The organism is Marinobacter salinisoli (assembly GCF_017301335.1).
Lineage (GTDB): Bacteria > Pseudomonadota > Gammaproteobacteria > Pseudomonadales > Oleiphilaceae > Marinobacter > Marinobacter salinisoli.
Genome location: NZ_CP071247.1, coordinates 3,052,615 through 3,167,957, shown reverse-complemented (window position 1 = coordinate 3,167,957; position 115,343 = coordinate 3,052,615). Strand labels below are relative to the sequence as shown.

94 protein-coding genes, 3 tRNA genes and 2 rRNA genes (2 of these 99 only partly in view) are annotated in these 115,343 nt (G+C 57.4%); 51 read left to right on the top strand and 48 right to left on the bottom strand.

Annotated features, from left to right (window positions below; all coding sequences use genetic code 11):
- The 3 genes in view from LPB19_RS14430 to LPB19_RS14420 are tightly spaced (at most 32 nt apart) and all read right to left on the bottom strand, a layout consistent with a single transcriptional unit that may run on beyond the window.
- Positions 1-78: the beginning of a DUF4381 domain-containing protein gene (locus tag LPB19_RS14430; protein ID WP_206643584.1), read on the bottom strand. 390 nt of this gene lie to the left of the window's left edge; 78 of the gene's 468 nt are visible here — the first part of the coding sequence; its start codon is at positions 76-78; the stop codon falls past the left edge of the window.
- The gene (locus LPB19_RS14425) at positions 75-1,016 is read right to left on the bottom strand and encodes a DUF58 domain-containing protein (RefSeq protein WP_206643583.1); all 942 of its coding nucleotides are present in this window, start codon (positions 1,014-1,016) and stop codon (positions 75-77) included. The genes LPB19_RS14430 and LPB19_RS14425 overlap by 4 nt, the downstream gene beginning before the upstream one ends.
- Positions 1,017-1,048: 32 nt before the next feature.
- The gene (locus LPB19_RS14420; protein ID WP_206643582.1) at positions 1,049-2,011 is read right to left on the bottom strand and encodes an AAA family ATPase; all 963 of its coding nucleotides are present in this window, start codon (positions 2,009-2,011) and stop codon (positions 1,049-1,051) included.
- A gap of 165 nt (positions 2,012-2,176) precedes the next feature.
- Here LPB19_RS14420 and LPB19_RS14415 point away from each other — a divergent pair, with 165 nt between their 5' ends.
- The 4 genes from LPB19_RS14415 to LPB19_RS14400 all read left to right on the top strand — a co-directional run bounded on the left by LPB19_RS14415 (position 2,177) and on the right by LPB19_RS14400 (position 9,882).
- Entirely contained in the window at positions 2,177-7,063 is a 4,887-nt protein-coding gene (locus LPB19_RS14415) for an NAD-glutamate dehydrogenase (RefSeq protein WP_206643581.1), read from the top strand.
- Between the two features lie 145 nt (positions 7,064-7,208).
- On the top strand, positions 7,209-7,370 hold the full coding sequence (locus LPB19_RS14410; protein WP_206643580.1) for a hypothetical protein: 162 nt from the start codon (positions 7,209-7,211) through the stop codon (positions 7,368-7,370).
- A gap of 132 nt (positions 7,371-7,502) precedes the next feature.
- Complete coding sequence (locus LPB19_RS14405) at positions 7,503-8,549, top strand: class I SAM-dependent methyltransferase (protein WP_206643579.1); 1,047 nt, start codon at positions 7,503-7,505, stop codon at positions 8,547-8,549.
- 193 nt (positions 8,550-8,742) lie between these two features.
- Positions 8,743-9,882, top strand: a complete 1,140-nt coding sequence (locus LPB19_RS14400; RefSeq protein WP_206643578.1) for a class I SAM-dependent methyltransferase — start codon at positions 8,743-8,745, stop codon at positions 9,880-9,882.
- A 3-nt stretch (positions 9,883-9,885) separates the two neighbouring features.
- On the opposite strand, the gene LPB19_RS14395 is transcribed toward LPB19_RS14400, so the two are convergent.
- On the bottom strand, positions 9,886-10,506 hold the full coding sequence (locus LPB19_RS14395; protein WP_206643577.1) for a riboflavin synthase subunit alpha: 621 nt from the start codon (positions 10,504-10,506) through the stop codon (positions 9,886-9,888).
- Between the two features lie 197 nt (positions 10,507-10,703).
- Here LPB19_RS14395 and LPB19_RS14390 point away from each other — a divergent pair, with 197 nt between their 5' ends.
- Genes LPB19_RS14390 through LPB19_RS14370 form a run of 5 tightly spaced genes read left to right on the top strand, consistent with a single transcriptional unit; the run spans position 10,704 to position 14,966 of the window.
- Positions 10,704-11,642, top strand: coding sequence for a hypothetical protein (locus LPB19_RS14390; RefSeq protein ID WP_206643576.1), 939 nt, complete (start codon positions 10,704-10,706; stop codon positions 11,640-11,642).
- 59 nt (positions 11,643-11,701) lie between these two features.
- A complete protein-coding gene (locus LPB19_RS14385) occupies positions 11,702-12,379 on the top strand; it encodes a TetR/AcrR family transcriptional regulator (protein WP_206643575.1) in 678 nt (225 codons plus the stop codon).
- A 60-nt stretch (positions 12,380-12,439) separates the two neighbouring features.
- A complete protein-coding gene (locus LPB19_RS14380; protein WP_206643574.1) occupies positions 12,440-12,937 on the top strand; it encodes a L,D-transpeptidase in 498 nt (165 codons plus the stop codon).
- A 23-nt stretch (positions 12,938-12,960) separates the two neighbouring features.
- The gene (locus LPB19_RS14375) at positions 12,961-14,169 is read left to right on the top strand and encodes a mechanosensitive ion channel family protein (protein ID WP_206643573.1); all 1,209 of its coding nucleotides are present in this window, start codon (positions 12,961-12,963) and stop codon (positions 14,167-14,169) included.
- A gap of 8 nt (positions 14,170-14,177) precedes the next feature.
- Positions 14,178-14,966, top strand: a complete 789-nt coding sequence (locus LPB19_RS14370) for an S-methyl-5'-thioinosine phosphorylase (RefSeq protein WP_206643572.1) — start codon at positions 14,178-14,180, stop codon at positions 14,964-14,966.
- Here LPB19_RS14370 and LPB19_RS14365 read toward each other — a convergent pair.
- Positions 14,941-15,732 carry a CsiV family protein gene (locus LPB19_RS14365; protein WP_228289127.1) on the bottom strand — a complete coding sequence of 264 codons (792 nt, stop codon included), beginning with the start codon at positions 15,730-15,732 and terminating at the stop codon, positions 14,941-14,943. The two genes, LPB19_RS14370 and LPB19_RS14365, sit on opposite strands and share 26 nt — an antisense overlap.
- Before the next feature lie 28 nt (positions 15,733-15,760).
- On the bottom strand, positions 15,761-19,276 hold the full coding sequence (gene mfd, locus LPB19_RS14360) for a transcription-repair coupling factor (protein ID WP_206643570.1): 3,516 nt from the start codon (positions 19,274-19,276) through the stop codon (positions 15,761-15,763).
- Between the two features lie 239 nt (positions 19,277-19,515).
- Between mfd and LPB19_RS14355 the strand changes: the two genes are divergently transcribed.
- The 10 genes from LPB19_RS14355 (at position 19,516) to sthA (ending at position 30,003) form a co-directional block, all read left to right on the top strand.
- Positions 19,516-20,991, top strand: coding sequence for a glyceraldehyde-3-phosphate dehydrogenase (locus LPB19_RS14355; protein WP_206643569.1), 1,476 nt, complete (start codon positions 19,516-19,518; stop codon positions 20,989-20,991).
- Positions 20,992-21,344: 353 nt separating this feature from the next.
- The gene (locus LPB19_RS14350; protein ID WP_206643568.1) at positions 21,345-22,691 is read left to right on the top strand and encodes a Na(+)-translocating NADH-quinone reductase subunit A; all 1,347 of its coding nucleotides are present in this window, start codon (positions 21,345-21,347) and stop codon (positions 22,689-22,691) included.
- Positions 22,692-22,695: 4 nt separating this feature from the next.
- Entirely contained in the window at positions 22,696-23,904 is a 1,209-nt protein-coding gene (locus LPB19_RS14345; protein ID WP_206643567.1) for an NADH:ubiquinone reductase (Na(+)-transporting) subunit B, read from the top strand.
- Positions 23,897-24,700, top strand: coding sequence for a Na(+)-translocating NADH-quinone reductase subunit C (locus tag LPB19_RS14340; RefSeq protein ID WP_206643566.1), 804 nt, complete (start codon positions 23,897-23,899; stop codon positions 24,698-24,700). Before LPB19_RS14345 ends, LPB19_RS14340 begins: the two co-directional genes overlap by 8 nt.
- A gap of 2 nt (positions 24,701-24,702) precedes the next feature.
- Positions 24,703-25,368: an NADH:ubiquinone reductase (Na(+)-transporting) subunit D gene (locus tag LPB19_RS14335; protein ID WP_206643565.1), complete on the top strand. Its 666-nt coding sequence runs from the start codon at positions 24,703-24,705 to the stop codon at positions 25,366-25,368.
- On the top strand, positions 25,368-25,976 hold the full coding sequence (gene nqrE, locus LPB19_RS14330; protein WP_206643564.1) for an NADH:ubiquinone reductase (Na(+)-transporting) subunit E: 609 nt from the start codon (positions 25,368-25,370) through the stop codon (positions 25,974-25,976). The genes LPB19_RS14335 and nqrE overlap by 1 nt, the downstream gene beginning before the upstream one ends.
- A 37-nt stretch (positions 25,977-26,013) precedes the next feature.
- A complete protein-coding gene (gene nqrF / locus LPB19_RS14325; RefSeq protein ID WP_206643563.1) occupies positions 26,014-27,240 on the top strand; it encodes an NADH:ubiquinone reductase (Na(+)-transporting) subunit F in 1,227 nt (408 codons plus the stop codon).
- 9 nt (positions 27,241-27,249) lie between these two features.
- Positions 27,250-28,299, top strand: coding sequence for an FAD:protein FMN transferase (locus tag LPB19_RS14320; RefSeq protein ID WP_206643562.1), 1,050 nt, complete (start codon positions 27,250-27,252; stop codon positions 28,297-28,299).
- 11 nt (positions 28,300-28,310) lie between these two features.
- Positions 28,311-28,559: a (Na+)-NQR maturation NqrM gene (gene nqrM / locus LPB19_RS14315; protein ID WP_206643561.1), complete on the top strand. Its 249-nt coding sequence runs from the start codon at positions 28,311-28,313 to the stop codon at positions 28,557-28,559.
- 52 nt (positions 28,560-28,611) lie between these two features.
- A complete protein-coding gene (gene sthA, locus LPB19_RS14310; RefSeq protein ID WP_206643560.1) occupies positions 28,612-30,003 on the top strand; it encodes a Si-specific NAD(P)(+) transhydrogenase in 1,392 nt (463 codons plus the stop codon).
- 6 nt (positions 30,004-30,009) lie between these two features.
- Here the strand turns inward: sthA and LPB19_RS14305 are convergent, their stop codons facing one another.
- The 5 genes from LPB19_RS14305 to dusA all read right to left on the bottom strand — a co-directional run bounded on the left by LPB19_RS14305 (position 30,010) and on the right by dusA (position 34,463).
- Positions 30,010-30,804 carry a glycerophosphodiester phosphodiesterase gene (locus LPB19_RS14305; protein WP_206643559.1) on the bottom strand — a complete coding sequence of 265 codons (795 nt, stop codon included), beginning with the start codon at positions 30,802-30,804 and terminating at the stop codon, positions 30,010-30,012.
- Positions 30,801-31,928, bottom strand: coding sequence for a 3-deoxy-7-phosphoheptulonate synthase (locus tag LPB19_RS14300; RefSeq protein WP_206643558.1), 1,128 nt, complete (start codon positions 31,926-31,928; stop codon positions 30,801-30,803). The genes LPB19_RS14305 and LPB19_RS14300 overlap by 4 nt, the downstream gene beginning before the upstream one ends.
- 10 nt (positions 31,929-31,938) lie before the next feature.
- A complete protein-coding gene (locus LPB19_RS14295) occupies positions 31,939-32,391 on the bottom strand; it encodes a tellurite resistance TerB family protein (protein WP_206643557.1) in 453 nt (150 codons plus the stop codon).
- Positions 32,392-32,422: 31 nt separating this feature from the next.
- The gene (tal, locus tag LPB19_RS14290) at positions 32,423-33,385 is read right to left on the bottom strand and encodes a transaldolase (protein WP_206643556.1); all 963 of its coding nucleotides are present in this window, start codon (positions 33,383-33,385) and stop codon (positions 32,423-32,425) included.
- 115 nt (positions 33,386-33,500) lie between these two features.
- The gene (gene dusA, locus LPB19_RS14285) at positions 33,501-34,463 is read right to left on the bottom strand and encodes a tRNA dihydrouridine(20/20a) synthase DusA (RefSeq protein WP_266097050.1); all 963 of its coding nucleotides are present in this window, start codon (positions 34,461-34,463) and stop codon (positions 33,501-33,503) included.
- Between the two features lie 385 nt (positions 34,464-34,848).
- On the opposite strand from dusA, the gene LPB19_RS14280 reads away from it, so the two are divergent.
- Positions 34,849-38,697, top strand: a complete 3,849-nt coding sequence (locus tag LPB19_RS14280; RefSeq protein WP_206643554.1) for a DUF3427 domain-containing protein — start codon at positions 34,849-34,851, stop codon at positions 38,695-38,697.
- Between the two features lie 97 nt (positions 38,698-38,794).
- Complete coding sequence (locus tag LPB19_RS14275) at positions 38,795-40,117, top strand: NADH:flavin oxidoreductase/NADH oxidase family protein (RefSeq protein ID WP_206643553.1); 1,323 nt, start codon at positions 38,795-38,797, stop codon at positions 40,115-40,117.
- 3 nt (positions 40,118-40,120) lie between these two features.
- Here LPB19_RS14275 and LPB19_RS14270 read toward each other — a convergent pair whose 3' ends face one another.
- Positions 40,121-40,648, bottom strand: coding sequence for a CIA30 family protein (locus tag LPB19_RS14270; protein WP_206643552.1), 528 nt, complete (start codon positions 40,646-40,648; stop codon positions 40,121-40,123).
- Positions 40,649-40,997: 349 nt separating this feature from the next.
- Here LPB19_RS14270 and LPB19_RS14265 point away from each other — a divergent pair, with 349 nt between their 5' ends.
- From LPB19_RS14265 to LPB19_RS14245, 5 genes are all read left to right on the top strand, one after another.
- Complete coding sequence (locus tag LPB19_RS14265; RefSeq protein WP_206643551.1) at positions 40,998-43,940, top strand: hypothetical protein; 2,943 nt, start codon at positions 40,998-41,000, stop codon at positions 43,938-43,940.
- Positions 43,933-45,375 (top strand): hypothetical protein, encoded by a 1,443-nt coding sequence (locus LPB19_RS14260; protein ID WP_206643550.1) that lies wholly within the window; start codon positions 43,933-43,935, stop codon positions 45,373-45,375. Before LPB19_RS14265 ends, LPB19_RS14260 begins: the two co-directional genes overlap by 8 nt.
- Positions 45,368-45,991: a condensin complex protein MksE gene (locus tag LPB19_RS14255; protein ID WP_228289126.1), complete on the top strand. Its 624-nt coding sequence runs from the start codon at positions 45,368-45,370 to the stop codon at positions 45,989-45,991. The genes LPB19_RS14260 and LPB19_RS14255 overlap by 8 nt, the downstream gene beginning before the upstream one ends.
- A 472-nt stretch (positions 45,992-46,463) precedes the next feature.
- Complete coding sequence (gene legP, locus LPB19_RS14250) at positions 46,464-47,600, top strand: Dot/Icm T4SS effector Zinc-dependent metalloprotease LegP (protein WP_206643549.1); 1,137 nt, start codon at positions 46,464-46,466, stop codon at positions 47,598-47,600.
- Entirely contained in the window at positions 47,597-48,091 is a 495-nt protein-coding gene (locus LPB19_RS14245) for a hypothetical protein (protein ID WP_206643548.1), read from the top strand. Before legP ends, LPB19_RS14245 begins: the two co-directional genes overlap by 4 nt.
- A 90-nt stretch (positions 48,092-48,181) precedes the next feature.
- Here the strand turns inward: LPB19_RS14245 and LPB19_RS14240 are convergent, their stop codons facing one another.
- Complete coding sequence (locus tag LPB19_RS14240) at positions 48,182-48,436, bottom strand: DUF4377 domain-containing protein (protein ID WP_206643547.1); 255 nt, start codon at positions 48,434-48,436, stop codon at positions 48,182-48,184.
- A 463-nt stretch (positions 48,437-48,899) separates the two neighbouring features.
- On the opposite strand from LPB19_RS14240, the gene LPB19_RS14235 reads away from it, so the two are divergent.
- The gene (locus LPB19_RS14235) at positions 48,900-49,742 is read left to right on the top strand and encodes an alpha/beta fold hydrolase (protein WP_206643546.1); all 843 of its coding nucleotides are present in this window, start codon (positions 48,900-48,902) and stop codon (positions 49,740-49,742) included.
- A gap of 54 nt (positions 49,743-49,796) precedes the next feature.
- Here the strand turns inward: LPB19_RS14235 and LPB19_RS14230 are convergent, their stop codons facing one another.
- On the bottom strand, positions 49,797-50,540 hold the full coding sequence (locus LPB19_RS14230) for a class I SAM-dependent DNA methyltransferase (protein WP_206643545.1): 744 nt from the start codon (positions 50,538-50,540) through the stop codon (positions 49,797-49,799).
- A 175-nt stretch (positions 50,541-50,715) separates the two neighbouring features.
- Here LPB19_RS14230 and LPB19_RS14225 point away from each other — a divergent pair, with 175 nt between their 5' ends.
- Positions 50,716-52,743, top strand: coding sequence for an alkyl/aryl-sulfatase (locus LPB19_RS14225; RefSeq protein ID WP_206643544.1), 2,028 nt, complete (start codon positions 50,716-50,718; stop codon positions 52,741-52,743).
- Positions 52,744-52,767: 24 nt separating this feature from the next.
- On the opposite strand, the gene LPB19_RS14220 is transcribed toward LPB19_RS14225, so the two are convergent.
- Both LPB19_RS14220 and LPB19_RS14215 read right to left on the bottom strand, forming a co-directional pair.
- Positions 52,768-53,787 (bottom strand): lipase secretion chaperone, encoded by a 1,020-nt coding sequence (locus tag LPB19_RS14220; RefSeq protein WP_206643543.1) that lies wholly within the window; start codon positions 53,785-53,787, stop codon positions 52,768-52,770.
- Positions 53,788-53,836: 49 nt separating this feature from the next.
- Complete coding sequence (locus tag LPB19_RS14215) at positions 53,837-54,799, bottom strand: esterase/lipase family protein (RefSeq protein ID WP_206643542.1); 963 nt, start codon at positions 54,797-54,799, stop codon at positions 53,837-53,839.
- Between the two features lie 358 nt (positions 54,800-55,157).
- Here LPB19_RS14215 and LPB19_RS14210 point away from each other — a divergent pair, with 358 nt between their 5' ends.
- Together LPB19_RS14210 and LPB19_RS14205 are read left to right on the top strand one after the other, a co-directional pair.
- Positions 55,158-55,991, top strand: a complete 834-nt coding sequence (locus LPB19_RS14210; protein ID WP_206643541.1) for a helix-turn-helix domain-containing protein — start codon at positions 55,158-55,160, stop codon at positions 55,989-55,991.
- Between the two features lie 92 nt (positions 55,992-56,083).
- Entirely contained in the window at positions 56,084-57,148 is a 1,065-nt protein-coding gene (locus LPB19_RS14205) for an NAD-dependent epimerase/dehydratase family protein (protein ID WP_206643540.1), read from the top strand.
- A gap of 112 nt (positions 57,149-57,260) precedes the next feature.
- On the opposite strand, the gene LPB19_RS14200 is transcribed toward LPB19_RS14205, so the two are convergent.
- A complete protein-coding gene (locus tag LPB19_RS14200; RefSeq protein WP_206643539.1) occupies positions 57,261-58,160 on the bottom strand; it encodes an alpha/beta fold hydrolase in 900 nt (299 codons plus the stop codon).
- 127 nt (positions 58,161-58,287) lie between these two features.
- On the opposite strand from LPB19_RS14200, the gene LPB19_RS14195 reads away from it, so the two are divergent.
- Entirely contained in the window at positions 58,288-59,304 is a 1,017-nt protein-coding gene (locus LPB19_RS14195; RefSeq protein ID WP_206643538.1) for a GlxA family transcriptional regulator, read from the top strand.
- A 63-nt stretch (positions 59,305-59,367) separates the two neighbouring features.
- On the opposite strand, the gene phaC is transcribed toward LPB19_RS14195, so the two are convergent.
- The 3 genes from phaC to phbB form a co-directional block, all read right to left on the bottom strand.
- Positions 59,368-61,143: a class I poly(R)-hydroxyalkanoic acid synthase gene (gene phaC, locus LPB19_RS14190; RefSeq protein ID WP_206643537.1), complete on the bottom strand. Its 1,776-nt coding sequence runs from the start codon at positions 61,141-61,143 to the stop codon at positions 59,368-59,370.
- A 77-nt stretch (positions 61,144-61,220) separates the two neighbouring features.
- On the bottom strand, positions 61,221-61,610 hold the full coding sequence (locus tag LPB19_RS14185) for a phasin family protein (protein ID WP_206643536.1): 390 nt from the start codon (positions 61,608-61,610) through the stop codon (positions 61,221-61,223).
- A gap of 81 nt (positions 61,611-61,691) precedes the next feature.
- A complete protein-coding gene (gene phbB, locus LPB19_RS14180; protein WP_206643535.1) occupies positions 61,692-62,450 on the bottom strand; it encodes an acetoacetyl-CoA reductase in 759 nt (252 codons plus the stop codon).
- Positions 62,451-62,822: 372 nt separating this feature from the next.
- On the opposite strand from phbB, the gene LPB19_RS14175 reads away from it, so the two are divergent.
- Entirely contained in the window at positions 62,823-63,566 is a 744-nt protein-coding gene (locus LPB19_RS14175; protein ID WP_206643534.1) for an ElyC/SanA/YdcF family protein, read from the top strand.
- Positions 63,567-63,650: 84 nt separating this feature from the next.
- Here the strand turns inward: LPB19_RS14175 and LPB19_RS14170 are convergent, their stop codons facing one another.
- The gene (locus tag LPB19_RS14170; protein WP_228289125.1) at positions 63,651-64,895 is read right to left on the bottom strand and encodes a glycerophosphodiester phosphodiesterase family protein; all 1,245 of its coding nucleotides are present in this window, start codon (positions 64,893-64,895) and stop codon (positions 63,651-63,653) included.
- Between the two features lie 114 nt (positions 64,896-65,009).
- Entirely contained in the window at positions 65,010-66,293 is a 1,284-nt protein-coding gene (locus tag LPB19_RS14165; RefSeq protein WP_206643533.1) for an MFS transporter, read from the bottom strand.
- Between the two features lie 134 nt (positions 66,294-66,427).
- Here LPB19_RS14165 and LPB19_RS14160 point away from each other — a divergent pair, with 134 nt between their 5' ends.
- Positions 66,428-66,814, top strand: a complete 387-nt coding sequence (locus tag LPB19_RS14160) for a DUF302 domain-containing protein (protein WP_206643532.1) — start codon at positions 66,428-66,430, stop codon at positions 66,812-66,814.
- Between the two features lie 80 nt (positions 66,815-66,894).
- On the opposite strand, the gene LPB19_RS14155 is transcribed toward LPB19_RS14160, so the two are convergent.
- The 6 genes from LPB19_RS14155 to LPB19_RS14130 form a co-directional block, all read right to left on the bottom strand.
- Positions 66,895-67,338: a YtoQ family protein gene (locus LPB19_RS14155; protein ID WP_206643531.1), complete on the bottom strand. Its 444-nt coding sequence runs from the start codon at positions 67,336-67,338 to the stop codon at positions 66,895-66,897.
- A gap of 213 nt (positions 67,339-67,551) precedes the next feature.
- Positions 67,552-67,944 carry a carboxymuconolactone decarboxylase family protein gene (locus LPB19_RS14150; protein ID WP_206643530.1) on the bottom strand — a complete coding sequence of 131 codons (393 nt, stop codon included), beginning with the start codon at positions 67,942-67,944 and terminating at the stop codon, positions 67,552-67,554.
- A gap of 118 nt (positions 67,945-68,062) precedes the next feature.
- Positions 68,063-68,569 carry a hypothetical protein gene (locus LPB19_RS14145; RefSeq protein WP_206643529.1) on the bottom strand — a complete coding sequence of 169 codons (507 nt, stop codon included), beginning with the start codon at positions 68,567-68,569 and terminating at the stop codon, positions 68,063-68,065.
- A gap of 69 nt (positions 68,570-68,638) precedes the next feature.
- Complete coding sequence (locus LPB19_RS14140; protein ID WP_206643528.1) at positions 68,639-68,902, bottom strand: hypothetical protein; 264 nt, start codon at positions 68,900-68,902, stop codon at positions 68,639-68,641.
- 103 nt (positions 68,903-69,005) lie between these two features.
- Positions 69,006-69,581, bottom strand: coding sequence for a hypothetical protein (locus LPB19_RS14135; RefSeq protein ID WP_206643527.1), 576 nt, complete (start codon positions 69,579-69,581; stop codon positions 69,006-69,008).
- Between the two features lie 256 nt (positions 69,582-69,837).
- Positions 69,838-69,914 (bottom strand) — tRNA-Arg (locus LPB19_RS14130).
- 84 nt (positions 69,915-69,998) lie between these two features.
- Here LPB19_RS14130 and LPB19_RS14125 point away from each other — a divergent pair.
- Together LPB19_RS14125 and LPB19_RS14120 are read left to right on the top strand one after the other, a co-directional pair.
- A complete protein-coding gene (locus LPB19_RS14125) occupies positions 69,999-70,700 on the top strand; it encodes a TIGR04283 family arsenosugar biosynthesis glycosyltransferase (protein WP_228289124.1) in 702 nt (233 codons plus the stop codon).
- Complete coding sequence (locus tag LPB19_RS14120; protein WP_206643526.1) at positions 70,693-71,337, top strand: TIGR04282 family arsenosugar biosynthesis glycosyltransferase; 645 nt, start codon at positions 70,693-70,695, stop codon at positions 71,335-71,337. Before LPB19_RS14125 ends, LPB19_RS14120 begins: the two co-directional genes overlap by 8 nt.
- Here the strand turns inward: LPB19_RS14120 and LPB19_RS14115 are convergent.
- Positions 71,309-74,176 carry an insulinase family protein gene (locus tag LPB19_RS14115; protein ID WP_206643525.1) on the bottom strand — a complete coding sequence of 956 codons (2,868 nt, stop codon included), beginning with the start codon at positions 74,174-74,176 and terminating at the stop codon, positions 71,309-71,311. The genes LPB19_RS14120 and LPB19_RS14115 overlap by 29 nt on opposite strands.
- A gap of 99 nt (positions 74,177-74,275) precedes the next feature.
- On the bottom strand, positions 74,276-74,575 hold the full coding sequence (locus LPB19_RS14110) for a hypothetical protein (RefSeq protein WP_206643524.1): 300 nt from the start codon (positions 74,573-74,575) through the stop codon (positions 74,276-74,278).
- A gap of 380 nt (positions 74,576-74,955) precedes the next feature.
- Between LPB19_RS14110 and LPB19_RS14105 the strand changes: the two genes are divergently transcribed.
- On the top strand, positions 74,956-76,941 hold the full coding sequence (locus LPB19_RS14105; RefSeq protein ID WP_206643523.1) for an SDR family oxidoreductase: 1,986 nt from the start codon (positions 74,956-74,958) through the stop codon (positions 76,939-76,941).
- A 65-nt stretch (positions 76,942-77,006) separates the two neighbouring features.
- On the opposite strand, the gene rnt is transcribed toward LPB19_RS14105, so the two are convergent.
- Positions 77,007-77,660: a ribonuclease T gene (gene rnt / locus LPB19_RS14100; RefSeq protein WP_206643522.1), complete on the bottom strand. Its 654-nt coding sequence runs from the start codon at positions 77,658-77,660 to the stop codon at positions 77,007-77,009.
- Positions 77,661-77,711: 51 nt separating this feature from the next.
- Positions 77,712-78,743, bottom strand: a complete 1,032-nt coding sequence (gene pyrC, locus LPB19_RS14095) for a dihydroorotase (protein WP_206643521.1) — start codon at positions 78,741-78,743, stop codon at positions 77,712-77,714.
- Between the two features lie 159 nt (positions 78,744-78,902).
- Between pyrC and LPB19_RS14090 the strand changes: the two genes are divergently transcribed.
- Positions 78,903-79,820 (top strand): flagellar protein MotY, encoded by a 918-nt coding sequence (locus LPB19_RS14090; protein ID WP_206643520.1) that lies wholly within the window; start codon positions 78,903-78,905, stop codon positions 79,818-79,820.
- Positions 79,821-79,828: 8 nt separating this feature from the next.
- Here LPB19_RS14090 and LPB19_RS14085 read toward each other — a convergent pair whose 3' ends face one another.
- Positions 79,829-80,755: a histone deacetylase family protein gene (locus LPB19_RS14085; protein ID WP_206643519.1), complete on the bottom strand. Its 927-nt coding sequence runs from the start codon at positions 80,753-80,755 to the stop codon at positions 79,829-79,831.
- A 196-nt stretch (positions 80,756-80,951) separates the two neighbouring features.
- On the opposite strand from LPB19_RS14085, the gene LPB19_RS14080 reads away from it, so the two are divergent.
- Positions 80,952-83,693, top strand: coding sequence for a bifunctional acetate--CoA ligase family protein/GNAT family N-acetyltransferase (locus LPB19_RS14080; protein ID WP_206643518.1), 2,742 nt, complete (start codon positions 80,952-80,954; stop codon positions 83,691-83,693).
- Positions 83,694-83,716: 23 nt separating this feature from the next.
- Here LPB19_RS14080 and rdgC read toward each other — a convergent pair whose 3' ends face one another.
- The 8 genes from rdgC to LPB19_RS14040 form a co-directional block, all read right to left on the bottom strand.
- Positions 83,717-84,643 (bottom strand): recombination-associated protein RdgC, encoded by a 927-nt coding sequence (gene rdgC, locus LPB19_RS14075; protein ID WP_206643517.1) that lies wholly within the window; start codon positions 84,641-84,643, stop codon positions 83,717-83,719.
- A 94-nt stretch (positions 84,644-84,737) separates the two neighbouring features.
- Positions 84,738-84,938, bottom strand: a complete 201-nt coding sequence (locus tag LPB19_RS14070; RefSeq protein WP_206643516.1) for a DUF2788 domain-containing protein — start codon at positions 84,936-84,938, stop codon at positions 84,738-84,740.
- Positions 84,939-84,972: 34 nt separating this feature from the next.
- Positions 84,973-85,746 carry a peroxide stress protein YaaA gene (gene yaaA / locus LPB19_RS14065; protein WP_206643515.1) on the bottom strand — a complete coding sequence of 258 codons (774 nt, stop codon included), beginning with the start codon at positions 85,744-85,746 and terminating at the stop codon, positions 84,973-84,975.
- A gap of 13 nt (positions 85,747-85,759) precedes the next feature.
- Positions 85,760-85,993, bottom strand: a complete 234-nt coding sequence (locus tag LPB19_RS14060; protein WP_206643514.1) for a glutaredoxin family protein — start codon at positions 85,991-85,993, stop codon at positions 85,760-85,762.
- Positions 85,993-86,742, bottom strand: coding sequence for a YciK family oxidoreductase (locus LPB19_RS14055; RefSeq protein ID WP_206643513.1), 750 nt, complete (start codon positions 86,740-86,742; stop codon positions 85,993-85,995). The genes LPB19_RS14060 and LPB19_RS14055 overlap by 1 nt, the downstream gene beginning before the upstream one ends.
- A 56-nt stretch (positions 86,743-86,798) precedes the next feature.
- Complete coding sequence (locus LPB19_RS14050; protein ID WP_206643512.1) at positions 86,799-87,464, bottom strand: HAD family hydrolase; 666 nt, start codon at positions 87,462-87,464, stop codon at positions 86,799-86,801.
- Positions 87,454-88,170, bottom strand: coding sequence for a bifunctional 2-polyprenyl-6-hydroxyphenol methylase/3-demethylubiquinol 3-O-methyltransferase UbiG (gene ubiG, locus LPB19_RS14045; RefSeq protein ID WP_206643511.1), 717 nt, complete (start codon positions 88,168-88,170; stop codon positions 87,454-87,456). The genes LPB19_RS14050 and ubiG overlap by 11 nt, the downstream gene beginning before the upstream one ends.
- Before the next feature lie 35 nt (positions 88,171-88,205).
- Positions 88,206-89,546: a TRZ/ATZ family hydrolase gene (locus LPB19_RS14040; protein WP_206643510.1), complete on the bottom strand. Its 1,341-nt coding sequence runs from the start codon at positions 89,544-89,546 to the stop codon at positions 88,206-88,208.
- Between the two features lie 108 nt (positions 89,547-89,654).
- Here LPB19_RS14040 and mtnA point away from each other — a divergent pair, with 108 nt between their 5' ends.
- Entirely contained in the window at positions 89,655-90,719 is a 1,065-nt protein-coding gene (mtnA, locus tag LPB19_RS14035) for an S-methyl-5-thioribose-1-phosphate isomerase (RefSeq protein WP_407943932.1), read from the top strand.
- A 24-nt stretch (positions 90,720-90,743) separates the two neighbouring features.
- On the opposite strand, the gene LPB19_RS14030 is transcribed toward mtnA, so the two are convergent.
- The 4 genes from LPB19_RS14030 to LPB19_RS14015 form a co-directional block, all read right to left on the bottom strand.
- Positions 90,744-91,496, bottom strand: a complete 753-nt coding sequence (locus tag LPB19_RS14030) for a helix-turn-helix domain-containing protein (RefSeq protein ID WP_206643509.1) — start codon at positions 91,494-91,496, stop codon at positions 90,744-90,746.
- Positions 91,497-91,516: 20 nt separating this feature from the next.
- Positions 91,517-93,688, bottom strand: a complete 2,172-nt coding sequence (locus LPB19_RS14025; protein ID WP_206643508.1) for a carboxy terminal-processing peptidase — start codon at positions 93,686-93,688, stop codon at positions 91,517-91,519.
- A 199-nt stretch (positions 93,689-93,887) separates the two neighbouring features.
- Positions 93,888-96,038, bottom strand: a complete 2,151-nt coding sequence (locus LPB19_RS14020) for a 3-hydroxyacyl-CoA dehydrogenase NAD-binding domain-containing protein (RefSeq protein WP_206643507.1) — start codon at positions 96,036-96,038, stop codon at positions 93,888-93,890.
- A gap of 32 nt (positions 96,039-96,070) precedes the next feature.
- The gene (locus LPB19_RS14015) at positions 96,071-97,279 is read right to left on the bottom strand and encodes an acetyl-CoA C-acetyltransferase (protein WP_206643506.1); all 1,209 of its coding nucleotides are present in this window, start codon (positions 97,277-97,279) and stop codon (positions 96,071-96,073) included.
- A gap of 189 nt (positions 97,280-97,468) precedes the next feature.
- Between LPB19_RS14015 and LPB19_RS14010 the strand changes: the two genes are divergently transcribed.
- Complete coding sequence (locus LPB19_RS14010; RefSeq protein ID WP_206643505.1) at positions 97,469-97,729, top strand: late competence development ComFB family protein; 261 nt, start codon at positions 97,469-97,471, stop codon at positions 97,727-97,729.
- Between the two features lie 14 nt (positions 97,730-97,743).
- Here LPB19_RS14010 and LPB19_RS14005 read toward each other — a convergent pair whose 3' ends face one another.
- The gene (locus LPB19_RS14005) at positions 97,744-100,212 is read right to left on the bottom strand and encodes a DUF349 domain-containing protein (RefSeq protein WP_206643504.1); all 2,469 of its coding nucleotides are present in this window, start codon (positions 100,210-100,212) and stop codon (positions 97,744-97,746) included.
- 172 nt (positions 100,213-100,384) lie between these two features.
- On the opposite strand from LPB19_RS14005, the gene LPB19_RS14000 reads away from it, so the two are divergent.
- Positions 100,385-100,861, top strand: coding sequence for a regulatory protein RecX (locus LPB19_RS14000; protein WP_206643503.1), 477 nt, complete (start codon positions 100,385-100,387; stop codon positions 100,859-100,861).
- A 36-nt stretch (positions 100,862-100,897) separates the two neighbouring features.
- On the opposite strand, the gene mltF is transcribed toward LPB19_RS14000, so the two are convergent.
- Complete coding sequence (gene mltF / locus LPB19_RS13995; RefSeq protein WP_206643502.1) at positions 100,898-102,427, bottom strand: membrane-bound lytic murein transglycosylase MltF; 1,530 nt, start codon at positions 102,425-102,427, stop codon at positions 100,898-100,900.
- A gap of 266 nt (positions 102,428-102,693) precedes the next feature.
- Between mltF and purL the strand changes: the two genes are divergently transcribed.
- Positions 102,694-106,599, top strand: a complete 3,906-nt coding sequence (gene purL, locus LPB19_RS13990; RefSeq protein WP_206643501.1) for a phosphoribosylformylglycinamidine synthase — start codon at positions 102,694-102,696, stop codon at positions 106,597-106,599.
- Between the two features lie 417 nt (positions 106,600-107,016).
- Positions 107,017-107,328, top strand: a complete 312-nt coding sequence (locus LPB19_RS13985; protein ID WP_206643500.1) for an NGG1p interacting factor NIF3 — start codon at positions 107,017-107,019, stop codon at positions 107,326-107,328.
- Here the strand turns inward: LPB19_RS13985 and LPB19_RS13980 are convergent, their stop codons facing one another.
- Complete coding sequence (locus LPB19_RS13980; protein ID WP_206643499.1) at positions 107,329-107,886, bottom strand: NUDIX hydrolase; 558 nt, start codon at positions 107,884-107,886, stop codon at positions 107,329-107,331.
- A gap of 96 nt (positions 107,887-107,982) precedes the next feature.
- On the opposite strand from LPB19_RS13980, the gene LPB19_RS13975 reads away from it, so the two are divergent.
- From LPB19_RS13975 to LPB19_RS13940, 8 genes are all read left to right on the top strand, one after another.
- Positions 107,983-108,570 carry an NUDIX hydrolase gene (locus LPB19_RS13975; protein ID WP_206643498.1) on the top strand — a complete coding sequence of 196 codons (588 nt, stop codon included), beginning with the start codon at positions 107,983-107,985 and terminating at the stop codon, positions 108,568-108,570.
- Position 108,571: 1 nt separating this feature from the next.
- Positions 108,572-109,105: a gamma carbonic anhydrase family protein gene (locus LPB19_RS13970; protein ID WP_206643497.1), complete on the top strand. Its 534-nt coding sequence runs from the start codon at positions 108,572-108,574 to the stop codon at positions 109,103-109,105.
- Positions 109,102-109,284, top strand: a complete 183-nt coding sequence (locus LPB19_RS13965) for a DUF1289 domain-containing protein (RefSeq protein ID WP_206643496.1) — start codon at positions 109,102-109,104, stop codon at positions 109,282-109,284. Before LPB19_RS13970 ends, LPB19_RS13965 begins: the two co-directional genes overlap by 4 nt.
- Positions 109,285-109,338: 54 nt before the next feature.
- Positions 109,339-110,535 (top strand): formate-dependent phosphoribosylglycinamide formyltransferase, encoded by a 1,197-nt coding sequence (purT, locus tag LPB19_RS13960; protein ID WP_206643495.1) that lies wholly within the window; start codon positions 109,339-109,341, stop codon positions 110,533-110,535.
- Positions 110,536-111,094: 559 nt separating this feature from the next.
- Positions 111,095-112,634: ribosomal RNA gene (locus LPB19_RS13955) — 16S ribosomal RNA — on the top strand.
- Between the two features lie 89 nt (positions 112,635-112,723).
- Positions 112,724-112,800, top strand: a tRNA-Ile gene (locus LPB19_RS13950).
- A 96-nt stretch (positions 112,801-112,896) separates the two neighbouring features.
- Positions 112,897-112,972 (top strand) — tRNA-Ala (locus LPB19_RS13945).
- Positions 112,973-113,276: 304 nt separating this feature from the next.
- Positions 113,277-115,343, top strand: a 23S ribosomal RNA gene (locus LPB19_RS13940) (it continues 826 nt past the right edge of the window).
- The 16S and 23S rRNA genes sit together here with 2 tRNA genes alongside, the layout of an rRNA operon.

Below are 115,343 nucleotides of genomic sequence, written 5' to 3'. Positions count from 1 at the left end.
CGGTGCCGGGGGCCAGAAGCCACCGGTGGCCGGCAGGTGAATATCCCGCAGTGCGCTGAGAGGATCCTGGGGCGTCATCCGATCCGGCCCCCGGGCCCCAGCAGAGGTTTCAGAGTGGTGGCGGGGTCGGCGTTCGTGGAAAACAGCGCCGTCGCCACCTGCGAGGTCCGGAAGCACTCTTCCAGTCGGGCTTCGTGGGCGGCTACCTTCTCTTGCCAGGCTTCCTGAAAACGTCGGTTGCCGGCATCAAACCAGACCGGGCCCTGCGGCCCTGCTACGGCGAAATGGCCATGGTCGGGCAACCGCTGTTCCAGTGGGTCCACAATGCGCAGGGCGTTGACGGCGTTGTGGCGGACCAACACACCCAGATGCGTTGAGGTATCGGCTGACACCGACAGAAAATCGCTGATGACAAAAATCCGGCTCCCGGTGTGCGCAACCCGTCGGGCTTCTATCAACGCATGGTCCAGGGAGTTGCCGGAGTAGGGGGGCAGTGCGTCTGGTTCTTCCGTCGGGCTGTGCTGCTGTTCGGCCAGCGTGTCCAGCAGGCGCAACACGGATTTTTTACGCCTGGCGGGGCGCTGCACGCTCAGTGTCTTGCCGTTAAACACAATGCCGCCCACCTGATCACCCGACCACAGCGCCAGCCAGGCCAGCAGCCCGGTAATCTGGGCGGCGCGCACCTGCTTGTAGGCGCCGGTGCTGGCAAAGAACATGGTTGGGCCGAGGTCGCAGATCAGGAGGATGGGGCGTTCCCGTTCCTCTTCATAGAGCTTGGTGTGGGGCGCCTGCCGGCGTGCGGTGACGCGCCAATCGATACTGCGGATGTCGTCGCCGGGCTGGTACTGACGCACTTCGGCAAACGCCATGCCCCGGCCACGCTGGGGAGAGCGTTGCATCCCCGCCTGACGCGCACGGGCGGGCTTCGCGGACGGTAAGGTCAGCGCTCGGGCATCCGCCTGCAGTCGGATCAGGTCGGGCAGGCTGATGTGGGTTACTGCATCAATGGTGGCCATGTTGGCGTTATCAGTCTGTCCAAATTGGGGGCTCAGGCGGTGACCGGCACCCTGTCGATCAAGCGCTGAATCACGGTGTCGGCGGTGACGCCCTCGGCCTCGGCTTCAAAGGTCAGCAGAATCCGGTGCCGCAGCACATCAAACGCCATCGCGCGCACATCCTCGGGCGTCACGTAATCGCGACCATCCAGCCAGGCCAGGGCGCGGGCGCAGCGATCCAGCGCAATGGTTCCCCGGGGGCTGGCCCCGAACGCGGTCCAGCGTGCCAGTTCCGGATCGATATCCGTAGCATTACGTGTAGCCAGTACCAAAGCCAAGAGATAGCGTTCGACCGGCTCTGCCATATGCAGATCAGCCACTTCGTTGCGGGCGCCAAAGACTTGTTCGGCACTGACTCTGGTGTTGGCGTCTGGTTGCCCCTGACGATAGTCGTTGCGCGCCAAATGCAGGATTGCCCGCTCTGCGTCTGCTGACGGGTAGTCAATGATGACTTGCATCAGGAAACGGTCGAGCTGGGCTTCAGGTAGCGGGTAAGTACCCTCCTGTTCGATCGGGTTCTGGGTCGCCATCACCATAAACAGTGATGGCAACGCGAAGGTTTTCAGCCCAACGCTGACCTGCCTTTCGCCCATGGCTTCCAGCAGTGCGGATTGCACTTTGGCCGGCGCACGGTTGATCTCATCGGCAAGCACCAGGTTGTGGAAAATCGGACCGCGCTGGAATTCAAACTGGCCGGTTTCTGCCCGATAGATTTCACTGCCGGTGACATCAGAGGGTAATAGGTCAGGGGTAAACTGGATTCGGTGGAAATCACCTTCCAGATGATCGGCAAGTGCCTTGATGGCAGTGGTTTTTGCGAGGCCGGGGGCTCCCTCGACCAGCAAATGACCGTCTGCCAGAAGTGCGATAAGGAGACGATCAACCAGTTTTTCCTGCCCAATTATCCGTTTTGCTAACTGCGATCTGAGCTCACCGAACGTATGCTGAAGCGACATCGGAAGTGATTGCTCCCACTTGGTTTTTTGGCTTTCTAGAACAACAAATATCGTCCGTAGGTAGTTGCCGCAGTTTTGGTGTCTCAACGGCAAAAATCAAGGGTTTGACTATCCTTATGTGACGTTTCGTCGATTACGTTTATTTCACACTCACCGAGGTTAAACATGAATGCAGTGACAGTAGCCAGCAAGGATCAGTTCTTCGAGCAGTTGGCTGATGCGTTCGCCCAGAAGATCACAAAAACAGAAGCAAAGAAAATCAGTGAGTTTGCCAAACAGCACTACGCTCATATTCCTCTTGAGGAACTTACGAGTCGCCGATTCTCGGATACCTATGGTGCGGTGTTGGCGTCCTGGCAGTTCCTGCAAAAGCGCCATTCGGACGAAACCCCGGTCGCCGTATTCAATCCGGATCTGGAAAGCGATGGTTGGCAGTCAACCCATACCGTTATTTTTATTCTGCACCCGAATATTCCGTTTCTGATCGACTCCCTGCGGATTGCCATCAACCAGCGGGAAATCGGTACCCACTCAATCCAGTACTCGATCCTGCCGGTAGAGCGCAATGCGGACGGTAAGCTGAGCAAGCTGGTGTCGGGGCGGAAGACGACCAAAAAGACCGAGTACGAAGCCTTCATTGTGCTTGAGATCGATCGCCACAGCGATCCGGCCGACCTGAAAAGCCTTGAAAATGCCATTCAGGAGGTGCTGGAAGAGGTTCGGGTCGCCGTTGACGATTTCCCGGTGGTGACCCAAAAAGTCTGCGAGATCCTCGACGAACTGGATGACACCAAGGCGGGCATCAGCGACGAGGAGAAAGAAGAAGCGCGGGCGTTTCTGAACTGGCTGGTGAAGGATCATTTTACGTTCCTTGGCTACGACGAGTACGATTTTGCCCGGGACAAGAGCGGCATGGTGGTTCGTCGCGTCGAGAACTCGGAGCTGGGCATCCTGCGGGTCAACAACGAGCGTCCGGATCGGGTGCGGCTGAATGAGCTGCCCCAGCGGACCCGCCATGAAATGACCCGGACTGACGACATTTTTACGTTCGCCAAGTCGGCTCAGCGTTCACGGGTACACCGTCCTGCCTACCCTGACTACATTGCGGTTAAAAAATTCAATAGCAAAGGTGAAGTGGTCGGGGAACGCCGTTTCCTCGGCCTGTACACGTCACGGGTCTATAACGAGCGACCGGATGAGATTCCGCTGCTGCGCCGCAAGGTTGAGGGCGTGATGGAGCAGTCGGGCTTCATGCGTGATGACTACGCGGGTAAAGAGCTGGAGCAGATTCTGACCACTTATCCGCGGGATGAGCTGTTCCAGATTGAAGCCGATGAGCTGCTGGAAGTGGCCAAGGACATTCTCTACATCCAGGAGCGCCGGCGTATCGAGTTGTTCATGCGCGAGGACGTGTATGGCCAGTTTGTGACCTGTCTGGCGTTCTTCCCACGGGATATCTACAACACCGAACTTCGCTTGAAAGTGGAGCAGGTGTTGTTGGATCGGCTGGATGCCGAGGATATCGAATTTGTCACCCACTTCTCCGAATCGGTGCTGGCGCGGGTTCAGTTCACCATTCGCGTGGCACAGGTCGAGAACCGCCAATTACCCATCGCCGAAACCCGCGACAAGGTGATCGAACTGGCCCAGTCCTGGCGCGACGGCCTGAACGAAGCACTGAGTGAAGCTTACGGTGAAGAACAGGCTAATGAATTGTACCGGCTGTGGTCCGGCGGCTTTCCGTCCAGCTACACCGATATGTTCTCTCCGCGTCGGGCGGCCATTGATCTGGAACACATCACTGAGTCGGTGAAATCCAGCGACCTGGCCATGAGTTTCTATCGGGCGCTGGAAGAAGACGAGAGCACCTTGCACTTCAAGCTGTTCTACCCGAACGAGCCGCTGCCGTTGTCCGACGTTATGCCGATTTTCGACAACCTCGGATTTCGGGTCATCGGCGAGCACCCGTTCGAGGTGGTGGATCGCAATGATAAAACCGTCTGGATCCACGATTTCACGTTGCAGTCTTCTACCGGTGGTGTGGTGGATATTCATCGTATCCGGCCTATTTTCGAAGACCTGTTCCGCCGGGTATGGCACGGCGACGCCGAGAACGACGCGTTTAACCGTCTGCTGCTGTCCTCCTACATGAGCTGGCGTGAAATCGCGCTGCTGCGCACCTATGCCCGTTATATGCAGCAGATCCGGGTGTCCAACAGCCAGACATTTATCTCCAACACCCTGGTCAATCATGTCGACCTGACCCGAACGCTGCTGGATTACTTTGAGGTGCGCTTCAGCCCCGACCGGTACCAGAGTGACGGCAAGAGCCAGGCGGCGCAGCAGAAGCTGGAAATTGAGTTCAATGCCGGCCTGGATCAGGTTGAAAACCTCAGCGAAGACCGGGTTCTGCGCCTGTACCTGGAGCTCATGCAGGCGACCCTGCGAACGAACTATTACCAGCCAGATGGCAGCGGAGGGCACAAGCCTTACATCAGTGTGAAGCTGGACCCTTCAAAAATCCCCGACATGCCGCTGCCGCTGCCGATGTTCGAAATCTTCGTCTATTCGCCGCGGGTCGAGGGTGTGCACCTGCGCGGTGGCAAGGTCGCCCGTGGCGGGCTGCGCTGGTCGGATCGGTTCGAGGATTACCGCACCGAGATTCTGGGGCTGGTGAAAGCCCAGCAGGTGAAGAACGCGGTCATCGTGCCGGTTGGCGCCAAAGGCGGTTTTGTCGCCAAGCGGCTGCCGGACCCCTCCGATCGTGAGGCATTCCAGGCCGAGGGGATCGAAGCCTACAAAACCTTTATCCGTGGCTTGCTGGATATCACCGACAACCTGGTGGAATCCGGTATCCAGCCGCCCGAGCGAGTGGTGCGTCACGATGAAGATGACCATTACCTGGTGGTGGCCGCGGACAAAGGCACGGCTACCTTCTCCGACATCGCCAACGGCCTGTCCGCCGAGTACGGCTTCTGGATGGGCGATGCGTTTGCCTCCGGTGGCAGCAATGGCTATGACCACAAGAAGATGGGTATCACCGCACGGGGTGCCTGGGTGTCAGTAGAGCGGCACTTCCGCGAAATGGGCATCAATCCGGCGATGGACGAGTTTACCGCCATCGGTATTGGTGACATGGGCGGTGACGTTTTCGGTAACGGCATGCTGTGTTCGGAAAAGACCAAACTGGTGGCCGCGTTCAACCACATTCACATCTTCGTGGACCCCAATCCGGACCCGGACAAGAGCTATAAAGAGCGCAAGCGCCTGTTCGAGCTGCCCCGTTCCTCCTGGACGGATTACGACACCAAGCTTATTTCCAAGGGTGGTGGCGTGTTCAGTCGCAACGCAAAGTCCATCCCGGTGAGCCCGGAGATGAAAAAGCTGCTGGGCATAAAGGCCGACAAGGTACCGCCCAACATGCTGATCAGTCATATCCTGAAGGCCGAGGTGGATCTGCTGTGGGTTGGTGGCATCGGGACCTATGTGAAGGCCGAAAGCGAGACCCACTCCGATGTCGGCGACAAAGCCAATGACGCGCTTCGGATCAATGGCACTGACCTGCGCTGCAAGGTGGTGGGTGAGGGCGGTAACCTGGGCCTGACCCAGCTGGGCCGGATCGAGTTCGCGTTGCGCGGTGGCCGTCTTAACACCGACTTCATCGATAACTCCGGCGGCGTTGATTGTTCTGACCATGAAGTCAACATGAAGATCCTGCTCAACCAGGCGGTGGCCATGGGGGATCTGACTTCCAAGCAGCGCAACATCATGCTGGAAGAGATGACCGACGATGTGGCTGCTCTGGTTCTGAAGAACAATTACCGCCAGACCCAGGCCATCAGTATCGCCAGCGAAGACGCCGCCGAGCGTCTCGAGGAATACCGTCGTCTGATGAATACGCTGGAGAACGAGGGCAAGCTGAACCGGGATCTGGAATTCCTGCCGGACGATGAAACCCTGTCCGAACGCAAATTCGACAAGAAAGGGCTCACCCGGCCGGAACTGTCGGTTCTGATTTCCTACGTAAAGGGTGACCTGAAACAGACCCTGATCGATTCCTCGCTGCCGGATGAGCCGTTGCTGGCGGGTGAAATGTACAAGGTGTTTCCGCGTGAGCTGACCCAGAAGTTCTCCAAGGAGCTGGGTGAGCACCAGTTGCGGCGCGAGATCGTGGCAACCCAGATTGCCAACGATATGGTGAACCACATGGGGATCACCTTCGTTGAGCGACTGAGTCAGTCCACCGGCGCTGATGCGCCGTCCATTGCCCTCGCGTGGATCATTGCCCGCGACGTGTTCCGGATCGACAACTGGTGGGACAAGATCGAGGATCAGGACTTTAACGTGCCGGCCCAGTTGCAAATGGACCTGATGCAGGATCTGATGCGTCTGATGCGCCGGTCGGTTCGCTGGCTGCTGCGCAATCGCCGGGCGGAACTCAACATCCAGAATCATATGGAGCGTTTCGCCGACAGCGTTTGGCAGATTACCGCCAGCCTGCCTGACTACCTGGGTAATCACGCCCGCACCACCTGGGAGAAACGCCACCATGCGCTGGTGGATGCCGGTCTGTCCAAGGAGCTCGCTTCGGTGGTATCCGGCACGGATTACCTGTACTCCTCGCTAGGCATTATTGAGGCGCAAGAGTCCACGGGGATGCCGCTGAAAACCGTGGCGAACTTGTACTATGACCTGGGTGATCGGCTGGACCTGAACTGGTTTGCCAGGGCAATTGCCTCACTGACGCCTGTCTCTCACTGGCAGGCGCTGGCCCGGGAAAGCTTCCGGGAAGACCTGGAGTGGCAGCAGCGCTCTCTGACGGTGGGTGTGCTGAAGCTGGCGGGTAAGCCGGAGGATGTACCCTTGTGTGTTGATGCCTGGCTCAATCGTCATGGTGCTCTGGTTCGCCGCTGGAAAACCATGCTGACCGAGCTCAAGGCCGTGCGGGAGCCGGAATACGCCATGTTCTCTGTGGCCTTGCGGGAGCTGCTGGATCTGGCTCAAACCACCATGCACACCACGCAGCCCGAGGCTCTGGCCTTGCCTGAGTAAAAGGGCCTGCAGGCGCCGCATTACAGGAATGTAAAATAGCGTCAAATTTTTCGTGATCTGCGTCACCCGTGGCACGGTGGCGCGATCACAGTTGGTTTTGGCCTCATTTGATAAGCTGAGCTCAGCGAGTTTGAGGAGTGGAACCATGAAAGAATTGATGCAGAAGGCGCTGACAGCGTTGACCCAGAAGAAAACCGGCAATACTCAGGGTAATGAGGCGCACACCCCGCGGAGTCGTCAGACCGAAAGCTGGGATATGTCTCCGGAAGACGCCCTGCGCGTGGGCACTGTCTCGCGCTACAAATAACGGCCCCTTCTACTGCTAATTACATACCCCTCTGTTACCCTCCGAGGCTTTCGCTCCAGGCGAGACTCGGCGGGTAATTCCGGTTAGAGTATCCCGCCTGACGATGAATCCAGGTCCGGGAAACTTCCAATCATGTCTGCAATGCCCAACTCACATCAGGCCCTGCTTCGAGTAAATCAGGTTCTTGCTGGTCGTATAGCTCTGTTAGGTGTTTCGGCGCCGGAATTACTGGCCCAGTTGCCGCAAGGCGGTTTGGCGATGAGCGATCACGTCGGTCAGGCAGGGTTGCTGGCAGGCCAGCCGGGCTGGCAGGTGGCTTTCGGGTATGACCACTTGGCTTTGCGCGCAGCGGCGTTTGATACGGTGGTCGTTTTTCTTCCCAAAGCCCGGACGGAACTGGATTTCCGGCTGGCACTGGCGCGCAAGCTGATTGCAACCGGGGGCCGGCTGCTGGTGGTGGGTGAGAAGAAAGAAGGCATCGCCGGGGCCGTTAAACAGCTCAAGACTGTCGCGCCGGGCGCAACCAAGCTCGACAGTGCCCGGCACTGTCAGATCTGGAGTGCGGAAGGTGTCGAGCCACTGGACACATTTGATGTGACCCGGTGGATGCAGTGGCATACAGTCAGCCGTGCCGGCGTAACCGTCGATGTGTGTGGGCTGCCCGGGATTTTCAGCCACGGCGAACTGGATGACGGCACCGGCCTGTTGCTCGACACGCTGGCGGAAACCCCGATCACAGCGGATCGCATTCTCGACTTCGCCTGTGGAGCGGGTGTCATTGGTACCTGGTTGCAGAGCTGGCAGCGGCAGAATGGCCGCGCCTGCAGCGAGGTTGATGGACTGGACGTTCAGTCTCAGGCGGTTATCTGTGCTCAGGCGACTTATGAGCGGGGGAATGCTAAAGGCAATATCCTGGCGTCTGACGGGTTGGACGGTGTTGAGGGTACCTGGTCGGCGATGGTGACCAATCCACCGTTCCATTCCGGGGTCAAAACGGACACCTCAATGACCGAGCGGTTTCTGCAGAGTGTGTCCCGGCATTTGCGTCCCGGTGGCGAACTGCGGCTGGTCGCCAACACCTTCCTGCCTTATTCAGGGCTGATCCAACGTTGTATCGGACCCGTTGAACGGCTGCATGAAGATCGTCGCTTTACCGTCTATCGCGCATTCCGAAGGTGATAATCACCCCGGTTTCTGACAGCCTGAAACGAAAAAAGCCCCTGGGGTAAGGGGCAAGAGGTTCGCGTCCTTGAACAGCGGAGCCAACCGAAAAAGGGGTACTACCTGATCGCCTCCAACGTTAGGATTTATTTCTAGAATAAACAGCCTAGAATACCCCTCCTGTGAACCAGTTCCGTGTGAGTGGCTGACCATGCCCGTTTCCACCCTTGACCATCCTGATGGAAGTCTCGCTCTTTCCCGGCCCGGCAAGGCGGCCGCGTTGCGTGCCTGGGATGCAGCCGACGAACTGCTGCTGGCTGAGGCGCATGCGCGCTTCACACCCGCCGAAAAACCTCGAATGCTGGTGGTGGACGATCAGTTCGGCGCGCTGACCCTGGGCCTCGCCGCGTTCAAACCGGATCTGGTGGCCGATAGCGCGACAGTGCCAGGTGCACTCGTGGACAATGCCCGTCTCAATCCGGCGCTGGCTGCACCGGCCAGGGTCCATAGTTGGCTGAATCCTCCCGAAGGCAGGTATGACATTGTCGTTCTGCGAATCCCCAGGCACAGCGATTACCTGGCCTGGCTTCTGCGCTGGCTGAACGGGGTGCTGGCGGATGACGGCCTGATACTGGCCGGTGGCATGATCAAGCATCTGCCTGATCGTGGGGTGGACGTGTTCGCGCAGGCGGTACATACAGAACAGGTGTGCCCGGCGAGGAAAAAGGCCCGGGTGATAGTCTGTCGGCCAGGGGCGGCACAGCTCGGCGAATGGGCGGGGACGTGGAAGGGCTACACGCTGGAAAACCAGGCCCTGAAGGTTCAGGCTTTGCCTGCGGTTTTCGCCCGGGACAAGCTCGATATCGGGACCCGGCTGTTTCTTCCCCATGTTCGCAAGGCGGTGTCTGATGTGCCGTCGGCGGAACGGGTTCTGGACCTCGCCTGCGGCAATGGAGTGGTTGGTTTGGCGATCCTCGACGAACGGCCTGATCTGGCGGTTACGTTCAGCGATGTCTCCAGTCAGGCGGTAGCCAGCGCCAGGCATAATGTTCAGGCTGCATTGGCCGCTGCCAGTGTGCAGTTTGAGCACGCGGATGGCGTTCCCCGGGAGGCCGGTAAATTCGAGCGGATTTTCCTGAACCCGCCCTTCCATGAGGGCGGTGTGGTGGGCGATCACATCGCGCTGCGGCTGTTCGCCCATGCTAAGCAGCATCTGGCGCCAACAGGCCGGTTACTGATGGTCGGTAACCGGCACCTGGGCTACCACCGCAGCCTGCGCAGTTATTTTCCACTGGTGCGCCAGTTGGATGCCAACCCCAAGTTTGTGGTGCTTGAGGCGGCCTTTCGCTAGGCTTTAAAGCGTTGGTGCGGGGCGGTCGTAACCAAGGCGCGCCAATGTGTCCACAATGGTCTGAGTCTGGCTGTCGATTTCGATATTGACCCGGTCCCCTTCGCTGACATCCCCAAAGGTCGTAGCACGCAGCGTTTCAGGAATCAGGTGGACGTTGAAGCGGTTATCGCGTACCTCACCGATGGTCAGGCTGGCACCGTTGATGGCGATGTAACCCTTCGGAAAAATGTACCGAGTCCAGGCTTCCGGCACTTCAAACCAGATGGTCACGTTATTCTCAGGACGCAGAATCTCGACAATTCGGGCCGTGGTGTGAACGTGGCCCGACAGTAAATGCCCGCCGATTTCATCGCCAATCCGCGCTGCCCGCTCGAAGTTGACCGGCGCGCCGGTGTGAAGGTCCCCGAGCGTAGTCAGTCGCAGGGTTTCCTGCATGGCGTCAAAAAACAGAGTGCTGCCTTCCTGACGGGTGACGGTCAGGCAGGTGCCGTTAATCGCAACGGAGGCACCGATGCTGACACCATCCACTTTGTCTTCTGGCAGGCGAATGGCGTAGGTGCTGAGCCCGGGAGCTTCGGTTACGTTTTCGATGGTTGCTATGCCCTGAACAATACCTGTGAACATAACCTGTGCCTCCTGAGATGCGAGCGTAGATGGTTTTGCGGCGGAGGCACAGGATAGCGATCCGGCCCAGGCTTGCCAAGGCGGGACGGTGGTCAGGGGCTGGCGATTCAAGAATCTGGTTGCGCTGTCGATAATATATGAAAGAGTTGCGCTTCTTCTGGCATCGGGCGCAGAGACGCAAACCGGGAATTCGGAACATGGCGGACCAACAAAAAATTACCCAACCCACCATCGACCTCGCGAGTGGCGCCGTCCTGCGTCCGGGTCGGGCCGCCGATCCTTTGCCCGCGACGTTGTCACCCGATGCCGCGAGCGGACAGGTGGCGTCAGAAGCGAATGCCCCGTCGAATGGGCCTGACAACACAGCCCGCAATGCAGTGCAGCCCGAGCTAGCCGTTGTCGGCGAACACGAGTCAGGCGCCAGTGAAGGGGCGCTCTCTGAGGAAGAGCCAGACGCAGATCCCAGTGCCAAGGCGGACGCTGACCCCGATTTAGCAAAAGCGCTGGCCAGCCAGCGCGAGCTTCGCATGATCTTGCGTCAATGCGACCGGGTCCTGCTGATGGACTTTGAGCAGTTGGCCATGAGCCACTGGCCGGATAATTATGCGCTGGCCGCTGCCCGCCGGTACCGCGATTTATGGCTGTTTGCGATGGTGATCGCCGGGCTGTTGTTTCTGAGCGGGTTAAGCGGTTTTGTGGCAGCCTGGATAGCCGGGGCCGGGTTTGGCGCGATGATGGTGTTGTTGATGCTTGGCGTGCCTTCGTTGCGGCGATTGATCAGTGCCCGTCCTTCGTATGTTGAATTACTGACCACACGCCGGCGGATGTTGCGGGAAGCGCGCGCCCACGCCGCTCACCTGGAAGGAGCCGCCGGGTTGGTGTGGCAGTGCGCCCGCATGGCCCGGTTCAATCCGGCGCTGGCCAATGCCCGGTTCAGCCCTCTGGTCCGGGCGTCGGAGCGGCGCCGGCTGCCACATTACCTGAGCCGCCGAGAGCATGTTCGTCTATACCTTATGTATATGCTGGAGGCAGAAAAGGCGTACAGCCGGGTACAGAAAGCGTTTTTCAAGGGCAATCAGAATGCGATTGACCGAGGCTGGCAGGAGGTCGCTGCCGAGCCGGTGCCACGAACTTGACATAAATCGGCTTCAAACGTATGTTTCAAACAGACGTTTGCTAGAGGTTTTACAACAAAATGCCGCAGTCAGAAACCGTAGACAAGATACTGGACGCAGCCGAAGAGCTTTTCGCTGAACGGGGCTTTTCGGAGACATCACTGCGGATGATTACCAGCAAGGCCAATGTCAATCTGGCCGCGGTAAACTATCATTTTGGTTCCAAGAATGCGTTGATTCACGCCGTGTTCGCCCGTTTTCTGACACCCTTTTCGGCAACCCTGGAGAAGGCCTTTGATGCACTGGAAGCGCGTTGTGAAGGCAATCCGCCAACACTGAATCAGACACTCTGGGCGTTGACCGAGAGCGCCGTGCGCATGCCCCAGCGTAACGAGAAAGGCATTTCAATCTTCATGCGCCTGCTGGGTCTGGCATATACCCAGTCCCAGGGCCATCTGCGAAAGTTTCTGGAACAGGAATACAGCGAGCCTTTCGGCCGTTTTATGCGTCTTCTGAAAGAGGCGACACCCCAGTTGTCGGCGGTGGATCGCTACTGGCGCATCCAGTTCATGTTGGGCGCAACGGCGTTCACCATGTCCAGCAGCGATGCGCTCAGGGATATCCTGCAGAATAAACTGGGGGTGGAAACCACTGTGCAGGAAATCGCCAGTCGCCTGGTGCCCTTCCTGGCGGCCGGCATGCAGGCGGAAGACGCCATGCTGGTTCCCCCTCAGTCGGAAAAGGTCTCGGTTGCCTGATTTCCATCCTCTCGGTTAGGCTTCCTCTGGAAAATTCCGCCAGATGGGAGCTCGACCGGTTTGAATGATTCCTCCATTGCCCTCCGAATAGACATCAATCTTGATCGCCAGACGCTCACTCTCGCCGGCCCGGCAGGCGAGGTGCTGGCCGAGTATCCGGTATCCACTGGTCTTAATGGTGCGGGTGAGCAGGACGGCAGTGGCTGCACTCCTCGCGGCGATCACTACGTCCGCGCGATGATCGGTGCCGAGCAGCCCGAAGGCACCGTGTTTCGCGGGCGCCGACCCACCGGCGAGATCTACAGCAAGGAACTGGCTCAAGCCCACCCGGACCGGGACTGGATACTGAGTCGCATCTTGTGGCTTTGCGGCCGCGAGTCCGGCCGAAACCGGGGGCCGGGGGTCGATACTTTTCGTCGCTTCATATACATTCACGGCACACCCGATACCGAGCCCATGGGCGTTCCCATGTCCCATGGCTGTGTGCGCATGCGCAATGCTGACGTGATTGACCTGTTTCAGCGCGTTAAGCCGGGCACACCGGTGACCATTCGATAAATTAGGTTGTTCAGAGGAAATCGATGTTCGAAGACGCACACTCCACCGTTGATAGCTGGATCGCCAATTTCGGCCTGCTTTCGCAAAGTTGGCGCGTGGCACTTGTTGTGTTTGGCCTGGTTCTTGGCACCGCCACCATCGCTTTCATTGCCAGCCGGATAATCGGGTTTCTTGAGGGCAAATTCGGTAACACCAAGAATCACTGGGATGATGCGTTGCTTCATGCCGTGCGCAAGCCGGTCGTCGCTTTTGTCTGGCTTCAGGGTGTCTACTGGGCGGCGGAGGTTGCCTACCGCCACTCGGATGCGGAAATTTTCAAGGTCAATCAAACCATCCTTGAGATCGGCTTTATCTGGATTTTCGCGTGGTTCATGCTGCGCCTGATCAAGGAGGGCGAGACTGTTCTCGTTTCTCCGGTGAAAATGAAGCGGCCAATGGACTACACCACCGTCAATGCGGTGAGTAAGTTGGCCCGGGCCGCGGTGATTATTACCGTGGTATTGATTGCCATGCAGTCTCTTGGCTACAGCATATCCGGCGTTCTGGCATTCGGTGGTGTAGGTGGTGTCGCCGTCGGCTTTGCGGCCAAGGATCTGTTGGCGAACTTTTTTGGCGGCGTCATCATCCATTTCGACCGGCCGTTCAAGGTCGGCGACTGGGTGCGTTCGCCGGACCGGAGCATCGAAGGCGTGGTCGAACACATTGGCTGGCGAATCACGACCATTCGTACTTTCGACAAGCGCCCGCTCTACGTCCCCAATGCCGCCTTTACGACCATTGCGGTGGAGAATCCCTCGCGCATGACCAATCGTCGTATCAGCGAAACCATCGGTATTCGTTATGCGGACGTGAGTCAGATGGACCAGATCGTATCGGATATCAGATCCATGCTGCAGGGGCATGACGAAATCGACGCAAATCAGACCCTCATCGTGAACTTCGTGGCGTTCAATGCGTCGTCGCTGGATATCATGGTGTACACCTTCACCAAGACCACCGATTGGGTGCGCTTCCACGAGATCAAACAGGACGTGCTTCTTCAGATCAGTGGCATCATTGAAGGCTATGGTGCTGAAGTGGCGTTCCCGACCCGCACTTTGCATTTGCCGGACGGCGTGCGTCTTGCGCAGGGGAGCGGTCAGGCCGATTCCTCTGATTCCTATGAAGAGACTCAGGCCGGGGAATCCGGGTCAAATAATCGTGCCCCGGCGGTTCAGGCCGACAAAGCGTGAGGCATCCTATGCAGGCAAAAACGGAAGCCCGACCGGTCGGGATTATTGGTGGCACCGGGCTGACCACGCTCAGCGGACTGCAAATCATCGGCGAACAGATGGTCGATACGGACTGGGGCGAGCCCTCGGCACCGCTGGTGGAAGGCCGCCTGGGCGAGCAACCGGTGGTTTTCCTGGCGCGTCATGGCAACCCGCACCGCATTCCGCCGCACCAGGTCAATTACCGGGCTAACCTTCAGGCACTGCTTCGCGCGGGTGTTCGTACGGTGGTTGGCGTAAACGCTGTCGGTGGCATTCACCCTGCCATGGGGCCGGCTCATGTGGTGGTTCCCGATCAATTGATTGACTACACCTGGGGCCGGGCGAGCACTTTCTTCGAGGGTGAACTGGAATCCGTGACCCACATAGATTTCACCTTTCCCTACGACCGGGACGCGCGACAGGTGCTGATTGATGCCGCCGCCGGGCAGGGCATTCAATGCTCTGCCTCTGGCGTGTACGGTGCGACCCAGGGGCCGCGCCTGGAGACGGCGGCTGAAATTCGCCGGATGGAGCGTGATGGGTGCGATATCGTCGGCATGACCGGGATGCCTGAAGCTGTGCTGGCGGCTGAGCTCGGGCTGCGCTATGTCTGCCTCGGACTCGTGGTGAACTGGGCGGCCGGGAAGACCGACCAGATTATCACCATGGAGGAAATTCAGGCGGCCATCGATACCGGCATGTCTGACGTTAAGGTCATGCTCGAGCAGTCGGTGGCCGGGCTGGGCAGGCTTAGTCCGTTGCCTCAATCTTCTTGAAAAACACCAGGACGCCGATGGTGGGGGAATCCAGGAAATGGATTTCCTCGCTACGCATGCGGCGGGTTTCCCGAATCCAGGTCAGCAGTTCCAGCGGCGTTCCGGTAAGGCCGGGCTGGAGGGTGTTGCTGTCAGCCTGCTCATTGAGCCCACCCTCTGTGGTTGCCGCCACCGGTGCTTCGCCCTCCGCCGGTGCTTCTGCGATTTCCGCCATCGGCGTGGATTCAGCGTACTGCCAGTGATTCAGATGAACATCCACGTGCAGGTAACGCTGACGGTCGATGGTGATGGTGCCCTCGATTTCCCTGACGCCGGCACGTTCGAGCCAGTCGCCCACAGCCACCTTCAGCGGCTCGCCGTCGTAGTCTGGCGGGAAGGCCTGGTACCAGCCGGCGTTAACCAGCACGCGATACCGGCCGCTGTTCACCAAACGCTGGGCCGCGGAGTTCAATGACAGCTCAGAGGTTGGTGCGAGGTCCAGGGTGGTTTGTACGGTGCCATCCTGAGCGATAGCCTGCAGAACGGCTTCCGTCTCCGGCGCGGGCTCAACCGCCCGACCTTTCATGTTTTCATTGACCGCCGACGGTTCAATCCGGCGCTCGAGAATAACCAGTTCGGCCCGGTAATAATCGGAGGGAATGCCCTGCGCCGAGTTGGGCGATGACGCGGACTCCTGCGCGTGTCCCGCAAAAGGGAACGACAGCAGAAGACCTGCGAACAGTGTCCGGATCAAGGTGCGGCGCGGTAAGAGACCGTCAATTAGCAAGGGGTTACTCCACATACGAGTCGGTTATCTATGAGGTGGCTTCCGCGGCTTTCGCGGGGGCCAGCTCGCCCAGTGTCTTGGAAATGCCGTCGAGTTTACCACTGGTAGAAGTGTCCTTCAGCCGAAAACGGAAGCTGTTGGCGCCCTCCAGTCGGAACTGATCCGGAGCGGCCTGGACTTTTTTCACCAGCACCAGCGGATCGACCGGCGTTGACGCGCCGAACTCCAGGCGCACCCATTCCCGGCCTGCATCGACCTGAACGATGCCCAGGCTGTCTGCCAGGAGCCTGAGCTCGGTTTGCCGGATCAGGTTTTTCGCCGGTTCCGGCAGCAGGCCAAAGCGATCGATCATTTCGACTTGCAGCTCTTTGAGGGCCTCCCGGCTGTCCACGCTGGCAATGCGCTTGTACAGCATCAACCGGTTGTGAACGTCGGGCAGGTAATCCTCGGGAATCAGCGCCGGGATGCGCAGATTCATTTCCGTACCATGACTCAGGGGCAGGTCGGCATTGGGGGTGCGGCCGTCTCTGATGGCTTTGACAGCCTCATCCAGCAGTTGCATGTACAGACTGAACCCGATGCTTTCAATCTGGCCGCTCTGTCCCTCGCCCAGCAGTTCACCGGCGCCGCGAATTTCGAGGTCGTGGGTAGCCAGCATGAAGCCGGCGCCCAGGTCCTGGGACTCGGAAATGGCATCCAGACGCTTCTTCGCGTCTGAGGTGATCGAGCGCGGCGGAGGGGTCAACAGGTAAGCGTAGGCCTGGTGATGCGATCGACCGACCCGGCCCCGGAGCTGGTGTAACTGCGCCAGGCCAAACTTGTCGGCGCGTTCAATGATGATGGTGTTGGCGCTCGGGATGTCGATGCCGGTTTCGATGATGGTGGTGCACACCAGCACATTGAAGCGTTTGTGGTAAAAATCCGACATGATCTGTTCGAGCTCACGCTCGCGCATCTGGCCGTGGGCGACACCAACCCGGGCTTCGGGTATGAGGCGGCGAAGGTCTTCTGCGGTTTTCTCGATGGTGGCGACGTCGTTGTGCAGGAAATACACCTGACCGCCGCGCAGGATTTCCCGCAGGATGGCTTCCTTCACCATGGCATCATCCCGCTGGCGCACAAAGGTTTTCACCGACAGTCGTCGCGCCGGCGGAGTGGCGATGATCGACAGGTCACGAAGGTGTCCCATGGCCATGTTAAGGGTGCGCGGGATAGGCGTGGCTGTCAGGGTTAGCATGTCCACCTCGGCGCGCAGGGCCTTGAGCTTTTCTTTCTGTTGCACGCCGAACCGGTGCTCCTCGTCGATAATCACCAGCCCGAGGTTCTTGAACTTGATGTCAGCCTGGAGCAGCTTGTGCGTGCCGATTACTATGTCGGCCCTGCCTTCTTCGATGGCCGTCAGGGCCTTGCTGGTCTGGCCGCTGCTGCGAAAGCGGCTGAGCAGTTCCACATTCACCGCCGTGTCGGAAAAGCGATCCCGGAAGGATTCGTAATGCTGTTGCGCGAGCAGGGTGGTAGGTACCAGCACGGCAACCTGTTTGCCTGAGTGAGTGGCAATGAATGCAGCCCGCATGGCCACTTCGGTTTTTCCGAAGCCGACATCACCGCACACCAGGCGATCCATCGGGCGTTCGCTGGTCATGTCTTCGGTCACGGCGGCAATGGCCACTTCCTGATCCGGGGTTTCCTCGAACGGGAAACCGGCCGCAAAGGCCCGGTAGGCCTCTTTGGGGTCTTCAAAGCTGAAGCCTTTTCTGGCCTCCCGGCGCGCGTACACGTCCAGCAATTCGGCTGCGGTGTCGCGAATTTTTTCCAGCGCCTTCTGTTTGGCGTTGCTCCAGCGTTCGGTGCCGAGTTTGTGCAGAGGCGCGTGCTCTTCGTCGGTGCCCGCGTACCGGGAGATCAGGTGCAGGCTGGACACGGGAACGTACAGCTTGGAGCCACCGGCATACTCCAGCATCAGGAACTCGTTGGATTCGCCCTCCACGGTGATGGTTTCCAGGCCCTTATAGCGACCAACCCCATGGTCGATATGGACCACCGGGGCGCCAATCCGCAGTTCCGACAGGTCCCGGTAGCCAGCGTCGTCGGTCTGCGTGGGTTTTTCCCGCCGCCGGCGCTGCAAGACGCGCTCGCCAAACAGGGCGGTTTCGGTGATCAGGGCGATGTGCTCTTCAGCAAGCACGAGCCCTTGCTCCATGGGGGCAATGGTAATGGCGAGTGTGCTGTCTCTGTCATCCAGGAAGGCTTGCCAGCTGTTCTCGGGCGTGAGCTTGAGCTGATGGTCGCCGAGGTTTTCGATCAATGCCTCCCGGCGTCCCGACGATTCGGCGCAGATCAGCACCCGCCCGGTGAATTCGTCCAGGAAGCGTTTCAGGCGTCCGGAGGGGTCGGCAGCACGGCCGTCCATCGCGACATCCGGCAGGCTGGACGTGGGGCAGTTTTCTGCGCCCGTGCCCTCGGCGGTCTGCGCCGTCGTGGTGACGCGGGGAAAGTGCTTCAGGTGCCCGAACAGCTCGTCCTGCTGAAGGAAGAGCTCCGTCGGGGGCAGGATCGGACGCATCCGATCGTGGCGGCGGTCTTCGAAACGGGCCCGGGTCTCGGCGTCGAACAAAGCCACTGCGTCATTCAGACCGTCGGCAGTGAACACCAGGGTGTTGCCCGGCAGGTAATCGAACAGGGTGGCCGTGTGGTCGAAAAACAGCGGCAAATAGTATTCGATGCCCGGCGACGTGATGGCCTGTGAAACGTCTTTATAGATAGGAGTGTCCTTGTCGGCGCTCGGGAAGTATTCGAAGAACCGATTTCGGAAACCTGACCGCGCGTCCTTGTGCCATGGAAACTCGTACGCCGGCAGCAGTTCGATGCGTTCGATACGATCGATGGAGCGCTGGGTTTCCGGGTCAAAGGTGCGCAGGGTTTCGATTTCATTGTCGAACAGGTCAATCCGGTACGGCAGGTTGGACCCCATGGGGTAGATGTCGAGGATGGCACCCCTGACGGCGTACTCGCCGTGTTCGTAGACGTTTTCGCTATGTCGATAGCCGGCCGCCTCCAGTTGCATGCGCCAGGCGTCAATATCCAGGGTCTGGCCCACTTCCAGCAGCAGGGTGTTGCCTTGCAGATAATCCACTGGCGCCAGTCGATGCATCAGGGTGCGTGCCGGCACCACCAGCACGCCATGACGGGTGGATGGCAGTCGATGCAGGGTCCGGATGCGCCGGGAGGTAATGTCCTGGTGCGGCGAGAACAGATCGTAGGGCAGGGTTTCCCAGTCCGGCAGCGACAGCAACTCAAGGCCGTCCGGCGTGACCGTTTCGGATTCGTCAGAGGTCGACAGCCCCAGGAAGAAGCGCATGGACTGTTCGAGGCGGATCGCTTCGTCTGTGCTGCGGGTAATGACGAGGGTTAGCCCCTGATGGGCCTGGGCGCTCTCGCAGATGGCGAGGGCGTCACTGCTGCCGTGTAATTGCCCCCAGGTGCGGTGGTCGGCGGCTTTCTTGGGCGCTTGTGGGGCAATCAGCGAATGGGAAGGTCGCGACATGGGGGCTCCTTGGCTCACGGCGATTCTGCGCTTCGGGTACGGGTAACCGGAAGTTGGCGAGCGGCGTATTCTACCGTTGGTGAATGGCGCTGTCATGACGGGGGTTTTCGGTCCCCTGGTGTCCGGTTCAGGCTCTTTACGACGCTACGGGCAGTCCGTATTTGCTGTCAGGCGTTTTACGATGGATAATGTGCGCCCCAAATTTTTAACCAGTGCCCTACAGAGCAGAGGTTCACATCGTGAGTCACGAACAGATCAATCAGCACCTGACTAACTGGACGGAACGAGAGTCTACCGCGGAGGCGATGATTCCGGTCATCGGTCGTCTGTACCGGAAGAACAACGTGGTAACGTCTGTTTACGGTCGTTCCATCATCAACCAGTCGGTGATCGGTATCATCCGCGCGCACCGTTATGTTCGCCAGGTTGAAGACAGTGAGTTGTCTGTTCACGACACCCTGCCAATCCTTGAGGCGCTGGATCGTCTGGAGCTGGGTACCGCTCACATCGATATCGGCAAGCTGGCGGTCAAGTACCGCGAAGAGGGTGGTTCGGATTCGGTGGAAGACTTCCTGAAGCGCGAAATTGCCCCGGTGGTTGGCAAGTACAGCGAGGAGTCAAAGGAAAACGCCACGAACGGAACCAAAGATGTGGTTCTGTACGGCTTCGGCCGGATTGGTCGTCTGCTGGCCCGCATCCTGATTGAAAAGGCCGGTGGTGGCGCCAACCTGCGTCTGCGCGCAATCGTGGTCCGTCAAGGCGGCGCCGACAACGACCTCGAAAAGCGCGCCAGCCTGCTGCGTCGTGATTCTGTCCATGGTCCGTTCAACGGTACCATCTCGGTTGATGAAGAGAACTCCGCTATTGTCGCCAACGGCAATTTCATCCAGGTGATCTACTCCGATGGCCCGGACAAGGTGGACTACACCAGTTACGGCATTGATAACGCCATTGTGATCGACAACACCGGTAAGTGGCGCGACGAAGACGGCCTGGGTCTGCACCTGAAGGCCAAAGGTGTGAGCCGGGTCATCCTGACGGCGCCGGGTAAAGGCGACATCAAGAACATCGTTTATGGCATCAACAACGACTGGATCACCGACGAGGACAAGATCCTGTCGGCGGCGTCCTGCACCACAAACGCCATTACGCCAGTGTTGAAGGCGATTAACGATGAATACGGCATTGTCGATGGTCACGTGGAAACGGTTCATTCCTACACCAATGACCAGAACCTGATTGATAACTACCACAAGGGCAGTCGTCGTGGCCGTTCCGCGCCGCTGAACATGGTTATCACCGAAACTGGCGCTGCCAAGGCGGTTGCCAAGGCGCTGCCGGAGCTGAAAGGCAAGCTCAGCGGCAATGCGATCCGTGTTCCGACGCCCAACGTGTCGATGGCGATTCTCAACCTGAACCTCGATAAAGACGTTTCCGTGGATGCCGTGAATGAGTATCTGCGCGAGATGGCTCTGCACTCCGAGCTGCAGAAGCAGATCGATTTCGTGAATTCTCCGGAAGTGGTTTCTACCGATTTCGTGGGTTCCCGGCATGCCGGTGTTGTTGATGCACAGGCAACGATCGCCAACGGCAAGCGTCTGATTCTGTACGTCTGGTACGACAACGAATTTGGTTACAGTGCCCAGGTGGTTCGCGTTGTGAATCAAATGGCTGGCGTGACATACCCGATTTTCCCGAAGCGCACGCGGGACTGACGGGGCGCCGTCCACTGAGGGGCTGAGCCTGAAAAAAGAAACCCCGGTAACGAGAGTTGCCGGGGTTTTTGTTGTTCAGAATGAAGGCTTAGGCGGTTACGTTTGCGCACAAACGGGTTGGGGTTTCAGCTGGAAATGGGTTTCCTTAATCTCTATAATTGGCGCGATTTTGGGTATGTCTGGCCCCCAGTTTCTCATCATTTCCTGCGTCGAAATGACCGTTTGCCGCCTCCAAGGAATGGGTTTTCCCGCATTCGTGCGGCGGCACGGTGTTTTCCAGGGAGGGAAGTCTGGGCCGCAGGGGCCGGATGTGATGAATTCATAAGCTAGTTTCTGATGATTGGACGAGGCTAATGATTAAGATCAAAAAAGGCCTGAATCTTCCCATCAGCGGCGCCCCCGAGCAGACCATTACCGAAGGCAAGCCCGTTCGCCACGTAGCGTTAATCGGATTTGACTACAACGGCATGAAGCCGACGATGGCTGTTAAAGAAGGGGACCGTGTTAAGCGCGGTTCGCTGCTGTTCACGGATAAGAAGACCGAAGGCGTTCGTTACACTTCACCCGCCGCTGGCGTGGTGAAAGAAATCAACCGCGGTGAGCGTCGGGTATTCCAGTCCATCGTGATCGAAATCGATGGCGATGAGGCGGAATCCTTCGCCAAGTACAGCGAGGCAGACCTCGCTGGGCTGGAGCGCCAGCAGGTGGTTGATAACCTGGTAGAGTCCGGCCTGTGGACGGCATTGAAGACCCGTCCGTACAGCAAGGTTCCGGAGATTGACTCTGCGCCCAACTCCATTTTTGTTTCCGTAATGGACACCAATCCGCTGGCAGCCGATCCCACGGTGATCATTGGCGAGAACAGCGCAGCGTTCGAGCAGGGGCTGACGCTTCTGACCAAACTGACCAATGGCAAAGTGTTCGTGACTGGCAAGCCGGGTTCCAACGTGTCCGTGCCCCAGTCTGACCGGATCGAGATTCAGCAGTTTGACGGTGTGCACCCGGCGGGTAACGTCGGTACCCACATTCACCACCTGGATCCGGTATCCGCCAACAGGACCGTTTGGTCCATCAACTATCAGGATGTGATCGATTTCGGCAAGCTGTTCACCTCTGGCGAAGTTCCTGTCGAGCGCATCGTAGCCCTCGGTGGCCCCAAGGCGCTGAAGCCTCGTCTGGTTCGCACTCGTCTGGGTGCCAGTCTGCCCGAACTGCTGGAAGGCGAAGTGACGACCGATTGTGAAGTCCGCGCGATTTCCGGTTCCGTATTCGGTGGCCGCCGTGGCGACGGTCCCTGTGCATTCCTTGGCCGCTTCGCCAATCAGGTCTCGCTGCTGGAAGAAGGCACCAAGCGTGAATTTATGGGCTGGTTGTCCCCTGGGCCGAACCGGTTCTCGGTGCTGAACATCTATCTGTCGAAACTGATGGGCGGCAAGCTGTTCAATTTCACAACCACGACCAACGGTAGTGAGCGGGCCATGGTGCCGGTGGGAGTTTACGAGCAGGTCATGCCGCTCGACATCCTGCCGACCCAGCTGCTGCGTTCGCTGATTGTTGGTGATACCGAAACGGCACAGAAACTCGGTGCACTTGAGCTGGATGAAGAAGATCTGGCGCTGTGCACCTTCGTGTGCCCGGGTAAATACGAGTACGGTCCGATTCTCCGCGAGAACCTGACCCGAATCGAGATCGAGGGCTAATACGATGGCTATCAGACAGTTTCTCGATGGAATCGAGCATCACTTTGAAAAAGGTGGCAAGTGGGAGCGTTGGTACGCTCTCTACGAGGCCGTCGACACTATTTTCTACACTCCGGGCAAGGTGACCTCCACCACCGCCCACGTTCGTGATGGCGTTGATCTGAAGCGCATCATGATCACCGTGTGGATGTGCACCTTCCCGGCCATGTTCTTCGGTATGTGGAACATCGGTTATCAGGCCAACAGCTTCCTGGCGGCCAACCCGGATGCGCTGGTCGCGGACGGAGGCCTGCGAACGGCCTTTATCCAGGCCCTCGCAGTCACCGGTGCTGGAGCGGGTGTCTGGGATAACTTTGTCTACGGTATGGCGTACTTCCTGCCGGTTTACTTGGTGACCTTCGTGGTCGGCGGCTTCTGGGAAGTGCTGTTCGCCACCGTTCGCCGTCACGAAGTCAACGAAGGCTTCTTCGTAACGTCTGTGCTGTTCGCACTGATCTGCCCGCCCACCATCCCGTTGTGGCAGGTGGCCCTGGGTATCACCTTCGGCGTGGTTATCGGTAAGGAAGTGTTCGGTGGTACCGGCAAGAACTTCCTGAACCCGGCGCTGACGGGCCGTGCCTTCCTGTACTTCGCTTATCCGGCGCAGATCTCCGGTGACACCGTGTGGACTGCGGTTGACGGCTTCAGTGGCGCGACCGCGCTGAGCTGGGCGGCCAGCGGTGGTCTGGACGCTCTGAACGATCAGATCGGCTGGATGAGTGCATTTATGGGCACTATTCAGGGCTCTATGGGTGAAACATCCACCCTGGCGGTGCTGATCGGCGGCCTGATCCTGCTGATGATGAAGATCGCCAGCTACCGTATTGTCGGTGGTGTGTTGATCGGCATGATCGGTATGTCGCTGCTGTTGAATGTGATTGGCTCAGACACCAACCCGATGTTTGCGGTCCCGGCCCACTGGCATCTGGTGATCGGTGGTTTCGCCTTCGGCATGATGTTCATGGCGACCGACCCGGTTTCTGCCGCCATGACCAACACCGGCCGCTGGTGCTTCGGTATCCTGGTGGGCGTGATGACGGTTCTGATCCGTGTGATCAACCCGGCGTTCCCGGAAGGCATCATGCTGGCAATCCTGTTTGCAAACCTGTTCGCGCCGCTGATGGACCACTACGTGGTGCAGGCCAACATCAAACGGAGGCTCGCTCGTGGCTAAAGCTAAAGAAACTGTCTCCAGAACGCTCATTGTTGCGCTGGTGCTGAGTATCGTGTTTTCCGTCGTGGTTTCCACGGCGGCGGTGATGCTCAAGCCTGCGCAGGTCAAGAACCAGAGCCTGGACATCAAGACCAACATCCTGTCCGCAGCGGGCATGCTGCCCCAGGGCGCCAGCGCTGACCAGATTGAAGACATGTTTGGTGAGTTCGATGTACGCCTTGTTGATCTGGACACCGGTGAATTTGTTGAACCGGATGCCGTGGGTGTGGCGGATCCGATGAAGTACGACATGTACAAAGCGGCTTCTGACCCTCAGATGTCCACCAACATTCCGTCTTCCGAAGACAAGGCCGGCATCAAGCGTCGCCCGAACGTCGCCAAGGTCTACACCATGAGTGAGAACGGCCAGATCACCCGCGTGGTGCTGCCGATTCACGGCTATGGCCTCTGGTCCACCCTGTACGGCTTCATCTCCCTCGAAGGCGACCTGAACACCGTGGAAGGTCTGGGCTTCTACGCCCACGCCGAAACCCCGGGTCTGGGTGGCGAAGTGGATAACCCGCGCTGGAAACAGCAGTGGGTCGGTAAGGAAGTGTACGACGGCGAGCGCGCCGAGCCGAAGATCCGCCTGGTCAAGGGCGGTGTCGGTCCGAATGCCGCTGAGAAGGAGCACAAGATCGATGCTCTGTCCGGCGCCACACTCACCAGTAACGGTGTCCAGAACCTGGTCAACTACTGGATGAGTGAGCGTGGCTACGCAACATTCCTACAAAAACTGCGTAAAGAGGAGGTCTGATCATGGCAGATGCATCGGCCAAACAGGTTCTCTTCGAACCGATCTTCAGTAACAACCCGATTGCCCTGCAGATCCTCGGTATCTGTTCTGCGCTGGCGGTAACCACCAGCATGAACGTGTCCCTGGTTATGTGTATGGCGGTCATCGCGGTAACGGCATTCTCCAACCTGGCGGTGTCGCTGGTGCGGACCCAGATCCCGGGCAGTATCCGGATCATCGTACAGATGACCATCATCGCCTCACTGGTAATCGTGGTTGATCAGATCCTCAAGGCCTACGCCTACGAGATCAGCAAGCAGCTGTCGGTATTTGTTGGTCTGATCATTACCAACTGCATCGTTATGGGCCGCGCTGAAGGCTTCGCGATGAAAAACGGCCCCTGGCTGAGCTTCCTAGATGGTATCGGTAACGGTCTGGGGTACTCGGTTCTGCTGCTGTTCGTGGCGTTTTTCCGTGAGCTGCTGGGTGCGGGCTCCCTGTTCGGTATTTCCCTGATGCCGACCGTCAATGAGGGCGGCTGGTACATTCCGAACGGTCTTCTGCTGCTCCCGCCGAGTGCCTTCTTCATTATCGGTCTGGCAATCTGGGGCCTGCGTACCTGGAAACCTGATCAGGTGGAAGAGGCTGACTACAAGATGTCTCGTCACAAAGCCAAGGAGGCGTTTTAATGGAACACTATCTCAGCCTCATTCTTAAGGCCATTTTCGTTGAAAACATGGCGCTGGCGTTCTTCCTGGGGATGTGTACCTTCCTGGCCATTTCCAAGAAGATCGAAGCCGCTCTGGGTCTGGGGATTGCCGTGGTGGTTGTACTGACGGTCACCGTGCCGGTCAACAACCTCCTGTATAACGGAATTCTCCGTGAGGGCGCGCTGGATTGGGCCGGCCTGCCGAATGTCGACCTGAGCTTTTTGGGTCTGCTGTCGTACATTGGTGTAATCGCCGCGATCGTCCAGATCATGGAGATGGTGCTGGATAAATACATCCCGGCACTGTATGCGGCCCTCGGGGTGTTCCTGCCGCTGATCACCGTTAACTGTGCGATTCTCGGTGCCTCTCTGTTCATGGTGGAGCGTGACTACACCTTCGGAGAGAGTGTGGTGTACGGCTTTGGTGCCGGTGTGGGCTGGGCGCTCGCCATCGTGGCTCTGGCCGGTATCCGTGAAAAGCTCAAGTACAGCGATGTTCCGGAAGGTCTGCGTGGCCTGGGTATCACCTTCATTACCGTTGGTCTGATGTCCCTGGGTTTCATGTCCTTCTCCGGAATCTCACTGTAATTCACCCGGTGATTCGGTTTAACGAAAAGGCGAGACCATGAATACAGAAATTATTCTCGGCGTGGTCATGTTCACCGTTATCGTTCTGGCGCTGGTCGCGATCATTCTCGCGGCCCGCTCCAAACTGGTAAGCACCGGTGATGTGACTATCGAAATCAATGACGATCCTGAGCACACCCTGACTACCGAAGCCGGTGGCAAGCTGCTCGGCACATTGGCGAACAGCGGCATCTTCCTGTCCTCCGCGTGCGGCGGCGGCGGTACCTGTGCCCAGTGTAAATGTAAGGTTCTGGACGGTGGTGGTGCGATGCTGCCCACCGAGAAGACTCACTTCACCAACCGCGAAGAGAAGGAAGGCTGGCGTCTTTCTTGCCAGGTGCCGGTGAAGCAGGACATGAAAATTGAGGTTCCTGAAGAGTTCTTCGGCGTTAAGAAGTGGGAGTGTGAGGTTATCTCCAACCACAACGTCGCTACCTTCATCAAAGAGCTGGTTCTGAAACTACCGGAAGGCGAGGAAGTGGACTTCCGCGCCGGCGGTTACGTGCAGCTGGAGTGTCCTCCGTACGAAATCAACTTCAAGGATTTCGACATCGAGGAAGAGTTCCACGAAGACTGGGACAAGCACGACATCTGGCGCTACAAGGCGATCAACAAGGAAGAGACCATCCGGGCCTATTCCATGGCGAACTACCCGGAAGAGAGGGGTGTTCTTAAGTTCAACATCCGGATCGCGACACCGCCTCCTGGCACCGATCACCCGCCGGGCATCATGTCCAGCTACGTGTTCAACCTGAAGCCGGGCGATAAGGTCACTGTGATGGGGCCGTTTGGTGAGTTCTTCGCCAAGGAAACCGAAGCGGAGATGGTGTTCGTGGGTGGTGGTGCCGGTATGGCTCCGATGCGCTCGCACATCTTCGATCAGCTCAAGCGCCTGAACTCCAACCGCAAGATTTCCTTCTGGTATGGTGCACGGAGTGTCCGAGAGATGTTCTATGTGGAAGACTTCGATGGTCTGGCTGCAGAGAACGACAACTTCGAGTGGCACGTGGCGCTGTCGGATGCGCTGCCATCCGATAACTGGGAAGGCTACACCGGGTTCATTCATAACGTTCTGTACGACAACTATCTGAAGGATCACCCGGCGCCTGAGGACTGTGAGTTCTACATGTGTGGGCCTCCCATTATGAACGCCTCGGTTATCAAGATGCTGAAGGATCTTGGTGTCGAGGATGAAAACATCATGCTGGATGATTTCGGAGGTTAATCAGCCCTGATGACATCCCGCATGTTGAGACCCGTCAGGGTGTTCATGGCCAGCGCTATCGTGGCGCTGGTCGTGACCGCTCTGGCGGGTTGTTCATTTGAGCCGGAAGAAAATATCTGGGAAATATCCGGGCCGGTTTTCGGCACCACCTATCACATCAGTGTGGTGTTGCCTGAGGACGAGTCGCGATTGCAGCAGCTTGCAGAGGGCATTGAAGGCGAGCTGGAAGCGGTTGATGCGTCCATGTCCACCTGGCGTGCGGACTCGGAACTGTCGGTTCTCAATCGCACCGAGGACCAGTCGCAATGGATTTCACTGTCGGAACCTTTGTTTGAAGTGCTCAAGCGCTCGAAAGAGATTTCGGAACTGACCGGCGGGGCGTTCGATGTCACGGTGGGCCCGGTGGTTAACCTCTGGGGCTTCGGGCCGGAGGCCCGGCCTGAGACGGTTCCCAGCGATGAAAGACTGGCCAAGGCACTGTCCGAAACCGGATATGAGCATCTTGAGCTCAGGGCCCTGACACCGGGGTTGAGAGCCCAGGTGCGCCAGTACATTGATTTGTCGGCCATTGCCAAGGGGTACGGGGTTGACGCGGTTGCCAGATACCTAGACAGTGAAGGGGTTGGCGCCTATCTCGTGGAAATCGGAGGGGAAGTCCGCGTGAAGGGACGCAAGCCCGGTGGCGATGCCTGGCGACTGGCCATCGAAGAGCCCACGTCTGGTGCGCGCCAGGTCAACCGGGTCATAGCATTGGATGGCAAGGCCATGGCGACCTCGGGCGATTATCGTAACTATTACGAATCGGAAGGCCGGCGCTACTCCCATACAATAGATCCTTCAACGGGGCAGCCTATCTCGCACAATCTGGCTTCGGTGACGGTGATTGCCGAAGACTGCATGACGGCGGATGCGCTCGCCACTGGTTTTAATGTGATGGGGTTTGAGCGAGCCAGGGCGCTCGCGGTGCGGGAAAATATTCCCGCTTACTTCATCGTAAGGGCGAAAGACGGCTTCGAAACGCATCAGACGCCAGCTTTCTCGTCCTTTGTGACTCAATAAGCGAGGGTATTATGGGTACCTTTTTACTCGTCCTGTTTATCGTGGTGCTGCTGGTAGCGGCCATGTCGATTGGCGTGATCTTTGGACGCAAACCCATCAAGGGTACCTGCGGTGGTATCGGTGCCCTGGGTATCAGCCAATCGTGCGATATCTGTGGTGGTAACACCCAGAAGTGTGAAGAAGAGAACAAGCGGGCCGCAACTGAGAGCACAACTGCGGATACCCTGACTTACGATGCGAGCAAGTCAGACAACAGATAACAACAAACACAAAATAAACATCTTACGGCGTAGATAAGGAGTTACTGCAGGCATGGCAGAGCATCATTACGACGTCGTCGTTATCGGCGCCGGACCTTCCGGTGAAGGGGCGGCGATGAATGCGACCAAACACGGCAAGCGAGTCGCCATCATCGAAGACAAGCCCATGGTTGGTGGCAACTGCACCCACATGGGGACGATTCCGTCCAAGGCTCTGCGTCACTCGGTGAAGCAGATCATCACCTTCAACACCAACCAGATGTTCCGGGATATTGGCGATCCCCGGTGGTTCTCGTTCCCGCGGGTGTTGCAGAATGCCCAGAAGGTGATTGGCAAGCAAGTCAAGCTGCGGACCCAGTTCTATGCCCGAAACCGGGTAGACCTGATCAATGGCCGTGCTTCCTTCATTGACAAAAACCGTCTTGAAATTCGGGGTAACAAGTCCGTTGAATCCCTGCACTTCAAGCAGTGCGTCATTGCTACGGGTTCCCGCCCGTATCTGCCACCGGATGTGGATTTCCGTCACCACCGGATTTACAACTCCGACACCATTCTGAACCTGTCGCATACACCGCGTACCCTGATCATCTACGGCGCGGGCGTTATCGGTTCCGAGTACGCGTCGATCTTCGCCGGCCTGGGTGTGAAAGTAGACCTGATCAACCCGGGCAGCCGTCTGCTGTCGTTCCTGGATGACGAGATCTCCGATGCGCTGAGTTATCACCTGCGCAACAACGGGGTGTTGGTGCGCCATAACGAGCAGTATGAGTCGGTGGAAGGGGATGACCACGGGGTTGTGCTGTCCCTGCAGTCTGGCAAAAAGATCCGGGCCGATGCGTTCCTGTGGTGTAACGGCCGGTCGGGCAATACAGACAAGTTGAGCCTCGAGAACGTTGGTCTGGTGCCGAACGGTCGTGGCCAGTTGTCGGTGGATGAGCATTACCGCACGGAAGTGGAGAACATCTACGCCGCAGGTGACGTCATCGGCTGGCCAAGCCTTGCCAGTGCCGCCTACGATCAGGGGCGTTCTGCGTCTTCCGATATCGTCGAGGATGAATATTTCCGTTACGTGTCAGACGTGCCCACCGGTATCTACACCATTCCGGAGATCAGTTCGGTGGGTCGCACCGAGCGTGAACTGACAGAAGCCAAGGTGCCTTACGAAGTGGGGCAGGCCTTCTTCAAGGATCTGGCGCGCGCGCAGATTACCGGTGAAGCGGTCGGGATGTTGAAAATTCTGTTCCACCGTGAAACCCGGGAAATTCTGGGCATCCATTGCTTCGGGGACCAGGCGGCCGAGATCGTTCACATTGGACAGGCGATCATGAACCAGGAAGGCGAAGCCAACTCCCTGAACTATTTCATCAATACCACGTTCAATTACCCGACCATGGCGGAAGCCTACCGGGTAGCTGCGTTGAACGGGCTGAACCGGATCTTCTGATCCGGTTCAGCGGGCGGTCAGCGCCTCGCTGGCCGCTATCATTTCATTCGTTGCATTGGGCAGGGCCAACTGGGACTTTGCCCGGTTGTCGAAGAACATGCGGGTACTGGTCGGGTAGTCCGTAATGATGCTATCGACGCCCATTTCCTCCATCACCAGCATGTCGTGAATGCGGTTGACGGTCCATACCGACACATGCAATCCCCGGCGATTGGCATTCTCCACCAGGGTTTTCGAGCACAGTTTCCAGTTCAGGCACAGATAATCGCAGCCCAGTTTGAGCGCCATGCTCAGGGGCTTCGGAAATTTGCGCTCGGCCACAAGCCCGATACGGATGTTCTTGTTGCGGCGGCGCACCTCTTTGAGAAACCAGGTGTCGGACGAGGTGATGGCGACCTTCTGATACAGGTCCCGGCGCTGAATGACTTCGGTTAACCGGTTGCACAGCACATTCAGGCGATGACGCTTGTCGGCCTTCACCTCAAGCTGGAGGTGCTCCAGATCATCGAACTGGTTCAGCAGATCTTCCAGGCTGGGAACACCGACGGGCGCAGGCCAGGAACTGGTGTTGTTGCGAGCGTCCATGCCGGCCAGCTCGTGAGCCGTAAAGCTGGAGACGCTGCCTCTGTGGCTGGTGGTGCGATCGACAGTCAGATCGTGCAAAAGCACGGGTTTACCGTCTTTGGACAACACAAGGTCCAGTTCAAAGTGGCGGATACCATGCCGGTAGGCGTGTACAAAACCTGGCAGGGTGTTTTCGGGGGCCTCTCCTTTAGCACCCCTGTGGCCGTATACAATCATTCCGTTGGATTACCTTCAAGGCGTTGGTAAATGGCCTGGCGCTTCTTCCAGGTGTCGTGGCAAAGCTTGATGTCTTCCAGGTAAGCCGGTAACTCGTCCATCAGCAGAGCCTGTGGCCCGTCCACGAGCGCTTTTTCCGGTTTCGGATGGAAATCCACCAGCACCATGTTGGCGCCTGCGATAACACCCTGAGCGGTCGCGTGCATCACATCCAGAATACCATCCGGGGATTTGTCACGGCTGCCCACCGAGTGCGACGGGTCGACACAGACGGGCATGCGGGTCAGGCGTTTCACTGCGGGCACGTGCGCAAAATCCACCATGTTGCGATGGGGCTGGCCGGCTTCCGTTTTCATTCCCCGCAGGCAGAAAATGACGTTGGCGTTGCCTTCGCTTGCCAGGTATTCCGCCGCATTCAGGGATTCGTTCAGGGTAATACCGAAGCCCCGTTTCAGCAGCACGGGGTAAGTGCTTTGGCGGCCAATGGCTTTCAGCAGTTCAAAATTCTGCGTGTTACGGGTGCCGACCTGAAGCATCACTCCCGTTGGCCGGCCAAGGGCCTCGAGGCAGGAATCGATTTCTTCGATGTGGCTCTCGTGGGTGATCTCCATGGCAATCACCTTGATGCCATGCTTGCCGGCCTTTTCGAACACCCAGGGCAGGCAGCCCTTGCCGTGGCCCTGGAAAGAGTAAGGGTTGGTGCGCGGCTTGTAGGCGCCCATGCGGGTGCAGAGCTGGCCATGCTGTTCCAGCGCCCGCATCATGATTTCCACATGCTCGGGAATGTCCACGGCGCACAGGCCAGCAAAGATATTCAGGTTGGACTGGCTGAATTCCACGCCGTTATAGGTGAAGCCACTTTGCCGTCGATCGTCCTTGTGACGGCCGAGGATCCGGTAATCGTCTGAAATCCGGATTACCCGCTCCACCGCCGGCAGGGCTTCAATCTCGTCCTTGCTCAGGGATTTGGTGTCGCCAAGCAGGTAGATTTCGGTCAGCCGCTGGCTGGTCCCCTGGACTTCGTGAACCCGCACAGACACCCCTGGCAGGTTTTCCAGGTGGTTCATGGTCTGGCGATAGCTGTCGCTGTCCAGCCTGGTATCGGGATGAAGGATCGCTAACATGCGGTCTCCTTTACTGCTGTCTTTTGGCTTCTGCCGAATGCCGGGCCTGCATGTATTCCCGGTGGTTCAGGTGCAGTAATTCGGCCATGCGTCGGATCAGATGCTCTTCGTATTTATCAATGCGCCCATCGGCAAAGGCCACCTGCCAGATGTTCACCAACAGTGCCTGCTTGGCTTCCTGATCAAAGTGCTCGTTGATCTGGCCGGTGAACTCGTAAAGAGACGTGGCGTCATCGGCATGACTGAGGGCATCTTCAAGGATAGCCTCTGCTTCGTCCCGCGACACCTGATGCTCAGCTACAGCGCACTCAATGATGGTCTGCAGCTCGCGATCGTCCTGGTCCCGGTCGATACGCGACAGCTGCAGCATCAGGGCTGTCGATGCGATCGCTAATTGATGGGCATCGGGCTTCTGAGCCTGTGGTTCTGGTGCGGCAAAGAGTTTCTTCAGCTGTTCAATCATGTCATCCCAAACCGTTGCGCTGAGCCGGGTTTCAGGCCGCTTTTGCCAAGCGTCTTACCCGATTTTCAAGTTCAATCTGATCTGCGGCAAACCGCCGGATGCCATCGGCCAGTTTCTCCGTCGCCATGGCATCTTCGTTGGATTCCCAGCGGAACAGGGATTCGTCTATGGCCTGCAGACGTTCATGCGAGCTGGCACCATCGCCGGTCAGTTGGCGCGTGAGTGAACCCTGATCGTCCTGCAATTCCTGAAGCAGGGCGGGGCTGATGGTCAGGCGATCACAACCTGCCAGCATTTCGATTTCACCGGTGTTTCGGAAGCTGGCACCCATAACCACCGTGTCGTAGCCGTGGGTCTTGTAATAATTATAGATGCGGGAGACAGAGAGCACGCCGGGATCCTCCGCTGGCGCGAACTGCTGACGGTCGCTGTTGGCCAGATGCCAGTCCAGAATCCGGCCCACAAAGGGCGATATCAGAAATGCGCCGGCCTGGGCGCAGGCCGCAGCTTGAATGAACGAGAACAACAGGGTCAGGTTACAGCGAATACCTTCTTTCTCCAGCTGTTCTGCCGCTCGTATGCCTTCCCACGTGGAGGCAATCTTGATAAGGACACGGCCGGTATCCACACCATGGCGATCGTACAGGTCTACCATCCGACGTGCGCGCTCGAGCGTGGCGCTGGTGTCGAAGGAAAGGCGGGCGTCTACTTCGGTGGATACAACGCCTGGAATCAGGCCAAGGATTTCTTTGCCAGCCAGAACAGCCAGGGTGTCGGTAGCCATGGTGAGCTGCTCGGCATCCGACCCTCCGTGGCGCTGGGCCTCGGCCACGGCCTTGTCCAGCATGGGGCGGTAGGCGTCTGACGCCGCTGCCTTGAGCAGCAGCGAAGGGTTGGTGGTAGCGTCTTCCGGTCGCCATTGCGCAATGGCGTCCAGATCACCAGTATCGGCAACCACCGTGGTCATGGTTTTTAACTGCTCGAGCTTGTTCATTTGCTGTGTCATCCCGGTTGATCGTTATTGTCACATTCGTCTCCAGAACGTGGTTTCAACGCTTACAATAACGGTCCCGTCTGACAGGAACAAGACAGCCGTAATCAGGGCGCGATTAAGCTTCCGCAATCATGGTCGGTTCCGGCTCGCGGACCTTTTCCAGGGCGGCTTGAACCACCTCCAGTCCAGCGCCCGGTTTGTGAGCGTTCTCGCTGATGTGGCGACGGAATTGCCGGCCGCCGGGCTGGCCATGGAACAGGCCCAGCAGGTGGCGGGTCATATGCCCAAGGTAAACGCCCCGGGCCAGCTCGGATTCGATGAACGGAAACATGGCCCGCAGGGCGTCATGGCGAGTCTGCACAGGCGAGCTTTCGCCAAAGAACTCCGGATCCACGCCGGCCAGCAACCAGGGATTGTGGTACGCCTCCCGGCCCAGCATCACGCCGTCGGTGTGGCGCAGGTGTTCATGGCACTCGTCAAACGTCTTGATGCCACCGTTGATGATGATTTCCAGATGCGGGTACTTTTGCTTCAGGCGGTATACCCAGTCATATTTCAACGGTGGGATTTCCCGGTTTTCCTTGGGGCTCAGGCCATCCAATATCGCAATGCGGGCGTGCACGATAAAGGTTTTACAGCCAGCTTCGGCCACCGTTTCAATGAACTCACACAGATCGTCCCAGGATTCACGGCCATCGATGCCGATCCGGTGCTTCACCGTAACCGGCAGATTGGTCGCCTCAATCATCGCCTGAACGCCTTCGGCCACCTTCTGCGGATGCCCCATCAGGCAGGCGCCGATCATGTTGTTCTGCACCCGGTCACTGGGGCAGCCCACGTTCAGGTTGACCTCATCAAACCCGAACTTCTCGGCCAGCGCCGCACAGTGCGCCAGCTCCTTCGCATCACTGCCGCCAAGCTGCAGCGCAAGCGGGTACTCGGCCTCCTCATGGCGCAAAAACCGCTCGGTGTCGCCATGAATCAACGCGCCGGTAGTGACCATCTCGGTGTAGAGCAGGGTATTGCGGCTGAGCAAACGGGCCAGGTAGCGATAATGGGAGGTGGTCCAATCCATCATCGGGGCGACGCAAAAGCGGCGAGAAGGCCCCAGCCCAGTAACGGCGGGGCTTCCGGCTGAATTCTCAGGAGTGTTGAGGAGGTCGATTTTGCTCATTAAATGCCCATTTTTCTACAGCGGTATCACTATGGTAGCGATGTATTCTATCAGGAAAGTGCGACATCTGAGGCGAGGCTATCAGTACCTACGATAGGGGTTTGCCGAGCCTCTCGTTTTGCAAGTAAACATCGTTTGCATAGGAGTAGGGCCGGATTGCCGACAAGAACCGCTCTGCATACCAACGTAATGCACTGAGCTGGTCCTTAAGTCTGTTGGCGGCAACTTCACCGCCTGGTAGCCTAACTGGATTAAATCGCATGCTTATTGGTCGTAAGGGAATCGCCGAATGAAGGAAACGCTGGCCTATTACAACAACAACGCCGAAGCGTTTGTGGAATCAACGTTTCACGTCAGCATGGAAGAGCTTTATCAGGACTTCTTGGCGCAAGTTCCAGAGGGTGGGCACATTCTAGATGCGGGATGTGGCTCTGGACGGGACGCGTTGCATTTCAGCAATAAGGGATATCGAGTTTCTGCTTTCGATGGATCGGAGGCCGTTGTCTCTCTGGCTCGAGAAAAGACCAGCTTGTCGGTTCAGCATCGCCACTTTTCGGACATCAAAGAAACCAATACATACGATGGGATTTGGGCCTGTGCCAGCCTCCTCCACTTATCTCATGCCGAAGTGCCGGCAGCCATTGAACAGTTGTGGCAAGCGCTGAAGCCGGACGGCGTTTTCTACATGAGTTTCAAGATTGGCAAGGGAGAGCGTAACAACAACGGCAGGCACTTCACTGATGCTGACGAAACTACTGCCGAGCAGTGGATCCAGGACCTAACAGGAATGGAAACTTGTCAGATGTGGCGCACTGATGATCAACGCCCAGATAGACAAGAACGGTGGTTGAACGTTCTTCTAACCAAAGCACCGTCTTCACACAGTAAGTTGACGATTGGTGGGAAAGAACACAATTTTCTGCCCAAGCTCTGTCAGGCTATAAAAGCTGCTGATCAAATTGATATGGCAGTAGCCTTTGTGAAAACTACTGGCTTGAACCTTTTGTTCCCCGATCTAGTGGGTGCGCTGCAAAGAGAGCCAGATGCGGCACGTATCCGGATTCTCACCAGCGACTATCTGGATATCACGGACACGGAGGCCCTCAGAAAGCTTATTCTGCTGCAAGACCATGGAGCTCAGGTTCGCATTTTTCAGAGCCGGGGAAATAGCTTCCATTTGAAAGCCTACCTATTCGCTGGTCACGCTGAGAACCAGCAAATGTGGGGCAGGGCGTTCATAGGGTCCAGTAACATCAGTAGGCAAGCGCTCCAAGATGGTTTGGAGTGGAACTATCAAGTGGATTATCCCTCAGAGTCAGGTTATCTGGAGGCTATCAGCCGGTTTGAGGAGCTCTTGCAGCACCCAAATGTGGTGCCGCTGTCTGATTCGTGGATTGATGATTACGAGAAACGGAGAAATCCGCCGGTCCAACGAGTAGAACCGGGCAGCGATGAAAAACAAGAAGTACCCGTTCCGAATGCTGTTCAAAGCGAGGCTCTGCAAGCTCTGAACCTAACCCGTCAGGAGGGGTATCGTAGAGGTTTGGTGGTGTTAGCAACTGGCCTCGGGAAAACCTGGCTGTCTGCCTTTGATGCGGTACAGACGGGCGCTCGCAGAATTCTCTTTGTTGCCCACCGGGAAGAAATTCTTTACCAAGCTGCTGAGACCTATTTGCGGATCAAGCCGGATAGCCGCGTTGGTTTCTACATGGGCAAGCAGCGAGACCGAACGGTCGATATCCTCTGTGCTTCGGTCCAGACAATCGGTAAGGAAATACATCTGGAACGATTCGACCCACGTCATTTCGATTACATCGTGGTCGATGAATTTCATCACGCTTCCGCGCCTATTTATCATCGGCTCCTCAGTCACTTCGCTCCCCAGTTTTTGCTGGGGTTAACAGCAACGCCGGACAGGACAGACCGCTCCGATATTCTCTCGTTGTGTGACGACAACTTGGTCTTTGAATATCCGCTGTTTGACGGCGTAAAGGGTGAATTCCTCGTACCTTTCCATTACTACGGTATTTACGACGATACCGTAAATTACACCGAGATCCCCTGGCGTAACGGAAAGTTCGATCCCAACCTGTTGGCCAATAAGCTTGCGACGCTGGGGCGGGCTCGTCACGCGCTGAAAGTTTGGCAACAGCACAAGCAAAGCCGGACCCTGGCATTCTGTGTCTCCAGGGCCCATGCCGATTTCATGGCGGGCCAGTTCGAGAAACAGGGCGTTAAGGCAGCGGCCGTTCATGGTGAGTCAGAGATGTCTCGCGGCGAGGCCCTGGAGCTGTTGGGTAGTGGCCAGCTTGAGGTGATCTTCTCGGTGGACCTTTTTAATGAAGGCGTTGATTTGCCGGCCATCGACACGGTTTTGCTTCTGCGTCCAACGGAATCCAAGGTCCTGTTTCTGCAGCAGATTGGCCGCGGCCTTCGGAAAAGCCCGGAAACCGGAAAAGATAAACTGGTGATTTTGGACTTTGTTGGTAACCACCAAAGCTTCCTTCATAAACCCCAGGCGTTGATTGGCCAAGCGATGAACCACCGGCAGCTAGCAGAGTTTGCTCGCAAAGCTGAAAAGGGCCAGCTGGATTTGCCAGACGGCTGCTATATCAATTATGACCTGGAAGTGATCGGCTTCCTGAAAGGTCTTGATCAGAAAGGGGCTGAGAAAGACTACCAGGCGCTAAAGGACACGCTTGGGCGACGCCCGACGCTGACGGAGTACTATCACTTTGGTGCGAGTGTTGTAAAAACGCGCAAACAACACGGTAGTTGGTTCGGCTTAGTACGCGACATGGAGGATTTGACCGAAGCTGAGCGAGAACTGATGACCCGGCATGAAGGCTTTCTGCTCGAAGTTGAGACCACTTCAATGAGCAAATCCTTCAAGATGATATTACTGGAAGCGTTTCAAGAAATGGATGGCTGGCGGAAGCCGCCCGAGTTAGGGGATTTGGCGCAAGTATCTTGGCAAATTCTGAAACGCAGGCCGAAGCTCTTCGCTGAGCTTGCCAAAGGGGTAAAAGATGCTGATGGCTCATCAACTCAATGGCAACAGTACTGGAAGAAGAATCCCGTCGATCACTGGACCAACAAAACTCCAGCCGTTTTCGAGGTCCGTAATGACGAATTTAAGCCAACGTTTACACTGGACACCAATCAAATCAGCGTTTTCGAAGAAATGGTGCGAGAGCTGATTGAGTATCGCCTCTCATCCTATGAAGCACGCCAGTCGACCAAGGACGTTCCCTCCACAGTGCAAAATGTCATTCCTGTTACCCCCTCTGGAGCTGAGCTACCTTATTTTCCCACGCTAAAGATTGCGTGTGGCCATTTTAGAAACAGCTCTGCAGACGAACCCGAATACAGGTCGATCGGTTTCGGTCATGGACGAATTAATCCAAATCGACATTTCATCGCAAGGGCTTCCGGGAACTCTATGAACGGAGGCAAAAATCCGATTCGCGATGGAGACTATTTGTTGCTGGAGCAAATAGATTCAAACAAAGCGGGCTCAATCACTAACAAAACACTGGCTATCGAACGGCTTGATGAAGCTGGCGACACTCAATATCTGCTGAGAACAGTTCAGAAAACACCGAGTGGCGAGTACGTGCTCAAGGCGGCTAACCCAAGTTACGAGGATATTGTGGTCACTCCTGAGTTGAGTGAGCAGTTTCGAACGTTCGCCCGCCTAGAAGGTGTTGTTGAACCGCTGGAAATGGCTCTTGGACAGGAAATCCCGAGAGAGAAGATTCCGGAATTATTCGGAGCGACTTTTAATCCCGGCAATTGGCAAAGCGGACACGTCTTCCTGAAAGATGCCAATGCCCATGTTTTGTTGGTGACGTTAAACAAGCAGGGCAAAGGCGTCCAGCACCGCTATGTCGATCATTGGATTGATGATCAAACATTTCATTGGCAGAGCCAGAACTCAACAATGCCTCAAAGCAAGCGCGGTCGGGAACTGATCGAACACCAAAAGCTAGGACTCTCAGTGCATCTATTTGTCCGCGACAATAAGCTGCGTAATGGTAAAGCGGCACCCTTCACTTATTTTGGGCCTGTCGAATATGAGAGCCATGAAGGGAGCGGTCCAATGAGCGTGATTTTCAGACTTAATTCGACGGATTAAGGCTTTATGCTTAAGCGCCATGCTGTTTGAATGCAGTAAAACTCTCGGCTCGATAATAATGTGAAAATCAACGAACCCAGCTCATCAGGATGATGTCATGCCCCAATCGCCCCTCTCCCAATCACTAAGGCTCCCCTGCGGAGCAGTCCTGCCAAACCGCCTTGCCAAGGCTGCCATGACCGAGGGGCTGGCAGACGATCAGCTCCACGCCACCCAACGCCATGAAACCCTGTATCGGAGGTGGTCCGATGGCGGAGCGGGGCTGTTGATTACCGGCAACGTGATGATTGATCACCGGGTGTTGGAGCGGCCGGGTAATGTGGCGATTGATCCTGCGCCGGCTGAAGGCGAGCCGGTGGGTATGGCGCAGCTGCGAGCCTGGGCCGATGCGGGCACCCGCAATGGCAACCATTTGTGGATGCAAATTTCCCATGCCGGTCGGCAGTCGCCGCGTTACGTTACCTCCCGCCCGATGGGGCCTTCGGCGGTGCAGCTATCGCTGATGGGCAACTATGCCCGCCCACGGGCACTCACGGAACCGGAGATCCTCAACTTTATCCAGCGCTTTGCCAATGTGGCCCGGATCGCCAAAGAGGCGGGCTTCACCGGCGTTCAGGTGCATGGGGCTCATGGCTATTTGTTGTCGTCTTTTCTGTCGCCGGTCACCAACCAGCGCACCGATCGGTGGGGTGGGTCGCTGGAGAATCGCGCCCGTTTCCTGCTTGAGGTGGTGCGGGCGACGCGCGCCGCTGTGGGGCCGGAGTTTCCGGTGGCGGTAAAGCTGAATTCCGATGATTTCCGCAAGGGCGGCTTTACGCTCGATGAGTGTGTGAACGTGGTGCGCTGGCTCAATGAGGAGGGCATTGATCTGCTGGAGGTTTCCGGTGGCACCTACGAACAGCCGCGTCTGCTTGGGTACAGCGGTGATGCCGACACGGCGAGCGAAGGGCCGGCCATGCGGGAAAGCACTCGCAAGCGGGAGGCTTACTTCCTGGGTTATGCCCAGACAATTCGTGAGGTGTGCGATTGCCCACTGATGGTCACCGGTGGATTCCGGACGCGCAGGTTTATGGAGGAGGCGATTGCCAGCGGCGAAACCGACGTGATTGGCCTGGGCCGGCCGCTCTGCACGGATCCGGATACACCCAGGGATCTTCTTGATGGGCGAATCGAAAAGGCGGTTTGCCATGAAGATCACGTCAAGCTTGCCGAGCGGGGATTTTTCTCGCCGGCCAGTCCGCTGATGCCACTTAAAATAATAAACGTGCTTGGAGGCCAGGCTTGGTACTACCAGCAAATTTTCCGGCTGGCGGATGACAAAGAGGCTGATCCGAACCTGGGTATCCTCAAGGCCTTCGGAGCATACGTGAAGGATGAAATGAGCCGGGCCCGGCGGGTGAAGAAGGCCCGCCGTATATAAAGATCAGAATAGAACCCAATCCTGCATCCTCAGTTGGAACGCGCCAACCTGTCGGCCCGAAACGAAAAGGCTCACTGAAGCCAGGTGCGCAAGATTCAGCGGTTCTGCATCGGTCACTGTCTTGCCGCGCCAGGTCGGTATGAATTCACTGAAGGGGAGCCGGATGCGGCTCCAGTCTTCCATATCTGGGGTGAACGCGTGCTGGTATACAATGCTGTGCCGGTCCGTGCCGTTCCGAAGGCCGACCTTGTAGGTTTTGCCGTCGCCGAGAGCAAGAAACTCGATACCTGTGTAACGGGAAGCATCGAATGCTTCCGGCAGGTCGGCTTTGACGGAGGCAAAGCCGCCGCCGTTATCGAGCCGGACTGTGCCATGAAAGAGCCCGACCCCTTCCGCGGAACTGGTCAGCTTGCCGTCGGATTGTCCGCCCATGACCTGATCACCGAGGGAGTTCCATTCCAGTGCTTTGCCCTGGCTATTGAACGTAACCAGGGTAGTGTTGCCTTTGCTGGTATTGAGCGTGTCTTTCATTGACTTACCTTTACCCACTTTGCAGAGACTCAGGCTAACATTCTGGATGAAAAGGCGCCGATACAGTAGGTGCCTGATGGCGTTACACTAATCGCCAGGCCTAAGTTCATAAACACTGTTCAGAGTAATTGGGGTGAGCTGTTGAACGACTACCTCGACAAAATCCTCCGTGGCCAGCCACTCAACTACGAAGCATTCTAAAAAAAGCTCCCCGAACGGTTTCGCAGAACCCCAGACACCACCCAGCGGTTTACAAAGGCACTCTCCTTGGCGGAAGATTTGGGCTTTGCGTCGCTGGCCTTGGCATTTCGGGCCACCGGCAAGTTTATGGAACAGGAGATGATTCTGGATGACTGACCAACAGGCGAGCCTGAGTACCTTTTCATTTGGCATACGGCGCCTGGTGCTGGTGGATTCCGCCGGCTTTTGTTACGTCGAAGTTCCCGTCGACAACCATGGTTTGATCCTGGGGCCGGGCAACCTGGGCAAATCCAGCTTGCTGAACTCCTTACGCCTGTTCCTGTTGCCGGAAAACAACTTCAAGAACAGTCGCAAGAAATTCGCCTTCCGCAATGCCAGCGCGGGCAGTTTCTACACCAACGAAGAAAGCTACCAGCACTATTTCCCCAGTCAGTTCAGTTTCCTGATTATGGAGGCGGAAAACCCGGCGGGCACTCATTGCCAGATCCTGTACCGGGACAACGCCAGCCAGCTCAGCTACGGCCGGGCCTTTGTGCCGGTGAGCTACGATCAGATCCGCCCCTTGTTCTGGAATGGCGACACGGAAGACGGTATTGGCCAGGCGGTGCCGGAACTGTCCTTCAGCCGGCTTTCTGAAGCACTGAAGAAACTCTCGAAAGATACCCGGCTGGTAAACGATCCGGCCAAGCTCAAAGCCATGCTCTACAGCAGTGATCTGATGCATGCCGATGCGGTGCGCTATTCGGTGCTGCCGCTGGGTGAGTCGGACGAACGCCGGGTGCAGTCCCTGCGCACGTTGATCCTGCTGCTGTTCGAAATGAAGGCGGACGATCAGGCCATGGCCAATGCGGTGGCCAGCATCATCGAGGCGGACAAGAAGTTCGTCGATGATGCCTTTGATTTCAACGTCGATGATTTCCTCAACCGGCACGAGCAACTCAAGCAGCAGCAAAACCAGCTCAACCGGATTGAAAAAGAGCGGGCCCGGTTCGATAAGCTCAGCCGGGCCTATGACGCTTATCAGTCGTTGCTGGGCAGCCAGCAGGATTTCGCGGGTTTCCGGGAGGGTTTGTCGAATGCGTTGCACGATATTGGCGAACGACGTAAAGCCGCCGTGGAGGTCTGGAACGAGCAAAGTGAAATACTCCGGCGCGTGTTGCAGGGGTTAAAACAACTGGAAGCGGAGGCCGGTGCGCTGCAAGGTGAGATCCGATCGGCCGATCGTCGCCTCAAGCAGGCAGAGCGTTACCAGAAAGACGGCGAGCTGCTGGTGTATCAATACGGCGAGATGACCCTGCAGGAAATCGAGGACATCCAGAAGGAAGAGTTGGAGAGCAAGCGAGGGCATCTCGCCGCGTTGAAAAGCGCCGCCCAGGCCGAAATCCGGCTGGCGCAGATCGAGCGCAAGAAACAGGATTTAGAGCGTAAGCGAGACACCCTGAAGGAGCGCGAAAGCAAGCAACAATGGCAGCTGCAGAACCAGCTGGACGAAGCCACGGCGGCACCATTGCGGGCGGTGGACCAACGGCTGATGCTGGCCAGCCCCGGTGAGGATCTGGACGCCGACAGCAAGGCCACCATTGAAGCCTTTGCCCGTCTGTTCAACGCTACCGATAAGGGGTTCGACTGGTTCGATGCGGAATACCCCGGCCAGCCGGCCCGGCAGACCAATTTTGCCGAGCAGTACCAGCACATAGAGGGCGAACTGAATGGTCTGGAAAAGGAGCGCTCCGAGCTGGCGGATACCGCCCACAAGGAGCACGACCGCCCGGTGCTGATCGAGCGCACGGAGAAGGAAATCCGCGCCATCGAAAAAGATCTGGACACCCTGAGCCGTTACCCCGCTGCCGCGACCACCTTACGCGACGCGACTGAAGAAAAGCTGGCCGCCGAAGAGCAACTGGTCAAGCTGGAGGAGAAGGCCCGGCTGGAGCACGATACTCAGGATGCCGTGCAGCAAAAGGTGGCCAGGGCGAAGGCTGAAAAAGACCGCATCGAAGAACGGGAGCGTGAACTGGCCAACCTGAGCCGCAGCGTTGGCACGGTGGAGCACCGGTTCCCGTTTCTTAAAACGGTGGAATCGCAACACTCCCTTCCGATCGAAAAGGTCTCGGTTGCCGCCTTTGACGACGTGCAAAAGCAGCTGGATGACCTGGAAGAGCATCGTCGCAACATTCTCGATCACCTGCGCCAGTTCGTGTATCTGGGCATTCATGAGGATGGCGAGGGTGAGCTGCAGAAAGACAGCCCGGCGCCTTCGACGCTTCGGGAAACCTTCAAGAGCCTGGAGGATTTGTTTGCCGGTATGACCGAACGCTGGCGCGTGCTGGAAGAGCAGATCGCCATCCACAACGAAACCGTGGCCAGTTACCGTCAGGCACTGAAATCCAACCACGAACACATCGCCCGTTTCGAGGCGCAGCTGAATCGGGAGCTGGACGGCGTTCAGATCAACGATCTGGTTGAGATTCGGGTGGATATTCACACCGACCCGAAATTCCGCAATCTGGTGGAAGAAGCCAACAACATCGATCCCTACGGAAACCAGCTCCAATCCGATGCCTTCTACGATCGCCTGCGGGTGTTCGTGGCGGATTTCTTTGGTGAGCAGGGCGGCAGCAAGCGCCTGACCATGGACAAGGTGATCACCGGCATTTCCTACCGCACCCGCAAGGCCAATGCCACCAGCCTGGACAAGAAAGGTCAGTCTACGTCTACGACTGCACTGATTAACCTGGAGCTGGTTTATCGACTGCTCAAGCGTGTGCTGTACCCGGGGGTGGCGCTGTCGTTTCCGATGGTGCTGGACGAGCTGGCCAGTGTGGATATCAGCCAGATGCCGTCGCTGCTGGAGCGGTTGGGCAAGCAAGGCTTTAATTTGTTTTCCGCCGCTACCCACAGCGCCAGCGCGGAAGTGATCTACCTGATCGGTCGCCACCTTGAGGTTGGGCAGATGCGCACCGGTCGCCCCTACAGCCCGCAACGTACCCTGGTGTTCTGGGGCGGGGCGGAAGGCTTTACCAGCGGCGAACCCCTGAGCCACTGGGCGGATCAGACCCAGAACAGCCTGCTGGAGCCGGTGGATGAGTAAGCGCTTCAGCACGCTGGACACCACGCGCCTGCTGTTCGATCACCCGAAGATCCTGTTCCGGCTGATCGAGCGCATGGACCGCAATGAGGCCCGATACATCCTCGAAAGCGATCTGGTGGCCGAGGTGATGGACTACACCCGCAACCTCGGCAAGGCCGATCGGGAGCGGGTGCGGCTGGCCATGAACACCGAGAACCTGTTTCGTAGTGGCCTGATCATCGACATCATCAAGGCCGAAGGCGAGCGCCGGCTGGTATTCCAGGATGCGCTGATTAACCTGATGCGGGCTTGTAACGCGTCGCTCTACCAGGAGCTGACCGATGCTCGGCTGCGGGGGCATCTGGTGACTCTGCGGGATGTTCGGAATCGGCTGGAGACCAGCACGTTCAGCGATGCCGATCTGGATTACACCGAACTTCGTGATGACCTGAACGAAAGGGTCAGCCAGCTCATCGGCCTGTTGCGCCAGAACGTGTTGCGCATGCAAACGATCAGCACCCAGCTGGCGGATCTGTCCGGCGATGCCAGCCGGGAACCGGAGAAATACCTCGAGTTGCGACACAATCTGTTCGAGCAGATCGTCACCCTCTATGAGCGCCACATCAAACCGACCCTGGTGTTCCTGAACCCGGACACCCGGCTGCCGGACGGCAGTAACCTGTTCGAAACCCTGAATGCCATGGTGCGGCTGCTGGAGAGTCACGATGACCATTCGTTGGCCGATCAGTTGTTCCGATCCGCCATCAGTTTGAATGCCCTGTATAAACCCATTCAGGCGGTGGCCCAGGAAGTGGAACACTTTCTGCGCAAGACGCGCCGGGGTATGGCCCAGTACAACGCCATGGAGCATTTCTATGGCAAGCTGCGGGAACTCAAGGGGGAAACCGAAACCCTCAGCTTACGCCGCAAGTGGCTGGAAGGTGGGGAGTTTGCCCGAAGTACTGGATTCCTGGTCGGCTTGCGGGCGCAGCAGCGGCCAAAGCACTATGCCTTTGGCAACTCCTCCAGCTATTACCAGCTGATGTTCAGCGAGCTGGAATTGCGGCTGAGCGACCTCCGCCGCAAGGCCGAAGCGCCGGTTCTGCAGGAAGTGGAGGGCAGTGGCCGCCATGCCCGCATTGATGTCAAACGAATCAATCAGCTCTACCAATGGCTGGATACCCTGGGCCTTCGGCCCACTCAAGACCTGGTCCGGGAACTGCACGGCCGACTGGATGGTTTTATCCCGGGCTATCGTTTCCCGGATCTGCTTGCGGCCCTGAATCGACTGGTTAATTCGCCACCGGAGGGGATGCGTGTGATCACCAGCAACCGCTTCCGAACGCTGGACCAACCTGAGGGCGGTGAACAGTTTGTGTACCGTAAACGCCGCCTGGAATCCGATACCCGGGATTCTGTTCATCCGGATATAGACCAAGAGAAACGCCATGCCTGATTTTTCTGACGTGACGGAAACCAACGAAGCCGGTGAACGCACCGCCCCGGATAGCCACTTTGACCAGATCCTGCCGGCTCATAGTGCCGCCATCTACCGCGAATTTCAGGCCGGCCGGGTGATCGTGCGGGAGATCTGGGACAAGAACCGTTCCGAGCTGCAGGCCAATCCGCTCTACAACCTGCTGTTCAACCACCTGTCTCACTTCCGGACTTTCTACGAGCATCTGGGCAGCGAGTTGGTGTTCAACGAAGCCGGTAACTTTTTCTTCCTGAAGGAAAGCAGCGACGACGAAAGCGAAGAGCATGACGAGAACGCCTTCCGGGTGCAGGTGGTACTGCTGCTGATTGGCCGCTATTTCGCTCGCAGCGGGCGAGACCTGGACTATCTGGGGCGCCCGGATGCCGGGCTGAGCGAGCAGGACTTCAATGCCATGGCGAGTGATGAGGAATATCAGGATATCCTCAGAGCCGCGCGCTTTGAGAAGGGTATGCCAGAAGCTCTGGACTACCTGGATAAACGCAATCTGTTGTTCCGATCCGGTACCAACCGCTGGTTCCTGAGTTCCGCCGGTCTGTATTTTTTGCAGGAACTGGTGCGGGAATATGAGCAGTGATCCCCAAGTGCGTTCGCACTGAGTGAGTTTTCAGCGCTTTGCTGATGTGGGGCTTTTTTCATCACGATCCCGGTGTTGCGACAAGCTTACAACGAGGTCTTGGTGAGTTCGATTTTGTTAACGGTGAAAAGTAATCCATCCCTTATATTTTACACTTTATAAGTGAACGGAGTTTCCGTTTTTAATATTGTGTGTATTCTTTGTGTATATGTTTTGGGGTCGTTTATTCAATGTTGTATTAAAATCTTGTCTGTCATTCTATTAATTAATTTGGTGTTTTTTAAGATTCTGAAATTTAGTGCAAATATTTTTTTGTCGACACATATTTAAGATGTGCCGCATAAATACTCTCTTGTTGAAAAGCCTCTCTTGTCTATTTTAAGGCACGTGAAGTAGTCAGGCTCACTGGCCTGAACTCAATGAGCCGGTCGAGCCATTTTACCTTACTTAAATAAGAATAAGGGGCTTGATCATGAATAACCAAAACGACCCTCTGTTATTAGACTCTGATGACGTTCGGAGTGGCTTTATTTCCGGCCAGACGTTTGAAGCAAAACCGATTAACTATTCCATAGTGGAAGAGAAGGACCCTGACACCGGAGCGCCAATGCGCCTGGCGGTGTTTGAGGGCTGCATCGTGCTTGGAACAGAAGACGAAATGGCGGCCATGACCGCAGAAGTCCGAAATCAGGCAGACGCCGCGGCGGAGGGCGATGAGTCCATACAACACGGGGTTGGGATTACCGGCAGGCGCTATCGTTGGCCAGGCGGCATTGTTCCCTACGAAATTCACACGAACCTACCGAACCAGGCGCGGGTCACGCAAGCGATCGCGCACTGGCAACAGCGAACCAAGATCAGGTTCGTCCGGCGGACGTCGTCGCATGCATCGCGCTACCCGAACTACATTCGCTTTATGCCGGCATCCGGTTGCTGGTCAATGGTTGGTATGCGCGGCGGGCGCCAGGATATTGGTCTGGCGGGGGGCTGTGGTCTCGGTGCGACGATACATGAGATCGGTCACGCGGTTGGTCTTTGGCACGAGCAGAGCCGGGAAGATCGCAATCGCTTTATCAGGATCAACTTTCAGAACATTATCCCCGGCCGCGAGCACAACTTTAATCAGCATATTACGGATGGCGATGATTACGGCGGGTACGATTACGGCTCGATTATGCATTACGGACGGACAGCATTCTCGCGCAACGGCCAGCCGACCATCGAGCCGCTTCGGCAGGGAGTGACTATTGGTCAGCGTAACGGGCTCAGCGCCGGCGACGTTGCTGCAGTGCGGGCGATGTATCCCAACCTTGAACCGAGCCGGACCTGGTTAGGTGTCCAGTTCCGGGGAACGGTGCCCGGTGGTCAGACCCGTTCCTGGTTCTCACATAGCTGGCCTGCCCATTGGCATGTTGACTGGACGGTGGTCCCTACCAGCCCGCCCCGTGATGCGGGCGCCCAGATTGAGTGGAAGGTTCGCGTCACTCGCCAAAGTGATTCCGTGGGGAATTACGGTGCACTCAATAAATATTTCATCCAGGTCCGTAATCTGGTGAATTATCCGGTTGGCATTGAAGCCCGTTATCACGTGCTGGGGTGGTTAAGATGAGTATCAACGAAAGCGCAGAAATGGAATTGTCGGAGGATGCTTCTGATGCCCACGACGCCGGAGGGCCATCGGCTGAACTGGTAAACGCCGTTGAAGGGCTCTTTGAGACGGCGGTATATGGTGCAGAAGGAGAAACCGGAGAACGAGAAAATACCAGTGGGCTTGAGTCCGTTGCGCCGGTGGCTGCCCAGGATGGCGGGGGTGCTCCGGCAATGATTGCAGACGATGTTGACCTGAGTCTGGAAGAGGACGTTGATTCAAACGGGGCTTCCAGCGGGGCATCGGAAACTGGCGCTGCTGACGCAGAGGACGGCGGAGCAGCGCCAGGCCTGATCGCCGATGACGAAGTTTCCGATTTCGAAACGCCGAAGGATTCGGAGCAGCTCAGTGAAGATGACCTGGCTAGCGCCGAAGACGGAGGTGGTGCACCCACGCTGGCCGAAGACGAGTCTCTGACCGACGGCTCGGAGGACGATGCTGAATCAAAATAGAATTGGGACTTGCTACTGAAACGCCTGGGTGATGGATCAAGAATGGCGTACTGACGGGAGGGGAACGGCAAAGGAAAGGCGACCGGGTCGTCAGCTGGATCCTCTCCTGACGACCCGGGTGCAGGTGAATTGCAGACTCGACCCGTCCGCAGGAGGGTCAGGCAGGCGTGAAACCTCAACCTCAATTTCAGCTTCAACGCCCTCTTCGTGTTGGTAGCCCCGGATTTCATCGGGCATTCTTTCCCAATCCGCGCCCGGAAACCGTTTGACGAGCAAGAAATCCATCAAACCTTCGCCCTCCGAGGTAATGCGATGGGGGGCGATCAGCCATTTTTCGGTTTTCATGACGCTTGATTATCTCCGTCAGGGACTAAAATAGGCGAGGTCAGGTATTAGAAAGTCTGGAGTGGGAACTCCAGTATGGGACCCTCTTCTCATAAGATAGTGAAAGATCACGCCCCGTGTAGGCTGTTCCGCCAGCAAATTATCCCGTCTTAATTGGTGTGTCTCTTTAATAACCGCATCAGTCCCTTTCTTATGATGAAACTTGCATTTCTCATCTATTGTGTTTTTTTAGTATGGGGTGCTGAATTCGGATATTAGCGCTTCTTCCCGATGGATTTTTTGCTCTTTATTAGAATCTGGAATTTAAAAAGATTGCGTGGGCATTGAGAGACTGAAAATAAGCAGAGTTCGTTGCCACCGGTCGGTGGATGTCATTGCAGATTTCAGAGCACTTTAGATCGGGTGATTATTTAAGACCGAAATAAATAACGGATAAAAATGGCAACGTTAGGGAGGCGCCAATATGAACTACAAGTCGACGGTAAAACTTCTGTTTTTGGTGGCAGCGCTGCTGGCAAGCACGATTAGCCAGGCGCGAACAGCGTCAGTGAATGGCATTCATTTATATTATGAAGACGTGGGTTGGGGGAAACCGCTGATCATGCTGCATGGTGGTTTTGGCGATTCCGATATGTGGGACCCCCACACGGCTCTGCTCCGTTTCCATTACCGGGTCATCAAAATTGATAGCCGGGGCCACGGGCGATCAACGGATATTTACAAGGACGACGAGGCCGAAGGGGGTCGCATTACCTATCAGCTTATGGCCAGAGATGTGTTGGCGTTGATGGATAAGCTGCGCATCGACAATGCGCATTTCGTCGGCTGGAGTGATGGTGCGGTTATAGCTGCAGACATTGCCGCAACTCAGCCCCATCGGGTCGATCAGTTGATGCTGTTCGGCGCAGCTTTCGGTGGCAACGTCTACAACCCTGGGTTTCAGTCGCTGCTGAACAGCGAAAATCTGTTCAAGGATTTCATTGATCTCACCTACCGGGCTGCATACGAGGCGAAAAACCCCAAACCTCGCTGGACGAAGTTCCGGGACGGCATGTACAAGCTCTGGACCACGCCGTGCTATTTGGTCAGCATGAATCCGGACAATTGCCTGGAACCACTGGGTGGCATCAACTCGGCCACACTGGTGGTTGTCGGCGAGGATGAAATCGTTAGTTTTGCTCACACCCTCGATGTGGTGAACGCCATTCCGGATGCCAGCCTGCAGGTTGTCCCTCTGGCCGGCCATTTCTTTCCCGAAACCCAGCCCCTCAGGGCGACCGCCATCATCACCAACTTTCTGGACTGAGTTAACGGATGGCCGGCGATCTTCAAGACCGTCGGCGATTCAGACATCGGTTGTTCAGGTTTTCACGCACACGAAGAGCGCATTCCCGGAAGTCCCGTCCCAGGGCAGGATGCGCTCGTAGTCGTGCTCGAAGATGTGCACGTCAAAGTAGGGAGCGAGCAGACGGCTGAAGTCTGCGAAGCTCAGCGCGACCATGGCGTGTTCGTCGTGCCACAGCTGGCTTGTATCGTCGGTCAATTTCTGAATGCTGAGTTTCAGCGATTGCCGGTCACCCGACCCTTCGTAATGCCACCCGGAGCGGAAGACAAAGGTATTGTCCTCATGCGTTGTGCTATGGCCGACAAAGCGGGTGTTATCGATCTTGGTTTTGTCCACCGCGTTAAAGCAGAACACGCCGTTGGCGCTCAGGGCGCTGTGGGCACTTTGAATACAGGATCGCAGTGCGTCGAGTCCATTGCTGTAATGAATCGAGTAGAGGAAACAGGTAATCAGGTCGAACGATTGCTCGAAGCGAAAGTTACACATATCGAGTTGCGCGAACTGTGCTTCTGGGCAACGCTGCAGGGCCCGGTCCAGCATTGGCTGGTTAATGTCCAGGCCATGGCAGCTGTAGCCAAAATCGATAAAGCGGCGCAGATGAGGGCCGGTGCCGCAGGCAAGATCCAGATGGCGCTTTCCATCATTTCCGAACAGCTTATGCAGCCTGCTCACGCTGGTGCTTTGCGCCTGGTAATCGATATCCGCGCACATCAGGTCGTAGTAGCCCGACAAGTCGGTGTACAGGGCATTCGGAGACATAGGTACCTTACGCGACAAGCGGGCAAATTGTGAGGGCGCGTATCGTATAGCAGCCCGTTCGTTGCGGGAAGCCGGGATACGCAGAATTCCTATCTGACACCGCCGCTTTCGCTGGCCACGGCGGATCGCTACACTTCAGTCTTATTTCCAATAAAAACAACCAGTCAGGATTGTCATGAATCGATCTGCCATTACGTTACTCGGGGCATTGCTGGCGACGTCGTTGGTCGGCTGTGACGGCACGCAGGACTTGGCGTCTGCGACCAGTGCATCTGGTCACAGCGCACCCACCGCCAGTACCCGTGAGGCCAATCAGCTGATGTTGCAGGAGCGGCCGTTCGCCAACCGTGAGGATTTTGACAATGCGCGCCGCGGCCTCATTGCGCAGGATCCGGAGCTGCTTGTCCTCGATAGCAATGGCGCCGAGGTCTGGGACATTCAGGATTACCAGTTCATTGACAGCGAGGGCGAGAACGCGCCGGATTCGGTCAATCCCAGCCTTTGGCGGCAAGCCGCGCTGAACAATATCCATGGGCTTTTCGAAGTGACCGATGGAATCTACCAGGTCCGGGGTTACGACCTGAGCAATATGTCGATCATTGAGGGCAATTCCGGCTGGATACTGGTTGATCCCCTGACAGCAGCGGAAACGGCGAGCAAAGCTTTTCTGTTTGCCAGGGAGCATCTGGGGGAAAAACCGGTTCGGGCGGTTCTGTTCACGCACAGCCATATTGATCACTTTGGCGGCGTTCAGGGTGTGCTTGAGCATCTCTCGGACGAGGAGAGAGCCAATCTGCGCATCATCGCTCCGGCTGGTTTTGAGCATGAAGCGACCAGCGAAAACATCATTGCCGGTTCCGCCATGGGGCGCCGAGCGATGTTCATGTACGGCAAGCGGCTTGCCCGTGATGCTCATGGGCACATCGGGACGGGGCTGGGCAAGTCTCCCGCCTTCGGAACCTATGGCTTTGCCAAACCGACCGATCTTGTGAGCGAAACCGGCACTGAACTCACGGTTGATGGTGTGCCCATGGTGTTCCAAATGGTCTCGGGATCCGAGGCGCCCGCAGAGTTCACCTTTTACCTGCCGGATCAGAACGCGTTTTGCGGTGCGGAATTGGTCAGCCGAAACATGCACAACCTCTACACGCTGCGTGGGGCAAAGGTGCGGGACGCTCGTATCTGGAGCGGCTTTATTGAGGAAGCGCGAACCCGGTTTTCCGCCGCAGATGTGTATTTTGGCAGCCACCACTGGCCGTTGTGGGGGCAGGACAACATTCAGGATTTCCTGGCCAAGCAGCGCGACACATACCAGTTTATCCACGACCAGACCGTTCGGTTAATGAATCAGGGAGCAACCCCCCGCGAGATAGCAAATCAGCTTCGGTTACCGCCGTCACTGACCACAGATTTCCACAATCAGGGTTACTACGGCACGGTGTCCCACAATGCCAAGGCGGTTTACCAGAATTACATGGGGTGGTTCAGTGCCAACCCGGCGCAGCTCGATCCTCTGCCGGAACCCGAGGTGGCAACCCGGTACATCAGGATGATGGGTGGTGCTCAGCAGGTGCTCGACAGTGCCCGGCAGGAGTTTGAACGGGCCGCGGGAATGGATGCCAGTGACAGCCGCGATACCTACCGTTGGCTGGCGGAGTTGCTTAATCACCTGGTGTTCGCGAAACCGGACAATCAAGAGGCCAAAGAGTTACTGGCACGGGTATACGACCAGCTGGGGTACCGGTCCGAGTCTGCACCCTGGCGGGATTTCTATTTGTCCGGGGCGTATGAGTTGCGCCACGGGGCACCAGAAGAAGGTCTCAATCCGGCCATGATGAGAGAGGTGTTGCTCCACACGCCGGTGTCGTTATTTTTCGACAGCATGGCGGTTAATCTCAATGCGGACAAGGCCGAGGACGAGCATCACACGATCAAAGTGACGTTCACCGACCTCCAGGAAAGTTATCTGCTGACCGTGCAGAATTCCGTTTTGCGCAATCGCCGTGTCGGTAGCGATACGCCGGCGGACGCCAGCTTGAACGTAACCCGTGAGATCTTCGTTGACCTGCTTGTTGGCAACGCCGGGCTCAAGGAATTGCTGTTCAGCGATGAGATCAGCTTTGAGGGTAGTAAGCTCGACCTGGTTGGCTTCTTCAGTCTGTTGGACAAACCCGGGGGCGACTTTAATATCGTTACGCCCTGAAGGCCCTTCCGCTATTGGCCCCGGCTAGAGCTCCGGGGCCAACGCCTGCACCCTGAGCCGTTCGGTACCGGAGAAATTGCGCTGAATCAGCATGGCGATAGCCTCGGCTTCGGCCCTGGCAGGCAAATTCTGCCGGGTGATCTTGGTTTTTTCTGCTGAAAACGCTCTCAGGCGTCGCTGCCAGTCGGCCCGCTGCTGATCCAGTTCTGCCAGGTTTGCAGCCGCTTCGTCCCCCAGCGTCTCGGCTCTTGCCTGGTAGATCTCGGCGGGGCTGGCGCCACCTTCCCGGAGCGAGCGCGCCAGATCGTATACGTCGGCGTGCCGGGTAGTGCGGTGCCGGAGTTCTCGTAACTGCGCCGGTAGCGTCTGTTCCAGGGCCTCCAGCGCTTGGCGCTTCTGGGTTTCGCTCAGGTTTCCGCTGTGAGACACCGAAAGATACTCCAGCGTGTAGCGATCCTGAACTGCCTCCAACCCGAAAAAGGCATCGCTTTCGGTGGCGACGAAGTGACTATTTCTGAGCGCCTGCAACTGCTGTTGCCGATAGCGCAGGACCTCAAGATCGAACCCGTCTGGCGTCAGCGAGGGCGCACTGGTTTCGGCAAGCTCGCCCACCGCAAGGCGATACGTTATGTAGCGGTCCAGCAGGTTTCGCGCCTGATCGAGGGCTTGAGGGCGGCCCGACAGAGTCTCGGAAAGCGCTTGATCGAGCCATTGCAGAACCTGCTCCTGAGAATGCTCCTGCAGGGCGGAGAGGTACATGTCGAACAGCTGTCGAAGATCCGCGTTGGGAACCAGATTGCCAAGGCTGTCCACCTCAAGGGATACGTAACTCAGGGTTTCCGCCAACTCGGCTGGTAATCGCGGGTTTTCTTGAGTGACAACCGCCGGCTGTGTTAACTCGGGCGGCGACGGGGAGCCAGGTGTTTCATGCCGGGTTTCGTGGGCAAGGGCGGGGGCGTCGGTGGTTTGGGTGGCGGGGCCAAACCATAAGCTGATAATCACCGCTGTGGCCGCGATAGACGGGAGAATGATCTTCGGGGTCATGGTCACAACTCCGGCCTGTGCGCCCCCATGGACGCACAGGCACTATGGCTCAGAGACCGGCTTTTTTGAGCCGATTTGCGTGGTTCTTGAACAGGGCTTCCGGGCGTGTCTCGAACAATGACACCAAACCAAAAAGATGGTTATTCACGTCGATGTGGTTCATCCGGTAATTGTCCCGAATGACCTTGCCGAAGTGGCTGGAGCATTGGCCTGTAATGCCGTCGCTGGGCCCGCTGACGGCCAGACCGGTCGTGGTGAACAAGGCATCGGAAAGGTCAACGCCGGTGGTGAACGACGAGGTGCCGCTCCAGGAGTAGAGGCGGATGCGATGGCCGTTGATGGTGACTTGAGATGGTCCCTCTCCGCAATCACTGGTGGGGACCCCGGCGGGGAATTGGCGGTTGAAGGCAGCCGACCCGGCCTTGTTGAATTCACCCAGCATGGCGTAGATGTCAGAGTCGTCGCGTTTGTTGTTGGACAGCAGGTTGACCAGATCTCCCACTGCATTGGCGAATGCTTCAAAGGCGACGCCGCGAAGGGTGCTTTCCGGGACCACGCCGGTGATCAGATCAGCCACCGGCGATCCTTTGTGGGGGGAGTGGAGGGTCGTCACCGAAGCGACCAGATCCGGCCTGACATTCATCACATAACGTGAGGTGACACCGCCCTGGCTGTGGCCCATGAGGTTGAACTTGCTGATGCGTCCACCGGATGCCGCGCGGATTTCGTCAAGCTGTTCAATCAGAGATTCTCCGCGCAGCGCGGAGCTGTCGAAGGCGTTGACCTTGGGCACGAATACCGTCGCACCCTCGGACTCGAGCACAGCCGGAATGCGATACCAGTAATCAATACCGGCAATGGTGTCGAAGGCGAAAATGCCCGGGACCAGCACGATGGGGTGTTTGGTTTTTGCCTCGTTCCGGTCGAACCATGAACTGAAGAAACCTGCCTGAGCCGGCAGGGTGGTACACAGGCATACGGCCATCATGGCCGCGACGAAGAGTGTTCTCATGTTTTTCCCTTGTTATTGAAATTGTTATGGCTGCATGTGCAGCTTTCTGCGATTGTTTTTGTTACTGCAGGATGGCTACAGCCGGGCTGGGAAGTCCCAGATACCATCTGGCTACATACCCTATGGCATCGTGTTTTGGGGTTCTTGTAAGAATTGATTGTTCGGGCTCAAGGGGCCAAAAAAGCGGGTATTGGTCACGAACTGGCCGGCCTGGTGAGGGTTCCTTGCCCGGTTTGCGTACTATGGACATGGCATCAAAAACAACAATGTCTGACACGCCTCCGGGCCTGGAATCTTGACAGCCTGAGGATTCCGGAGTGGCCTGGGGGCGGGTTCCTGGAATGTCGGGGGAGCTCCCGTGGAACACCAGCCATCACGGTCTGTTTTGTATTTGTGGCCTCGCCGTACCCTTCACGTGGGCCGGCCTGGGCGCGCCATCCAGTTCAGCCAGGCGGCCGCGTCGTTGACGGTCAGCCTGGATGCTCCTTTCCGTGTCCGGACGCCGACGATGGTGTCGCCCGTGCCGTGCACCAGCCTGCTGCTCCGGCCGGGGGAAAAAGCCACGGTGGATCCGGGCACGGCGCGAGTGGGAACCTGTTATCTCGACGCGCTCGGACAGGATTACCGGTTGCTGCTGCCTCAGATGAGGGCGCATGAATCCGGTCTTTATCGTGGCTTTGTCAGGGAAGCGGAACTCCGGGATCTTTGCGAGCTGATGCTCAATGCGGCGAAAGATGATGGCAGCGGTTTTGAGGCGCTGGAGCATGTCATCAATCCAGAAGCTGAGCCTTATCCGGACGTGGACCCCCGGGTTGCGGCGGTGGTCGCAATGATCCGTGATTCGGTTGCCGAAAATCGCTCGGTAAAGGACCTGGCGGAGGCGGTAAATTTATCGGTTCCCCGGTTGGTTCAGTTGTTCCGGCAGCAGGTCGGTGTTCCCATCCGTCGCTATCGTCAGTGGCACAGACTGTTCGTCACGGCGATCAATGTGGCCCGCGGACGTTCGCTGACGGATGCGGCGATTCAGGCGGGATTTACCGATTCTGCGCACTTTTCCCACACCTTCAGGGCTACCCTCGGCCTGCGGCCTTCCGAGGTGTTAAGCGAACTGGTCCGTACGCGATTGGTGGTGCCGGCGGATCTGAGTGCGGATACGGGGGTGGCCAGTTCCCCCGCTCAAGCCGGGGCTTAGCAGAGTGTTAAATCTTGCCGCAGCGCACATGCGGTTCGAGTGCATCCGGTACAATGCGGTCTGTTGCTACCGTTTTTGAAAGGAACCCAGAAATGACCGAGATTAATCGTAACGCCCCTGTACTGGTTACCGGCGCGACCGGCTACGTTGCCGGCTGGCTGGTAAAGCGTTTGCTGGATGAGGGCATGACCGTTCACGCCGCTGTTCGTGATCCAAGTGCTTCGGACAAGCTCCAGTTTCTGAACCGGCTGGCCGAGCAGGCACCCGGTGAAATCCGGTATTTCAAGGCCGACCTGTTGCAGGACGGAAGTTACGCCGAAGCCATGGAAGGATGTGAGCTTGTGTTCCACACCGCCTCACCTTTCGTCCTCGACGTGAAAGATCCACAAAAAGAACTGGTGGATCCGGCTTTGCGGGGCACCCGCAATGTGCTGGAGCAGGCAAACAAGACGCCAAGCGTCAAACGTGTGGTGGTGACCAGCAGTGTTGTGGCGATTTATGGCGATAACGTCGATTTGCAGTCCCTGCCTGATGGCACACTGAATGAGTCGGTCTGGAACACCAGTTCCTCGGTAAGCCACCAGCCCTACGCCTATTCCAAGACGCTGGCCGAAAAGGAGGCCTGGAAGATAGCCGAAGGGCAGAAGCGATGGGACCTGGTCACCATCAATCCCGCCCTGGTTATTGGCCCCGGCATTAACCCGCGGGCGACCTCGGAAAGTTTTAACATCGTCAAGCAAATGGGTAATGGTTCCTCAAAACCCGGTGCGCCGCGCATGGGGCTGGGTGTTGTGGATGTCAGAGATGTGGCAGAGGCCCACTTCCAGGCTGGATTTAATCCGGAGGCCAGCGGGCGTTATATCGTTTCGGGGCACAATACCGACCTTGTGGAACTGGCTGGATCGTTGCTGGATAAGTACGGCGACCAATATCCGATTCCACGCAAGGCGTTGCCGAAGTGGCTGGTGTGGCTGGTAGGGCCACTCGTCAGCAAGGGTACTACCCGGCGGATGATCGCCCGGAATGTGGATCTTCCGTGGCAGGCCGATAACAGTAAGGGCACCCGGGAACTGGGGCTGTCGTACCGGTCCATGAAAGAATCCATGGAAGCCATGTTCCAGCAGATGATCGACAGCGGGCAGTTGCGCAAACGCTGATAAATCCCGTCAAACACCGGGGTGGCATCATCACCCCGGCTTGCAACGCCCCAAAAAAAACCGCGGTTTTCAGCCGCGGCAAGGGGTTGGTGATCTTCAGCGGTTGCCACGGTCACTGGCCCGTCATGTGACGGGTCACTGCCTGAACCACGTCGGGGTGGCCAATCAGGTCATTGTGGCCCAGGCCCTGCGTTTTCAGCAGCTGGGACTCTGTCCAGTTACGATGGACCAAGTGGCTGTGCGATGCCGGCACTGTCTGGTCGTCCTCAGCAACAACCACCAGCCCCGGCTGCTCCAGATCTGACGCCAGATCATGCAGAGCCAGCCTGTTCCAGACATCTTCACCAAGCCGCTCTTCCAGATGTTGGCGGTGACTGGCCAAGGCGGTATCCGAGAGGCCCAATTCAGCGCCAAATTGATCCACGACATCGGAATAGGTGGCTGGTGGCGCCAGCATGGCTACGCGATCGGCTTCCAGACCATCCACAAGTGCCCGGCCGGCAGCGATACAACCGGTTGAGTGGGCAATAATGCCGTAAACGGAGCCCAAATGGTGGCCTACTTTGGTCAATACCTCGGTCATTTCGCACAGGTCCGTATGTGACCCCTGAGCACGACCGTGGGCCGGTGCATCGTACAGTGCCACGCGGTACCCGGCCTCCACGAGCGGCTCTACATAGGCGCCAAACTGAATGCCGGAACCTGACCAGCCATGCACACCGACGATGGTTGGCCCATCGCCCCAGCAATATACCGGGAGAATGTTATTGCCATAGTGCAGTTGCGTGTGGCTGTCGGCGTCATCCAGCAGGTCCTCAAAGGGAATGGGCAGCGTCGGGCGATGGGGGGTGAACGCCATTTTTTCGATCAGGCGCTGTGCGCCGTCAGTGGACACTTTGGCGTAAAACTCAAGCCCAAAGGCCAGCGCGTCGTGCTGGATGTCCTTTAATTTGGGGGGGTGTCGGACTGAGCCGTGGGCAAATTCCGACAGGTTTCCGAGATGAATCTTCATGATTGTAGCCTCCCTCAATCCGACCGGTTGGCCGTATGAGTATGAGATGTCAGTGTCAGGGTACGCCTTGCCGTCCGTCCGGTGCAGTGTCATATTTGACATAGTCAAGGCCAAAAAGGACATGGCCGTGATAGAGATCGCTATCGTTGCCCTGCCACGTTGTCACGCGTCCGGTATACACGGTGTGCTGGACTTCTTCGTCACCGCCAATTTTTGTCACGAAGCATTGATGGCGGGCAGTGAGCCTTTATTCGACTGCCATATCGTCAGCCTGGACGATGAGCCAGTGCGGGCATACAGCGGTGCCCTGGTTGTGCCCACCACCCGTCGAGAAACCTTTGCCGCTGATGTTATTGTGCTCGGTTCGGGTTTGGAGACCGTGGGTGAATCGGAAGATCTCGACCACTATCTTGAGAAAGTCAGTTCGTTGAACCCATGGCTGAAAAAGGCCGCCGACCGAGGTGCGTTGCTGGCGAGTGTCTGTACCGGCAGCTTCGTGTTGGCAGAAGCCGGTTTGTTGACAGGACAGGTAGCGACGACGCATTGGCGAGCCGCCGCGATGTTTCGTCAGCGCTATCCGGAACTGAAGCTGGATGAGAATCAACTTCTGGTTGATAACGGACAGGTGGTCTGTGCCGGTGGAGCTTCGGCTTTTATCGACCTGTGCCTGTATCTTGTTGAACGTCTGTCTTCACCAGCAATTGCGTCGGCCTGCAGCAAGTTGCAGCTACTGGAGGGCGGACGTGTCGATCAGACTCCCTACATGATCTTCATTGGCAGTGATGCGCATAATGACGCCGCTATACAAAAGGCTCAAAACTGGTTGGAGCAGCATTTCGCCGATAACATTGCCATCGACGACTTGGCCAGTGTTGCTGGCCTGGGAGCACGGACCTTCAAACGCCGGTTCAAGGAAGCAACGGGCGAATCGCCTTTGAGCTATTTGCAGCAGCTGCGGGTCGAAGCGGCCAAGCACCTGCTGGAGTCAACCCAGCAACAAACGGCGCAGATCAGCTGGCAGGTGGGCTATGAAGATGCCAGCTCCTTCCGCAGGCTGTTCAAGCGCACAGTGGGTTGTACCATGGAGCAGTATCGAAAGCGGTTCAGTTACGCGGTGCCGAAGGAGTTGAAGGCCCAAGCCTGAAGGAAAGCCTTTGGGGCCACCTCAAAGCGATTAACAGGCTTGATCATCACCGACGCACGATGTTCAGAGAATCCGCTTCTTCACGTAGCGTCCCGGGGCCGGCTCAATCACCTCCAGCTTCCGATCCCCCGGAATTCGTGCTTCCACGTCATCACCCTGAAATTTACTAACCCAGTCCTGCCAGTTTGGCCACCAGGAACCGTGCTCGTGAGTGGCGCCGTCGAACCAGTTTTCCGGGGTGTCGGCTTCCGTGTCGTTTACGTAGTAGCCATATTTGCCCGGCTCGGGCGGGTTCACGATACCGGCGATGTGGCCAGACTGCCCGAGCACGAAACGCTTTTCGCCAGAAAACAGCTTGTAGCCCGCGTAGGTGGATTTCCACAGGGCAATGTGGTCCTGCTGAGCTGAGACGAACATGGCCGGTGTGTCGATGCTCGACAGGTCGATGGGGGTATCGGCGATGGTCAGCGCGTTCGGTTCCCGCAGCTTGTTGTTCACATACATTTCCCGCAGATAGTACTTGTACATGGCTGCCGGCAGGTTGGTGGAGTCGGAGTTCCAGTACAGCAGGTCGAAGGGCAGGGGTGGCTCGCCCTTGAGATAATTGTTAACAAAGTACGACCAGATCAGGTTGTTCTCTTTCAGGCTTGAGAAGCTGAGCGCGATAAAACGGCCATCGTAATAGCCAATTTTTTCAATGTAATTCTCGAGTGCTTTGATCGTGGCGCTGTTGAGGTAAACGCCGATTTCCCCCGGATCGGCAAAATCCAGCAGGGTGGCGAAGAAGGTGGAGGATTTTACCCGGTTGTCGCCGGCCTTTTTCAGGTGGGCGATGGCTGTGGCCAGCAGGGTTCCACCGACACAGTAGCCAATGGTGTTCAGTTCATGCTCGCCGGTGGCGGCCTCGACCGCGTCCATGGCTTCCAGAACGCCTTCCTGAACGTAGTCTTCGAAAGTGGTTTCCCGGTAGCTCTCATCCGGGTTTACCCACGACATGATGAATACTGTATGGCCCTGGCTGACCAGCCAGCGCACCAGCGAATTTTCAGGCGTCAGGTCCAGGATGTAGTACTTGTTGATGAACGGCGGCACGATCAACAGCGGAGTCTGATGCACCTTTTCGGTGGTCGGCTGATACTGAATCAGCTGAAACAGCCGGTTCTCGTACACCACTTTGCCGGGGGTGGTGGCGATGTTAGCACCCACTTCGAAGGCCTGGTCGTCGGTCATGGAGACGTTCAGCAGCTGCCGGCTTCGCATGATATCCCGATAGAAGTTTTCCAGGCCCTTCACCACGCTGAGCCCCCAGGTTTCGCGGCATTTGCGAACCGCTTCGGGGTTGGTGATGAAGAAATTGGTTGGCGCCAGCGCACTGATGAACTGCCGTGTCATGAAGCTGAGCTGGCGCCGGTTCTCTTCGGTCAGGCCGTCCAGGTCGTCGGTCAGCTTCTCAAGATATTCCGAATTGATCAGGTACATCTGGGCGATAGCGTAATACAGCGGGTTGCGCGTCCAGGCGTCGTCATCGAACCGGTGGTCGCTGCGCTCAGGCGCCACCACCGGCTCGACTGGCTGGCGCATGGCGTTGAGGGCTATGTTTTGCGTCAACTGCCAGTAGCGTCGAGCGAGCTCGCTGTTGTCTTGCATCACCTTGGTAGGATCGACAATGGCTTCCCGAAAGGCGGCAGTCAGGCTGGTGGTTACGTCCATCACAAACGAGTTGTCCGGGGTGAGCGTCTTCGCCGGGTTCAAGCCCTTGAGCACCATTTCCTGTGACTGTTTCATGAGGGCAGAAGCGTGCCTCACGTAGTCTTTCGCGAATCGGGTGACGGATTCCATGGTTTTCCTCAGTAATCGAACGGGTTCTGACCAGCCCCGGAGGCTTCTGGTAGCTGGCCAGAATCAGAGAGCCGGGTTTAGTTGCTTGAGGCAGAGGGTTTCTTTGTGCCGGCAGACGCCTGTTTTGCCGGAGCGGCTGGCTTGCCACCGGTTGCAGGTTCGTCTTCAGACTGGAACACCTGGCCAGCGTCTTTGCGGAAGTCTTCGGCTACTTTGGAAAACTGTTTGAAGTCTTCAGATACGCGCTCTACCAGTTGGCTGAAACGCTGGGGCTGCTCTTCAACGAAGCCCTTGATGCCGTCGAAGTCGCGGATTGCGGTGGCAGACTTGGCCTGTTCTTCCAGCAAACCCATATAGCCGTGAAGGCTGGCGATCTGGGCATCTACCAGGCTTTCACAGGTGTTCATCACCAGCTTGTTCAGGCGGGTTACAGGCTCTGCTGAGAATTTCAAAGTGTCCGTAAACATGAATCAATTCCTTCTGTTGAGGTTGGGGGGTATTTCGGGAGCCCGGTGGCCCGGGCTCCGTCGATCATCGGAAATCCAGCATCAATGCATGAACATTCCACCGTTGATGGGGAAGTTGGCGCCGGTGATAAACGCGGATTTCTCGTCTGCCAGGAATTCGACCATTCGGGCGATTTCCTGGGGGTGGCCGAAACGACCGACCGGAATTTGCGCCTGCAGCTTGTCGCGAACGCCCTCATCAATGGCCATCACCATGTCGGTGCTGACGTACCCTGGCGACACGGTGTTCACCGTGATGCCCTTGCGTGCGGTCTCCTGAGCCAGGGCCATGGTGAATCCATGAACGCCGGCCTTGGCGGCAGAGTAATTTACCTGGCCAAACTGACCCTTTTGGCCATTGATGGAGGAAATGTTTACGATGCGGCCATACTTCTGTTCCAGCAGGGTATCCAGGAAGCACCGGGTAACGTTGAAGACACCGTCCAGGTTTGTATGGATTACCTGCTGCCAGGCATCCAGAGGCATTTTTTTCATGACTGAATCACGGGTGATACCAGCGTTATTCACCAGCACATCCAGGCGACCATAACGCGCCAGAAGATCCTTGGCACCGTGTTCGCAGCTTTCGGGGCTGGAAACGTCCATCTGTACCAGATCGACCTCAATACCCTCGCCGGCCAGCGTTTGCTGCCAGTCTCGGGCCTGAGCTTCCCGATTGGGATTCCGGTAGGTGGTGACAACCTGATAGCCGGCCTCGCTGAGGGCTCTGCAAATTGCTTCGCCAATTCCGCGCGTTCCGCCCGTAACGAGAGCGACTCGTGAACTTTCCTGATTCGCCATGATGCAGCCTCCTTGTTTTTATTGACGCTTCATTGAACTGCAAACTGAAATGTTAAAAATTGTCTCAGATCACATTGGCCCCAAAGGCGTGGCATTTTTTGCAGGTCTCTTCAGTTGATTTGAGCTAGATCAAATTGGCGAGCGCCTATCAGACTGAAGCGATGAATGCTGAGTAACGAATGTCTGCTTTCGGAGCTCAGGCACCATGCCTGATTAGCAGGCAGGCACGAGCCAATTCACAGGGCGAGGCATGGTATTCTCTGGCAAATCTGTGCTGGGGGCTTTATCGCTGGCACACGTGCAACTGAGTGTACTGATGAGAGGGTTCTTCTCTGAAGGCAACCTAATCCTCCCACAACGTAGACATCCACTATGCTAGCATTCGAATTAAAAAAGCTCATCGGCCTGATGCTGATGCCCATCCCTCTTACCCTCGCGTTGATGACCTGTGGAATCCTGATGCTCAGGGTCTGGCCGCGTATGGCGAGACTGACGCTTGTGACCGCGGCGGCCCTGCTGTTTCTCACCAGTTGGGCGCCTGTGGCCAACCGGTTGGTGGGTGTGATCGAGGCTGAGTATGCGGCCTTTGATCTGTCTCAGACGGTGGAGGTTGTGGTGGTCCTGGGGGGGTGTCATAGCAGTGATCAGCGGGTTCCACCCGCGGCCCAGCTCTGTTCTTCGTCTCTGTACCGGCTGATCGAGGGCCTTCGGATACTGCGCGCCAATCCGCAGGCCGAGCTGTTTGTCTCCGGGCACGCTCGAAACGACCCGGTTCCCCATGCTGATATGGTCGCGAAAATTGCCAGCGACATGGGAGTTGAGGAAGGCAGAATTCGCCGGTTTCCGGAACCAAAGGACACCGGGGACGAGGCCGAGCAAATGAAACCGTGGCTGGAGGGCAAGCGCTTTGCGTTGGTCACTGAGGCTTCCCATCTGGCACGGGCAATGTGGTTTTTCGAGCGCCATGGCCTGGAGCCAATACCTGCGCCAGCCATCCGCCTCGGCAGTGAGCAACCGGACCTGAGTGTGCAAGCCAGCAATCAGCTGAAGTCGGAGCGAGCATTCTACGAGGTGTTGGGCATGCTCTGGCAGCGGCTGGTTGCATTACTGGGTTAATCACCACCTGGTCGTGGACGATGCACCGATGCCAATGCTGCCCGGCCGCTTGAGAACATCGAGCATCACAATGTGATTAGCCATTCACTGGCGGCTCCGGCGAACGCAGTTGGCGTAGTAGGTGGTGGTTGCCGGCCAGTCTGAGAAAATCCCGATTACGCCAACATCGCGGGCCAGGGCATCAATCACCTCGAAAGTGTCGCCATCCCGGTCAATGGCGTCGGTGATGGTCTGGTGATACCAGCCACCGCCGCTTGTCAGCGGGCCACTGCGCTCCACTGTCCAGGCCACTATGTCCAGCCCCGCCATGCGGGCGTTTTTCGCGTAGCTGGACGCCACAATGTCGCCGCGGGCGTTCAGGCTCAGCAGCTTCCAGAGCGCAGGCCCGATGATGTTAATTCCTTGTGCTTTCAGCCTTTTCATGGGTTTGAGGTAGCTGCTCTCAGGCGTGATGGCATTCATATCGAGAAGCACTGCCTGGCGCCCGAACGCCGGCATCTCGGTAACCCAGAACAGCACGTCAGCAAGATGGAACGATTGCGGCCAGACGTCGCCCGGGGGTATGCCCGCCTCGATGTAGTCGTTGATCATCTGGCGAGCATAGTCCTGCTGGCTGTAGTCGTTCTCATAAGGCATAGCGACCACCGGCCGCTTCAGCTCAGGAATGAACTTGACGCCCAGTTGCCTGAACAGCTCGATACTCTCGCGGTGGCTTAGCAGAGTGCCATCGCTGGCATACAGATCGGTTCGCCAGTTGGCGGTGCCGTTGAGGTACTCGTCTGGTGTGGTGGCGTCGGGGTTGTAGCCATCCATCTTGCCCCGGAGGGTCTTGAACTCGGCTAGAGTGATGTCACTGGTGCGGCATTCGGCCCTGGCGGGAGTGCCTGATTCGGGATCCGCAGGGACGAATGGCTGGGTGCATTTGGCGTTGAGTTCCGGGATCGTCACGATGTTGGTTGTGGTGTGCAGGTCGTCCTGGGCATGTCGGCAGACCAGCTGCCGGTCCCTGGTGAAGGTGACGTCACACTCAATCATGCCGGCTCCCATTCGGGCCGCAGCAACGTAGGATTCGCGGGTGTGCTCGGGGAATTGCAGTGGCGCACCCCGGTGACCGATGGAGAAGTCACTGGGTTTCATGGCGTCGGTTTCGCAGGATTCGAGCTGTCGTTTGAGCGGGCTGTCTTTCATGTTGTCGACCAGATACATCGGCCTGGGGCCGAGCTCAACCGCTTGTTTGGTCCGGTCGTCGGCCTCGCCATGGGCGGCAAAGCCCTGACAAGCGAAGAGCAGCGTCAGCAAGCCCCTTTTCACTCCCGTGGAACGGCGCATTTTCGGCTCCTTCTGACTATGCAGCTCAGGATTGTCGGGCCGGCCTGGCTGGCCATTAATGCGATGATAGGGCTATCTCGGTGCGATGAATGCCCTGATCTTTCCCGCAGATGGCTAACCATCCTTGTGCAGATCGAACAGCTGTCGATACTGCTTTCGGGTTTTCAACGCAAACAGCGCCAGCACTGCGAGGCCCAAAATCCCGGCCAGAACGAGCATTGTGGCATATCCGGTAAACTGGGCGATCACGCCACCCACCGCACCGAATACGCCAGCGGTGATCACCTGAATCGACGCCTGTAGGGTGAAATCCGTTCCGGCCCAGTCTTTCCTGCACAGGTTCATCATGACGGCAAACAAGGCAACGGTTGAGCAGCCGTCAGCCAACTGTTCCAGCAGACCGATGCTGTAGACGCGCGCCACGTCCGCACCCGCCGTGGCGACGCTTGCCCAGGCCGCCATGGTGGCCGCCTGGGCAAGCCCGGCGTAGATCAGGCTGCGCCGGCTGCCAAACCGCTGATAAAGCCAGCCGCCCAGAACGGCGCCCAGCAGGCCGGCTAAAGTCGTGATCAGGGTAAAGGTACCGATGTCTGCGGAGGTCCATCCGCCGTCGGTGAGCATGGGGCGAATCATTCCAGAGCCCATGGCGTCGGCGATTTTGTAGCAGGCCAGTATCGCTATCCAGAACGCCATGCCGGGGCGGTGCAGAAAGCCGACGAACCCTTCCCGGAAGGGCTGAGTGTTGTCCTGCCGAACCTCATGGGCATGCGTGGGGTCAATGGCTTGTCCAGATAGTGGTGCTCGCATGGGGGCGTAGCGACGGACAAGCAGGTACAGCACAATCAGCAGGGTGGCCGGAATGCCAATGGCCGCGACGTGCGGCAGTTGCTGGGCGAGCATCAGCAGCAGCGCACCACCGGCTAACATTCCCACTTTGTAGCCGGCAACCTGAACGGTATTCGCGTGGCCGCGCCACCGTGCCGGAATCCAGCGAACGGAAAGCCCATCGGTCACGATATCCTGAGTCGCCATCAGAAGGTTGATGGTCAGCACCAGTGCCGTTACCAGAAACAGGGTGGAGCCGGCAGGTGCAAGCCCAATCCAACCCAGAGCGAACAGAAGCAGGGCTGCTGGCAATTGCAGGCGCGTGAGCCACTGGGCCGGCGCGGTGCCGCGTTGCAGGCTCTGATCGATTTTCGGCGCCCACAAGACCTTGAGTACCCAGGGTAAGGCCAGCAGTTTGAGTGCGCCAATCCAGGCCAGGCTGACGCCGGCTTCCCGCCAGAACACGGGTAGGGCGTGAGCAAAAAGCCCGGAGGGAAGCCCCTGCGCCAGGTAAAGGGCACCGAGGGTGGCGAGTGTCATGGGCAGCGGATAGGCGGAGTTAGGACGATCCATCGTGTGCTTTGCCGTTGGTGGGTCGGGAGTGTGTGGTCATGCCTGAAAGCGGGCCAAGCCGATCATACCTACAAAATTCCGTTTGGAGTGCTAAACCTATAGCAAACGTAATCCCGATGAAAAAAGGAGTCTGTATGTCTTACACCATCAACCGAGTGATTCAGGGTGCCGGTTTCGAAGAAATCGACGAACGTACCCGCAGGGCGCTGGCAGACAAGGGATTTGGCGTGCTGACGGAGATCGATGTCAAAGCCACCATGAAGAAAAAGCTCGACAAGGACATGGACGCCTATCGCATTCTGGGTGCCTGCAATCCAACTATGGCATGGCAGGCCATTGGTGTGGAACCCAGGGTGGGGGCCATGTTGCCCTGCAACGTGATTCTTCGGGAGATACCGGAGGGTATTGAGGTCAGTGCGATTGATCCCCTGTCGTCCATGAGCGCGATCGACAATGATCAGCTGAAACAAGTCGCGGGGCAGGTGAGGGATATGCTGGCGGAGGTTGTTGAGGCGATTTGATATCGGCTCAACGGTTATGACGTTACTTTCGGCCCGCGGCGAACAGGTATTGCCCCGGGCCGATTCTGGCCAGTGGTTACTTACTTCGCGGTGGTGACGTATCTCAGAATCTCAACCACTTGCTCGGGCGTCTGAGCCCAGGCCATGGCCGCAGCGTCCACTTCCTTCAGAGGGTGAATGATGTCTTCGTCGTGAAGGGTGATGTAAGGGGTGTCCAGCGCGGCGCAGTAACCCGCATCAAACGCAGCGTTCCACTGCTTGTACTTGTCACCAAACCGGATCACTGCAAGGTCGCATTGCTCAATCATCGTCTTGGTGCGGATGCTGTTCACCTTGGATGACTGGTGATCACGCCAGAACTGTTTTTCCGGCTTGCCCAGCAGGTCTCCAGCCGCGTCGCTGGCGTCGTGGTCGGTCACGGGCGCGGTAAACTCCACCGGCAGGCCTGCCTCGTGAGCGCCGGCCTGAATCTGCTCACGCCAGTCAGTGTGAATTTCGCCGGAAAGGTATACGGTCCAGATCATGGAATTTGCCTCAGTCGTTACTGGATGGTGTGATTTGTGGAGACGGTCAGAGCACTGACCCGTCTGTTCAAGCCATTGGTCGGCTGTCACGAACAAGCCGGATATTCGGGGAATGGGATCATGGATGACCGGGGGCGCTTCTGTCCATACCTACATGACCGACTGCACTGCTTCGTTGGCCGCGCTTTCAAGCGTGCCCCCAACCTGGTTTTGTTAACCGTTTTCTGCCTGCCACTCTTCAATTGCTTCTTTTGCGGATCTAAATGCCTCGATGCCCGATGGCATGCCGCAGTAGACAGCTGAATGTAGCAGGACTTCCTGGATTTCTTGAACAGTACACCCGTTACGCAATGCACCCCGTACATGACCCTTTAATTCGGTCGAGGCTTTCAATGCTGCCAGCGTAGCAATTGTTACCAAGCTTCGAGTTTGTCGGCTTATACCTTCTCTTGCCCATACCTCACCCCAGGCATTTTCGGTGACTAATTCTTGTAAGGGCATTGTAAAATCTGTTGCTGCGTTAAACGCCTTGTCAACAAACGCATCGCCCATTACTTCACGACGTATCGCAAGACCTTCTTGGAATTTCTGACTCTTATCGTTCATTCAATCTCCGGGTTCTTTGAAATGGTGACGCCAAGCTAAGCGGCGGCCCGGCCTGACAAGGCTGTCCGATGGAGGCCCTTTTGGGCCGGAAAAAACCTGAGCGACTTGGTAAAGGTTGTCATCGGGTTAACTTGAGGATCAGGTCGGATATGGTCCTTGCCCGCAGCAAAAGCCCTAACGAAATAAAAAGCTCAATCACAGTAGTGAGCATGGCTGCTTTGCTGTCGTTCCCTAAGTATAGGGCGGCATCAGAGTAGCTATCCTGGCTCATCTGCCAAAGGGTTATCCAGTAAACAGCGTCAGAAACAGTTAAGTAGAAAACGTAAACGCCAATTGCCAGCACCAGTACCGTAAGCAGGTCTTTTACACCTATGGGCTCAAAAGCCTGATCCAATTCAGGGCGAATAACAATGCGCGAGACCGTCATCGGGAAGAACCACAGCAGTGCCGATGCGATCAAAGGGCACAGAGTTGAAACCAAGGTAAAAGTAAAGGACAGCTCATAGCCTTGAACGTCACCATCCCTCAGCATCTCGATCAAAAAAGCGGACTGTCGAACCGCGTATATTGCCAATACGATCGCAAACAGCCGAACTAAAATTGCGAAATAGTGGGTAGGTTTCATTTGTACCTTTAACGCCTTGAATAAGCCGCCGAGTTGGCGCGGCAGCGGAATTAGCTATGAGCCCTACGTTTACCAAAGGTTGATAATCGCGCGCCAAAGACCGAACAGCATTTTAAATAGGTAGTCATTAGCGGTGATGAATCCCAAAGCACTCATACACGCGGTGAAGATGAGGACCGGATAGAACCCAGGCAGAAATCCAACCTGAAGATCGGTCATAACGTGCACGATAAAAACGTAGATCACCGAGCCTGTAATAAAGGAGCTAACAGCGCCGAAAAAAGCAAACGCCAACCTATCTCCAAGAGTGATTTTTTGGGCGTTTCTTCTCATAAAGACTCATAACGCCAGCCAGCATGCGCGGCCACGGCATGGAGGCGAAGCCGCAATGCGGTGGGCGTCGCGTGCCTGGCCTTGTTAGTTTCTTTGCAGATCCTTACTTAATGGCATCGCTCGAAGCAGGCTCATAGCCTCCCCAGAACCCCTTATGCGCCTGAACAAAATCTCCTGAAATAAGGCTGAAATTAACGATGTATGTGTCATAAGCGTAAGGAGAACTCCCGTTGGAATGACGAGAACTCTCATCAATAAAACCAAGCCGCAAACGACTTTTTTTCAGATCTTTGTCTAATATTGAGATGTCGAGATCGTAGAACACCAAATCATCCGGAGCGACCTTCGGATACTCCTTTTGAATATGGGCAATTGCGGCAGCTTTGAAGTCATCTACCTTGATTCCTTCGATGGCGTGCACACCAAAGGCCCATACGCATCCCAAAAACAGCACCAAAAACCTCATGACATACTCCTTAAAAACGAACAGCTGATTCAGCGACAAATGACGTATATCCCGCATGCGTATATCACAAAGCGGGGAAAACGCTCCATTCGCCTTCTTATTATTAATAATCAAAGATCTACGAGCACATCTTTGAATGCGTTGCGCCGGGATATACGCAGATTGTCGCTTTTTACGCACAATGCCGGTGCGCATATCCCAATATCGACTCACAGTACTATTCCATAACTTTCATAGGCTTGTAAGCCCTTGGGCCCTCAGTTAACGAAGTTTTGCGACAATTGCCGCTGATCTCCGGGAGGTAACCGTGCTCAACGAAGGGATAGAGCGCCGTCCGCCCCAATGTCCGCTTTTGTTGGGTGGGAAAATGGAGAGGGCCGGCCAGAACTGGTGACTTATGTCAGCTAACGTAGCTGGAGTGGCCAAAATAGGGTGATAAGAACAGTCGGAAACTCTGGCACCCAGAAGGTGGTACCCCCGACAGGACTCGAACCTGTTACCTTCCCCTTAGGAGGGGGACGCTCTATCCAGATGAGCTACGGGGGCATTTCGGTGAGAAGGGCGGTATGATAGCCGCCTGAGACTGATGGCTCAAGGTGTTACCGGTGCCCTTGTTTTGCGGAGCGAGTTTTGTCCGAACCTCTCAAACTAACTGTCGTTATGCCCGTCTGGCGCGAAGCCGCCGCAATTCAGCAAACCCTGCAAGCACTCCAGCCGTTGCGTCAGGCCGGGCATGAGGTGGTTGTGGTGGATGGCGGCAGTGACGACGGGACAGCGTCGCTGGCAGAGCCCCTGTGTGACCGGCTGGTATGCGCCGGCAAGGGGCGGGCCGTTCAGATGAACGCCGGCGCCCGGGTCGCCACAGGCAATGTCCTTCTCTTTTTGCACGCCGATACCCGATTGCCTGCGAGTGCGCTGAAGCATTTGCTCCGATTTAACGAGTCCGGCAGCGCCTGGGGCCGGTTTGATGTGCGTTTGAGTGGCCGGCGGCCGCTGTTTCGGGTAATTGCCTGGTTCATGAATACGCGCTCCCGTCTATCGGGAATCTGCACCGGCGATCAGGCCGTGTTTGTTCGGCAGGGGGTGTTCGAGGCGCTGGGTGGCTTCCGCGAGCAGCCGCTGATGGAAGATATTGAGTTGTCGAGGCGTCTCCGGCTGGTGTCGCGCCCCTATTGTGTCGATTCGCCCGTGATTACCGACAGCCGTCGCTGGGAAAAGCAGGGCCCTTGGCGTACGATTTTTCTGATGTGGCGATTGCGCTGGCGCTACTGGCGTGGTGAATCCCCGGAATCCCTGGCACGAGAATATCGATCGGATGTCCGCAATGCCTGAAAATCATCCTTCCTCTACGTTATTGATGCAGTTTGCCAAGTGGCCCGAACAGGGGCGGGTAAAGACCCGTCTGATGCCGGCTCTTGGCCCGGCAGGGGCGCTGGACGCGCACGTCCGTTTAACGCTGACGGTGCTGGATAACCTTTACACCACCGGGTATCCGGTGCAGTTCTGGTGGGATCGGGCGCCGGATCCTTCCTGTACCGATGGCGAAGTCATTGTCCGCAATCTCGAACTGACGGGGCTGGAGCAGAAGGTCCAGCAAGGCGCGAACCTCGGGCAGAGGATGTTCGCTGCACTCCAGGTTGCCCTGAAAGAACACAGCCGCGCCCTGATCGTGGGTAGTGATTGCCCGTCGGTGGACCCCCAGTACATTCGCGAGGCCGTGCTGAAGCTTTCAGAGGCGGATGTGGCGCTCGGCCCTTCCGAAGACGGCGGCTATGTGCTCATTGGCGCCAGCCGCGTGGTGCCGGGGATGTTGGATGGCATCGACTGGGGCACGCCTCAGGTGCTGGCGCAGACGTGTGCCCGGTTGAAAGAACTGGGGCTCCGCGTGCATTTGCTGGAGCCCCGGTGGGACGTGGATGAGCCGGAGGACTGGGAGCGGTTTACGCGCCTGCCCCTGAGCGAGGTGTAACCAGCGGCAGGTTCATCAGACGAACTAGCTCGCTGTCGGCATTTGCCGGTTCGGCGCCGGTAACCACCCGAAGGCTGTGTTGACGGTTCAGAACCGCAGTGCGGTATGTCTCCAGCAGCGCCTCTTTGGTCACGTTTTGCACCGCCTTGGCGAGCTGCTCCCTGGAATCAAACTGATCGTTGTTCCGGTCGATCTCCCGCCAGTATCGGTTGCTGATATCACCCAGTTTCCTGTCGCGCTCAAGCAGCGAACTGATCACCGCCTGTTTTTCCCTGGCCAGGCTGGCGTCATCCAAACCGTTGAGTCTGTCTTCAAACGCCGCAGAGAACTCCCGGACCGCCGCATCAATCTGCTGTTCGCCGGCCGTGGGTGACTGCACGACAAAGCCCAATGCCGGGGTTTCCAGCATCTCGAAGGGGGTGGCGTAAACAATGTAGCCAAGCTGCTGCTGGGTTCGGATGGCTTCGTAGAAGGGGCTGCTGATGATTTGTGCCAGCAAGCGGAATCGGGCGCGTTCCTTGTAGCTGGTGTCCGTCCCCTGCATGTAGAGGGTATACCCGGTATCCGGGTGATTCACGTTCATCGCCACGTCGGTTTCGCCGTCCGGCAGTTGCCGAACCCGGCTGCGCGGAACCTCGGTGATGGCATTGCCGTCCAGAACAACTGCCCGAACCTGGGCTGCCAGGTTCAGGGCGTAGGCCCGGGTCACATTGCCGTGGGCCAGCATTACCGGGTCGACCTGGGAGAACAGCGCCTCGGAGAAGGATTTCAGCTCATCCAGTGACACCGCCCGGGCCGCGATCAATTTGTCCTCGGTGCTCCAGACGCCTTCGAGCAGGGCGGTCTGGATGAATTCGGAGGTCTGCTCCACCGGGCGGTCCTTGGCTTTGTTTTCCAGACTGTCCACCAGATTTTGTCTGGCGATTTCAAAGCGTTGCTCGGTCAGGGCCGGGTCGGACAACTGGGCCAGTATCCGCAAAATCAGCGTATGCAGTTTGTCGCTGTATCCGCCAACCCGAACGGTGACGCCCCGCAGGTGCGGGTAAACGCTGTAATCCAGTCCGGCCAGCCGGGCCGAATAGGCCCAGGCATTGAGGTTGGTATTCACCGCGTCAACCAGTAACTGGGTCAGCACGCTGCTGCGGGCTGATGCGCGGGCCGCCGGAGTGCGCAGGCTGAGGTAGACGTTGGCTTTGGGCGTGCCGAAACGGGTGTCCCTTGCGTACCAGATGTCGAGCCCGTCCCGGGTGCCCAGCAGCATCGGCTCTGCCATGGTGTCACCGGTCACCATGTCCAGGTTCTCCGGGATGAACGGGTTGGCGGCCGGCAGGCGTAGTTGGGCCGCCAGCACGTCAGGTGCGCCGGATGTCAGCTCTTCGGTAGCCAGCGGGGTGAGTGCCCAGGGGGTCTCGTACCACCGGGTTTCGCGAGCCGTGGCCAGCTCCGGATCGGGCGCCAGAATAAACACCATGACGTTGTCCGGTGTCAGTTCGTCCAGGATCGCCTGATACTGCTTCGGAGCATAGCGTTCCAGCAGCCAGGGTGCGCTTAGCACCTCTTCATAGGGGTAGTGGCGCAACTGGCCGGCCAGTGACATCGCCTCGTGTACCGGGTCCCGCTGTTCCCGGAAACGGAAATCCATACGGGCAACCTGCTGCATTTCGTGGAAATACTGTTCGCTGATACCGGTCTCGCGAATGGTGTCGATGTATTCAAACACCAGCGGAAGAATGTCGTCGTGGTTAGTCAGCCCCTTGGGCGTGAGCGCCATGTTGATTTCCAGCGTGGCGTTGCTGCCGGTATCCATGCCCAGCCCTGCGGACAGGCCTTCAACCAGACCGGCCCGCTTGAGCACGTCAAGCAGGCTGCCCGGACCCTCATGACCCAGCAGGTTGGCAACGTAGCTGGCCGGCTTGGTGCGGTAGTTATCGTCTTGAGAGGGAATGGGGAAGGACAGGTTCAGTGAGCGGACGTCCTTGATGGCGTCGACGGTTACCTTGGCCGGCAGTTGCGCCTCCGTGTAGAGGGGCTCAGGATGCTTCAGTAACGTCAGTTGCCGGTTCTCGATGGCGGAAAATCGGGGGCGAACCATGCTTTCCAGCTCATCCAGCGACTGCGGCCCATACACGGCCAGGGTCATCAGGTTCGCGGAATACTGCGCTTTCCAGAAGTCGATCAGGTCTGGTCGCAGCGGATTTTCCTCGGTGTTTTCCAGTGTGCTCAGGTTGCCCACGGCAAACTGGCTGAAGGCGTGGTCCGGGTTGCTGCCGGCTTTTTTCACTGAATATAAGCGGCGTCCGTCTTCTTTCAGTTTGGATGTGAACTCCGAATGGACGGCGTTCCGTTCCCGATCCACCAGATCGGCCGTGAACAGCGGTGCGGAGAACTGTTGGGCAAAGCGGTCGAGCGCAGGTTCCAGGAACTTCGCTTCAACGTCAAAAAAGTAATTTGTGTCCTGAAACGCGGTAAAGGCGTTGTGACTCCCGCCGTGACTCTTGATGAACTGCTGGTATTCGCCGGCTTCCGGGTATTTCTCGGTGCCCAGAAACAGCATGTGCTCCAGAAAGTGTGCCATGCCTTCCCGGTCCCGGGGGTCGTTACCGCTGCCAACCGCAACGTTCAACGATGCGGCCGCTTTGTCGGCGTCCGGATCCGACACAAGAATTGCGCGCAGGCCGTTGTCCAGCTCAACCAGTCGGTAGTCGTTGTTGTCGTTGGGACTCTTCTGAAGCGACGTGGCTGCAACAGCCAGACTGCTGAACACCAGCAGGGTAAGCAGGGCGAGTGTCTGGCGAATGGGTGTCTGGATGCGTGCGTCTCTGGGGGTGCCGGTGCTCATAGTGCCTCTTTGTGTCCGGTGATCAACTAAGCTGCCAAGTGCATCAGTGCATCAGTGCATCAGTGCATCAGTGCATCAGTGCATCAGTGCATCAGTGCATCAGTGCATCAGCGCGTTGCGGGTGCTGTCCGGTTGCTGATCCAGGGTCTTGCGGGCCAGATCGATCGCTTTTTCGTGATTCAGTTCGCCGGATGCAATCCGCTCCAGCACCGTGCCCATGATGGCCACTGACTGACGGTATTCCGCGAACTCTGCCTGAAAGGCTGCATCGATAGCCTGGTAGACCGCCTGGATTTTCTGTTCACGATCGCCGGCATTTTCCGCTGTGTCGTTGATGGCCTTCAGGCAGGCACGGGCAATGGCGATGTAACGCTCAGTATTAGGGTTATCTTTACTCATACTGTGGGTTCCGTTCAGGAGATCATTGATGGGAGACGTCGCCGGGGGCGATTAGTTCCTGATTATGGCATTGCTGGGTTCTGGTTTCATTGCTTTGTGCCCGGCAGCTTGGGTGGTTAACTGTTGCCATAAAGGACGCTTGTCACCGGGAAATTGTGTAGGCATTCTGAACAGGTTGCAGCCATGGGGTATGTGCCGGATTAGAGTAAAAGCTCAATTCAAAACAATGACTTACAGAGCAAAAACTCTAAAAAAACTCGATACATGCGGTTCGTAATTAAGTACAATGCTAACGTTTTAAGCTTACCGCCTGGCCGTGAGCCCAGGTGAACATTGACATGGACAGATAAAAACAGAGCAACAAGCAGGGTGACTAATCAATGAATTATTTCCTCACGGGTGGCACCGGGTTTATTGGCCGTTTCCTCGTTGAAAAACTGCTGGCACGCGGTGGCACGATCCACGTGCTGGTGCGCGAGCAATCGCAGGAGAAACTGGACCAGCTTCGCGAGCGTTGGGGTGCTGACGAATCGCAGGTGAAAGCGGTAATCGGTGACTTGACCAGCAAGAATCTCGGCATTGACGCCGCTACCATGAAGTCCCTCAAGGGCAACATTGATCATTTCTTCCACCTTGCTGCCGTGTACGACATGGGTGCTGACGAAGCGTCCCAGCAGGCAGCCAACATTGAGGGAACCCGTGCGGCGGTCGAAGCTGCCGAGGCCATGGGCGCCAAGTGTTTCCACCATGTTTCCTCCATCGCCGCCGCAGGCTTGTTCAAGGGAACCTTCCGCGAGGACATGTTCGAGGAAGCGGAGAAGCTCAACCATCCGTACCTGCTGACCAAGCACGAATCCGAGAAAGTCGTTCGTGAGGAATGCAAGGTGCCGTTCCGTGTCTATCGCCCGGGCATGGTGATCGGTCACTCCAAGACCGGTGAGATGGATAAGGTCGACGGCCCTTACTATTTCTTCAAAATGATTCAGAAGATTCGCCGTGCGATCCCGCAATGGGTGCCAACCATTGGTATCGAAGGTGGCCGCCTGAACATCGTGCCGGTGGATTTCGTGGTGAACGCCATGGATCACATTGCCCACCTGGACGGCGAGGACGGCAACTGCTTCCATCTCGTTGATTCTGACCCCTACAAAGTGGGTGAGATTCTCAACATCTTCTCTGACGCCGGCCACGCACCGAAGATGGCCATGCGCATCGACTCCCGGATGTTCGGCTTCATTCCGCCGTTCATTCGCCAGAGCCTGAAGAACCTGCCGCCCGTCAAGCGCCTGACCGGGGCACTGCTGGACGACATGGGCATTCCGCCTTCCGTCATGTCCTTCATCAATTACCCGACCCGTTTTGACGCCCGCGAAACCGAGCGTGTACTGAAAGGCACTGGCATTGAAGTGCCGCGCCTGCCGGAATACGCCGCGGTGGTTTGGGATTACTGGGAGCGCAACCTCGACCCGGACCTGTTCAAGGATCGTACCCTGCGCGGAACCGTTGAAGGCCGCGTGTGTGTGGTCACCGGTGCAACGTCCGGTATTGGCCTGGCGACCGCTGAGAAACTGGCAGAAGCCGGCGCAATTCTGGTGATCGGCGCGCGTACCAAGGAAAAGCTTGATGAAGTGGTTGCCCATCTCGAAGAGAAGGGCGGCAACGTGCACGCCTATCAGTGCGACTTCGCCGACATGGACGACTGTGACCGCTTCGTGAAGACGGTGCTGGACAACCACGGTCAGGTGGATGTGCTGGTGAACAACGCCGGTCGCTCCATCCGTCGTTCGCTGGACCTGTCGTTCGACCGTTTCCACGATTTCGAGCGTACCATGCAGCTGAACTACTTCGGTTCCGTGCGCCTGATCATGGGCTTCGCGCCGAAGATGCTGGAGCAGCGTCGTGGCCACATCGTTAACATCTCGTCCATCGGTGTACTGACCAACGCACCGCGGTTCTCGTCTTACGTGGCGTCCAAGTCAGCGCTGGATGCATTCAGCCGCTGTGCGGCGGCCGAGTGGTCTGATCGCAACGTCACCTTCACCACCATCAACATGCCGCTGGTGAAGACACCGATGATCGCGCCGACCAAGATTTACGATTCTGTTCCGACTCTGACTCCGGACGAAGCCGCCGACATGGTGGCGGAGGCGATCGTGTATCGTCCGAAGCGTATCGCGACGCGCCTGGGGATCTTTGCCCAGGTGCTGCACGCCCTGGCGCCGAAGATGGGTGAGATCGTGATGAACACCGGTTACCGGATGTTCCCGGATTCCGCTGCGGCGGCCGGCAGCAAGTCTGCTGAGAAGCCGAAGGTGTCCACCGAGCAGGTTGCGTTTGCGGCCATCATGCGAGGCATCTACTGGTAATACCGGTCGGATGACGACAAAAAACCCCGCTTCGGCGGGGTTTTTTTGTTGGCGGGGAGGCGTGATCAGTCTTCCAGTTCGATCAGCGGCGGGGGGAATCCGCCCAGATCTTTCCAGCGATTCACAATGCCACAGAACAGGTCTGCGGTTTTTTCAGCGTCGTAGGCGGCAGAGTGCGCCTCCTTGTTGCTGAACGGAATGCCGGCCAGTTTGCACGCCTGCGCCAGTACCGTGTGGCCATACGCGAGGCCTGCCAGGGTGGCGGTATCAAAAGTGGAGAACGGGTGGAACGGATTGCGCTTAATGTCCGCGCGCATGGCTGCGGCGAACAGAAAGTTGTGGTCGAAGGTGGCGTTGTGGCCCACCAGCACCGCGCGCTTGCAGTCGAACTCTTTCACCGCTTTGCGGATCGGGCGGAAGAGTTCGCTCAGTCCTTCGCGCTCCGGTACGGCCTCCCGTTCCGGGTCCCACGGATCGATACCGGTGAAGTCGAGGGCGGACTGTTCCAGATTCGCGCCTTCGAACGGATCGATATGATGAGTGTGGGTTTCGGTTGGGCGCAGGTAGCCGTCCTCATCCATGGTCAGAAGAACAGCTGCCACTTCCAGCAGGGCATCTCGCTCCGGATTGAACCCGGCGGTTTCTACGTCTACGACGACGGGAAGAAAGCCGCGGAAGCGGCGGGACATGGGATGCGATTCTTGGTTTTCGTCAGTCACTCAAACTCCGGTCGTGGCCGTCTATTGAAAAAGGTCAGGTTGGTGGTTGGTTTACGCCAGCCGCCAGTTAACGGTTTCGCCGGCTTTCAGGGGCACGATGTGGCCGCCGGCCAGGGGCAGTTGTTCCGGCATCGTCCAGGGTTCCCGCACCAGGGTGATGGTGTCGGTGTTTCTGGGCAGGCCGTAGAAGTCTGCTCCGTTGAAGCTTGCGAAGGCTTCCAGTTTGTCCAGGATGCCCAGTTCCTCGAAGATCTCGGCGTACAGGCCGATGGCGCCGAAGGCCGAGTAGCAGCCGGCACAGCCGCAGGCCGCCTCTTTCCGGTCTTTGGCGTGGGGCGCCGAATCGGTGCCGAGGAAGAAACGCTTGTCGCCACTGGCCACGGCATCGCGCAGGGCCTGCTGGTGCTTGTTGCGTTTCAGGATCGGCAGGCAATACAGGTGTGGACGGATGCCTCCCACCAGCATGTGGTTGCGGTTGTACATCAAATGCTGGGGTGTCAGCGTGGCGCCCAGGTTATCGCCCTGGTATTGCTGCACGAAGGCCGCTGAGTCGGCGGTGGTGATGTGTTCGAGCACCACTTTCAGGGTCGGGAAGGCTTCCAGGACAGGGGCAAGCACTCGCTCAAGAAAGATCTTTTCCCGGTCAAAGATATCGATATCGGCGTCGGTCACTTCTCCGTGGACCAACAGCAGCATGCCGCACTCAGCCATGGCTTCGAGCACCGGGTAAATCTTCCGCACGTCTTTGACGCCGGAATCCGAATTGGTGGTTGCACCTGCTGGATACAGCTTGGCGGCAATCACGCCGGCGGCCTTGGCTTCGCGAATGGTGTCCGGCGTCATGCTCTCGGTCAGATACAGGGTCATCAGCGGTTCAAAGGCAGAGTTTCCGGCGGCGGCCATAATCCGCTGCCGGTACGCCGTGGCCTGCTGCGCTGAGGTGACCGGCGGTACCAGGTTCGGCATGATGATCGCGCGCCCGAAGCAGGCAGCTGTGGCCGGTACAACGTCCTTGAGGATATCGCCGTCACGAACGTGCAGGTGCCAGTCGTCCGGGCGGGTGAGGGTAATCTGATCGGTCATGAAACTGTTCGCCAATGTGTCTGGGGGCTGTGCCCTGAAAATTTCGCGGATTATACCAGATGGGGCTGTGTTTGTTTTTGTATCCTGACCTAAAGAGCGTGGTTAGACGGCCGATACCTTCTGTGAACAGAGCAATACCAGAGGCAACCCGTAATCGTTATGACCGTTCCTGCGCAAAAGTCCGCTTTCCGTCACCTTGGAGCCGCCGCTCTGCTGTGGGCTTCAGCCGTAGGCTGCCACGCCGGCAGTTTCGGGGCGGGGATTGAGAACAGCCGCTGGTATCTGGCGGAATCCGTGTTCGAATGCTCTCTGGTCCACGAGGTTCCGGGCTACGGTAAAGCGGTTTTCCGGCACCGGGCCGGGGAGGACCTGTCCTTCTTCCTTGAATCCGCTTTGCCGCTGATGCGTCCCGGCCGCGGCGAACTGGTGGTTGAGGCCCCGGAGTGGCGCCCCGGTGTGCCACCGACGCCGGTGGGCCAGGTGGATGTTTCGGACACGCCCCGGCCGGTCAGTGTCGATCACCGACAGGCGATGGCGATGGTTCAGGGGTTGCTCAATGGCATGCGTCCAACCGTTACCAGAACGTCCCGGTTCGGCGGCCAGCCCGTCCGGGTGCACGTCTCCAACGTGAACTTTGCCGGCCATTTTGAGAGCTACCGAAACTGTGCTGCCAACCTTCTGCCTGTCAATTACGATCAGATTCGCCGGTCCCGGATTGCGTTCAGCAGTGGCAGTGCCCGCTTGTCGGCTACAGATCGTCAATTGCTGGATAACATTGCCATCTACGTGCTGGCGGATTCGACCGTGGAGCAGGTGTTTGTCGATGGCCACAGTGATCGTCTCGGCAGCCGTATCGATAATCGGGCGTTATCGGAAGACCGCGCCAACGTGGTGGCGGATTACCTGAAAGCCCGTGGCATTGCCGGGGACAAGCTCATTGTCCGGGCCCACGGCGACCAGTACCCGGTATCGCGCCGGCCGGCGGATAACCGCCGTACCAACATCCGGTTGCAAAGGGAAGGCGAGCGTCCGGAGTTCCAGCAGGCCAACGGCTATGGCGGTGGCTCTGCTGGCTGATTGCGCGGTCAGTAAACCGAATTGAGAACCTGAACGTGGCTTGTCACGCTTTCGGCCAATGCTTTGAGGTGGTAACCACCTTCCAGCGTGGACACCACGCGGTCGTTGGCGTGGTCGCTGGCAACACTGGTGACTATCTCCGTCAGCCAGCGGTAATCCTCCGACTCCAGATTCAGCTCGCCCATTGGGTCCAGTCGGTGCGCATCGAAACCTGCCGACACCAGAATCAGCTGCGGCCGGAAATCCTGCAGGGCTTTTAGCCAGGCATTCTCTACCAGGTTGCGGTAATCCTTTCCGGACGTTCCCGCCGCTACCGGCACGTTAATGATGTTGGATGGTTGCTGGTACACATGAGAATGTGGGTAAAACGGATGCTGGAAACTTGAGCAGATCAGCACGCGTTCATCGCCGCCGAGAATATCCGCCGTTCCATTTCCCTGATGAACATCAAAATCAATGATGGCCACCCGTTCCAGTTGGTGGAAGGTGAGGGCCCGCATCGCAGCAAGGGCGACGTTGTTGTAGAAACAAAACCCCATGGCGCGGCTGCGTTCGGCGTGGTGTCCCGGTGGGCGGGCGCAGACGAAGGCATTGGTTGCCTGTCCGCTCATCACCATATCCACCGCCTGAATGTTGCCACCAGCCGCCAGCCTCGCCGCCATCAGGGAATCCGGCATAATGGCGGTGTCCGGATCGACAAAAACCCGGCCGCGGGTGGGGGTGATCAGATCCAGTTGGTGCAGATACTTTTCCGGGTGCACTAACAGGAGTTGGTCGCGGGTGATTTCTTCCGGTCGCACCCAGTCCAGCTCCTGTTCCAGACCGGTGTCCGCCAGGAAACTCAGAATGGCCTTGAGCCGGTCCGGGGATTCCGGGTGTTCCGCCCCCATGTTGTGCTTCAAATAGTCGTCATGGGAAAAAAATGCCGTGGTCATACCTGATTAACACTCTGCGATTGCTCTTGTTTTTGCCCATGGTATCAGGGTTGCGCGCGGACTGCTGTGTCCTTTGGTCGCACCCGAATAGTCATCAGCCGTTAATGTTTTCCCGGACGGTAAGGGGCTACACTCATAAGTGTCCTGATTTATTCGACTTTATTAGCCGACTTCCTACCGCACGGAGACCGTCAGCTTGAGCACCCGTTACCTGGAAAATCTGTTCAATCCCGATTCCATCGTGGTCATCGGTGCCTCCGAGCGAGCGGATAGCCTCGGTGGCATGGTGTTGCGGAATCTGATGGGTGGTGAATACGCAGGCCGTTTGCTGGTGGTGAACCGGAACGACTACGACAACGTTCACGGGGTGCCCTGTGTCAGGAAAGTGTCCCGGATGGATTTCTCTCCCGATCTCGCCATTGTCTGCACCCCGCCGGATACCGTGGCCAGAACCATCCGGCGTCTCGGCGAGGCCGGAGTCCGTACTGCCATTGTGATGACCGGAGGCATGTCCCGAACGCACAGCAAAACCGGCCAGCCTCTAATGTATGCCGTTCGCGAGGCGGCTCGCGAAACGGGTGTTCGTGTGCTGGGCCCGAACACCATCGGCCTGATGGTGCCAAAGAGGAATCTCAACGCCACGTATGCCCATATGGGGGTGATTCCCGGGCGGGTGGCATTCATTGGCCAGTCCGGGACCATCGCCAGTTCTGTGATCGACTGGGCCTTTGCCCGGGGCGTGGGATTTTCCTATTTCCTGACGCTGGGGGATGGCATGGATATCGATCACGACGACCTGATCGACTATCTGGCACAGGATGCCCAGACCCGCGCCATCCTGCTGCACATTGAAAACGTGCCCAATCCGAGCCGATTCATGTCCGCAGTGCGGGCCGCATCGCGCACTAAGCCGGTCATTGCAGTGAAATCGGGGCGGGTACCGGAATCGGAGTGGGTACCGCACGTGCTGCCCGCCGGTGTCACCCGCAGTGATCCGATTTACGATGCAATGCTGCAGCGGGCCGGTGTGTTGCGGGTGGATGGCCTGGGGCAGATGTTCGACGCTCTGGAAACCCTCACCCGAATGCGCCCATTGCGCCGGGAGGGGCTGGTGATTATGGCCAACGGGGTTGGCCCCGGCGTGCTGGCCGTGGACCGGCTGGATCATCTGGAAGGGGAATTGGCCAGGCTATCCGACCAAACCGTCAAGGCGCTGGCCGGGCTGTTGCCAAGCTACTGGACCCGCAGAAATCCCATCGACCTGAACTACGATGCGTCCCCGGAGTTGTATTCCAGGGTTATACAGATCCTTGCCAGGGACCCGGAAGTGGCGAACGTTCTGGTGATGTATTCGCCGAGTCTGACCGAGGACAATCTGCAGATTGCCGATGCCGTTATCCATGCTGCCAAGGGCACGAGGCTGAACGTGTTCACCTGCTGGCTTGGCCAAAGTACGGTGATGGATTCCCGCGAAGAGTTCTATCGGGCTGGCCTGCCATCGTTTTTCAGTCCGGAAAAGGCGGTGACCGCCTTCATGCAGCATATCCGGCACCAGAGGGTTCAGCGCCTGCTGACCGAGACACCGGAATCGTTTACCGATCACTTTATTGATCGCAGCGTGACCCGAAGGGTCGTCAGGCATGCATTGAGTGCGGGTCGATACCACCTGTCCAATCGGGAAGCCCGGGACCTGATCGCGGACTATGGCATCAGCACGATCGAAACCATGTACTGCGACGACATGGACGAAGTGCTGGAGCTTTTTGCCGTGGAACGCCGGCCGGTGGATGTGACCATTATCCACGAGCAGGTATGTCACCCGTTCCTGAACCTGAGCCCGACCCAGCGTCGTTATAAAGGCACCATCCAGAAGTTGAACAGCGAGCAGGCCATCATCGAGGCCTGCCGCTTCCTGATGGAGGACTATCAGTTCCATTTCCCGAAAAGCGGCTTCCTCGGGTTTGCGGTTCAGCGTTCCTACCAGCATGTGGGTGGTATCGAATTCAGCGTCGGCATTACCCGGGACCCGGTGTTCGGGCCGCTGGTGGTGTGTGGCGCCGCCGGCGCCCAGATCAATATCATGACCGACCGGCAGATCGCCCTGCCGCCGCTCAACATGGTGCTGGCGCGTGAGCTGCTCCGCCGCACCTACATGTACAAATTGCTCAAAGAACACAGCCTGAAGCCGGATGAGGACATCCGCGCGGTGACTGAAACCCTGGTCACCCTGTCCCAGATTGTTATCGATATACCGGAGATCAAGGGGCTGGAAATCTCACCCTTGTTGTTCAACGAGCAGGGCGCGGTGGCGGTGAATATCGCGGTTAACCTCTCCGATCACGCCGGCAAGCCGATCATTCAGCCCTATCCCCGTGAGCTGGAAGAGTGGATCGTGCTGCCCAAGTCCGGGCGGCGGGTGATTATCCGTCCAGTTCTGGCGGAGGATGAGCCCGCGCATCGGGTCTTCCACGAGCGTCAGTCACCGGAGTCCATCCGCTACCGGTTTTTCCAGTACCGCAAGCACTTCTCCCGCGAGGACGTGGCCCAGATGGTTCAGATCGACTACGACCGGGAAATGGTTTTCATCGCCAATGCCCCCCGCGAGGATGGAGAAGGGGAAGAGACCCTGGGTACCGTAAGAACCTGGACCGATGCCGACAACCTGCAGTGTGAATTTGCCGTCATGGTGCACGACAAAATGAAAGGCGAAGGCCTGGGTGTGACCCTGATGCACAAGATGATCGATTACTGCCGCGCCCGCGGCACCGTGGAAATGGTGGGTAACGTGCTGCCGGATAACCGGCCCATGCTGAGCCTGGCCGAGCACCTGGGGTTCGAGGTCAAGTACAACCTCGAGGAGGAAGTGATGGACCTCAGGCTGGTGCTGAACGAGCCGCAAAAGGAGTGGCAGAGGGAGCGACTGGGCAAGGACACCTAACGACGGTGCCCTTGCCGCGGGCATCATTCCTCGATGATGGCGGAGCGGTCTTCACCGCCCATGGCTTCCAGAAGGCCGGGAATCAGTTTGGCCAATTCCAGGGTCATGATGGTGAAGGCGGTATCGAACTTGGCGACGGCGTCGTCGACATCCACGTCATCCAGCTGTTCCTGGATGGTTTCGCCGAATTTCAGCCGGCGAATGCCAAATTCCTCATCCAGCACGAACGACACGTTCTCGTCCCAGGTCAGTGCCAGCCGGGTGACCTGCATGCCAGCGTCCAGGTGGTTGCGGATCTCGTCTGCTTTCAGGTCCAGGCCCTTGCAGCGCACCACGCCACCGTCTTCGGACGGATCTTTCAGTTCGCATTCATTACCCAGCGTGATGGTTGCCGGCAGATCGATGCTTTCGTTCAGCCAGCCGGTAAAGGTAAACGCCGGAGCCTGTTCCAGAGCGGGCGGGCGAACGGGTAGTGAGCCCAGGCTTTTACGCAGTGTCGAGGCCAGGTCTTCGGCCTGCTTTGACGAGCCGGCATCGACCACCAGCACGCCATCCTGTGGCGCCAGATAAGCAAAGCAACGGCGATTCTTGGAAAAGGCCTGCGGCAGCATTTCCAGCATGACCTGTTCCTTGATTTCGTCTTTCTCTTTGCGACGGACTTTCCGGCTTTGCTCCAGTTCGATGGCTTCAGCCCGTTCCTCAACGGCTTCCTTAACCACGGGGCCAGGCAGGATTTTTTCTTCTTTGCGCAAGGCAATCAGGTGGTATCCACCGGCGCTGTGAACCAGCTGCTCACCGTGCTTGCCCAGCGGCGGCACCCAGCCCTGGCGGCTGGTTTCCTGCGGACCACAGGGCTTGAAGGCGTCGGCCTGAAGTTTTTCCTCCAATGCCTCCGCAGAGATATCGAAGGGCTTGGTAAAACGAAATACACGGACGTTACGAAACCACATCAGGCGGGATCCTTGATTATTCGATTGGCAACAACAGGAAAAGGGGAGGATGATACGGCCACCGGACGGCGACCGTAAAGTGGCCTCAGAATCGTCACAAATTCATGATTTCGACCAGCACGGTTTTCACGATAAAGCCGACCACGCCGGCGCCCAGTACAATAAACAATGCGATGGTTCCAAACCGGCCAGCCTGAGATTTTTTGGCCAGATCCCACACTATGAAGCCCATCCAGGTAATCAACCCGGTAAGGAGCACCAGCATGGCAATCTTCGAGAATACTGCTTCATTCATAGCGTAATGTCTCTGTGTTTCGGCAGCGGAGTGGCTACTGCTGCTCGTCCCGCAGGAAGACCCAGTTATCCTGGTCGGACTGTTCTTCGCTGAAATAGTAGCCGTCGAGATCGAATCCCTTGAGGTCATCTGCCTGAGTAATGCGATTCTGTATGGCGAACCGGCACATCAGGCCCCGAGCTTTCTTGGCGTAAAAGCTGATCATCTTGTACTGGCCGTTCTTCCAGTCTTTGAATTGGGGTGTGATGAGTCGGCCATTGAGCTTTTTCTTCTGGACGCTCTTGAAGTATTCGTTGGAGGCGAGATTGACCAGCACACCGTCATCTTCCGCCAGCAGCCGGTTAATTTCTTCGGTGAGCTTGCTGCCCCAGAACGCGTAAAGGTCTTTGCCCCGGGTGTTTTCAAACTTGGTGCCCATTTCCAGGCGGTAGGGCTGCATCAGGTCCAGGGGTTTTAACAAACCATACAGACCTGACAGCATCCTCAGATGATCCTGGGCGAAGTCAAAGTCCCCGTCGCTGAAAGAGGCGGCGTCCAGGCCGGTATAAACGTCGCCCTTGAAGGCCAGGACCGCCTGGCGGGCGTTCTCGGGCGTGAACGGCGTTTGCCAGCTCTGGAAGCGGTCAGCGTTGAGCTGGCCCAGCTTTTCACTGATGCTCATCAGGTTACTGATCTGGTGTGGTTCCAGCTCTTTCAGCTGGTCAATCAGTTCGCAGGCATCGTCCAGAAAGTCCGGCTGGGTGTGACGTTCAGTCGCCAGCGGGCTGTCGTAGTCGAGTGTCTTGGCGGGGGATACAACCATCAACATGGCAGGGCTATCCTCATTCAAGAAACGTGAGTAAATCGTCTTTTGTGAACGGCCAGTCCAGTTCCGCGCCGGTGTCGTTTCGTCGTAACACCGGGATACGGGTGCCGTACTTGTCCACCAGCGCCTCCGACTGAGCGATGTCCACTACATCAACCGGAACCGGTTTGGGCATCGGGGTGTGAACGAGCAGGTTTTCGGCCACGTCACACAGATGGCAGTTGGATGTGGTGTAAAACAGCAGTTCCATTATTTTGGCTGCGCATCCAGTTGCTGTCCGTTCACGCCCTTGCTGTCCTTACCCATCAGGTACAGGTAAATCGGCATCAGCTCTTCCGGTGCCGGATTCTGTTGCGGATTTTCGGCCGGGTAGGCGTGAGCGCGCATGTTTGTGCGGGTGGCGCCGGGGTTCAGGCTGTTAACCCGGACATTGTGGCGTTCATCGTCCAGTTCGTCGGCCAGTACCTGGGTCAGACCTTCGATCGCGAACTTGGATATCGCGTACGCACCCCAGTAGGCGCGCCCTTTACGGCCGACACCGGAGGAAGTGAAAATCACCGAGGCATCGGTCGACTGGCGCAAAAGCGGGATCATGGCACGGCTCAACAGGAACGGGGCGGTCGCGTTGACATGCATGACCTGATTCCAGGTTTCCGGATCGTACAGGTCGATCGGGCTTCGATCGCCCAGGATGGCAGCGTTGTGCAGAATGCCGTCCAGCCGGCCGAAGTTTTCTTCGATGGTCATGGCCAGCTCTTCGTATTCCTTCACCGCAGCACCGTCGAAATTCATCGGCACGATGGCTGGCTGGGGATGTCCGGCGGCTTCGATTTCGTCGTAAACGGCTTCCAGTTTGGACACCGTGCGACCCATCAGGATCACCGTCGCCCCGTGTGCCGCATACGCCAGAGCGGCCGCCCGGCCAATGCCGCTGCCTGCACCGGTCACCATCACGATGCGGTCTTGCAGTAGGTCGGCGGGTGCTTGGTAATCTTGCATAACCTGTCTCCGTGTCGGGCGGCTGCCAATGGGCAACCCCAAGTCTTTTCTGATGATTATTGTAACAGTTTTGCCAGGTCGCTGACTGTGTCGGCAATGTCGTCAGCGCCCCACGTATCGACGCTTTCGGGTTCCTCAATGTAACCATAGCGCACGGCGATCGTTCGCATGCCCGCGTTGCGGCCGGACTCGATATCGCGCAAGTGGTCGCCCACGTAGATCGCGCGTTGCGGATCAGCGCCGATCTCTTTGCACGCGAGGAACATCGGCTCGGGATGCGGTTTGCGCTGGCTGACGTGATCCGGGCAGATCACGGTGGCGCACCGGGGCGCCAGACCAAGCGCCTCCACCAGCGGTGCCGCGAAGCGCACCGGTTTGTTGGTGACGATACCCCAGGGAATGGCACGCGCCTCCAGTGAGCGCAATAGGTCATCCATGCCGCCGAACAGAGTGGTCTCTTCCGCCACGCCCTGCTCGTACAGGTCAAGGAATGCCGTGTGCTTGTCCAGATAATCCGGATGTTCCGGTTCCAGCCCGAAACCTACCCGGATCATGGCACGTGCTCCGTTCGACACTGAACGGCGGATGTGGTCCGCCGGCAGGGGCTCCAGGCCGTGTTCCTGTCGCAGCAGATTCAGGCAGCGGATGAAATCCGGGGCGGTATCAATCAGTGTGCCGTCCAGATCGAACAGGACGGCGGACGGCGCTGGTTCAGCTTTCACGGGAATCCTTGGCGTGCATCAGATAGTTCACATCCACATCCCGGCCGAGTTTGTAGATTTTGGTCAGCGGGTTATACGTCATTCCAGTCAGTTCCAGTACTTCAAGGCCAGCGTGACGCAGGTAATCCGACATTTCCGATGGTCGGATGAACTTCTTCCACTCATGGGTGCCTTTGGGCAACAGGTTGAGCACGTATTCGGCCCCAACAATCGCGAACAGGAATGACTTCGGGTTGCGGTTGATGGTGGATACGAACAAATGGCCGCCGGGCTTGAGCATGGCTGAGCAGGCTTTGATCACCGACGCCGGATCGGGCACGTGTTCCAGCATCTCAAGGCAGGTAACGACATCGTACTGGCCGGCGTGTTCCGGGTCCTGCGCCAGTTCTTCCACGGTGGTCTGTCGATAATCGACGTCGACACCGGTTTCCAGGCCATGCAGCTTGGCCACGGACAGCGGCGCTTCTCCCATATCGAGGCCCGTTACGTGGGCGCCGCGCTGGGCCATGCCCTCCGACAGCAAGCCACCACCGCAGCCGACGTCAAGCGCGCGCTTACCGGCCAGGGACACGCGCTCGTCGATATAGTTCAGCCGGAGCGGGTTGATGTCGTGCAGTGGCCGGAATTCACTGGTGGGATCCCACCAACGGCTGGCCAGGGCCTCAAACTTGGCGATTTCATTCCTGTCGACATTCTGGTTGTTCATGGTTTTCGCTGCCTGCTGATGGTGTCTTGAGTTGCTTACTGATTCCGCGGGTGGCGAATCCGTTCCCGCCAGCCGTCTACCCGGAGCATGAGGTCGGGCACGTCAATTCGCGTTAAACGCCCATCCTGTAACTGAGGTACGCCATGAATCCAGCTATGGCTTACTGCCCGGCCGTGATTGCTGTAGACAAGATGGGAGGCCGGATCATACACCGGTTGTATAAAGGGATCGCTCAGGTCGACGGCGATAATATCGGCCAGCTTGCCCTCTGCAAGGGAGCCCAGTTCGTGGTCCCGGCCGATGGCTTTTGCGCCGTTGAGCGTGGCCATGGTCAGGGCATCGTGAGCGGATAGGGCGGCGGCATCGTTGGCCACAACCTTGGCCAGCATGGCGGCGGTTTGCAGTTCGCCGAACAGGTCCAGGTTGTTATTGCTGGCGGCACCGTCGGTTCCGATGGCCACGTTGATACCGGCATCGGCAAGCTTCTGTACCGGGCACAGGCCGCTGGCGAGCTTCAGGTTGGATTCGGGGCAGTGAACGATGTGGGCGCCCGAAGCGGCAATAGCCTCGATATCGGCCTCATTCATCTGGGTCATGTGCACGCACTGGGTGTTGGGCCCGAGCAGACCGAGAGACTGCATGCGAGCGACCGGCCGTTGTCCAAGCTTTTCGGTGGCTTCCGCAACCTCAAACGCGGTCTCGTGCAGGTGGATCTGGACCGGGGCTCCGGTCTCTGTGCTCAGGTGAATGGCGCGTTCCAAGGGTCCATCGGAAACCGTATAGGGCGCGTGTGGCCCGATGGCAGGCGAAATGAACTCGTTGCCTTGCCACGCGCTGATCAGCTCTTGGCCCTTGTTCAGGTACTCATCGGGTCCGCTGCCCCAGGCCGTCGGGAAATCCAGCAATGGAAATGCGATTTGGGCACGCATTCCTACGTCGTGGGCTGCCTGGGCGGCGACTTCCGGAAAGAAGTACATGTCCGAGAAGGTGGTGGTTCCAGTGCGCAGCATTTCGGCCATGGCCAACTGCGTGCCATCGGCAATGAACTGCTCACTGACAAAGTTACCTTCCGCCGGCCAGATGTGTTCGTTGAGCCAGGTCATCAGCGGAAGGTCGTCTGCCATGCCCCTGAACAGCGACATCGCCGCGTGCCCGTGCAGGTTGATCAAGCCGGGCATCACCACATGCTGCGGCAGATCGACGGTTTCACGGGTGCGGTATTTGGCGTCGGCCTCAGCCTGGGATACCACTGCGGTGATCCGGCTGCCAGTAATAATCACGGTCTGCCTGTCCAGCACGATGCCTTTAGGTTCGATGGGAATCAGCCATCGCGCATTGATGCGAATATCTGCTGCGATGATGGTGTCTGCGGTCATATACCAGCCTTAATAGCGGGGCGGCCAAGATGCCTGTCGCGAAAATGTAGCTGGCTAGTATAAACGTTATACTGGCCGTTTTCAGCGTTTCACAGATGGAGTGCGCGAATGGAGAAAACCCGTCAGTCCAGCCCCTTACGGACCATTGGAACCGTGGCCATGCGCTGGCACGGCGATAGCCTGGAGCTGCTTGACCAGCGTCTGCTGCCGGTCGAGGAGCACTGGATCACCGCGGAAGGCGCTGGCGGAGTGGCCCAGTGCATTCGGGATATGGTGGTGCGGGGTGCTCCAGCGATCGGTATCAGTGCCGCCTATGGGGTTGCGTTGGCCGCACGCCATGCCGCTGAAGAACAGTGGCGGGCGGAGATTCAGCAGGCGCTTGAGGAGCTCGGGGCGTCCCGGCCAACCGCAGTTAACCTGTTCTGGGCGTTGCAGCGGATGAAAAGGGTGTTCGAAGAATGCTCGACCTTGAAGGGCGCAGTCGCCCGGCTGGCCGAGGAAGCGGTGGCCATTCACGAAGAGGATCTGGCGGCCAATCTGGCCATGGCGGACCACGCCCTGGAGGCAATGGATGCCAGCTCGCCGTTATCGGTGCTGACTCATTGCAACACCGGCGCACTCGCAACCGGTGGTTATGGTACGGCCCTGGGGGTAATCCGGCGGCTGCATGAGGCGCAGTTGCTGGAGGCTGTTTACGCCGATGAAACCCGGCCCTGGCTCCAGGGAAGCCGGCTGACAGCGTGGGAGTTGGCGCGGGACAGCATTCCGGTCACGTTGAACGCAGACGGCGCCGCTGCGGCCATTCTGGCGCAGGGGCAGGTTCGCTGGGTGATTGTCGGAGCCGACCGGATAACCGCCAACGGCGATGTGGCCAACAAAATAGGCACCTACAGCCTGGCGGTGCTTGCCAGGTACCACGGGGTCGGATTCATGGTGGTGGCGCCATCGAGTACAGTGGATATGTCTCTGGCGTCCGGCGCCGACATTCCCATCGAAGAGCGGGAGGCTTCAGAGGTTCGGGCGATCCGGGGTATTCCGCTGGCTCCGGAGGGGGTGAACGTTTACAACCCGGTTTTCGATGTGACGCCGGCTGACCTGATCGACCTGATCGTTACCGAGAAGGGCGTGGTCCGAAAGCCGAGTCGTGAAACCATGGCGGCGCTGTTCTCGTGAGACGGGATGGGCCAGGCCCCTGGCTCAGTCTTTCGCGGATTCGTCTTCTGTCTTGGCGTTTTCTTCGTAGGTGGCCTTCAACTCGGCCACCTGACGTTCCTGCTCCTCGACGAAGTGCAGCGACATTTCAAAGCTTTGACGGGTAAATTCCAGGACTTTCCTGAACCCCTCGTCTGAAAGGTTCCTGGCGTCGTCGTGCCGGCGGAAAATATTGATGAATTCCCGTTCCCGCTCGAACTGCAGGGGCAGGCGGCCCACGCCCCAGTCATTGAGAATCTGCCAGACTTCCGGGTTGTAATTGCGCGTGGTGCGGAGGATGAAGGGAATCGGATCGTTGCGGGCTATCAGGGCAGCCAGCCGCAGAATCAGTTCAAAGGACAGTGTCGCGGTGCCGTCTTCCACGGCCTCGAGCACCGATTTATCTTTCAGGTTCAGCGCTTCGCTCATCTCGGACAAGGTCAGCCCGGCGACCTCGCGAATGTCCTTGAGCGATTGCCCTGCCGTGAGCATTGCCCGCAGCTGATCCTGAGAGTTGATCAGTGCTCTGCCCACGCGCATCGACGTGTCGGTGGCGCGCACTCCGAGACGCAGCGCCGAACCCGTCAAACCGATCAGACGATCGACCAGGCTTTCGGTGCCCTTATCCTCTGCCACCTTCGGCTGTTGGAGTTCCTCGATCTCCTCCATGGAGCGCATCGCGTGCAGCGCGTCCAGTAGAGTGTCTCGCAACACACGCCCCGTTTTTGGGGGTATCTCGTCCTTAGATCGTTGCGGCATGCTCCTGCAAAGGTCCTCGCTTATTGTGCCGGGGTTTTCGCGGCGAAGTGTCTGGGGGTGGTAATGGATACCATGCGGCGGTCCAGCTCAACCATATCCGCGACAATGTGGCCACCTTCGCGGATGACGAAATCCAGCTCGTCATCAACGGTATCCAGTTGGGCTGACTGCTGATCCTGCCACTCTTCAAGCGCTTCGAGTGAGTCGAACGGCTCTTCGCCCCGGAGTTCGCGACGGGCATTGGCAATGCTCAAACGGGTTCGTTCGATTTGTTCGTGCTGCGCTTTACGAGTCTCGAAATTGAGGCTCACGGATTCCAGCTCACGTTGCTCATTCAGAAACTCGATTTCTTCCTGCAGCAGGTTGAACTCCGGGCTGGTGGCAAACCGTGTTTCATGACGCTGGCGGAGTTCGTCGATAATGCCGCTGAAATCGAAGTAGCGGGTATGCGGAACAGCCTCAATCTGATCCCAGGGCAGGGCGCGATCGAGGGCGTCCTCACCAATCCGGGTTTTGTCGATACGAGAGGGGATCTCGATGTCCGGGATCACGCCTTTGTGCTGGGTGGAGCCACCTGACACCCGATAGAACTTGGATTGGGTAATTTTCAGCTGGCCGTGATTCAGTGGCCGAACCGCCTGCACCGTGCCCTTGCCGAAGGTCTGGGAACCGACCACCAGACCGCGACCGTAATCCTGGATGGCGCCGGCGAAGATTTCCGAGGCGGATGCACTCATTCGATTGGTCAGTACCACCAGTGGGCCGTCATAGGCCACCGAAGGATCCTGGTCGTCCAGTGTCTGAACTTCGTTGTTTGCGTGCCGGATCTGTACCGTCGGACCTTCATCGATGAACAGCCCGACCAGATCGTTGGCTTCGTGAAGAGCTCCACCGCCATTGTTGCGGAGGTCGATCACCAGGCCGTCCATGCCATCGTCCCGCAATTCCTGAATCAGACGGCGGACATCCCGCGTGGTGCTCTTGTAATTGGGATCACCGGCCTGCATGGCCTGGAAATCCGCATAAAAGGTTGGAATATGAATAACGCCGATGCTGTAGTCATCCCCGCTTCGTTCCAGCTGGATCAGATCCTTGCTGGCGCTCTGTTCTTCCAGTTTCACTTCATCGCGTTTGATCGCGATGGTTTTGGTGATGGTGTCGTCGCTGGCGTTGGCGGGGATTACCTCCAGCGTCACCACTGAATTGCGCGGGCCGCGGATCAGGTCCACCACCTCATCCAGGCGCCAGCCAATCACGTTAACCGGCTTCTCTTCGCCCTGAGCAACAGACACAATGCGGTCAGCGGGCTGCAACTGGCCCTGCTTGGAGGCTGGTCCGCCTGGCACCAGTCGAACAATCTTGGTGTATTCGTTATCAGCCTGCAGCACCGCGCCGATGCCTTCCAGCGACAGGCTCATGTTGATGTTGAAATTTTCCGATGTGCGGGGCGAAAAGTAGGATGTGTGCGGGTCCCAGATGCTGGTGAACGCGTTCATGTAGGCCTGGAATGCGTCCTCGCTGCGGGCCTGGTAGGCGCGTTTCAGCTGGCCCTCGTAGCGACGCTTGAGGGACTCTTCGATAGCGTCATCGTCCTTTTCATTCAGTCGCTGAGCCAGCACCGCGTTCTTGATCCGCTTGGTCCAAAGCTCATCCAGCGCGGCAGTATCGGCTTCCCATTGTGCCTCGGAGCGATCGACGCGAATGGTCTCTTCGGCGCCAAAGTCCAGTGTATCGATGCCTTTGTCCAGCACGGAAAGAGCAAACTGGAGCCGCTCGATGATTCGCTGCTGTACCAGGTTGTAGATATCGAATCCTGGCTGAAGCTGCCCGGTTTTCAGGGCCGAGCCCAGTTGGCCCTTCATGCCGGTAAACTGGTCGACGTCTTTTCGGGTCAGGTAGATACGCTGGCCGTCCAGGTAGTCGAGGTAGGCGTCAAAGACTTGCTCGGAGAGCTGATCGTTAATGCCCATGTCGCGGAAATGCGTGAACTGAAGCTGGCGGGCGATCAAGATGTTCGCTCGGGCCTGGTCGATGGTTGGTGCAACCGGCTCGTATACCTGCGTGTCATCGATTTTCGCAGACAGCCCCAGTGGCATCCCAAGCATCAGCGCAAGGCCGATGGCTTTATAGATCCCGGTGCGGCTGCCGGCGGCAGCGGCGCGACGAGCGACAGTTCTTTCCGCGTAGGTCATAAACTCTTACCTGACTTTACTGGGGCGGCTCCCGGAACAGGATGCCGGCTTACCCGTTAGCGAATAGACTCATTGTAGGCAAGCGCTACCCCCGTTGCCATAGGAGTGACTGGGGTGATCGTGACAATCTGTCCATGAAAGTGTCAGGTCAGAGAACAGGCCGTTGCCGGAGGGGCGGAGAGCCACTCCGGCCCCGGGGTCAGCTAAAGATGGCGTTGGCTTCGGCTTTTTCGACCAGCAATTTGGGCGGCGCAAAGCGTTCGCCATACCGGGCGGCCAGCGTGCTCGCCCGCTCGGTGAAGGCTCGGACACCGTACTGGTTGATAAACTGAATGGCGCCGCCGGTCCAGGCGGCAAAACCGATTCCGAATATGCTCCCGATATTCGCATCTGCAACGGTTTTGAGTACGCCTTCTTCGAGGCAGCGCACGGTTTCGATGGCCTGAATGAACAGGATGCGATCTTTCAAATCCTGAAGCTCAATCGATGCGGCCTTTGCCTTGTCCACAAACAGGTGCTCCAGCTCGGGCCAGAGGTGCTTCTTGCCGTTGGCCGGATAGTCATAGAAACCAGCGCCAGCGGCTTTGCCTTTGCGGCCCTGCCTGTCAACCATCTGGTCAATCACTGCCTCGGCCGGGTGAGGCGACCAGGTGCCGCCAGAGGCTTCGGTGTCTTTTTTGCTCTGCGCCCGGATATGCTGCATCAGGGTCAGGCTGACTTCGTCGGAAATGGCAAGCGGGCCAACTGGCATGCCGGCGAACAGGCCGGCATTTTCGATACTGGACGGGTGGATGCCCTCGGCCAGCATGCTGATCCCCTCGTTCACGAAGGTGCCAAACACTCTGGAGGTAAAGAAGCCACGGCTGTCGTTGACCACGATGGGAATCTTGCCGATTTGCTGAACGTAATCGAATGCCCGTGCCAGGGTTTCATCGGAGGTTTTGGCGCCCACGATGATTTCCACCAATTGCATCTTGTCGACCGGAGAGAAGAAATGCAGGCCAATAAAGTTTTCCGGGCGCGCCGATGCCTCGGCCAGCTGAGTAATCGGTATGGTGGAGGTGTTCGAGGCAAAAATGCCATTCTCAACCAGAGCGGACTCAGTCTCTCTGGTCACTTTGGCTTTCAGGTCGCTGTCTTCGAACACGGCCTCGATGATCAGGTCGCACCCCGCCAGATCACTGACTGAATCCGTCGGCCGAATGCGGGCAAGAATGTCGGCTTTGTTTTCCGTCGTCATACGGCCACGGCTGACCTTTTTCGCCAGCAATTGCTCTGAGTAGTGCTTGCCTTTCTCGGCGTTTTCCACCGACACGTCTTTCAGCACCACTTCGACGCCCCGGGTGGCGGTGGCATAGGCGATTCCTGCCCCCATCATGCCGGCCCCGAGGATCCCAACCTTCTTGACGTTTTCTTTGGCGTAGCCGGTCGGGCGGCTGCCGCCGGAATTAAGCGCATTGAGCTGGAACCAGAAGGTGTTGGTCATATTCTTCGCAACCTGCCCAATGACCAGTTCGGCGAAGTAGCGCGTCTCAATCAGGCTACCGTTGTCAAAATCAACCTGCGCACCCTCTACGGCTGCGGACAGAATTCGCTCCGACGCGGGATAGCAGCCTTTCGTTTTCTGCTTGAGCATGGCCGGTGCGATAGCCAGCTTCTGTGCCATCGCCGGGTGGTGAGGGGCTCCGCCGGGGAGCTTGAATCCTTTCTGATCCCAGGGCTGCTGGCATTTCGGGTTGGCATCTATGAATTCCCGTGCCTTGGCCAGCATGTCCTCCGCTGAATCCGCCAATTCATCAATAATGCCGGCCTTCAGCGCGGCTTTGGGATTCACTTTCTTGCCCTCCATCAGGAACGGAAAGGCGGCTTCCAGGCCAATCATCCTGGGCAGGCGCTGGGTGCCTCCGCCGCCGGGAAGCAAGCCTAGTGTGACCTCTGGCAGCCCCAGTTGGATGGAATCGTTGTCGATGGCAATCCGGTGATGGCAGGCGAGTGCAAGCTCCAGGCCGCCACCCAGGGCAGCGCCGTTGATGGCCGCGACAACCGGTTTGCCGCTGGTTTCCAGGGCGCGCATGTCGGCTTTGAGCGCGTTGACCATTGCCTCGAAGGCCTGTGCGTCTTCGCGAGTAACCTTGTGGAGTTCATTCAGGTCACCGCCGGCGAAGAAGGTTTTCTTGCCGGACGTCAGGATAACGCCGCGGATGTTGTCGAGCTCGGCCTTTGCTTTTCCAACGACCTCGGACAGGGCGTTACGGAACTCTCCGTTCATGGTGTTGGCGGACTGGCCCGGCATGTCGATGGTCAGGGTCAGAATCTGGTCTGAAGCCAGTTCGTATCGGATGGCTGTCATATTTGGTTCTCCGTGCAGGAAAAGTGTCGGGTTCAGACGCGTTCGATGATGGTCGCGATGCCCATGCCGCCGCCAACGCAGAGTGTGGCAAGGCCATAACGCAACTCCCGGCGTTCCAGCTCGTCCAGCAGGGTGCCCAGGATCATGGCTCCGGTTGCGCCGAGTGGATGCCCCATGGCGATGGCACCGCCATTCACGTTCACTTTTTCATCGGGAACCGACAGTTCTCTCTGGAACCGCATCACCACAGAGGCGAAGGCTTCGTTCACTTCAAACAGGTCTATCTGATCGACGGTCATGCCCGCTTTGGCCAGCGCTTTACGTGCCGCGGGTGCCGGGCCGGTCAGCATGATAGTGGGGTCTGTGCTGGTCACGGCCGTGGCAACAACACGGGCCCGCGGCTTGAGGCCCAACGCCTCGCCCTTGGCGCCGCTGCCAATCAGCAGGGCAGTGGCGCCATCAACGATGCCGGAGGAGTTGCCGGCGTGGTGGACGTGATTGATTTTTTCGACATAGTGGTACTTTTCGCGCGCGACACTATCGAAGCCCATTTCGCCCATCATCTGGAACGAGGGCTTCAAACCGGCCAGCGATTCCACGGTGGTGTCTGCTCGTACGTGTTCGTCCCGGTCGAGAATGACCACGCCGTTTTGGTCGCACACCGGGACAATGGACTTGGCGAAATAGCCGCTGGCCCAGGCGTGGGCGGCTTTTTGTTGCGAGCGGACGGCAAAGGTATCGACGTCCCGGCGGCTAAACCCTTCAATGGTAGCAATCAGGTCGGCGCCGATGCCTTGCGGCATGAAGCCTGTATGGAGGTTGGTTTCCGGATCCATGGCCCAGGCGCCGCCGTCCGATCCCATGGGAACACGGGACATGGATTCAACGCCTCCGGCGACGACCAGATCTTCCCAGCCAGAGCGCACTTTCATGGCAGCCAGGTTCACCGCCTCCAGGCCCGACGCGCAGAATCGATTCAGCGTTACACCGGCCACTTTCTCATCCCAGTCTGCCGCCAGGGCAGCGGTTTTGGCGATGTCGGCGCCCTGATCGCCAACGGCCGTGACACAGCCCATGACGATGTCGTCAACCTGTGCCGTGTCCAGGTTGTTGCGCGCTTTCAGTGCATCCAGCAGCGTGGTCAGTAAGGTCACGGGCTTGACGCTGTGCAGGGAACCATCCTTCTTGCCTCGGCCCCGCGGGGTCCGCACGGCATCGAAGATATAAGCTTCGGTGGTCATTGGCTGTCCTCAGTTCATTATCGTTGTTCGGATTCGTTGTGATGGCCTTACCATAGCGGTTAGCAGCGAGCGTGTGTAATGACGGTGCCTGCCAATCCGATTGGCGAAATTGCTCAGCCGCAGTGACAAGGTTAGGGCGTGGTTCTATGGTAAGGGGAGGTCGTGCACGAATGTGGGAGGAGCATTTTCATGTCCCTCAGAGATGCCATCGATAATTTTTACGAGCGGCTGGTGCAGGATGCCATTGATGCCACACGGGAAGACTCGGATACCGCTGACTATCTGGCCGATGTCATGTGTGTAGCGCTCAACCGTCTTCCGCCACGTTACTATCGCCACCCCATCGATATGCTGTTTTATCTGGGGGACGACGAACTCAAGGGAATGAAAGAAAAATCCCTGGCCGCTGTAAAAACGGCCAGGGATTTCGTGCGCGATCACCAGCGTTGATTGGGGCTGATCGTTCAGTCGCCGGCCAGTGCCGATATTGCCTTGCTCATGCGCTGGGTGAGTGACTGATCCGGCTGTTGGCTGGCATTGTCGACGCACCAGCCGGCTACCAGCTTTTCCAGTTCTTCCATTTTGCTGCCAGACGGTTCGGATGCACCCATGCCGTCGGCCAGGCGACGAACCTGGATTTCCATTCGGCGTTGTTGCTCTTCGGCCGGAGATTCCACGCCGCTCAGAATTTCGGCCCGGATTGCCAGTTCGCTGTAATCTGCATGGCTGAGGTGGCGGGCCAGCTCGGGCCAGTGAGCGGGCACGGCTGACTCATCGAGTTTAGCCTCTGCACTTTGTGCGACCAGCCCTTGCCAGTGACTGATGGTTTCCCCCATCGCCTGTCGGGCGAGGGCCTGCTTCAAGCGCTGAACCTCGGCTTTCAGCTTTTCCCGGGTGGTGCTGGAAACGTCGCTGCTCAGCAAGGTGTTCAGGCGCTGCAAGCCGTCTGAAAGCTTGCTCTGGGCACTGCTCTCGTTGCATCGGCCGATGTCATCGAGCGCCTGTGTCGCGGCCTCATCGGCGGCCTTGATGGCTTCCTTGTGGGCGTTGCGCTGGGCGTCCCGGCGGTCAAAGATCTGGTCGCAGGCGCGGCGGAATGCCTGCCAAAGTTTGCGATCTTCCCGGTGGCGCGTGATGCCTATGGTTTTCCATTCCTGCTGCAGATCTTTGGCCTGGTTGATTGCGTCCTGCAGCGGTTCCTGCTCGATCAGAGCCTGGGCTTTTTCCACAATAGCCTTTTTCTGGGCTTCGTTCTTCTCACGCTCTTGGTCAAGCGGCGCTTCCAGTCGCTTGAGCAGGTCATCAAAGCGCTTCTGCACCGCGCGGTTGTCCCGGAACTCCACTGGCCAGGCAGCCTTCCATTCCTGACGGGCGGTGTGGTGGATTTTTTCTGCGCCTTTCCAATCCATGGCAGACCAGTCTGCCTGTGTCAGGAACGTTTCTAATTCGTCGCAGATTTTTTGGCGTTTTTCGAGGTTGCTCTGTTTCAGGCCGGATTTCGCCGAGAAGTAATCCCTGCAAGGTTCGAAGGCCCGGTCTGAGGCTTCCTTGAATCGTGTCCACAGGGCGCGGTCGGACGAACCCCCAAGTTCACGCCATTCTTTTTGCAGGTCTTTGATGCGATCCGCCTTGGCTTCCGGTTCCATGGGCTGCTCGGCCAGGTATTCCATCTGCTCGCACAAAGCGATTTGCTTAGGCTCTGTGGCAAATCCCAGCCAGTCGCTGAGTTCGTTTACTTGGCCGTTCAGGCGCTGAATGCGAGCTTGAAAGGCTTTGCGTTCCCGTTGATTCAGGCGTTTGAATGCCGACTGTGCCGCTTTGAGCAGTTGCCGGGATTCTTTCAACTGCTTGCCCTCAAGAGCGTTCTCAAGATTGGTGATGGTTTTTTCCAGTTCGGCCACGATTGCATCATTGGAAGGTTCGTTGCGGCTTGGAGCAGCCTGAGCTGGCGGCTGCTTTTGCGCCAGTTTCTGCGCGGCCTGAAGTGCGCCGGGCAGCGGGTAGCCCTCCGGCCAGCTGATTTGCTCAACCAGGTCTTGCGCCTGAGTTTTCAGGTCGCTGTTGTTCTCGCCCGCAGTCTCCTGCGCAGCGGTCAAAGCAGAAAGCGCGTCTTTGTGCTGGGCAATTCGGCGAACGGCGCTGACATAGGTGCGCAGGGCAAGCATCGATTCGTTATAGGCTTTCTTTTCCGGGTCCGGAACCGCGGTATCCCTTGTAGCCTCCAGCCATCGGTTCTCCTGGGTTTTCTGCAGGGCGTCCAGGGAAGACAGTGACGGCAGATCATCCGGCGAGTGCGTGCGGAGGTCGTTCAGTGTCGTTTTCAGAAGGTCCAGAGTTTCGGCGCGCTGTTGCTTCTGGGCGGTATGACGGGCTTCTTCGTCGCGCACCTGCTGCATGGTGTCGAGACGTTCCTGGCATTGTCGTCGCGCTTCCCAGAAGTCCTGCACTTGTTCAGCGGAGGCATGCTGTTCCACCTCTTGCCACTGGGCCTGTAGCGCCTCGAGCCTTGCCGCATACAGCTTCGTATCTTCGCTACGGGCCTGCTCCTGGGCCGACTGAATCAGGTTTGCGATGAGTGCTGAGCGAGCTTCCTCGCGGGCCTTGGCTTCCCGTTGACTCTGGATGGTCTGCCGGACGGCCTGGTATACCCCTTTGTCTTTGCCTTTGGCGTTTTTCTGTACCTGTTGCAGGCAATCGGGGTCGGCCAGCTGTTTGGCTGCATTCAGCCGGATATCGGCTGTTACGCCTTCAACGGCCAGCGTTGCCAGTTGCTGCTGGTCGGGACCGTTATTGAGCATCTGGTTCTGCTGCTCTCGCAGGGTATCCCGGGTATCTGGCTGGTGAAGATCTTTCGCCGTCTGTTCAGTCGGGTGTGTCGGGGCAGGTTTGGAAGCGTTTTTGGATTTGAACAGTTTCTTAATGAATGCAGCCATGAAGGTATCCTTTCGGGATTGAAACCAGTCCTCGGTGTCGGGCACAGTAAACCGCCACCGGCCATCAGCGCCTCACAAAAAGGAGGGGCTGGGTACGGTTACCGGTTAAACCCGGTAACGTGAATTCCGGGGCTAGTCTAGCGTTTTGATTGCACAGGCGGGAAGGGGCTGAATGGCAAAACAGGAAAATCAGGACGATCCTCTCCACAAGGCTCGCTCAGTGGCGCTTCGACTTCTGGCCCGGCGCGAGCACAGTCGTATGGAGCTGACGATGAAACTGCGTCAGCGCCGCATCGATCGTGAGGTTATCGACCGCGTTCTGGACGAGTATGAGCAGAAGGGGTGGCTCGACGATACCCGGTTTGCGGATGTGTATGCGCGTCAGCGAATGGACCTAGGCTATGGCCCGCTTCGCATTCTGGCTGAGCTGCAGCAACGCGGGGTAGATGTTGCGCCTGACTGCCTGGAGCAGGTGAGCGAACAAGCCTGGCGCGAAAGGGCGGTGTCCCTGCGTGACAAGCGGTTTGGGCTCGATGACTTGCGAGAGGACTGGAATGAAAAAATGCGCCAGGCCCGTTTTCTGACCCGGCGCGGATTCTCGGTTGCTCAGGTTGAGTGGGCGCTGGAGGCTCGGCACCAGGGCGATTAAGCTCCGTTTCGCTGGCGCTCTTGTCGTCGCTGGCCGCTACAGGGTAGGTGGGATCACCCCCATATCGGGTGGCAGGCTGGCCTGGATGTCCAGATTGGGTTTCTTGCTGCCACCGGTGTCGCTACCTGCGTTCTTCGCTTCGAGGTCCACGATCTTTGGCGCATTTTCCCCGTCATCGTTGGCCGGCTCTGCCACCCGTGCCAGCACATCGTAATAACGGCGGATATTCTGAACGTACAGCACGGGCTCATGGCCACGGGCGTAACCGAAACGGGTTTTCGTGTACCACTCTTTTTGCGCAAGCAGTGGCAGGAATTCTTTCACGTCCATCCAACGGTCGGGATCGCGACCGGCATTTTGAGCCAGCCTGCGGGCATCTTCCAGATGTCCGAAGCCCACGTTGTAGGAAGCCAGTGCAAACCAGGTTCTATCCGGTTCCGGAATTCGATCGGGAATCTGGTCATGAACCATCCGGAAATACTTCGCGCCGCCATGGATGCTTTGCTCTGCGTCCAGTCGGTTGTTAATGCCAATATACTTGGCGGTGTTTCGAGTCAGCATCATGAGTCCGCGCACGCCAGTAGGCGAGACCGCATTGGGCCGCCAGTGGGATTCCTGGTAGCCAATGGCGGCCAGCAACCGCCAGTCAACGCCGTATTCGCGGGCGTAGTTGCGGAACATGTCGGAATACTTGGGCAGCCGGTTGTCTACGTGGTGCATGAAGGTTCTGGCCCCCACGTAATTCAGGCGGTCAAGGTGCCCGTAAAAGCGTTCGGCCAGCTGAGCCTGGGTGCCGTTGGCCTGGAGTTGTTTGAGAAACTGCCGCGCGGCCTTGAGCAGGGTGTCGTCCTGGGCGGCCGGAAAGAGCCATACCAGCTCTTCCGGTTCACCCAGTGCAAAGGCTTCTTTCACCTTGGGGAAGAAGACGTGGTTTAGCTCCAATTCGTTAGAAGAGACCACCGCGTATCCGAATTCACCGGTTTCGACGCGAGCAAGGATGCCGGCTGCATCGAGGCCCGGATGCACTTGCCAATGCGTTCCGGCTGACTGCACTTTGGCGTCTTCCAGCAAGTGTTGGTGGTTGCTTTCGGCAACCATATGCAAGGTATTGCCCGCCAGGTCAGGCAGCGAATCTGGAGCCGGAAAGTCGCGGTTATATACCACTACTGATTGGGCAGAGATGCCCGTAGGCAGGGTTTGGTAGTCGCCTTCCAGCCCAGGTTGTGCTGACAATCCCGCCAGGCCGATATGGGCGAAGTTGCGAGAGAGTACCGATAGAACTTCGGTGTTGTCCTGCGCGACGCGGACCCTCAGTTTTACGCCGAGCTCTTTGGCAAACCGCTTGGCCAGTTCGAAATCGTATCCCGTGGGGCCATCGCGGCCGTCAAAATAGATCGATGGCGCCTCCCGGGCGATGACGTGCAGAACGTTTTCGTCACGGATTTCCTGCAGGGTGCTGGGGCGTGAGCAGCCCGCAATCACCAAGGCAGCGCACACAAGAACGGGAATCCTGGCAGGAGCCGCCGCTTTTTCCAATATTGATCTGAACACTTCCCTGAACTCCATTTACAGCTGGCTCGTCGGGATACGTCAGGTTTGAAGAAATAGACGCATCCGATGTCGTGCTGAGTGTGGCTTCCATCCACACCTGAATGATCAACGCCCTGTGAGCATTGGTCAACACGGCTTGCCTAAGTAATATGCAAAACAATGTCAATTGTCCAGTTTCCAGGGGGGTACGGAAACTGTATCCCGGTCCGGCTTTGGAGTATCATGGCGGCCTTTCCAAATTCATCCAGATTTCCTCTTCTCGCGCGATACAGGTTGACATCATGCTCGAACTTCGCGGCGCCCCGGCGCTTTCGCCTTTTCGTTCCCGTAAATTGCACGCTCGAATCCAGGACGTGGTGCCTGAGGTGGAGCACGTTTACGCCGAATTCATGCACTTTGTGGATCTCGAAACGGATCTTTCGGCATCGGAGCAGGCGATTCTGGAGCGGCTTCTGAAGTATGGGCCGAGCGTGCCAACGGAAGAGCCAGACGGCGTTTTGTTCCTGGTGGTGCCCCGCCCGGGTACCTTGTCGCCTTGGTCCAGCAAGGCCACCGACATTGCCCGTAACTGTGGCCTGCGTCAGATCCAGCGTATCGAACGCGGCACAGCCTTTTATGTACGTGCCAGCCGTAAGCTGAGTCTCGCCCAGCGCGAGGATATTGCGGCGCTGCTGCACGATCGCATGACCCAGACCGTGTTCCATGAAATGGCCGGTGCGGGACTCCTGTTCAGCCATGACGAGCCTCGGCCGCTTGAACGCGTTCCGGTGCTCGAGGGTGGCCGTGCTGCGCTTGTCGAAGCCAATGGTCGTCTCGGGCTGGCTCTGGCAGAAGATGAGATCGACTACCTCACCAAGTCGTTCACGGATCTGCAGCGGGATCCAACCGACGTTGAGCTGATGATGTTCGCCCAGGCGAACTCGGAGCATTGCCGCCACAAGATTTTCAATGCGTCCTGGGATATCGACGGTGAAGGACAGGAAAAGTCGCTGTTCGCGATGATCCGTAACACTTATGAAATGAACAGTGAAGGCGTGCTGTCTGCTTACAAAGACAATGCGTCCGTGATTCGCGGTAGTCGCGGTGGCCGCTTCTTCCCGAACCCGGAAAGTGGTGTTTACGGCTACAACGAAGAAGACATCCATATTTTGATGAAGGTGGAAACCCACAACCACCCTACGGCGATTGCGCCGGCGGCCGGCGCAGCAACAGGCTCCGGTGGCGAGATCCGGGACGAAGGTGCCACTGGCCGAGGCTCCAAGCCAAAAGCCGGGCTCACCGGGTTTACCGTGTCCAACCTGAATCTGCCTGGCGATATCCAGCCATGGGAGGGGAATTACGGCAAGCCGGATCGGATCGTGTCGGCGCTGGATATCATGATCGAAGGGCCGATCGGGGGTGCCTCCTTTAATAACGAATTCGGTCGTCCCAACCTTGCCGGGTATTTCCGTACCTTCGAAGAGAAGGTGCCAGGCCCTGCGGGTGAGGAAGTTCGCGGCTACCACAAACCTATTATGATTGCCGGCGGGCTCGGCAACATCCGCGAAGAACACGTCGAAAAAGGCAACATTCCGGTGGGGGCCAAGCTGATCGTACTGGGCGGGCCTTCTATGCTGATCGGCCTGGGGGGTGGCGCGGCGTCGTCCATGGATTCGGGGTCCAGTAACGAAAACCTGGATTTTGCCTCGGTTCAGCGGGATAACCCCGAAATGGAGCGCCGCTGCCAGGAAGTCATCGACCGGTGCTGGCAAATGGGTGACAACAACCCGATTGCCTTCATCCATGACGTCGGTGCGGGTGGCCTGTCCAACGCGATGCCGGAACTGGTCAAGGATGGTGGTCGCGGCGGTAAGTTTGAGTTGCGCGAAATCCCCAGCGATGAGCCAGGCATGTCGCCCCTGGAAATCTGGTGCAACGAATCTCAGGAGCGTTATGTGCTTGCGGTTGCTCAGGAAAACCTGGAGCAATTTGACGCCCTGTGCCGCCGGGAGCGTTGCCCCTACGCGGTGATCGGTGAAGCGACGGAAGAGCATCATCTGGAACTGGGTGATTCCTACTTTGATGAGAAGCCGGTGGATCTTCCGATGGAGGTGCTGTTTGGCAAGCCGCCGCGCATGCATCGAAGTGTCAGTCGCTCGTCCTTTACCAAGCCAATTTTCGACTCTTCCAAGATTGATCTGAACGATGCCGTTCGTCGGGTACTGCGCCTGCCCTCGGTCGGTTCGAAGAGCTTTCTGATCACCATTGGTGACCGGACCATTACCGGTCTGGTGGCCCGGGACCAGATGGTGGGCCCGTGGCAGGTGCCGGTCAGTGACGTGGCTGTGACAACGGCCGCCTATGACGTTCAAACTGGCGAGGCCATGGCCATGGGTGAACGTACGCCAGTTGCCGTGATTGACGCGCCGGCGTCCGGCCGCATGGCGGTGGGCGAGGTTATTACCAACATCGCTGCAGCACCGATTGGCAAGCTGTCGGACATCCGTCTGTCCGCTAACTGGATGGCGGCAGCAGGTCATCCCGGCGAAGACGAAAATCTCTACGAAACCGTGCGCGCCGTCGGCATGGAGCTGTGCCCTGAGCTGGGGATCACCATCCCGGTGGGGAAAGACTCCATGTCAATGAAGACCACCTGGGAAGAGGACAACGGAGAGCAAAAGAGTGTAACTGCACCGCTGTCACTCGTTGTCAGCGGCTTTGCACCGGTCACGGATGTTGCCCGCACCCTGACCCCTCAGCTGCGCACCGATGCTGGTGAGACCGATCTGATCCTGATCGATCTGGCCGCTGGCCAGAACCGGCTGGGCGGATCCGCGCTGGCGCAGGTGTACAAGCAGGTAGGCGCTGTTGCCCCGGACCTGGACAACCCCGAGGACGTCAAGGCGTTCTTTGCGGTGATTCAGGGCCTGAATGCCGACGGTAAACTGCTGGCTTACCATGACCGCTCTGATGGCGGTGCGTTCGTGACGCTGGCTGAAATGGCCTTCGCCGGGCATGTTGGTATTGATGTGCGGCTCGACGGGCTGGTGGATAAAAAGGTACAGCTGGCTCGCGAGATTTTTAATGAAGAGCTTGGGGCGGTCATTCAGGTACGCAAGGATGACACGGCGTTCGTGCTTCAGCAGCTGTCCGCAGCGGGCCTGGGTGAGCACTCCAGTGTGATCGGTAGCCTCAACAGCGAGGATCGTATCCGCTTCAGTTTTGAAGACAGTACTTTCATTGATGAACCCCGTGCGACGCTCCAGCGGTTGTGGGCAGAAACCAGCTTCCGGGTCCAGTCCCTGCGGGATAACGCAGACTGCGCGCAGGAAGAATTCGATAACCTGCTGGACGCAGAAGATCCTGGCCTGAGCGCCGAGCTGTCCTTCGACATCAACGAAGACGTGGCCGCGCCGTTTATCAATCGTGGTGCGCGTCCGAAGGTGGCTGTGTTGCGCGAGCAGGGCGTGAATGGCCAGGTTGAGATGGCCGCGGCGTTCGATCGCGCCGGTTTCGAGGCTGTGGATGTCCACATGAGTGATCTTCTGGCCGGGCGAGTAACGCTGGACGGGTACAAGAGTCTGGTGGCCTGTGGTGGCTTCTCGTTCGGGGATGTGTTGGGCGCCGGTGAGGGGTGGGCAAAGTCCATTCTGTTCAATGACCGGGTCCGCGATCAGTTCGCTGCGTTTTTTAACCGGCAGGACACCCTGGCACTGGGGGTGTGTAACGGCTGTCAGATGCTCTCCAATCTGCATGAGCTGATCCCCGGCAGCGATGGCTGGCCCCGGTTTGTCCGAAACCAGTCCGAACAGTTCGAGGCCCGTTTGGTGATGACGGAAGTCATGCCGTCGCCATCAGCCTTCCTCGATGGCATGGCCGGCTCCCGCATGCCGATCGCCGTGGCCCACGGTGAGGGGCGGGTGGAGTTTGCTGGTGACGACACTGTCGAGAGCCTGATGGAGCGCGACATGGTTGCTTTGCGTTATGTGGACAACCGGGGCCAGGCGACTACCCGCTACCCGTTCAATCCGAACGGCTCTGAGGCGGGCATTACCGGTGTCACTACCCGGGATGGCCGGGTCACTATTATGATGCCCCATCCGGAGCGCGTATTCCGTGCGATTCAGCATTCCTGGCGGCCAGATGACTGGCAAGAGGACGGACCCTGGATGCGTATGTTCCGGAACGCGCGCCGGTGGTTCGGTTAATGACCTGAAGCCCGGGTAACGAAACCGGCCTGAAGAGCGCTGAAGCATCGGCGTTTTTCCGGCCGGTTTTTTTGTGGGCGCTGCGCTGCCCTTTAAAGGCGCGAGTCAACCGAAAAAAGGTGAATAAGCGGAAAAAAAGGCTTGACTGATTTGGTTTATGCACACTCCTGGTGCCTTTTTGGGTGTTCCGTGCACAAAGCTTGAGAGATAAGTTCAGTTTTTTCTTCTGACTTGTAAGATGTTGAAAATAAAAAGAAAAATATTATGGGTGAATTTGTCACCAATTTAACCTAAGTGTAGTAATCACGGGGTCTTGGGGCCTATACCCAAAAACTTTCCCCAAAGTTATCCACAGATTCTGTGGGTAAGTTCATAAGCCATTGAGTTGATCAAAAAATATACGATACTGGAGGGTCTATGTATAAATTGTGCTACTTCGTTCCAGCGTCTCACCTTGAGATAACCAAGCAGGCTTTGTTCGACGCTGGTGCCGGTAGGATTGGTGACTACGACAGTTGTGCATGGCAGTGCCAGGGGCGGGGTCAATTCCGGCCATTGGAAGGTAGCGATCCGTTCCTGGGGAAGTGCGGGGAGGTCGAACAGGTCGAGGAATACAAGGTTGAGCTGGTGTGTGAGGATGACGTGATCAGGGCCGCGTTGGGGGCGCTTAAGCGAGCTCATCCTTATGAAGAGCCCGCGTATGAAGTCTATCGAATGGAAGTGCTGTGATCAGCCGGTCTTGCTGGTGGCGGACATCGGCCGACGGATGTCATCGATATGAACGCCGAACGAATCGTTTTTTACATCTTCGACGAACAGCTCAAGCGTTTTTCTGACGGTTGGGAAGGATATTTCGCCCCACGGGATGTCTGCCAGATCAAACAGGCGAGATTCCAGTGATTCTTCGCCGGCACCGAACCGGCCGTCTTTTAACGACGCTCGGTAAAACATGTGCACCTGGTTAATGTGTGGCACGTCGATGATCGAGTACAGCCCGTCCACGACCACCTCAGCCAGTGCCTCTTCCATTGTCTCTCGCATGGCGGCCTCGACCGTGGTTTCTGCGTTTTCCATAAATCCGGCGGGCAGGGTCCAGTAGCCATAGCGGGGTTCGATGGCCCGTCGGCACAAAAGAATTTTTCCCTCCCATACAGGAACGGTGCCGGCAACAATTCGCGGGTTCTGGTAATGTATCTCTTCGCAGCTGATGCATACATAGCGGTGCCGGTTATCGCCCTCGGGAATGCGCTGTTCAACCGGATGGCCGCAGGTGCTGCAGTACTTCATGGTTTTCCCCGTATACTGAATAACATCAGGTGGTCAGTTTACCCATCAAGGCTGTCTGTGTCTCATGCAGCGTGCTTATGTATCTGGAGTCATAACTTGCGAGATTTACTTGCTGAGCGTCTTGCCTCTTACGCCCCCCGACAACTGGCACTCGATTATCCTGAAGCGGGCATTCTGGTGCCCGTGACTGACGACCATCGAAATCCCGAAATGGTGTTTACGCTCCGGTCAGCAAAACTGACCACGCATCGTGGTCAGGTGTCTTATCCCGGCGGTCGTCGGGATCTGCAGGACTCAACTCTGGAGTCAACGGCACTCAGGGAGACTCACGAGGAAATCGGTTTGCCGCCGGAACAGGTAGATGTAATCGCGCCACTCAGTCAGGTGATGTCACGGTATGGGATTCTTGTGACACCGTATGTGGGGGTGATTCCTGCTGATTATCCGCTTGAGCACAACCCGGATGAAATTGAGAGCATCTTCCGTGTGCCGCTGTCTTTTTTCCTCGAGGACAGGCGAGAACGCACCGATGCCCTCCCATTCATGAATCACACGCTCTACGTGCCCTGTTACCGCTGGGAGCGCTATCAGATATGGGGAATGTCTGCTGTGGTTCTGGTCGATTTCCTGAACGCTGTGTACGATGCCGGCATCGATTTATTAGAGCCACCGAAGGGAGACTGAAATGTTTTATGAGTTGGGCGAGCGAATACCCGAGTTGGTCGGCGGCGGCCAGTTCGTTGCGGAAAACGCATCTATTATTGGTCGTGTTCGATTGATGGAGCAGTCCAGTGTCTGGTTCAACGTGGTCATTCGCGGTGATAACGAATGGATTACCGTTGGCCCCCAGAGCAACGTGCAGGATGGTTCGGTGCTCCACACGGATCCGGGTATCCCGCTGACCCTTGGTCGTGGCGTTACTGTTGGGCACAAAGCGATGCTCCACGGTTGCGAGATTGGTGACTACTCTCTTATCGGTATCAATGCGGTCGTTCTCAATGGGGCAAAGATAGGTAAGCACTGTCTGATCGGCGCGAATACGCTGATCCCGGAGGGAATGGAAATTCCTGATGGCTCCATGGTTGTGGGGTCGCCCGGAAAGATAAAACGTGAGCTGAATGACAGCCAGAAAAAGATGCTGGAAATGAGCGCCCAGCACTATGTGCAGAATGGCGCCCGGTATCTTGAATCATTGAAGCAGTGTGAGCCTATTCGATGAGTGTGCGAGACAGAGTTCGCTCCCCGTGCGTTCATGTGTGTGCGCTCGATGAAAATGACATGTGTATCGGGTGTCAGCGAACCGGAGATGAGATCCTTCGCTGGACACAGATGACCGATGAAGAGCGGCGTGAGGTGCTGAAAAGCGTCGCAAAGCGCGAAGAAAAGGTTTCTCTCTGAGGCGTCGTTGGGCGCCTTTTCTCTATTTAGCTATTTTAGCGGGCAGGTGAGGACATGGCAGATAAACCTGGTGTACGTATCGGTACCCCCCTTAAGGACAGTGCGTTCAAAGTTTTGTTTTGTGGTTCGGGGGAGCTCGGCAAAGAGGTCGTTATCGAGCTTCAGCGATATGGTGTCGAAGTCATTGCCGTGGACCGGTACGCCAATGCGCCGGCCATGCAGGTTGCTCACCGTAGCCATGTCATCGATATGCTGGATGCCGTCGAGCTGCGTCGGATTATTGAACTGGAGCGGCCCAATCTGATTGTTCCGGAAATTGAAGCTATCGCGACGTCCGAGTTGGTCAAGCTCGAAGAAGAGGGATATCGGGTAGTACCCACGGCGCGGGCCGTTAACCTCACGATGAATCGGGAGGGCATTCGCAGAATGGCTGCTGAAGAAGAAGGGGTGCCAACCTCTCCTTATCGCTTTGCCGGGACGAAACAGGAATACCTCGACGCAGTAAAGGCGGTAGGGCTTCCTTTGGTGGTCAAGCCGATCATGAGCTCATCCGGTAAAGGTCAGAGTACCGTGAAAGCCGAGGGGGATATCGAGCCCGCCTGGGAGTATGCCCAGTCCGGGGGGCGTGCCGGCAAAGGGCGGGTGATTATAGAGGGCTTCGTGGATTTCGATTATGAAATTACGTTGCTTACTGTGAAGCATGGCGACGGGATCTCTTTTTGTGATCCGATTGGTCATCAGCAGGTAGAGGGTGACTATCGTGAGTCCTGGCAGCCCCAGCCCATGTCGGCCCTCGCGCTGGAGCGTTCAAAAGAAATCGCTCGTAAGATCGTGGAGAACCTTGGCGGTGACGGCCTTTATGGAGTCGAGCTATTTATCAAAGGGGATGATGTCTGGTTTTCCGAAGTGTCGCCGCGCCCACACGACACCGGGTTAGTCACCCTGGTGTCCCAGGACCTGTCGGAGTTCGCGCTCCACGCTCGTGCGATTCTTGGTCTGCCCATCCCGGGCATTCGTCAGAGCGGCCCGTCTGCTTCGGCCGTCATCCTGCCGGAAGGTGAGTCGGTCAATATTGCCTTTTCCGGTCTTGAAACGGCGTTGCTTGAGCCAGACACGCAGCTGAGGCTCTTTGGCAAGCCGGAGTTGAGGGGGCGTCGGCGAATGGGCGTGGCGTTGGCCCGAGCTAACTCCATTGAAGAGGCGCGGGAAAAGGCAAGGTCGTCGGCTGCTGCAGTCAAGGTTGAGCTGTGATCAGAAAATTCAGTCCGTTTTGAACAAAGCGCGAACATTCTGGTCATAGGTTGAGCAGTTCTGAGGGCGGTGTATAGGGGGAAACCGAAGCATCGTAAGAAATGTTAAAAAAGCGCGTTGACAGTCTGCCTGTGGCCTGTAGAATGCGCACCACTTCTGAGGGACACGGCGCCGGCAAGGCGCGGATTTTCAGAGGTAGTTGATTGAAATTGTTGAAGAAGATGGTTTTAAAGATTCTTCAAGAAAGCGATTGACAAGGTGGCGATTCACTGTAGAATGCGCGCCTCGCTCTTCGGAGCAAGCCGGAAGGTTTGAGTGGTTTGGAAGTTTGTTGAGAGCTTCGAAAATTACTTCAAAACAACGGTTGACAGGGTCGGGATTCGATGTAGAATACGCGGCCTTGATTGAGCAACGGCTCAACGTTCTTTAAAAAGTTAACCAAGTAATTCGTGTGGGCGCTGGCCGAGGTATTTCGGACATGAAATATCAGGACAGTGACTCGTCGAAATTGAGTTTTGTCTTGAGCAAGATTTGCGATTTTCGGATCGCTATATGATTTAAACTGAAGAGTTTGATCATGGCTCAGATTGAACGCTGGCGGCAGGCTTAACACATGCAAGTCGAGCGGTAACAGGGGTAGCTTGCTACCCGCTGACGAGCGGCGGACGGGTGAGTAATGCTTAGGAATCTGCCTGGTAGTGGGGGATAGCCCGGGGAAACTCGGATTAATACCGCATACGCCCTTCGGGGGAAAGCAGGGGATCTTCGGACCTTGCGCTATCAGATGAGCCTAAGTCGGATTAGCTAGTTGGTGAGGTAAAGGCTTACCAAGGCGACGATCCGTAGCTGGTCTGAGAGGATGATCAGCCACATCGGGACTGAGACACGGCCCGAACTCCTACGGGAGGCAGCAGTGGGGAATATTGGACAATGGGGGAAACCCTGATCCAGCCATGCCGCGTGTGTGAAGAAGGCTTTCGGGTTGTAAAGCACTTTCAGTAGGGAGGAAAACCTTGCGACTAATACTCGTGAGGCTTGACGTTACCTACAGAAGAAGCACCGGCTAACTCCGTGCCAGCAGCCGCGGTAATACGGAGGGTGCAAGCGTTAATCGGAATTACTGGGCGTAAAGCGCGCGTAGGTGGTTTGATAAGCGAGATGTGAAAGCCCCGGGCTTAACCTGGGAACGGCATTTCGAACTGTCAGACTAGAGTGTGGTAGAGGGTAGTGGAATTTCCTGTGTAGCGGTGAAATGCGTAGATATAGGAAGGAACACCAGTGGCGAAGGCGGCTACCTGGACCAACACTGACACTGAGGTGCGAAAGCGTGGGGAGCAAACAGGATTAGATACCCTGGTAGTCCACGCCGTAAACGATGTCTACTAGCCGTTGGAGATCTTGAATCTTTAGTGGCGCAGCTAACGCACTAAGTAGACCGCCTGGGGAGTACGGCCGCAAGGTTAAAACTCAAATGAATTGACGGGGGCCCGCACAAGCGGTGGAGCATGTGGTTTAATTCGACGCAACGCGAAGAACCTTACCTGGCCTTGACATCCTGCGAACTTTCTAGAGATAGATTGGTGCCTTCGGGAACGCAGTGACAGGTGCTGCATGGCCGTCGTCAGCTCGTGTCGTGAGATGTTGGGTTAAGTCCCGTAACGAGCGCAACCCCTATCCCTAGTTGCTAGCAGTTCGGCTGAGAACTCTAGGGAGACTGCCGGTGACAAACCGGAGGAAGGTGGGGATGACGTCAGGTCATCATGGCCCTTACGGCCAGGGCTACACACGTGCTACAATGGTGCGTACAGAGGGCTGCAAACCCGCGAGGGGGAGCTAATCTCACAAAACGCATCGTAGTCCGGATCGCAGTCTGCAACTCGACTGCGTGAAGTCGGAATCGCTAGTAATCGCGAATCAGAATGTCGCGGTGAATACGTTCCCGGGCCTTGTACACACCGCCCGTCACACCATGGGAGTGGATTGCACCAGAAGTAGTTAGTCTAACCTTCGGGAGGACGATTACCACGGTGTGGTTCATGACTGGGGTGAAGTCGTAACAAGGTAGCCGTAGGGGAACCTGCGGCTGGATCACCTCCTTAAACGAAGCCGAACGCTTCGGTCAGAGTCCACACGAATTACTTGGTTGGCTAATTAAAGAGAGCAACGGGTCTAGCAGGCCCATGCCATTGGGTCTGTAGCTCAGGTGGTTAGAGCGCACCCCTGATAAGGGTGAGGTCGGTGGTTCAAGTCCACCCAGACCCACCAAAATTGCGTAGCTCGTCGTTGTCGAATGGCTTGCCTAGCAGGCTAGGCGGCACCAAACGACGCCTAGATCTACACAATTTTTGCAGTAGCTGAATTGGGGCTATAGCTCAGCTGGGAGAGCGCCTGCCTTGCACGCAGGAGGTCGGCAGTTCGATCCTGCCTAGCTCCACCAAACTTAACTGATCGATTCGGCGGCGCCGGATTGGCAGTGTCCAGAAACAAGCGTTTCCATTGTGAAGCTCTTCTTTCTGATCACTGGGTCAGATTTGCTCTTTAACAAATTGGACGAGATAGACGAATATTTTTCTCTCATTATCTCCGAGAGAAAATGTTCAAAGTGATAACGATTTCAAGCGTTATCCGGTGTGTCGTTGAAGTGGTTGTTTATAGCTTCGAATGACGGTCTCGAGTGGGAATCAATATCAGGCTTGCCTGGTGGTGATGCTCGGTCGTGATCAGTTGTTTTGGGGTTATATAGTCAAGCAACTAAGCGCATACGGTGGATGCCTTGGCAGTCAGAGGCGATGAAAGACGTGGAAGCCTGCGATAAGGTTCGGGGAGCTGGCAAACGAGCTGTGATCCGGACATCTCTGAATGGGGAAACCCACCGACTTTCGGGTCGGTATCTTACACTGAATACATAGGTGTAAGAGGCGAACCGGGGGAACTGAAACATCTAAGTACCCCGAGGAAAAGAAATCAACCGAGATTCCCTTAGTAGCGGCGAGCGAACGGGGACTAGCCCTTAAGCTAGACAACTGGTAGGAGAAGGCTCTGGAAAGTGCCGCCATAGTGGGTGATAGCCCCGTATCCGAAACCTGAGTCTGGTGAAATCGAGTAGGACGGGACACGTGATATCCTGTCTGAATATGGGGGGACCATCCTCCAAGGCTAAATACTCCTGACTGACCGATAGTGAACCAGTACCGTGAGGGAAAGGCGAAAAGAACCCCTGTGAGGGGAGTGAAATAGATCCTGAAACCGTATGCGTACAAGCAGTCGGAGCCCACTTGTTGGGTGACGGCGTACCTTTTGTATAATGGGTCAGCGACTTATGTTCAGTGGCGAGGTTAACCATCTAGGGGAGCCGTAGGGAAACCGAGTCTGAATAGGGCGACTTAGTCGCTGGGCATAGACCCGAAACCGGGCGATCTATCCATGAGCAGGTTGAAGGTGCCGTAACAGGCACTGGAGGACCGAACCCACTGTCGTTGAAAAGCCAGGGGATGACTTGTGGATCGGAGTGAAAGGCTAATCAAGCCCGGAGATAGCTGGTTCTCCCCGAAAGCTATTTAGGTAGCGCCTCGGACGAATACCACTGGGGGTAGAGCACTGTTTGGGCTAGGGGGTCATCTCGACTTACCAACCCCATGCAAACTCCGAATACCAGTGAGTACTATCCGGGAGACACACGGCGGGTGCTAACGTCCGTCGTGGAGAGGGAAACAACCCAGACCGCCAGCTAAGGTCCCCAAGTACCAGTTAAGTGGGAAACGATGTGGGAAGGCTCAGACAGCTAGGAGGTTGGCTTAGAAGCAGCCACCCTTTAAAGAAAGCGTAATAGCTCACTAGTCGAGTCGGCCTGCGCGGAAGATGTAACGGGGCTCAAACTGGTCACCGAAGCTGCGGCTGCATACTTTGTATGCGGGGTAGGGGAGCGTTCTGTAAGCCTGCGAAGGTGTGTTGAGAAGCATGCTGGAGGTATCAGAAGTGCGAATGCTGACATGAGTAACGACAATGCGGGTGAAAAACCCGCACGCCGGAAGACCAAGGGTTCCTGCGCAACGCTAATCGGCGCAGGGTGAGTCGGCCCCTAAGGCGAGACCGAAAGGTGTAGTCGATGGGAAACGGGTTAATATTCCCGTACCTTGGATCACTGCGATGGAGAGACGGAGAAGGCTAGGTGAGCCGGGCGACGGTTGTCCCGGTTTAAACGAGTAGGAAGAGGGCTTAGGCAAATCCGGGTCCTCAATTCCGAGACGTGACGACGACTGCTCATTGAGCGGGAAGTCATTGATGCCATGCTTCCAGGAAAATCTTCTAAGCTTCAGGTGATTCGAGACCGTACCCCAAACCGACACAGGTGGTCAGGTAGAGAATACCAAGGCGCTTGAGAGAACTCGGGTAAAGGAACTAGGCAAAATGGTGCCGTAACTTCGGGAGAAGGCACGCCGGTGTGTACGTGAAGCCCCTGCGGGTGGAGCGGAAGCCGGTCGAAGATACCAGGCCCCTGCGACTGTTTATTAAAAACACAGCACTCTGCAAACACGAAAGTGGACGTATAGGGTGTGACGCCTGCCCGGTGCCGGAAGGTTAATTGATGGGGTTAGCATTCGTGCGAAGCTCTTGATCGAAGCCCCGGTAAACGGCGGCCGTAACTATAACGGTCCTAAGGTAGCGAAATTCCTTGTCGGGTAAGTTCCGACCTGCACGAATGGCGTAACGATGGGGGCGCTGTCTCTACCCGAGACTCAGTGAAATTGAAATCGCCGTGAAGATGCGGTGTATCCGCGGCTAGACGGAAAGACCCCGTGAACCTTTAC

Excerpts from the sequence above, each read along its gene's own strand:
- LPB19_RS14110 (WP_206643524.1), bottom strand. The coding sequence starts at position 74,575 with ATGAGTAAAGATAACCCTAATACTGAGCGTTACATCGCCATTGCCCGT.
- LPB19_RS14405 (WP_206643579.1), top strand. The coding sequence starts at position 7,503 with ATGTCTGCAATGCCCAACTCACATCAGGCCCTGCTTCGAGTAAATCAG.
- LPB19_RS14235 (WP_206643546.1), top strand. The coding sequence starts at position 48,900 with ATGAACTACAAGTCGACGGTAAAACTTCTGTTTTTGGTGGCAGCGCTG.
- LPB19_RS14260 (WP_206643550.1), top strand. The coding sequence starts at position 43,933 with ATGAGTAAGCGCTTCAGCACGCTGGACACCACGCGCCTGCTGTTCGAT.
- LPB19_RS14185 (WP_206643536.1), bottom strand. The coding sequence starts at position 61,610 with ATGTTTACGGACACTTTGAAATTCTCAGCAGAGCCTGTAACCCGCCTG.
- LPB19_RS14000 (WP_206643503.1), top strand. The coding sequence starts at position 100,385 with ATGGCAAAACAGGAAAATCAGGACGATCCTCTCCACAAGGCTCGCTCA.
- LPB19_RS14015 (WP_206643506.1), bottom strand. The coding sequence starts at position 97,279 with ATGACCACCGAAGCTTATATCTTCGATGCCGTGCGGACCCCGCGGGGC.
- LPB19_RS14200 (WP_206643539.1), bottom strand. The coding sequence starts at position 58,160 with ATGAAGATTCATCTCGGAAACCTGTCGGAATTTGCCCACGGCTCAGTC.
- LPB19_RS14055 (WP_206643513.1), bottom strand. The coding sequence starts at position 86,742 with ATGCAAGATTACCAAGCACCCGCCGACCTACTGCAAGACCGCATCGTG.
- LPB19_RS14305 (WP_206643559.1), bottom strand. The coding sequence starts at position 30,804 with ATGATTGTATACGGCCACAGGGGTGCTAAAGGAGAGGCCCCCGAAAAC.
- LPB19_RS13980 (WP_206643499.1), bottom strand. The coding sequence starts at position 107,886 with ATGAAGTACTGCAGCACCTGCGGCCATCCGGTTGAACAGCGCATTCCC.
- LPB19_RS14120 (WP_206643526.1), top strand. The coding sequence starts at position 70,693 with ATGCCTGAAAATCATCCTTCCTCTACGTTATTGATGCAGTTTGCCAAG.
- ubiG (WP_206643511.1), bottom strand. The coding sequence starts at position 88,170 with ATGAACAACCAGAATGTCGACAGGAATGAAATCGCCAAGTTTGAGGCC.
- LPB19_RS14390 (WP_206643576.1), top strand. The coding sequence starts at position 10,704 with ATGGCGGACCAACAAAAAATTACCCAACCCACCATCGACCTCGCGAGT.
- LPB19_RS14255 (WP_228289126.1), top strand. The coding sequence starts at position 45,368 with ATGCCTGATTTTTCTGACGTGACGGAAACCAACGAAGCCGGTGAACGC.
- mltF (WP_206643502.1), bottom strand. The coding sequence starts at position 102,427 with ATGGAGTTCAGGGAAGTGTTCAGATCAATATTGGAAAAAGCGGCGGCT.
- LPB19_RS14400 (WP_206643578.1), top strand. The coding sequence starts at position 8,743 with ATGCCCGTTTCCACCCTTGACCATCCTGATGGAAGTCTCGCTCTTTCC.
- LPB19_RS14370 (WP_206643572.1), top strand. The coding sequence starts at position 14,178 with ATGCAGGCAAAAACGGAAGCCCGACCGGTCGGGATTATTGGTGGCACC.
- LPB19_RS14145 (WP_206643529.1), bottom strand. The coding sequence starts at position 68,569 with ATGAAACCTACCCACTATTTCGCAATTTTAGTTCGGCTGTTTGCGATC.
- purL (WP_206643501.1), top strand. The coding sequence starts at position 102,694 with ATGCTCGAACTTCGCGGCGCCCCGGCGCTTTCGCCTTTTCGTTCCCGT.
- LPB19_RS14425 (WP_206643583.1), bottom strand. The coding sequence starts at position 1,016 with ATGGCCACCATTGATGCAGTAACCCACATCAGCCTGCCCGACCTGATC.
- LPB19_RS14070 (WP_206643516.1), bottom strand. The coding sequence starts at position 84,938 with ATGAATGAAGCAGTATTCTCGAAGATTGCCATGCTGGTGCTCCTTACC.
- LPB19_RS14320 (WP_206643562.1), top strand. The coding sequence starts at position 27,250 with ATGACATCCCGCATGTTGAGACCCGTCAGGGTGTTCATGGCCAGCGCT.
- LPB19_RS14280 (WP_206643554.1), top strand. The coding sequence starts at position 34,849 with ATGAAGGAAACGCTGGCCTATTACAACAACAACGCCGAAGCGTTTGTG.
- legP (WP_206643549.1), top strand. The coding sequence starts at position 46,464 with ATGAATAACCAAAACGACCCTCTGTTATTAGACTCTGATGACGTTCGG.
- LPB19_RS14295 (WP_206643557.1), bottom strand. The coding sequence starts at position 32,391 with ATGATTGAACAGCTGAAGAAACTCTTTGCCGCACCAGAACCACAGGCT.
- LPB19_RS14345 (WP_206643567.1), top strand. The coding sequence starts at position 22,696 with ATGGCTATCAGACAGTTTCTCGATGGAATCGAGCATCACTTTGAAAAA.
- LPB19_RS14025 (WP_206643508.1), bottom strand. The coding sequence starts at position 93,688 with ATGACCTACGCGGAAAGAACTGTCGCTCGTCGCGCCGCTGCCGCCGGC.
- mfd (WP_206643570.1), bottom strand. The coding sequence starts at position 19,276 with ATGTCGCGACCTTCCCATTCGCTGATTGCCCCACAAGCGCCCAAGAAA.
- dusA (WP_266097050.1), bottom strand. The coding sequence starts at position 34,463 with ATGATGGATTGGACCACCTCCCATTATCGCTACCTGGCCCGTTTGCTC.
- LPB19_RS14420 (WP_206643582.1), bottom strand. The coding sequence starts at position 2,011 with ATGTCGCTTCAGCATACGTTCGGTGAGCTCAGATCGCAGTTAGCAAAA.
- phbB (WP_206643535.1), bottom strand. The coding sequence starts at position 62,450 with ATGGCGAATCAGGAAAGTTCACGAGTCGCTCTCGTTACGGGCGGAACG.
- LPB19_RS14170 (WP_228289125.1), bottom strand. The coding sequence starts at position 64,895 with ATGCGCCGTTCCACGGGAGTGAAAAGGGGCTTGCTGACGCTGCTCTTC.
- LPB19_RS14005 (WP_206643504.1), bottom strand. The coding sequence starts at position 100,212 with ATGGCTGCATTCATTAAGAAACTGTTCAAATCCAAAAACGCTTCCAAA.
- sthA (WP_206643560.1), top strand. The coding sequence starts at position 28,612 with ATGGCAGAGCATCATTACGACGTCGTCGTTATCGGCGCCGGACCTTCC.
- LPB19_RS13970 (WP_206643497.1), top strand. The coding sequence starts at position 108,572 with ATGTTTTATGAGTTGGGCGAGCGAATACCCGAGTTGGTCGGCGGCGGC.
- LPB19_RS14160 (WP_206643532.1), top strand. The coding sequence starts at position 66,428 with ATGTCTTACACCATCAACCGAGTGATTCAGGGTGCCGGTTTCGAAGAA.
- LPB19_RS14335 (WP_206643565.1), top strand. The coding sequence starts at position 24,703 with ATGGCAGATGCATCGGCCAAACAGGTTCTCTTCGAACCGATCTTCAGT.
- rdgC (WP_206643517.1), bottom strand. The coding sequence starts at position 84,643 with ATGTGGTTTCGTAACGTCCGTGTATTTCGTTTTACCAAGCCCTTCGAT.
- LPB19_RS14240 (WP_206643547.1), bottom strand. The coding sequence starts at position 48,436 with ATGAAAACCGAAAAATGGCTGATCGCCCCCCATCGCATTACCTCGGAG.
- purT (WP_206643495.1), top strand. The coding sequence starts at position 109,339 with ATGGCAGATAAACCTGGTGTACGTATCGGTACCCCCCTTAAGGACAGT.
- LPB19_RS14105 (WP_206643523.1), top strand. The coding sequence starts at position 74,956 with ATGAATTATTTCCTCACGGGTGGCACCGGGTTTATTGGCCGTTTCCTC.
- LPB19_RS14040 (WP_206643510.1), bottom strand. The coding sequence starts at position 89,546 with ATGACCGCAGACACCATCATCGCAGCAGATATTCGCATCAATGCGCGA.
- LPB19_RS14230 (WP_206643545.1), bottom strand. The coding sequence starts at position 50,540 with ATGTCTCCGAATGCCCTGTACACCGACTTGTCGGGCTACTACGACCTG.
- LPB19_RS14415 (WP_206643581.1), top strand. The coding sequence starts at position 2,177 with ATGAATGCAGTGACAGTAGCCAGCAAGGATCAGTTCTTCGAGCAGTTG.
- LPB19_RS14090 (WP_206643520.1), top strand. The coding sequence starts at position 78,903 with ATGACCGTTCCTGCGCAAAAGTCCGCTTTCCGTCACCTTGGAGCCGCC.
- LPB19_RS14395 (WP_206643577.1), bottom strand. The coding sequence starts at position 10,506 with ATGTTCACAGGTATTGTTCAGGGCATAGCAACCATCGAAAACGTAACC.
- yaaA (WP_206643515.1), bottom strand. The coding sequence starts at position 85,746 with ATGTTGATGGTTGTATCCCCCGCCAAGACACTCGACTACGACAGCCCG.
- LPB19_RS14010 (WP_206643505.1), top strand. The coding sequence starts at position 97,469 with ATGTCCCTCAGAGATGCCATCGATAATTTTTACGAGCGGCTGGTGCAG.
- LPB19_RS14020 (WP_206643507.1), bottom strand. The coding sequence starts at position 96,038 with ATGACAGCCATCCGATACGAACTGGCTTCAGACCAGATTCTGACCCTG.
- LPB19_RS14030 (WP_206643509.1), bottom strand. The coding sequence starts at position 91,496 with ATGCCGCAACGATCTAAGGACGAGATACCCCCAAAAACGGGGCGTGTG.
- LPB19_RS14165 (WP_206643533.1), bottom strand. The coding sequence starts at position 66,293 with ATGGATCGTCCTAACTCCGCCTATCCGCTGCCCATGACACTCGCCACC.
- nqrF (WP_206643563.1), top strand. The coding sequence starts at position 26,014 with ATGAATACAGAAATTATTCTCGGCGTGGTCATGTTCACCGTTATCGTT.
- LPB19_RS14300 (WP_206643558.1), bottom strand. The coding sequence starts at position 31,928 with ATGTTAGCGATCCTTCATCCCGATACCAGGCTGGACAGCGACAGCTAT.
- LPB19_RS14245 (WP_206643548.1), top strand. The coding sequence starts at position 47,597 with ATGAGTATCAACGAAAGCGCAGAAATGGAATTGTCGGAGGATGCTTCT.
- LPB19_RS14155 (WP_206643531.1), bottom strand. The coding sequence starts at position 67,338 with ATGATCTGGACCGTATACCTTTCCGGCGAAATTCACACTGACTGGCGT.
- pyrC (WP_206643521.1), bottom strand. The coding sequence starts at position 78,743 with ATGACCGATCAGATTACCCTCACCCGCCCGGACGACTGGCACCTGCAC.
- LPB19_RS14270 (WP_206643552.1), bottom strand. The coding sequence starts at position 40,648 with ATGAAAGACACGCTCAATACCAGCAAAGGCAACACTACCCTGGTTACG.
- LPB19_RS14150 (WP_206643530.1), bottom strand. The coding sequence starts at position 67,944 with ATGAACGATAAGAGTCAGAAATTCCAAGAAGGTCTTGCGATACGTCGT.
- LPB19_RS14140 (WP_206643528.1), bottom strand. The coding sequence starts at position 68,902 with ATGAGAAGAAACGCCCAAAAAATCACTCTTGGAGATAGGTTGGCGTTT.
- LPB19_RS13985 (WP_206643500.1), top strand. The coding sequence starts at position 107,017 with ATGTATAAATTGTGCTACTTCGTTCCAGCGTCTCACCTTGAGATAACC.
- LPB19_RS14410 (WP_206643580.1), top strand. The coding sequence starts at position 7,209 with ATGAAAGAATTGATGCAGAAGGCGCTGACAGCGTTGACCCAGAAGAAA.
- LPB19_RS14350 (WP_206643568.1), top strand. The coding sequence starts at position 21,345 with ATGATTAAGATCAAAAAAGGCCTGAATCTTCCCATCAGCGGCGCCCCC.
- LPB19_RS14385 (WP_206643575.1), top strand. The coding sequence starts at position 11,702 with ATGCCGCAGTCAGAAACCGTAGACAAGATACTGGACGCAGCCGAAGAG.
- LPB19_RS13965 (WP_206643496.1), top strand. The coding sequence starts at position 109,102 with ATGAGTGTGCGAGACAGAGTTCGCTCCCCGTGCGTTCATGTGTGTGCG.
- LPB19_RS14060 (WP_206643514.1), bottom strand. The coding sequence starts at position 85,993 with ATGGAACTGCTGTTTTACACCACATCCAACTGCCATCTGTGTGACGTG.
- LPB19_RS14205 (WP_206643540.1), top strand. The coding sequence starts at position 56,084 with ATGACCGAGATTAATCGTAACGCCCCTGTACTGGTTACCGGCGCGACC.
- LPB19_RS14265 (WP_206643551.1), top strand. The coding sequence starts at position 40,998 with ATGACTGACCAACAGGCGAGCCTGAGTACCTTTTCATTTGGCATACGG.
- LPB19_RS14115 (WP_206643525.1), bottom strand. The coding sequence starts at position 74,176 with ATGAGCACCGGCACCCCCAGAGACGCACGCATCCAGACACCCATTCGC.
- LPB19_RS14085 (WP_206643519.1), bottom strand. The coding sequence starts at position 80,755 with ATGACCACGGCATTTTTTTCCCATGACGACTATTTGAAGCACAACATG.
- nqrM (WP_206643561.1), top strand. The coding sequence starts at position 28,311 with ATGGGTACCTTTTTACTCGTCCTGTTTATCGTGGTGCTGCTGGTAGCG.
- LPB19_RS14375 (WP_206643573.1), top strand. The coding sequence starts at position 12,961 with ATGTTCGAAGACGCACACTCCACCGTTGATAGCTGGATCGCCAATTTC.
- nqrE (WP_206643564.1), top strand. The coding sequence starts at position 25,368 with ATGGAACACTATCTCAGCCTCATTCTTAAGGCCATTTTCGTTGAAAAC.
- LPB19_RS14275 (WP_206643553.1), top strand. The coding sequence starts at position 38,795 with ATGCCCCAATCGCCCCTCTCCCAATCACTAAGGCTCCCCTGCGGAGCA.
- mtnA (WP_407943932.1), top strand. The coding sequence starts at position 89,655 with ATGGAGAAAACCCGTCAGTCCAGCCCCTTACGGACCATTGGAACCGTG.
- phaC (WP_206643537.1), bottom strand. The coding sequence starts at position 61,143 with ATGGAATCCGTCACCCGATTCGCGAAAGACTACGTGAGGCACGCTTCT.
- LPB19_RS14175 (WP_206643534.1), top strand. The coding sequence starts at position 62,823 with ATGCTAGCATTCGAATTAAAAAAGCTCATCGGCCTGATGCTGATGCCC.
- tal (WP_206643556.1), bottom strand. The coding sequence starts at position 33,385 with ATGAACAAGCTCGAGCAGTTAAAAACCATGACCACGGTGGTTGCCGAT.
- LPB19_RS14225 (WP_206643544.1), top strand. The coding sequence starts at position 50,716 with ATGAATCGATCTGCCATTACGTTACTCGGGGCATTGCTGGCGACGTCG.
- LPB19_RS14220 (WP_206643543.1), bottom strand. The coding sequence starts at position 53,787 with ATGACCCCGAAGATCATTCTCCCGTCTATCGCGGCCACAGCGGTGATT.
- LPB19_RS14215 (WP_206643542.1), bottom strand. The coding sequence starts at position 54,799 with ATGAGAACACTCTTCGTCGCGGCCATGATGGCCGTATGCCTGTGTACC.